General features: G+C 62.7%; 111 protein-coding genes and 3 tRNA genes (2 of these 114 cut by a window edge). 22 read left to right on the plus strand and 92 right to left on the minus strand.

Annotation, left to right across the window (positions count from 1 at the left end; translation table 11 throughout):
* The 8 genes from ACYQ2T_RS03870 to ACYQ2T_RS03905 all read left to right on the plus strand — a co-directional run.
* Positions 1-171 carry the 3' portion of a hypothetical protein gene (locus tag ACYQ2T_RS03870; RefSeq protein WP_459898589.1) on the plus strand. The gene continues 75 nt to the left of window position 1, outside the view, so the window shows 171 of its 246 coding nt (coding positions 76-246); its start codon lies beyond the left edge, outside the window; the stop codon is at positions 169-171.
* Positions 172-183: 12 nt separating this feature from the next.
* The gene (locus tag ACYQ2T_RS03875; RefSeq protein WP_459898591.1) at positions 184-819 is read left to right on the plus strand and encodes a LysE family translocator; all 636 of its coding nucleotides are present in this window, start codon (positions 184-186) and stop codon (positions 817-819) included.
* A gap of 20 nt (positions 820-839) precedes the next feature.
* A complete protein-coding gene (locus ACYQ2T_RS03880) occupies positions 840-1613 on the plus strand; it encodes a hypothetical protein (RefSeq protein WP_459898593.1) in 774 nt (257 codons plus the stop codon).
* Positions 1614-1719: 106 nt separating this feature from the next.
* Positions 1720-1857 (plus strand): hypothetical protein, encoded by a 138-nt coding sequence (locus ACYQ2T_RS03885; RefSeq protein ID WP_459898595.1) that lies wholly within the window; start codon positions 1720-1722, stop codon positions 1855-1857.
* A 109-nt stretch (positions 1858-1966) separates the two neighbouring features.
* Positions 1967-2389, plus strand: a complete 423-nt coding sequence (locus ACYQ2T_RS03890) for a hypothetical protein (protein ID WP_459898597.1) — start codon at positions 1967-1969, stop codon at positions 2387-2389.
* 85 nt (positions 2390-2474) lie between these two features.
* Entirely contained in the window at positions 2475-2696 is a 222-nt protein-coding gene (locus ACYQ2T_RS03895) for a hypothetical protein (RefSeq protein ID WP_459898599.1), read from the plus strand.
* Positions 2696-2902: a hypothetical protein gene (locus ACYQ2T_RS03900; protein ID WP_459898600.1), complete on the plus strand. Its 207-nt coding sequence runs from the start codon at positions 2696-2698 to the stop codon at positions 2900-2902. Before ACYQ2T_RS03895 ends, ACYQ2T_RS03900 begins: the two co-directional genes overlap by 1 nt.
* Positions 2903-2982: 80 nt before the next feature.
* The gene (locus tag ACYQ2T_RS03905) at positions 2983-3378 is read left to right on the plus strand and encodes a PilZ domain-containing protein (RefSeq protein WP_459898602.1); all 396 of its coding nucleotides are present in this window, start codon (positions 2983-2985) and stop codon (positions 3376-3378) included.
* 97 nt (positions 3379-3475) lie between these two features.
* Here ACYQ2T_RS03905 and rpe read toward each other — a convergent pair whose 3' ends face one another.
* The 26 genes from rpe to ACYQ2T_RS04035 form a co-directional block, all read right to left on the minus strand.
* Positions 3476-4144 (minus strand): ribulose-phosphate 3-epimerase, encoded by a 669-nt coding sequence (gene rpe / locus ACYQ2T_RS03910; protein ID WP_459898604.1) that lies wholly within the window; start codon positions 4142-4144, stop codon positions 3476-3478.
* Between the two features lie 20 nt (positions 4145-4164).
* Complete coding sequence (gene ahbA, locus ACYQ2T_RS03915; RefSeq protein ID WP_404844173.1) at positions 4165-4629, minus strand: siroheme decarboxylase subunit alpha; 465 nt, start codon at positions 4627-4629, stop codon at positions 4165-4167.
* The gene (gene ahbD / locus ACYQ2T_RS03920; protein ID WP_459898607.1) at positions 4629-5795 is read right to left on the minus strand and encodes a heme b synthase; all 1167 of its coding nucleotides are present in this window, start codon (positions 5793-5795) and stop codon (positions 4629-4631) included. Before ahbD ends, ahbA begins: the two co-directional genes overlap by 1 nt.
* Positions 5785-6792 carry a porphobilinogen synthase gene (gene hemB, locus ACYQ2T_RS03925; protein WP_459898609.1) on the minus strand — a complete coding sequence of 336 codons (1008 nt, stop codon included), beginning with the start codon at positions 6790-6792 and terminating at the stop codon, positions 5785-5787. The genes ahbD and hemB overlap by 11 nt, the downstream gene beginning before the upstream one ends.
* Before the next feature lie 62 nt (positions 6793-6854).
* The gene (locus tag ACYQ2T_RS03930) at positions 6855-7010 is read right to left on the minus strand and encodes a hypothetical protein (protein WP_459898611.1); all 156 of its coding nucleotides are present in this window, start codon (positions 7008-7010) and stop codon (positions 6855-6857) included.
* A 59-nt stretch (positions 7011-7069) separates the two neighbouring features.
* Positions 7070-8251 (minus strand): 12,18-didecarboxysiroheme deacetylase, encoded by a 1182-nt coding sequence (ahbC, locus tag ACYQ2T_RS03935; protein ID WP_404844177.1) that lies wholly within the window; start codon positions 8249-8251, stop codon positions 7070-7072.
* Between the two features lie 290 nt (positions 8252-8541).
* Positions 8542-11721, minus strand: coding sequence for an EAL domain-containing protein (locus ACYQ2T_RS03940; RefSeq protein ID WP_459898613.1), 3180 nt, complete (start codon positions 11719-11721; stop codon positions 8542-8544).
* 243 nt (positions 11722-11964) lie between these two features.
* Entirely contained in the window at positions 11965-12621 is a 657-nt protein-coding gene (locus ACYQ2T_RS03945) for a 4Fe-4S binding protein (RefSeq protein ID WP_459898615.1), read from the minus strand.
* A 76-nt stretch (positions 12622-12697) separates the two neighbouring features.
* Positions 12698-13363, minus strand: a complete 666-nt coding sequence (locus tag ACYQ2T_RS03950; RefSeq protein WP_459898617.1) for a Kelch repeat-containing protein — start codon at positions 13361-13363, stop codon at positions 12698-12700.
* Positions 13364-13458: 95 nt separating this feature from the next.
* A complete protein-coding gene (locus tag ACYQ2T_RS03955; RefSeq protein WP_404844181.1) occupies positions 13459-13794 on the minus strand; it encodes a hypothetical protein in 336 nt (111 codons plus the stop codon).
* Positions 13795-13812: 18 nt separating this feature from the next.
* Positions 13813-14892, minus strand: a complete 1080-nt coding sequence (locus ACYQ2T_RS03960; protein ID WP_459898619.1) for a YIP1 family protein — start codon at positions 14890-14892, stop codon at positions 13813-13815.
* 56 nt (positions 14893-14948) lie between these two features.
* The gene (locus ACYQ2T_RS03965) at positions 14949-16244 is read right to left on the minus strand and encodes a glycosyltransferase family protein (RefSeq protein ID WP_459898621.1); all 1296 of its coding nucleotides are present in this window, start codon (positions 16242-16244) and stop codon (positions 14949-14951) included.
* Positions 16204-17301, minus strand: coding sequence for a glycosyltransferase family 4 protein (locus tag ACYQ2T_RS03970; protein WP_459898623.1), 1098 nt, complete (start codon positions 17299-17301; stop codon positions 16204-16206). Before ACYQ2T_RS03970 ends, ACYQ2T_RS03965 begins: the two co-directional genes overlap by 41 nt.
* A 13-nt stretch (positions 17302-17314) precedes the next feature.
* The gene (gene fliS, locus ACYQ2T_RS03975) at positions 17315-18121 is read right to left on the minus strand and encodes a flagellar export chaperone FliS (protein WP_459898625.1); all 807 of its coding nucleotides are present in this window, start codon (positions 18119-18121) and stop codon (positions 17315-17317) included.
* Between the two features lie 21 nt (positions 18122-18142).
* Complete coding sequence (fliD, locus tag ACYQ2T_RS03980) at positions 18143-19807, minus strand: flagellar filament capping protein FliD (protein WP_459898626.1); 1665 nt, start codon at positions 19805-19807, stop codon at positions 18143-18145.
* A gap of 146 nt (positions 19808-19953) precedes the next feature.
* Entirely contained in the window at positions 19954-20844 is an 891-nt protein-coding gene (locus tag ACYQ2T_RS03985; protein WP_459898628.1) for a flagellin N-terminal helical domain-containing protein, read from the minus strand.
* Between the two features lie 488 nt (positions 20845-21332).
* Positions 21333-22136 carry a tRNA (adenosine(37)-N6)-threonylcarbamoyltransferase complex dimerization subunit type 1 TsaB gene (tsaB, locus tag ACYQ2T_RS03990; protein WP_459898630.1) on the minus strand — a complete coding sequence of 268 codons (804 nt, stop codon included), beginning with the start codon at positions 22134-22136 and terminating at the stop codon, positions 21333-21335.
* Between the two features lie 10 nt (positions 22137-22146).
* The gene (gene rseP, locus ACYQ2T_RS03995; RefSeq protein WP_404844189.1) at positions 22147-23223 is read right to left on the minus strand and encodes an RIP metalloprotease RseP; all 1077 of its coding nucleotides are present in this window, start codon (positions 23221-23223) and stop codon (positions 22147-22149) included.
* Positions 23224-23294: 71 nt separating this feature from the next.
* Positions 23295-24488, minus strand: a complete 1194-nt coding sequence (gene dxr / locus ACYQ2T_RS04000) for a 1-deoxy-D-xylulose-5-phosphate reductoisomerase (RefSeq protein WP_459898632.1) — start codon at positions 24486-24488, stop codon at positions 23295-23297.
* A gap of 63 nt (positions 24489-24551) precedes the next feature.
* Positions 24552-25391 carry a phosphatidate cytidylyltransferase gene (locus ACYQ2T_RS04005; RefSeq protein WP_459898633.1) on the minus strand — a complete coding sequence of 280 codons (840 nt, stop codon included), beginning with the start codon at positions 25389-25391 and terminating at the stop codon, positions 24552-24554.
* A 26-nt stretch (positions 25392-25417) separates the two neighbouring features.
* A complete protein-coding gene (uppS, locus tag ACYQ2T_RS04010; protein ID WP_459898635.1) occupies positions 25418-26161 on the minus strand; it encodes an undecaprenyl pyrophosphate synthase in 744 nt (247 codons plus the stop codon).
* Positions 26162-26260: 99 nt separating this feature from the next.
* Positions 26261-26815 (minus strand): ribosome recycling factor, encoded by a 555-nt coding sequence (gene frr / locus ACYQ2T_RS04015; protein WP_459898637.1) that lies wholly within the window; start codon positions 26813-26815, stop codon positions 26261-26263.
* 3 nt (positions 26816-26818) lie between these two features.
* Entirely contained in the window at positions 26819-27541 is a 723-nt protein-coding gene (gene pyrH / locus ACYQ2T_RS04020; RefSeq protein ID WP_459898639.1) for a UMP kinase, read from the minus strand.
* Between the two features lie 119 nt (positions 27542-27660).
* Entirely contained in the window at positions 27661-28266 is a 606-nt protein-coding gene (gene tsf / locus ACYQ2T_RS04025; protein ID WP_459898641.1) for a translation elongation factor Ts, read from the minus strand.
* Positions 28267-28268: 2 nt separating this feature from the next.
* On the minus strand, positions 28269-29045 hold the full coding sequence (rpsB, locus tag ACYQ2T_RS04030) for a 30S ribosomal protein S2 (protein ID WP_459898643.1): 777 nt from the start codon (positions 29043-29045) through the stop codon (positions 28269-28271).
* Between the two features lie 175 nt (positions 29046-29220).
* A complete protein-coding gene (locus ACYQ2T_RS04035) occupies positions 29221-29994 on the minus strand; it encodes a fumarylacetoacetate hydrolase family protein (RefSeq protein WP_459898645.1) in 774 nt (257 codons plus the stop codon).
* Between the two features lie 527 nt (positions 29995-30521).
* On the opposite strand from ACYQ2T_RS04035, the gene ACYQ2T_RS04040 reads away from it, so the two are divergent.
* Positions 30522-31322 carry a 2-amino-3,7-dideoxy-D-threo-hept-6-ulosonate synthase gene (locus ACYQ2T_RS04040; RefSeq protein WP_459898646.1) on the plus strand — a complete coding sequence of 267 codons (801 nt, stop codon included), beginning with the start codon at positions 30522-30524 and terminating at the stop codon, positions 31320-31322.
* Between the two features lie 377 nt (positions 31323-31699).
* Here ACYQ2T_RS04040 and ACYQ2T_RS04045 read toward each other — a convergent pair whose 3' ends face one another.
* On the minus strand, positions 31700-32899 hold the full coding sequence (locus ACYQ2T_RS04045; RefSeq protein WP_459898648.1) for a response regulator: 1200 nt from the start codon (positions 32897-32899) through the stop codon (positions 31700-31702).
* A gap of 252 nt (positions 32900-33151) precedes the next feature.
* Between ACYQ2T_RS04045 and ACYQ2T_RS04050 the strand changes: the two genes are divergently transcribed.
* From ACYQ2T_RS04050 to ACYQ2T_RS04065, 4 genes are all read left to right on the plus strand, one after another.
* Entirely contained in the window at positions 33152-33358 is a 207-nt protein-coding gene (locus ACYQ2T_RS04050; RefSeq protein WP_459898650.1) for a hypothetical protein, read from the plus strand.
* A 311-nt stretch (positions 33359-33669) separates the two neighbouring features.
* Positions 33670-34119 carry a multiheme c-type cytochrome gene (locus ACYQ2T_RS04055; RefSeq protein WP_459898651.1) on the plus strand — a complete coding sequence of 150 codons (450 nt, stop codon included), beginning with the start codon at positions 33670-33672 and terminating at the stop codon, positions 34117-34119.
* 10 nt (positions 34120-34129) lie between these two features.
* Positions 34130-36154, plus strand: coding sequence for a methyl-accepting chemotaxis protein (locus ACYQ2T_RS04060; RefSeq protein ID WP_459898653.1), 2025 nt, complete (start codon positions 34130-34132; stop codon positions 36152-36154).
* Between the two features lie 128 nt (positions 36155-36282).
* A complete protein-coding gene (locus tag ACYQ2T_RS04065; protein ID WP_459898654.1) occupies positions 36283-38607 on the plus strand; it encodes a methyl-accepting chemotaxis protein in 2325 nt (774 codons plus the stop codon).
* Between the two features lie 84 nt (positions 38608-38691).
* On the opposite strand, the gene ACYQ2T_RS04070 is transcribed toward ACYQ2T_RS04065, so the two are convergent.
* The 4 genes from ACYQ2T_RS04070 to yjgA form a co-directional block, all read right to left on the minus strand.
* A complete protein-coding gene (locus ACYQ2T_RS04070; RefSeq protein ID WP_459898656.1) occupies positions 38692-39231 on the minus strand; it encodes a hypothetical protein in 540 nt (179 codons plus the stop codon).
* A 62-nt stretch (positions 39232-39293) separates the two neighbouring features.
* Positions 39294-39521 carry a hypothetical protein gene (locus tag ACYQ2T_RS04075; RefSeq protein ID WP_459898657.1) on the minus strand — a complete coding sequence of 76 codons (228 nt, stop codon included), beginning with the start codon at positions 39519-39521 and terminating at the stop codon, positions 39294-39296.
* A 594-nt stretch (positions 39522-40115) separates the two neighbouring features.
* On the minus strand, positions 40116-41525 hold the full coding sequence (locus ACYQ2T_RS04080) for an NAD(P)/FAD-dependent oxidoreductase (protein ID WP_459898658.1): 1410 nt from the start codon (positions 41523-41525) through the stop codon (positions 40116-40118).
* Positions 41526-41852: 327 nt separating this feature from the next.
* Positions 41853-42362 (minus strand): ribosome biogenesis factor YjgA, encoded by a 510-nt coding sequence (yjgA, locus tag ACYQ2T_RS04085; RefSeq protein ID WP_459898659.1) that lies wholly within the window; start codon positions 42360-42362, stop codon positions 41853-41855.
* A 304-nt stretch (positions 42363-42666) separates the two neighbouring features.
* Between yjgA and ACYQ2T_RS04090 the strand changes: the two genes are divergently transcribed.
* Together ACYQ2T_RS04090 and ACYQ2T_RS04095 are read left to right on the plus strand one after the other, a co-directional pair.
* Positions 42667-46653: a PAS domain S-box protein gene (locus ACYQ2T_RS04090; protein WP_459898660.1), complete on the plus strand. Its 3987-nt coding sequence runs from the start codon at positions 42667-42669 to the stop codon at positions 46651-46653.
* The gene (locus tag ACYQ2T_RS04095; protein WP_459898661.1) at positions 46650-47684 is read left to right on the plus strand and encodes a sensor histidine kinase; all 1035 of its coding nucleotides are present in this window, start codon (positions 46650-46652) and stop codon (positions 47682-47684) included. Before ACYQ2T_RS04090 ends, ACYQ2T_RS04095 begins: the two co-directional genes overlap by 4 nt.
* Positions 47685-47819: 135 nt before the next feature.
* On the opposite strand, the gene ACYQ2T_RS04100 is transcribed toward ACYQ2T_RS04095, so the two are convergent.
* The 11 genes from ACYQ2T_RS04100 to hrpB form a co-directional block, all read right to left on the minus strand.
* Entirely contained in the window at positions 47820-48818 is a 999-nt protein-coding gene (locus ACYQ2T_RS04100) for an HD-GYP domain-containing protein (RefSeq protein WP_459898662.1), read from the minus strand.
* A gap of 429 nt (positions 48819-49247) precedes the next feature.
* Positions 49248-50258 carry a GTP 3',8-cyclase MoaA gene (gene moaA, locus ACYQ2T_RS04105; protein WP_459898664.1) on the minus strand — a complete coding sequence of 337 codons (1011 nt, stop codon included), beginning with the start codon at positions 50256-50258 and terminating at the stop codon, positions 49248-49250.
* A 17-nt stretch (positions 50259-50275) separates the two neighbouring features.
* Positions 50276-51388 carry a 4Fe-4S dicluster domain-containing protein gene (locus ACYQ2T_RS04110; RefSeq protein WP_459898666.1) on the minus strand — a complete coding sequence of 371 codons (1113 nt, stop codon included), beginning with the start codon at positions 51386-51388 and terminating at the stop codon, positions 50276-50278.
* A gap of 1 nt (position 51389) precedes the next feature.
* Complete coding sequence (locus ACYQ2T_RS04115) at positions 51390-52043, minus strand: TorD/DmsD family molecular chaperone (protein WP_459898667.1); 654 nt, start codon at positions 52041-52043, stop codon at positions 51390-51392.
* A 48-nt stretch (positions 52044-52091) separates the two neighbouring features.
* The gene (locus tag ACYQ2T_RS04120) at positions 52092-52958 is read right to left on the minus strand and encodes a dimethyl sulfoxide reductase anchor subunit family protein (RefSeq protein ID WP_404844214.1); all 867 of its coding nucleotides are present in this window, start codon (positions 52956-52958) and stop codon (positions 52092-52094) included.
* 2 nt (positions 52959-52960) lie between these two features.
* Positions 52961-53581: a DMSO/selenate family reductase complex B subunit gene (locus tag ACYQ2T_RS04125; RefSeq protein ID WP_459898669.1), complete on the minus strand. Its 621-nt coding sequence runs from the start codon at positions 53579-53581 to the stop codon at positions 52961-52963.
* A gap of 13 nt (positions 53582-53594) precedes the next feature.
* Positions 53595-56033 (minus strand): DMSO/selenate family reductase complex A subunit, encoded by a 2439-nt coding sequence (locus ACYQ2T_RS04130; RefSeq protein ID WP_459898671.1) that lies wholly within the window; start codon positions 56031-56033, stop codon positions 53595-53597.
* A gap of 213 nt (positions 56034-56246) precedes the next feature.
* Complete coding sequence (locus ACYQ2T_RS04135) at positions 56247-57701, minus strand: sigma-54-dependent transcriptional regulator (RefSeq protein ID WP_459898673.1); 1455 nt, start codon at positions 57699-57701, stop codon at positions 56247-56249.
* A gap of 15 nt (positions 57702-57716) precedes the next feature.
* Positions 57717-60290, minus strand: coding sequence for an ATP-binding protein (locus tag ACYQ2T_RS04140; protein ID WP_459898675.1), 2574 nt, complete (start codon positions 60288-60290; stop codon positions 57717-57719).
* A 74-nt stretch (positions 60291-60364) separates the two neighbouring features.
* Positions 60365-62044 (minus strand): FmdE family protein, encoded by a 1680-nt coding sequence (locus ACYQ2T_RS04145; RefSeq protein ID WP_459898677.1) that lies wholly within the window; start codon positions 62042-62044, stop codon positions 60365-60367.
* 578 nt (positions 62045-62622) lie between these two features.
* Positions 62623-65073 (minus strand): ATP-dependent helicase HrpB, encoded by a 2451-nt coding sequence (gene hrpB / locus ACYQ2T_RS04150; RefSeq protein ID WP_459898679.1) that lies wholly within the window; start codon positions 65071-65073, stop codon positions 62623-62625.
* A 416-nt stretch (positions 65074-65489) separates the two neighbouring features.
* Between hrpB and ACYQ2T_RS04155 the strand changes: the two genes are divergently transcribed.
* Positions 65490-66620: a tyrosine-type recombinase/integrase gene (locus ACYQ2T_RS04155; RefSeq protein ID WP_459898681.1), complete on the plus strand. Its 1131-nt coding sequence runs from the start codon at positions 65490-65492 to the stop codon at positions 66618-66620.
* Here the strand turns inward: ACYQ2T_RS04155 and ACYQ2T_RS04160 are convergent.
* The 10 genes from ACYQ2T_RS04160 to ACYQ2T_RS04205 form a co-directional block, all read right to left on the minus strand.
* Positions 66589-66912 carry a helix-turn-helix domain-containing protein gene (locus tag ACYQ2T_RS04160; RefSeq protein ID WP_459898683.1) on the minus strand — a complete coding sequence of 108 codons (324 nt, stop codon included), beginning with the start codon at positions 66910-66912 and terminating at the stop codon, positions 66589-66591. The two genes, ACYQ2T_RS04155 and ACYQ2T_RS04160, sit on opposite strands and share 32 nt — an antisense overlap.
* Before the next feature lie 19 nt (positions 66913-66931).
* Positions 66932-67516 carry a hypothetical protein gene (locus ACYQ2T_RS04165; RefSeq protein ID WP_459898685.1) on the minus strand — a complete coding sequence of 195 codons (585 nt, stop codon included), beginning with the start codon at positions 67514-67516 and terminating at the stop codon, positions 66932-66934.
* Positions 67509-68228 (minus strand): hypothetical protein, encoded by a 720-nt coding sequence (locus ACYQ2T_RS04170; protein WP_459898686.1) that lies wholly within the window; start codon positions 68226-68228, stop codon positions 67509-67511. The genes ACYQ2T_RS04165 and ACYQ2T_RS04170 overlap by 8 nt, the downstream gene beginning before the upstream one ends.
* A complete protein-coding gene (locus ACYQ2T_RS04175) occupies positions 68225-68647 on the minus strand; it encodes a hypothetical protein (RefSeq protein WP_459898688.1) in 423 nt (140 codons plus the stop codon). The genes ACYQ2T_RS04170 and ACYQ2T_RS04175 overlap by 4 nt, the downstream gene beginning before the upstream one ends.
* Entirely contained in the window at positions 68647-68868 is a 222-nt protein-coding gene (locus ACYQ2T_RS04180; protein WP_459898689.1) for a hypothetical protein, read from the minus strand. Before ACYQ2T_RS04180 ends, ACYQ2T_RS04175 begins: the two co-directional genes overlap by 1 nt.
* 72 nt (positions 68869-68940) lie before the next feature.
* On the minus strand, positions 68941-69105 hold the full coding sequence (locus ACYQ2T_RS04185; protein ID WP_459898691.1) for a hypothetical protein: 165 nt from the start codon (positions 69103-69105) through the stop codon (positions 68941-68943).
* Complete coding sequence (locus ACYQ2T_RS04190; RefSeq protein ID WP_459898692.1) at positions 69102-69395, minus strand: hypothetical protein; 294 nt, start codon at positions 69393-69395, stop codon at positions 69102-69104. The genes ACYQ2T_RS04185 and ACYQ2T_RS04190 overlap by 4 nt, the downstream gene beginning before the upstream one ends.
* Before the next feature lie 75 nt (positions 69396-69470).
* Complete coding sequence (locus ACYQ2T_RS04195; protein WP_459898694.1) at positions 69471-69719, minus strand: hypothetical protein; 249 nt, start codon at positions 69717-69719, stop codon at positions 69471-69473.
* Between the two features lie 626 nt (positions 69720-70345).
* The gene (locus ACYQ2T_RS04200; RefSeq protein WP_459898695.1) at positions 70346-70816 is read right to left on the minus strand and encodes a phage regulatory CII family protein; all 471 of its coding nucleotides are present in this window, start codon (positions 70814-70816) and stop codon (positions 70346-70348) included.
* A gap of 16 nt (positions 70817-70832) precedes the next feature.
* The gene (locus tag ACYQ2T_RS04205; protein WP_459898697.1) at positions 70833-71201 is read right to left on the minus strand and encodes a hypothetical protein; all 369 of its coding nucleotides are present in this window, start codon (positions 71199-71201) and stop codon (positions 70833-70835) included.
* A 127-nt stretch (positions 71202-71328) separates the two neighbouring features.
* On the opposite strand from ACYQ2T_RS04205, the gene ACYQ2T_RS04210 reads away from it, so the two are divergent.
* Positions 71329-71592, plus strand: a complete 264-nt coding sequence (locus ACYQ2T_RS04210) for a hypothetical protein (protein ID WP_459898699.1) — start codon at positions 71329-71331, stop codon at positions 71590-71592.
* On the opposite strand, the gene ACYQ2T_RS04215 is transcribed toward ACYQ2T_RS04210, so the two are convergent.
* Both ACYQ2T_RS04215 and ACYQ2T_RS04220 read right to left on the minus strand, forming a co-directional pair.
* On the minus strand, positions 71589-71975 hold the full coding sequence (locus ACYQ2T_RS04215; RefSeq protein WP_459898701.1) for a hypothetical protein: 387 nt from the start codon (positions 71973-71975) through the stop codon (positions 71589-71591). The genes ACYQ2T_RS04210 and ACYQ2T_RS04215 overlap by 4 nt on opposite strands.
* Before the next feature lie 87 nt (positions 71976-72062).
* Positions 72063-72488, minus strand: a complete 426-nt coding sequence (locus tag ACYQ2T_RS04220; RefSeq protein ID WP_459898703.1) for a hypothetical protein — start codon at positions 72486-72488, stop codon at positions 72063-72065.
* 457 nt (positions 72489-72945) lie between these two features.
* Between ACYQ2T_RS04220 and ACYQ2T_RS04225 the strand changes: the two genes are divergently transcribed.
* Positions 72946-74049 carry a helix-turn-helix domain-containing protein gene (locus tag ACYQ2T_RS04225; RefSeq protein WP_459900083.1) on the plus strand — a complete coding sequence of 368 codons (1104 nt, stop codon included), beginning with the start codon at positions 72946-72948 and terminating at the stop codon, positions 74047-74049.
* Positions 74050-74128: 79 nt separating this feature from the next.
* On the opposite strand, the gene ACYQ2T_RS04230 is transcribed toward ACYQ2T_RS04225, so the two are convergent.
* Together ACYQ2T_RS04230 and ACYQ2T_RS04235 are read right to left on the minus strand one after the other, a co-directional pair.
* A complete protein-coding gene (locus ACYQ2T_RS04230) occupies positions 74129-74698 on the minus strand; it encodes a hypothetical protein (RefSeq protein ID WP_459898705.1) in 570 nt (189 codons plus the stop codon).
* A 123-nt stretch (positions 74699-74821) separates the two neighbouring features.
* Positions 74822-75280 carry a PAS domain-containing protein gene (locus ACYQ2T_RS04235; RefSeq protein WP_459898707.1) on the minus strand — a complete coding sequence of 153 codons (459 nt, stop codon included), beginning with the start codon at positions 75278-75280 and terminating at the stop codon, positions 74822-74824.
* 182 nt (positions 75281-75462) lie between these two features.
* Between ACYQ2T_RS04235 and ACYQ2T_RS04240 the strand changes: the two genes are divergently transcribed.
* Positions 75463-77007, plus strand: coding sequence for an SNIPE associated domain-containing protein (locus tag ACYQ2T_RS04240; RefSeq protein ID WP_459898709.1), 1545 nt, complete (start codon positions 75463-75465; stop codon positions 77005-77007).
* 78 nt (positions 77008-77085) lie between these two features.
* Here ACYQ2T_RS04240 and ACYQ2T_RS04245 read toward each other — a convergent pair whose 3' ends face one another.
* The 33 genes from ACYQ2T_RS04245 to ACYQ2T_RS04410 form a co-directional block, all read right to left on the minus strand.
* Complete coding sequence (locus ACYQ2T_RS04245; protein ID WP_459898711.1) at positions 77086-77481, minus strand: type II toxin-antitoxin system HicB family antitoxin; 396 nt, start codon at positions 77479-77481, stop codon at positions 77086-77088.
* Positions 77482-77508: 27 nt separating this feature from the next.
* The gene (locus tag ACYQ2T_RS04250) at positions 77509-77694 is read right to left on the minus strand and encodes a type II toxin-antitoxin system HicA family toxin (protein WP_459898713.1); all 186 of its coding nucleotides are present in this window, start codon (positions 77692-77694) and stop codon (positions 77509-77511) included.
* 125 nt (positions 77695-77819) lie between these two features.
* Complete coding sequence (locus ACYQ2T_RS04255) at positions 77820-78407, minus strand: Fic/DOC family protein (protein ID WP_459898715.1); 588 nt, start codon at positions 78405-78407, stop codon at positions 77820-77822.
* Positions 78408-78664: 257 nt separating this feature from the next.
* Positions 78665-81322: a phage tail protein gene (locus tag ACYQ2T_RS04265; RefSeq protein ID WP_459898719.1), complete on the minus strand. Its 2658-nt coding sequence runs from the start codon at positions 81320-81322 to the stop codon at positions 78665-78667.
* Positions 81323-81625: a hypothetical protein gene (locus ACYQ2T_RS04270; protein WP_459898720.1), complete on the minus strand. Its 303-nt coding sequence runs from the start codon at positions 81623-81625 to the stop codon at positions 81323-81325.
* Positions 81622-81855 carry a hypothetical protein gene (locus ACYQ2T_RS04275; protein WP_459898721.1) on the minus strand — a complete coding sequence of 78 codons (234 nt, stop codon included), beginning with the start codon at positions 81853-81855 and terminating at the stop codon, positions 81622-81624. The genes ACYQ2T_RS04270 and ACYQ2T_RS04275 overlap by 4 nt, the downstream gene beginning before the upstream one ends.
* A 9-nt stretch (positions 81856-81864) precedes the next feature.
* Positions 81865-82614 carry a phage BR0599 family protein gene (locus tag ACYQ2T_RS04280; protein WP_459898723.1) on the minus strand — a complete coding sequence of 250 codons (750 nt, stop codon included), beginning with the start codon at positions 82612-82614 and terminating at the stop codon, positions 81865-81867.
* Positions 82611-84179, minus strand: a complete 1569-nt coding sequence (locus ACYQ2T_RS04285) for a hypothetical protein (protein ID WP_459898725.1) — start codon at positions 84177-84179, stop codon at positions 82611-82613. The genes ACYQ2T_RS04280 and ACYQ2T_RS04285 overlap by 4 nt, the downstream gene beginning before the upstream one ends.
* A gap of 105 nt (positions 84180-84284) precedes the next feature.
* Positions 84285-85289 carry a hypothetical protein gene (locus ACYQ2T_RS04290; protein WP_459898726.1) on the minus strand — a complete coding sequence of 335 codons (1005 nt, stop codon included), beginning with the start codon at positions 85287-85289 and terminating at the stop codon, positions 84285-84287.
* Between the two features lie 9 nt (positions 85290-85298).
* Entirely contained in the window at positions 85299-86177 is an 879-nt protein-coding gene (locus ACYQ2T_RS04295; RefSeq protein WP_459898728.1) for a hypothetical protein, read from the minus strand.
* Entirely contained in the window at positions 86178-88718 is a 2541-nt protein-coding gene (locus ACYQ2T_RS04300) for a phage tail tape measure protein (RefSeq protein ID WP_459898730.1), read from the minus strand.
* Positions 88715-88948, minus strand: a complete 234-nt coding sequence (locus ACYQ2T_RS04305; RefSeq protein WP_459900084.1) for a DUF1799 domain-containing protein — start codon at positions 88946-88948, stop codon at positions 88715-88717. The genes ACYQ2T_RS04300 and ACYQ2T_RS04305 overlap by 4 nt, the downstream gene beginning before the upstream one ends.
* Before the next feature lie 29 nt (positions 88949-88977).
* Entirely contained in the window at positions 88978-89313 is a 336-nt protein-coding gene (locus ACYQ2T_RS04310) for a hypothetical protein (protein WP_459900102.1), read from the minus strand.
* On the minus strand, positions 89313-90269 hold the full coding sequence (locus ACYQ2T_RS04315) for a phage tail tube protein (RefSeq protein ID WP_459898732.1): 957 nt from the start codon (positions 90267-90269) through the stop codon (positions 89313-89315). The genes ACYQ2T_RS04310 and ACYQ2T_RS04315 overlap by 1 nt, the downstream gene beginning before the upstream one ends.
* 11 nt (positions 90270-90280) lie before the next feature.
* Complete coding sequence (locus ACYQ2T_RS04320) at positions 90281-90760, minus strand: hypothetical protein (RefSeq protein WP_459898734.1); 480 nt, start codon at positions 90758-90760, stop codon at positions 90281-90283.
* Entirely contained in the window at positions 90757-91545 is a 789-nt protein-coding gene (locus tag ACYQ2T_RS04325) for a hypothetical protein (protein WP_459898736.1), read from the minus strand. The genes ACYQ2T_RS04320 and ACYQ2T_RS04325 overlap by 4 nt, the downstream gene beginning before the upstream one ends.
* Positions 91546-91902 carry a hypothetical protein gene (locus ACYQ2T_RS04330; protein WP_459898737.1) on the minus strand — a complete coding sequence of 119 codons (357 nt, stop codon included), beginning with the start codon at positions 91900-91902 and terminating at the stop codon, positions 91546-91548. It abuts the gene before it with no gap.
* Positions 91899-92468 (minus strand): hypothetical protein, encoded by a 570-nt coding sequence (locus ACYQ2T_RS04335; protein WP_459898739.1) that lies wholly within the window; start codon positions 92466-92468, stop codon positions 91899-91901. The genes ACYQ2T_RS04330 and ACYQ2T_RS04335 overlap by 4 nt, the downstream gene beginning before the upstream one ends.
* Before the next feature lie 9 nt (positions 92469-92477).
* Positions 92478-92849: a D-Ala-D-Ala carboxypeptidase family metallohydrolase gene (locus ACYQ2T_RS04340; protein ID WP_459898741.1), complete on the minus strand. Its 372-nt coding sequence runs from the start codon at positions 92847-92849 to the stop codon at positions 92478-92480.
* Positions 92846-93121, minus strand: coding sequence for a hypothetical protein (locus ACYQ2T_RS04345; protein WP_459898743.1), 276 nt, complete (start codon positions 93119-93121; stop codon positions 92846-92848). Before ACYQ2T_RS04345 ends, ACYQ2T_RS04340 begins: the two co-directional genes overlap by 4 nt.
* A 249-nt stretch (positions 93122-93370) precedes the next feature.
* The gene (locus ACYQ2T_RS04350; RefSeq protein WP_459898745.1) at positions 93371-93703 is read right to left on the minus strand and encodes a DUF2190 family protein; all 333 of its coding nucleotides are present in this window, start codon (positions 93701-93703) and stop codon (positions 93371-93373) included.
* A gap of 10 nt (positions 93704-93713) precedes the next feature.
* A complete protein-coding gene (locus ACYQ2T_RS04355; RefSeq protein ID WP_459898747.1) occupies positions 93714-95972 on the minus strand; it encodes a phage major capsid protein in 2259 nt (752 codons plus the stop codon).
* On the minus strand, positions 95969-97462 hold the full coding sequence (locus ACYQ2T_RS04360) for a phage portal protein (protein WP_459898749.1): 1494 nt from the start codon (positions 97460-97462) through the stop codon (positions 95969-95971). The genes ACYQ2T_RS04355 and ACYQ2T_RS04360 overlap by 4 nt, the downstream gene beginning before the upstream one ends.
* Positions 97463-97753: 291 nt before the next feature.
* On the minus strand, positions 97754-98242 hold the full coding sequence (locus ACYQ2T_RS04365; protein WP_459898751.1) for a hypothetical protein: 489 nt from the start codon (positions 98240-98242) through the stop codon (positions 97754-97756).
* Positions 98243-98245: 3 nt separating this feature from the next.
* On the minus strand, positions 98246-98482 hold the full coding sequence (locus ACYQ2T_RS04370) for an ogr/Delta-like zinc finger family protein (RefSeq protein ID WP_459898753.1): 237 nt from the start codon (positions 98480-98482) through the stop codon (positions 98246-98248).
* Between the two features lie 5 nt (positions 98483-98487).
* On the minus strand, positions 98488-100416 hold the full coding sequence (locus tag ACYQ2T_RS04375; protein WP_459898755.1) for a terminase gpA endonuclease subunit: 1929 nt from the start codon (positions 100414-100416) through the stop codon (positions 98488-98490).
* On the minus strand, positions 100403-100945 hold the full coding sequence (locus ACYQ2T_RS04380) for a hypothetical protein (protein WP_459898757.1): 543 nt from the start codon (positions 100943-100945) through the stop codon (positions 100403-100405). The genes ACYQ2T_RS04375 and ACYQ2T_RS04380 overlap by 14 nt, the downstream gene beginning before the upstream one ends.
* 2 nt (positions 100946-100947) lie before the next feature.
* Positions 100948-102306, minus strand: a complete 1359-nt coding sequence (locus ACYQ2T_RS04385; RefSeq protein WP_459898759.1) for a primase-helicase zinc-binding domain-containing protein — start codon at positions 102304-102306, stop codon at positions 100948-100950.
* A gap of 311 nt (positions 102307-102617) precedes the next feature.
* Positions 102618-104231 (minus strand): DNA primase family protein, encoded by a 1614-nt coding sequence (locus ACYQ2T_RS04390; protein WP_459898761.1) that lies wholly within the window; start codon positions 104229-104231, stop codon positions 102618-102620.
* 857 nt (positions 104232-105088) lie between these two features.
* Positions 105089-105165: transfer RNA gene (locus tag ACYQ2T_RS04395), tRNA-Pro, on the minus strand.
* A 15-nt stretch (positions 105166-105180) separates the two neighbouring features.
* Positions 105181-105255, minus strand: a tRNA-Gly gene (locus ACYQ2T_RS04400).
* A gap of 74 nt (positions 105256-105329) precedes the next feature.
* Positions 105330-106343: an AmmeMemoRadiSam system radical SAM enzyme gene (amrS, locus tag ACYQ2T_RS04405; RefSeq protein ID WP_459898762.1), complete on the minus strand. Its 1014-nt coding sequence runs from the start codon at positions 106341-106343 to the stop codon at positions 105330-105332.
* A 2-nt stretch (positions 106344-106345) separates the two neighbouring features.
* A complete protein-coding gene (locus tag ACYQ2T_RS04410; protein WP_459898764.1) occupies positions 106346-106672 on the minus strand; it encodes a hypothetical protein in 327 nt (108 codons plus the stop codon).
* A gap of 92 nt (positions 106673-106764) precedes the next feature.
* Between ACYQ2T_RS04410 and purM the strand changes: the two genes are divergently transcribed.
* Both purM and ACYQ2T_RS04420 read left to right on the plus strand, forming a co-directional pair.
* A complete protein-coding gene (gene purM / locus ACYQ2T_RS04415) occupies positions 106765-107826 on the plus strand; it encodes a phosphoribosylformylglycinamidine cyclo-ligase (RefSeq protein WP_459898766.1) in 1062 nt (353 codons plus the stop codon).
* Positions 107827-107874: 48 nt separating this feature from the next.
* Positions 107875-107951, plus strand: a tRNA-Trp gene (locus ACYQ2T_RS04420).
* Between the two features lie 396 nt (positions 107952-108347).
* Here ACYQ2T_RS04420 and ACYQ2T_RS04425 read toward each other — a convergent pair.
* From ACYQ2T_RS04425 to rplM, 3 genes are all read right to left on the minus strand, one after another.
* Positions 108348-109613, minus strand: coding sequence for a radical SAM family protein (locus tag ACYQ2T_RS04425; protein WP_459898768.1), 1266 nt, complete (start codon positions 109611-109613; stop codon positions 108348-108350).
* Positions 109614-109720: 107 nt separating this feature from the next.
* Complete coding sequence (gene rpsI, locus ACYQ2T_RS04430; protein WP_404844237.1) at positions 109721-110116, minus strand: 30S ribosomal protein S9; 396 nt, start codon at positions 110114-110116, stop codon at positions 109721-109723.
* A gap of 27 nt (positions 110117-110143) precedes the next feature.
* Positions 110144-110572 carry a 50S ribosomal protein L13 gene (rplM, locus tag ACYQ2T_RS04435; protein ID WP_404844238.1) on the minus strand — a complete coding sequence of 143 codons (429 nt, stop codon included), beginning with the start codon at positions 110570-110572 and terminating at the stop codon, positions 110144-110146.
* Positions 110573-110817: 245 nt separating this feature from the next.
* Between rplM and ACYQ2T_RS04440 the strand changes: the two genes are divergently transcribed.
* Positions 110818-111258, plus strand: the 5' end (the start) of a protein-coding gene (locus ACYQ2T_RS04440) for an HD domain-containing protein (protein ID WP_459898770.1). Its footprint extends 837 nt past the window's final position; 441 of the gene's 1278 nt are visible here — the first part of the coding sequence; its start codon is at positions 110818-110820; its stop codon lies beyond the right edge, outside the window.

Below are 111258 nucleotides of genomic sequence, written 5' to 3' on the forward strand. Positions count from 1 at the left end.
GAGGTGGAGCGGGTGAAAGGTATCCGCTCCGTCAGCGAGGCCAAGGACTACGGCAAGGAAAAAATTGGTCAGGCCCGCGAGGTTTGGCAGGAACACGGTCCCGGCATCAAGGACGCCGCACAGCGGGAATGGGACCGCATGAAAAAGCGCCTGAAGGACGCTGATAAATAAGGACGACACGCGATGTTTGGAATTGAGGATTTCTTTGTGTTTTTGGCGGCGGGGCTGCTCCTGAACATTACCCCCGGGCCGGACATGTTTTACGTCGCCACGCGCAGCGCCGGGCAGGGCCGCCGTGCGGGCGTTGCTTCCGCCCTTGCCATCACTGTGGGCTGTGTGTGCCATACGGTGGCAGGCGCGCTTGGGCTGTCCGTGGTGCTGGCGCACTCCGCACTGGCGTTCAACATTGTGCGCTGGGTCGGTGCGGCCTACCTCATCTGGATGGGCATCAAACTCTTTATGACCCCGCCGCAGGACGGCGGTGAGGTTGCGCCCACGGTGGACGGCGAGCAGTCCTTCTTCCACATCTTTCGGCAGGGGCTGGTTGTGGCGCTGTTTAACCCCAAGGTGGCGCTGTTTTTCCTGTCCTTTTTGCCGCAGTTTGCGGACCCGGCATCGGCGGACTTTACCCGTCAGGTCATTATCCTTGGGCTGACCTTCACCACCACGGGCTGCGCGGTGATGATGGCCGTTGCGCTGTGCTTTGGCTGTGTGAGTTCGTGGGCGTCCGGGCGGCCCGGTCTGCGCCGGATGCAGACGCGCGCCACCGGCGGCGTGTTTGTAACGCTTGGCCTGTGCCTTGGCCTGTCCGAACGCTGAATCCAGCAGGAGAATGACGCATGGGCAAGGGAATAGAGGAACTGGCCGGTAGCCTGATGCACGAGACCCTCGTGGAGGCGGCGACAACATTCTTTGGCGCGCGCAAGAGCCTTGAGGACGAAATAGAGGCCTATACCGCCTCTCTCGACGCGCTGGAGAAGTTGGAAAAGCGAATGCTGGCGCGGGTTGGGGCGGTGCATTATCTGCTCATCGACCGCGCCGGGCTGGGCGCGTTTTTTGACGCTTTGGACGTGCGCGCGCCGCACCTTGAGGATATGTCCGACCCGGAGCACCGCGAGACCGCAGGCCTTGCCCCGGGCCTTGCCCTGACGCGGGCGGGGCGCTACGCAGGACTGCTGGCCAAGGCCTACCACGAGATGCAGATGGAGGTGGACATCTACCTGCATGGTCAGTACTACGACGCTCCCGACGGTTCCGGCCGCAAACTCATCACGCCAAACTACACGCAGGTGCACGGCTGGTGTGAGCGCATTAATACGCGCATTGAGGCTGTGAACCGCGACCATTCGCCATCCGGCACCCTGTGTTTCGTCAAGGGGCTGGACCCGGCGGCGCTGGAGCGCCAGCGCCTTGCGGGGGGCACGTTTTCCAACTACTGCTCCGAGATTGACGAGGAGCTGAAATTTCAGCCCGTGCAGTGCCTTGGCATGCACGCGGTGCACCCGCCGGACCTGCCGCCCCTTGCGGAGGTGAAAAAGCCGCTGAAGGCCTTTGCCAAGGCGTATTTTAAGCAGCACGCCGAGGAGCTGACCGCGCGCATGGCGGCGCTGTAGCGCTGTGGACGTGGCGGCGCCGGCGGCCAAGGTGCTTGCGCGTCGTGGTGCAAACAGCTAGGACTGTCAGGTCGTTATCATCACGAACCGCGCCGGGAGGTCGGCCATGTGGGCATCACTTTCCAGAGGGATGCAGATTATTATCATAACCGGGCTGTTTTCCGTCGTGGCCTTTGGCATTGGGGCGCTCATCGTGTGGCGCCACAACCGCGCAAAGGGTGACGGGGACGACGCGGACCGCTAGGCGCGGGACCGTCCGTCACGTCGCCGTAGGCGCGCTGGCAGCATGTGGCTGCAAAAGGCCAGCCGCCTCGCCGCTGCAGACCGTGGATGTGGCCGCGCCACAGGAATCAATGAAGCACCTTTTCTTTTCCATGAGCGGACTGCGCCGCAATGGCTGGAAGATTGGCTACGTCGCCGTGGGCCTGCTGTACGCTCTGCTGAGTCAGGTGTATGTGCCCTATGCGATACGGTTCGTCCCCCTTGCGGTATGGGGCGCCGGCGTTGTGGTCATTGCTGTTGCCGGGCGCAGGTCCGGGGACGCACTGCGCCGCCACAGGTGGAAGTTTGGCTTCATTGCCGCGGGGCTGCTGTTCATTCCACTCAGCCGCCTTTTCGTGCCGTTTTGGGTGCGGGTTCCTCTTTTGGCGGTGTGGACCATAGGCGTCGTCGGCATAATGTGTACCGGGCTGTATTCCGCCGTCCGCGGCTCTCGGCGTAGGTCGTATGACGCCACAGCCGTCCATGATGTGGCGGAGGACGATGCGGACCGCTAGCGCGGCCCCGTCTGGACACGGCGCAGGGTGCGCCAGAGTATTTCGAGCACAGAGAGCACAAGAGCGAGGGAGCGTAGAGATGCGGATGCTGAAGCTGTTTATTAAGATATTGGGATTCGTCCTGGCCGTGCCGTTCATCACGTACGGCTTTTTGGGCATCATTCGGTTCCTGCAGTTGGAGAACGTGATTGATTCCTATCTGGGCCTTGTTGGATCCTATAAAAACCCGGTCACGGCGTTTATTCTGGTCGTCATTGGCGTCTGCCTTGTCTATGGCCTGAATGCGCTGTCGGACAAGATGCGCTAATGAAGAACTCACTGTTTTCCGATTCCGGATTGCGCCGTAATGGCTGGAAGATTGGGTACTTTGCCGCAGGCATTCTGTTTATTCCCCTCAGCCGCCTTTTCGTGCCGTTTTGGGTGCGTTTTCCCCTTCTTGCGGCGTGGGCCATTGGCCTTGCGGTCATTTTGGCCCGTCAGCTGTCCCGCCCGGACGATTCCTCCGGTTCCTAACCGGGGCTGACACGCAACACAATTCATCGTATTCTACAGGCGGACCACCAGCCCCCACACCGGGGAAAGGGAGGGATGCCATGCCGGATAGGCGCAAGCGAAGCCGCGTGGAAACGCACTTTGCCGGTGTTGTGTTCTGCGAAAGCCGCGATTTTTCCATTGCCACGGAAAATATAAGCCTCAAGGGCGCGCTGTGCGAGGTGGTGGACGACACCGCCGAAGGCCTTGACGGCGAATCGTGCATTATGCGCATCACGCTGTCTGCCGATGCAGTCATTGAGGTGCGCGGGTCCCTTGTGCGCGCCGGGAGGAACAGGGTCGCCATTGACTTTGAGGAAATGGACCCCGATTCCTACGCCCACCTGCGCAATATCGTCCGCCTGCTCGCCGATGACGCGGACCTCATTGATGAGGAGCAAACCGCCCGCGGCTTTGACGGGGATGAGGACGACGACGCCTTTGAACGCCAAAATTAACGCGCCCCCTCGCGGCGCGCTCTGCAACTGTATACAAAAAGGCGCCCTGCCGCATTGTGCGGCAGGGCGCCTTTTTGTGTGTGGCTGTGGGCGGCTGTTACAGCGCGCCAGCGGCCTTCAGGAACGTTTCGTGGCGCTCCTTGTAGGGCGGATGCTTGAAGAAGGCGGAGCCGGAAACCAGCACGTCCGCGCCGGCGGCCACGAGGTCCGGGGTGTTTTCCGGCGTGCAGCCGCCGTCCACCTGAATGAGCATCTCCGGGTTCCAGTCGTTGCGCAGGGCAGACAGTTCGGAGAGCTTGTCCATGGTGAAGGGGATGAACTTCTGGCCGCCAAAGCCCGGGTTCACGCTCATGAGCAGGACCATGTCCAGCTGGGGAATGAGGTATTCCACGTCAAAAAGCGAGGTGGCGGGGTTGAGCGCAACGGCGCACTTCGCGCCAAGGCGGCGGATTTCGCTGACGGTGCGCTCCAGATGGCGGGTGGTTTCGGCATGCACGCAGATGAGGTCCGCGCCGGCGTCCACAAAGTCCGCAAGGTAGCGCTCGGGCTCTTCTATCATCAGGTGCACGTCGAAGAAGAGGTTCGATTTCTTGCGCAGAGCCTTGATGATGGGCTGGCCGAGGGTGATGTTCGGCACAAAGCGGCCGTCCATGACGTCCCAGTGCACCCATTTGAGTCCCGCTTCTTCCAGAGCGGTCAGCTCCTCGGTCATGCGGCCGAAGTCGCAGGACAGAAGGGAGGGGGACAGGATGAATTCACGCTGCATTGTATGGTCCTCCGGCGGGCTTAGGCCCCGTCGGTGTTGTGGTTCATCTTGAAGTCCACCTTGATCTTATACAGCATGTCCGCGGGCAGGTTGAGGATGTCGATACCGGTCTTGCGCGTGATGGCGGCAAGGGTTTCGGCCACAATCTCCGGGGACTCGCCAATAAAGGTGAACCAGACATTAAAGTGATGGTTCCGCAGGTAGTTGTGGGTGACGCCGGTATGGGCGTTCACCTCGGCGACAAAGTCGTCGAATTTGTCCTCGGGCACGCAGGCGGCGCACAGTGTGGAGTGCCAGCCCAGCGCCTTGGACTGAAAGTTGCCACCAATGCGGCGGATGACGCCCTGCTGCTTAAGGGCGCGCACGCGGGCCAGCGTTTCGGCCTCCGTGAGGCCAATGCGCTCGCCCACCACCGCGTAGGGGCGTGATTCCAGCGGAAAGTCGGACTGGATGATGTCGAGAATCTGCTTGTCGAGGGAGTCCATTATGCCTCCTTCTTGGCCTTGCGCGGGGTGTAGGTGCACAGCGGCTCTTCGGCAAGATGGCTGCCGTTCATGGTGTAGGCGCGGGCGCGGCAGCCGGCGCAGACCTTGTGGTACTCGCACACGCCGCATTTGCCTTCAAAACACTTCTGGTTGCGGAACTCGTTGAAGTGCTTGGAGTTGGCCCAGATTTCCGGGAAGGGCGTGTCGCGCACGTTGCCGCAGTCCAGATCAAGGTAGCCGCAGGGCTGCACCTGTCCGGTGTGGGAAATAAAGCAGAAGCCCACACCGCCAAGGCACCCGCGGGACACGGCGTCGAGGCCGAAGTTCTCGAAGGTGACGGGGATGCCCTCTTCCTTGGCGCGCTGGCGCAGAATGCGGTGATAGTGCGGCGCGCAGGTGGCCTTGAGCTGCATGTCCGTGGTTTTGCGGAAGTCGTAGAACCAGTTGAGCACGTCCTCGTACTCGGCGGCGGTGATGATTTCCTCGCCGATTTCGGCGGCGCGTCCGGTGGGGACAAGCAGGAAGATGTGCCACGCCACCGCGCCAAGGTCTTCGCACAGCTGGAAGATGTCGCGGAACATGCCAAGGTTGCCCTTGGTCACGGTGGTGTTGATCTGGAATTCCAGCCCGGCTTTCTTGAGGTATTCAATGCCGCGCATGCTGGCCTCGAATGCCCCGGGCACGCCGCGGAATTCGTCGTGGCTGGCGGCGTCCGGGCCGTCGATGGAGATGGACACGCGCTCAATGCCCGCGGCCTTCATCTCCTTGGCGCTCTCCTCGGTGATGAGGGTGCCGTTGGGGGCCATGACGCAGCGCAGGTCCTTGCTCTTGGCGTAGCGCACCAGCTCCGGCCAGTCCTTGCGCATCATGGGTTCACCGCCGGTGAAGATGATGATGGGGCTGCCGGTTTCGGGGAAGGTGTCGATAAGGGCCTTGGCTTCCTCGGTGGAAAACTCGCCGGGGTAGGGCTCCGTGTGCGCCTCGGCGCGGCAGTGTTTGCACGCCAGATTGCAGGAGCGGGTGATTTCCCATGCGATGAGCCGCAGCGGCGGCGCCGTGCCCTCGGCCTGAGCGTGCCCGTGCGGCGCGCCGCCGGGGTGCCCCTTGCCGGGATGACCGGCAGGCGCTGCGCCCGGATGCTCGAAACTGTCTTGTCTATCGCTCATTCTCGCTCCTCATCAGGCGCAGAACGTCCTCGGTAAAGTAGGTCATAATGATTTCCGCACCGGCGCGCTTGATGCCGATGAGGGATTCCATCATCACCGCGTCGCCGTCCACCCAGCCGTTGAGGGCGGCGGCCTTGATCATGGCGTACTCGCCACTGACCTGATAGGCGGCCACCGGGCAGTCAAAGCTGTCGCGCACGGCGCGGATGACGTCCTGATAGGGCATGGCGGGCTTGACCATGATAATGTCCGCGCCTTCTTCGATGTCGGCCGCGGCTTCGCGCAGGCCCTCGCGGAAGTTGCCGGGGTCCATCTGATAGGTGCGGCGGTCGCCGTGAGAGGGGCAGCTTTCGGCGGCCTCGCGGAACGGACCGTAGAAGGAAGACGCGTATTTGACCGCGTAGGACATGACGGGAAGGTCGGCGTAGCCGGCGTCATCCAGCGCGGTGCGGATGGCCAGCACGCGGCCGTCCATCATGTCAGACGGAGCGACCATGTCGGCCCCGGCCTCGGCGTGGGAGACGGCCGTCTTGGCCAGCAGGTCGAGGGTGGGGTCGTTCTGCACAAGGCCGGTGGTGTCGCACTCGTCCAGCAGGCCGCAGTGGCCGTGGGAGGTGTACTCGCACAGGCACACGTCGGTGGCGATGACAAGGTCGGGGAAGCGCTTTTTCAGGCGGCGCGTGGCGCGCTGCACAATGCCGTCCTCGGCGTATGCGCCGGAGGCGATAGCGTCTTTTTCGGCGGGGATGCCAAAAAGCATGCAGGAGCGCATGCCAAGGGCAACGGCCTCGGCGACCTGCTTTTCCAGTTCGTCAAGGGAGAGCTGGAACTGACCGGGCATGGCCCCGATGGGCTTGCGCAGTGCCGGGTCGTTCGTCTCCACGACGAAGTAGGGCATCATGAGGTCTTCGGGCAGGATGGTCGTTTCGCGGACGAGGGCGCGCATGCTGGCGCTGCGGCGCAGTCGGCGTCCACGGAAAAATGCAGGCAGGTCCATGGTATGAACTCCTTTATGCATAGGCGCCGGGACGCGTACTCAGACGCGCCCCGGCGTGGACGTTATTTGGATGAATGTCGGTTCATTGCCGCTTCGGCTGCTTTGGCCTTGGCGCGGCGTTTGGCGGCCTCGGCCTCGCGCGCGGCGTAGGCCTTGCAGAATTCACATTCCTCGCGCAGCTCCATCACGTTGGTGCAGCGGCGCTGGTGGATTTCCACGGCCTGATCCAGAACGGCGGTTGCCCGGCCGCCCTGAAGCGTGTTGAAGAACAGGCGTCTTACCGCTTGATTTCTTCGTCGGTTAAATAGCACGCCGGGTCGGGAGCCCACACGTCCCCGTAGTATGCTTCGGCCCGGGCCCTGAAATTGCCGCCGCAGATGGCGAGGTATTTGCATTCTGCACACCGTCCTTTCACGTGGCTTTTCTTATCCTTAAGCTGGTGGAGCAGCTCGATATTCGGGTCGTCCCAAATTTCGGAGAAGGGGCGCTCGAGAACGTTGCCAAAGGTGTGGTTGCGCCAGAACTGGTCCGCGTGGACCTGTCCGTCCCAGGAGATGCAACCAATGCCGCGGCCGGAGTTGTTGCCTTCGTTGAAGTTCAAGAGCTCGGCAACTTCTTCGGCGCGTTTGGGATCTTCCTGCAGCAGGCGCAGGTAGACGAGGGGGCCGTCGGCGTGGTTGTCCACGGTGAGAACTTCCTTCTCAAGGCCGTCGTCAAAGCACTTTCTGGTCTCGTCCATGATGAGGTTGACCACGTCGCGGGTTTCCTGATGGTCAAGGTCTTCCTTGATCAGTTCGGAGCCGCGGCCGGAGTAGACGAGGTGGTAGAAGCAGATGCGGGGGACTTCAAGGTCGCGCAGCAGCTGGAACAGCTTTGGCACTTCCTGCTGGTTGCGCTTGTTGATGGTAAAGCGCAGGCCCACTTTGAGGCCCTCGGCCTTACAGTTCTCAATGCCCTGAATGGCGCGCTTGAATGCGCCGGGCACCTTGCGGAACTTGTCGTGGATTTCCTCGCCGCCATCAAGGGAGATGCCCACGTAGGACAGGCCGATCTTTTTGAGCTCTGCGGCCTTTTCCTTGGTGATGAGGGTGCCGTTGGTGGAGATAACGGCGCGCATGCCGTTTTCCGTGGCGTATTTGGCAAGGTCGGGCAGGTCCTGACGGACGAGCGGTTCGCCGCCGGAGAAGAGCATGACAGGCGCGCCGTAGTCGGCAAGATCCTTAATAAGGGTCTTGGCCTGCGTGGTATCAATCTCGTCCTTGCCGTCGGGGTCCACGGCCTGTGCGTAGCAGTGCACGCACTTGAGGTTGCAGCGGCGGGTCATGTTCCAGACCACGACCGGCTTTTTATCTTTGGAGAACTGCAGCAGGTGGGAAGGCAGTTTGCCGGATTCACGCCCGTAGCGCAGGGCGTCCGACGCTTCCACGGCGCCGCAGTACAGTTTCGAAATGCCTATCATGAGCGCCTCCGTATTGATTCGCCGGGAGCATGTGTCGGAGTCGGTCACTCCCCGGCGGATGAGTCTGGACCATCGCCGCGGTGGCGGCGTGGCGAAGGGCAACATAGTCTTTACAGCCCGCGGAGTCAAAGCGAGATACCAGCCGCCATCATTCCATACTATCTAAGTATGAAATAAGCAATGGCAAGGCATGGTGTCACCTGCCGGACAGCCCCGCCATCCGTGGAATATGACGGATGGCGGGAATTTTTTTCTGTGGGGATTGCGGCGGTGGACGGAGGCGCGGCGGGCTACCACCGCGGGGCGCGGGCGAGCAGGGTGCGCGCTTCGGTGTGGGGGAGGGGGCGCGAGAACAGATAGCCTTGACCGTATTCGCACCCGAGCTTGCGCAGGGCGCGCAGTTGCCCTTCATCCTCGATGCCTTCCGCGATGACCTTCTTGCCGAGGCCGTGGGCGAGGGTGATGATGGCTTGGACGATTTTTGCGACTTCCGGCGTGGTCAGCATGGCGGCCACAAAGGATTGGTCCACCTTCAGGAAGTCGAAGGGAAAGCGCGTCAGGTAGGCCAGTGAGGAGTACCCGGTGCCAAAGTCGTCAATGGCGAGGGAGACGCCAAGGTTGCGCAGGTCGCCCAGCACATGCAGGGCGGTGTCCGCATTGCTCATGAGGCCGCTTTCGGTGATCTCCAGCTTCACCTGCGCTGGGGTAAGGCCGCTTCGCTCAATGATGTGCGCCACGGTATCCACAATGCCCGGCGACATCATTTGCGGTACGGCAAGGTTCACGCTGATGTCCGGATGGGCAAGGGCGTCCTCGCTGCGCCACTGGGCCACGCGGGAGCAGGCTTCGGCAAGGATGTGCTCGCCAATGGGCAGGATGAGGCCGTTTTCCTCCGCGAGGGGGATAAACGTCCCCGGTGAAACAAGGCCGCGCTCCGGATTGCGCCAGCGGGCAAGGGCCTCGAAGCCGGAAATGGTCCCGGTGGAGAGGTCCACCAAAGGCTGGAAAAACGGTTCGAATTCCTTGCGCTCTGCCGCGCGTTGCATCTCCGTCTCCAGCAGCAGGCGCTGGGAGGCATGGGCGTGCATGGTGGGGTCGAAGACGGCGCTGTGTCCCTGCCCGCTGGCCTTGGCGCGGTACATGGCGATGTCCGCATTGCGCACCATGTCTTCGGCGGAGAAGGCGTCCAAGACATCCACCGCGATGCCGATGCTGGCGGTGGTGAACAGCTCGTGTGTGTCGATGACAAAGGGCGGGCGCAGGGCTTCGTGCAGGCGGTCCGCCACGGTGTGTGCGTCACCTGCGCTGGCAACAGGGGAGAGCAGCACGCCAAATTCATCCCCGCCAAGGCGGGCCAAGGTCTCGCCCCCGCGCAGCGCGCCGGTGAGGCGGCGGGCAATTTGGCTGATAAGGCGGTCCCCCATGGCGTGGCCGAGGCTGTCGTTGACGTTTTTAAAGCCGTCCATGTCGAGCAGGAGCACGGCGTAGCCGTGACCCGCGCGGGCGGAGGCCGCCTTGATGCGGTCCGTCCGGTCCACGAACAGGGCGCGGTTTGGCAGGCCGGTGAGGGCATCGTGAAAGGCGTCGTGCTGGATTTGTTCCTCGGCGCGTTTTCGTTCGGTGATGTCCATGGCGTAGATGTGCAGTTGCTTGTCGCCGGGGATGGGGTGGTACACCCACGAGTAGGTCCGGCCCATGACGGTATGCTCAATGGCATCGGAGTCCCGTCCCGACGTCAGTGCGGCGGCGGCGATGTGCTCGTGCCCCTGCGGCAGAAAGTCGCGCGGGCTCAGAAGGCCAAGGCGCTGGATATGCGCGGTGGCCGAAGGGTTGGTGTAGGAAATGTTCCCGGTGGCGTCCACGGCCAGTACGGGGTTGGGGTTGAGTTCCGGGAAGGTGGCGAGGCGGCGTATTTCCTGCTCCTGCTCACGGATTTGGGTCAGGTCCGTCACAAGGCTGAATGCGCCGATGGTGGCGCCGTCCAGGTCGAAAATGGGCGCGACATCGTAGCGGAAATGGATGGTGCGTCCGGCCTGTGTGGTCAGGGACATTTCAATGCCCTGAAAGGCCCGCCGCTCGCGCATGGCGCGTCCTGTGAATGTTGTGTGGTCCGTGTCGCCGTAGAAGAATTCCGCAATGCTTTGCCCCACGTATTCCTCTGGCGCGCCGCTGCGGTCGTACATGTCCAGATAGGGCTGGTTGACGTAGGTGAGGCGTTCTTCGGCGTCCGCGACCACGCAGGGCACGGTGAGGCCGTGGAGGATGCCGTTCAGATAGCCCATGCGCTGCTTCATCTGCTGGACCATACGCTGGATGGAGGTGGCGAGTTTACCCACCTCTGCGCTGTGGTCCGCTGGCAGGGTGGCGGAGTAGTTTCCGCGCGACACCGCGTGGGAGTAGTGCACCACTTCGGCGAGGGCGACGGACACGGAGCGGTAGGTTCGGATGACCATCCACACGGCAAAGGCCAGCGCGCAGACGCTGAGCGCCAGCCCCATGGTGCGCCACGTGGCGTAGCTGTTGCGCCGCAGGCGGATGAGCGTGTCCAGTTCGTCAAGGGCGGTGTTCATGAGGCGGACCTCGGCGTCCGTGGCGGTACGCAGCAGCGCCGGAACACTGGCGGCGGACGACGGGCTGGTCTTGATGGCGGTCAGCGCCGTGAGCACATCGTCCATGGTGGCGGAAAAGGCCGCAAGCTCGGAGGCAAAGCGGTCTTGAAGCGTGGGGCTTGCGCCGTAGAAGGCGTCGTCCTCCATGATGGCGGCGGCCGCGGACTGCGTCAGGTCCACAAGGTCCCTCTCCTTGATAAGGGCGAGGGTTTGCAGCCACTGCTCGGACAGGGCGGCGCTTTTGGGCGCGTGCACCACCGCGGTGGTGAGCATGCCAAGCTGATGCGTATGGACGATGATATTGGGCAGAATGCGCGACACCAGCCGTGCAAGGTGGGCGCTGTCGTGCACGGGGTCCACGGTGATGAGCGAGCTGTCCGCCGTGTTGCGGATAAGGGTTTGCAGGGCGGTCATAAGCGGCGGCGGAGTGCCCGGCGTGGGTGGAAGCGCCGGAGCCGGTGCATTCCACAGCTGGTGGAGGCCGTGGGGATGGGGCCGCATGCGGATGCGGCGGGTTATGCCGACGATGGAGTCGTTGACAAAGCGGTCAAAGTCTTCGTCCATGCGCATGAGGTCGGCGATGGTCGCCTCAATGCGGCGCGCGGCTTCGGCCATGTCGCCCTCTGGCGGCACATCCTGCACGGTGCGCGCCCCGGCGCGGTGCAGGGCGGAAATGTCGCGGAAGAGGGGGGTGGCCGTGCGGATGTAGCGCGTGCCCACCAACTCGGTGTCCGCGATGCCGATATCGTAGCGGAAGCTGACCTCCATGAACCATGTCAAAATGGCGAGAGGCAGAACAAAGGCCAGAGAGCTGAGCAGCATTCTGGTGGAGAGGTTCAGAGGGCGAAAACGGGCCTCCACGGCGGTGTGCTCCTGCGTTGTGACGTGAAGCGAATAGGACCGCGTCGCCCCCGCGTGCCCCGTGGAAGAAAATGCAGGGGCGAGCTGGGCGCGGCGGTGGATAACACCTTTGGCAGTGTACCCGAGGGGGAAGAAAAAAGCGACAGCTCTGGCGCGAAGAGGACGCGCGTCACGGCGTTGTCACGGAGCGCGGGCGCAAAAAAGCCCGGCAGGGCCGGGCTGAAAAGACTGTGCAGAGGGTGGCTAGGACGGCAGAACAGCGTCCGGCCCAAGGCGTTCCATAAGCGCGCCAAGGCGTTCGCGGGGGTGGCGCCGGGTCAGGTAGTTGTCCAGAACCTGCGCGGCAAGGGCGGGAATGTCGCTGGCGGCGACGGCGCTGTAGCACTCTGTAGCAAGGCGGGGGTGTCGGCCCAGCTTGCCGCCAAGCTGAACGCGGAAGCCGTGGGGACCGGGCGTGAGCGTGCGCGTGGGGCAGGAGGCCATACACGCGCCGCAGCGCACGCAGGCGTCCGAATCAACAGCGGTAACGCAGCCCATGTCATTGGCGACAAGGGCCTTTTCGCGGCACAGGTCAAAGCAGGTGCCGCATCCGGCGCACGGGGCGTCGCTGACCAGCGGGGAGACCGCGCCAATGCAGCCAATGTCCGCAATCTGCGGGCGCGAACAGCCGTTGGGACAGTACGAGATGGAAATGGTGACCGTGTGGTGCATGGGGACCACGCCGCCGAGGGCGCTTTGCAGACGCTCGCCAAAACCGGAGGCGGTAACGGCCTCAAGGATTTGCTCGGGCAGGGTAGGGGCGTCCAGCACGGCGTTGGGGCAGCCGTTGGCGCCGAAGCACGGCGTAATGCGCAGACCGGGGCCTTTGAGAATCTGTGGAGTGGGGCGCTGTGTTGTCATGTGTCCTGTGTGCATGATGGAGCGGCCGCCGTCTTTGACCTTGGTCAAAAAGGGCGGCCGCTTTTGGTGGCAGGGGCTAGAGCGCGGAGTCGGCGCCGGGGTCCTGAACGGGCTGGTTCCAGTCCGCGACGGGTGCGCCAATGTCCGTGGCAATGGTGCTCATGATGGCCTGAATCGGCTCCATGGGCATGCGCGACTGCTGGGTGAAGAAGATAAAGTCCTTGGTGCGTCCGGGGCTCATCTGACCGGCTTGCGCCATGGACCAGATAAGCGAGCCGGTGGAGGCGTCGTAGATTTCCACACGGACGGCGAGGTTGGTTTCGCCCTGCGTGCCGCCAAACATCACATGGGTGATATCCCCGGCCACGATGAGGTCGGCGTGCGCGGCGCGGGCAATGGGCATGGCGTTGGCGGCGGTGGTCCACTTGGCGTCCGGTGCAAATGTCAGGACGGGGAATACCTCGTTTTGCTGCCACTTCTGGAGCAGGGTGCGGGTGAGTTCGCGGCTGAGGTAGCGGTGGTCGTCCACGCGCTGGTGGATGCGCAGCGGCAGGACCACGGCGGTGAGCTTCTGCATGGGGTGGTTTTGCGGATGCACCATGGTCTGGACATCCGAAACATCCACATACTCGTTGATGTAGACGGTTCCCGGGCCGGAGAGGTCAAAGTCTGCGGCGCATGAGCACAACATGAGGCTGGCCGCGAGGGCGGCGCAAAAGAGAGTGATGGTGCGGACGGTCATGGTTTGGGAAAGCTCCTTGCGTTCTTGCTGTTCTGCCGGAAGGCACGGGGCCTTCCGGCAGAAAATGAAGCAAGATGCATGCCGCAGGCGAGCGGTTATTGGATGGTCGTGGTGGGGGACGGCGCGGAGTTCAGCGACTCCAAAAGCTGATCGCGCGAGGAGAGCAGGCTTTCGCGCAGTTCCAGCCGCTTTTGCGGGGATAGGCGCTTAAACTCCGGCTTGGAGGCAAGGTCCTCAAGCTGGGCCATTTCCTCGCGGATGCGGCGCAGGCGGGTTTGGAACCTCGGCTCGCTATGCCAGAGTTTTGACGCGGCGTCGGCCAACTCCAAAAGCTCCGCGGACAGCTCCAGAAAGCTCTTGGGGTCGATTTCCTTGGCCCTGCGTCTGGCCTGAATGGTCTCGCGAATGCGCTGTTTGAACTTTTTGATCATGGCCGCTCCTCGCCGGAATTAGAACACGGGCTGCTGTCCCGGACCTGCGGCCAGAAGCACCGCCGTCACAAATGCCGTAAACAGGATAAATGGAATCCCAAGGGCAATGGTGACGCGGGTGTAGCTGGTTTCGTGCGCATGCTTGAGGCCGATAATGATAAGCCCAAGGTACCAAAACGACCCTGCAAGCGGCCCAATAAGCGGCACGGCGGCCAGCAGTGTGGGCGCGGAGGCGTACGAGCAAACCCGGAACGTCGTGGTAAACCCGTTCTTGGCCGCCTTGAAGGGCATCAGGGCCAAGTGGGTAATACCCGATGTCACCATAATGCCGACGGCGAGAAGAATAGGCAAGACCATCACGAGCGCGGCAAGGGTCGCGGCGGTGGATGCGGACTCAACGTTGCTGCTCTGCGGGAAGATATACGTCGTCAGGTCAAGGCCCATGGTCTGCCACGCCGTCTGGAAGTAGGCCGACAGCATCCCCGTGAGCATATAAAACGCAAAGGGGCGCTTTTTGCCGGTATCAAGGGGCATGGTCGCAAAGAACAGCCGCGGGCTCAGGCAGATGCGCTTGATGGTTTCCGACAGGCCGTTGAAGAAGCCGTGCTCCTCCAGATGCTCAAAGGGCACGTCGATACGCGGGCGTTCGGCGTCGTGGGTGTCGCGCGGGGGCGGCATGTCGCCGGGGCGGCGTTCGTCCTCGGGGGCCATGTCCTCCAGCTTGGACCAGATATCATCCGGTGCGTCTGTGTGACGCTGGGGCTGACCGGGCATGTGCTCATGGCCCTGGGCATGCATGCCTGCGCGGTCCGTGTCCTCGGGCGCTGCGGCGGGGGCGGCGTCATGAGGCGCCGGGGCTTCGGGCTGCGTGGGCGCGGCGCCGGTTTGGCTGGCCTGCGTGTGGGCGGCGGTGTTTTCCGGCTGGTGTGCGGCCGTTTCGGGCGCGGTTTCTTCCACGTCCTCCTCAAGGGTGAACTCAAGGGGGCGGAAGCGGAACTTGGTATGGCACTTGGGACAGGTCGCCATGACGGACTTGGATGGAATCTTGTCGTCGGCAACGTCCCGGGCAAATTGGCATTCGGGGCAAATAATCTTCATGTAACAACCTTTCTTTTTTGTAGAACTTTGTATCCTACCGGGAAGGTGGTCCGGAATCAACCCATGCTGGGCGCCTCCGGCGGGTGCGGTAAACGCAGAAATGCTGTGGGGCTGGCGGTTTGGGCTTCGTCCATGCAGTGGACGGGCATGCATGGGTAATCGCTGTGCAGGCGGTGGGCAATGCCGCCGCCTGCTGCCGCGTCAAAGACGGCCAGTTTTTGCCGCAGGGCGGTGTCGTCCTTGAGCAGTCTGGAAAGGTGCACAAGCGGCGCGCCGCAGGCAATGCCAACTGGCCCGCCAATGCCGTGCAGGCGCTCATGCACAGGGCGGACGTAGGTCAGGCCCGGCGTGCGGCGCACGGCGCGCAGTTGCAGGTCCGGCCAGAGGCCGTAGCCCGTCAAAAAGGCTTCTTCGTCCGGAAACAGCGTGCGCCGGGGAAAGTAGTAGGCGTGGATGTCCGCGTGGTGGGCGGCGCGGACAAGGGCGCGCAAGGCGTCCCACCCCTGCGGGGTAAAGCGCTCGTCTGCGTCGGGCGTGAGCATCCAGTCCGTGGTGCAGGCGGCAAGGGCGGCATTGCGCTGCGCGGCAAAGTCGCCGCCAAGGGGGCGGGCTTGGTGTCGCACCGCCGCAGCGCAAGGGAAGTCCACCGCCGGGGGCGCTGGTGCGTCCCAGACCACGGAGACCTCATCCAGCCACGGGGGAAGCCCCGCAAAGAAGCCCTCAAGGCCGCTGTCGTGCGGGGAAAGAATGGCGGCGACGCCTATGGTCGGCTCCTGCGCCGGGGCGGGAGCTGCTGCGGCGTCGTGCAGGCGCGCGTCGGTCATGGTGCGCAGGAAGGCCGTCAGGGTATCGCGCTCGGCGCAGGGGGCGCTTGTCTCTCGCTTGGAAGGCTGGTTCTTTGGCGCGTGGGGGCGGTATTCGGGATTGACGCGGAAGAGGGCGGTGTCCGGCCCAACGCCGCAGGCGGCAAGGAGCACAAGATGCGCCCATGGCGAGGTGTCCACCAGCAGAGTGCACCGCGGGGAGCGGCGCAGGGCGTCCAAGGTGCCGTCACTCTCGTGCTGCCGCAGCCGTTCCGGCGTCATATCGACGATGACGAGGGATGCGCCGGGCGGGAGCGCGGCGTCGAGGCGGGTGGCGAAATCGCCGGAGCCAAGACCGAGGAGGACGATGGTGCTTTTGCCGGTGGCATCCAGTTGCCGCAGGGCGGAGGCAATGTGCCGCGCGGCGGCGGTGGCATCCAAAGGCGCAGGGGCATGCGCCGCACGCGCCGCGCCAAGGCGGAAGGACAGAACTTCCTGCGTGTGGCGTTTAAATAGACGCCGAACTGGCGGAGTAAGGGGCGTTGGCATCAGTGGTGCGACGGTCCAGCAAATCCTGATACAGGGTTTCGAGGGCGCGGGTGACATGTTGCACACGGAAGTGCCGCACCGCCTTTTCCCTGCCCCCTGCACCCATGGTTCGGGCAAGGTCCGGGTCGGTCAACAGGCGCGCAATGGCAGCGGCGTAATCGTCTTCCGTGTTCACCACATAGCCTGTCACGCCGTCATCCACAAGCTCCAGCTGGGCATTGTCGCGCATGCCTTCGGCGGGGTGGGTCACCACGGGCAGTCCGGCGGCCATGGCCTCGGCAATGGAAAGGCCAAAGCTCTCCCCCGTGGCATTGGCGTGCGCAAGCACACTGCACGAGCCGTAAAACGCGGCAAGGTCGGCTTCCGTGACGGCGGGGTCGCAGTACTGCACGTGCCGGTCAAGGCCGCGCGCGGCAAACCAGTCGCGGACCTCGGGCGTTGCGCCAATGATGCGGTAGGTCGCGTCCGGTACGCGGCGCAGAAGCCGGGGCAGAAAGCGGTAGCCAAGGGGCGACCATTTGCCCGGGTCCGGGCGGGAGACGCGCCCGGCGGCGTGCCCCGTCCAGTCGCGCGGGACGGGGTTGTCCACATAGAAGTCCGTGTCCACGGGATTGTACAGCACCTGATAGCGCGGTGAGGCCGGGATGCCGTTGACGGCCCTGTAGCGCCACAGGCAAAAGTGCGACACGAACAGGTGCCTGTCGATGATGGAGGCCTGCGGGCTGGGGTCGAAGCGCCCAAAGACGTTAGTTTCCACCACATGGGGGATTCCGGCAAGGGCCAGAGTGCGCAAAAAGCGCGGCTCGGGCCAGCCCGCGCGGTGGATATGCGCGATGTCCGGCCCAAGACGGCTGGTCAGGTCCAGCAGGTCGCCGCCGACAAACACCTCAACGCCCGCATCCTGCAACGCCCTGCGCCGCGGACCGTCCTCAAAGCTGTAGACAACGGGGGTAAAGCGCTCCCGGTCAAGGTGCGACACGAAAAGCTGCATCGTCTTTTCCGTGCCGCCAAGGCCAAGATTCTTGACGATATGCAGGACGCGCGCCGGGTGGAACATGGCCTTCTCCGCCCTATTTGATGGTGCCGGAGGGGCCGTAGGTTCCGGGCATATTCTTGCGCCGGAAGGTGCTGGGACGTTTTCCGGTGGACTCGTCCTCGTCCTTGGCGGTCTTGTCCAGCAGGCCGGGGATGATGCCGCCACTGATGGAGGGAGCGGGCTGTGCGGGCTTGACCGGGGCCTGAGGCTGATTGGCCTGAGGCTGCGGGGCGCTCTTGGCCGCTGGCGCGCCCTGCGGCACACCGGCAAAGGACTGCCCGAGCAGGTCCGGGAAGCTGCTGACCTTGGAAGATTTTTCCGGGTGCTCCGAAGGGGCGGACTGTTGCGGCGTTTGCGGCGCGCCAGAAGATTCTGCAGACGAGTCTGCGGATGGTTCGCTGGAAGGCTCGCCGGATGCGGCATTCTGCGGCGCACGCTGGGCGGGCGCGCCTGCCGTGGTCGCCGCCTGCTGGCCGCCGCCACCCTGAATTTCCTCAAACGCGTCCTTGAGGCCCTCGAGGATGCGGATGATTTCGTCAATGATGCTGACGTCCATATTCATATTGGCGCGCAAAAGCCGCGTGCTGCAATAGAAATACAGCTGGTGCAGGTTCTGCGCGACCTCGCCGCCCTTTTCGTTGTTGAGGCTCTGGTCGAGCTCGGCGATGACGTCGAGCGCCTTGGAAATAAGCACGCCCTTCTTGGCGAAGTCCTTTTCCGCGATGCGCTCTTTGGCCTGTCTGAGGTATTTGATCGCACCGCTGTAGAGCATGATAAGAATATCGCCCTGCGAGGTTGTGCTGACCTGTGTCTGGAGATACGCCTTGGCGCCTTTGATCATGGATGGCTCCTGAAACTCCGGTTACTTGGAGGAAAGTTGCTTCAACTGGGATTCCAAAGACTTCTTCTGCTGCTCGTACGTGCCAAGCGTCTCTTCCAGTCTGGCATACTTGAGCCGGAGTGTCTTTTCGAGCTTAATGAGGCGTGTTTCCTCATAGTCGATCTTCTTTTGGATGTTATCGATGATGTCCTGATAGTTGTTCTCAAGGATTTTGAGTGTGCCATCTTGGACGTCTGTCAGGTCCGAGAGAACATCGTAGAACTCACCGGCCTTGCCCTGCTTCACGCGGGCGTTGCCGGAGTGCGTCCCGGCATTGAGGTTGTTGATCGTCAGCGACAGACCGGATTCCGGGTTGCCGGATTTACCGGTAATCTTGTTGCCGTTGATTGTGGCCTCGTTGCCGTTGATGGTGGCGGCGGTGATGGTGCCGCTGCCGTCAACGGTGTATTCCACGGCGTACTCACCCGGTTCGGTGATGCCGGGAATCATGGACTCGAAGGCGAAGTCCGAGGTATCCGTCGCGCCCGTGCCCTGTGAGCTGAACAGCTCGGCCACGGCGTCGGAATCGTTCTCCAGCGCTTCAAGGAAGTCGGCTTCGTCAAAGACCAGCAGGCCCTGCGTGGGGGACCCTTCCGTGGCGTCGGTCAGGATGCCAATCTGCGCAAAGGTGGAGTAGACGTCCTCGTCGTAGTCAAAGCCGATGCCCTTGGTGGCGGTGACGTCCTTAATCTGGGTTGCTACAATCTGCAGGCCGTAGTTGCCCTGCAGGATGGCGCCCTTTTTGGTCTTTTCGTCGTATTTGGTCAGCGCGCGGATGGAGGCGCGGACCTCGTTGACCTTGTCCACAAAGGTGCGGACCTGCTCAATGATGGCGTCCGTATCGTTGGCAACGGTGATTTGCGTGGTGCCCGTGGCCTTGAGGTTCATGGTCACGCCCTCAATGGCCTGCGTCACGGTATTGGTGGCCAGCTCGATGTAGGTCCCGTCATTGGGCCAGCCGTCCACGGTAATCTGCGAGTTTTGCGCAAGTTGGGTGTCGTCGAAGCCCCCTGCCCCGTAGTTGGTGAGGGTGGTTGTGCCATCAATGGTGATGGAGTTGTCCGCGCCAAGGTCCATGCCCTTAATTTGCAGGAAGTAGTCACTGCCGTTGTAGAGGATGCTGGCTCGTACGCCGGGGTTGTTGTTGTCCTTATTGATAAGGTCGCGCAGACCGGCGAGGGTGGTGCCGTTTGGCACGTCAAGGCTGACGGACGTGGAGCCGTAGGTATAGTCGAACAGCAGCGAACCGCCGGAACTGTTGATGGACGTATCTTCCGATGCAACGGCGAATGTGCTGGTCTTTATCTCGTTTTGGGCGAGCTGGTTGACGACAATTTCGTGCGAGCCTTCCATAGCTTCGCTATCCGCAGTGGCGGACAGCACACTGGACGAGGAGACGTCCACGTTCTTTTTAAGAAACTCGTCCAAGGTGTCCATGGAGCGCATTTCATTCTTGAGGCTGAGCATCTGGGAGTTGAGGGCAGTGAAATACTCCTGCTTCTGAACCCAGGACTCCTGCCAGCTTTCAAGACGTTTCTTATGAAAGCCCTCGGCAGTGAGTGTGGCCTCGATGATTGCGTCGAAGTCGGTCCCATTGCCGAGACCGGTGAAGTGGATTGCGCCTGATGTTGTAATTTCCGATGGCATGTGGGGTCCTCTCAGGAAAATTTTGCCGGGTGCCGAAGTATTCACCAGAATTTGTGCAAACGCAATGCCACTCAAACAGAGACCGGGGCGCGCGATGTCCGCACGCCCCGGCCAGTTCAGGGTGTTAAGCCGTTAGCGCGCTAGCCCTAACCGCCCAAGAGCTGCATAGCCAGCCTCGGCAGAGAGTTGGCCTGGGCGAGCATTGCCACTGCGGACTGCGACAGAATCTGCTGCCGCACGAACTCGGTCATTTCAAGGGCCACGTCCACGTCCGAGATGCGGGATTCGGACGCCTGCAGGTTCTCAGCCTGAATCTGCAGGTTGGAGATGGTGTTTTCCAGCCGGTTCTGCAAGGCACCGAGCTTGGCTCGGATGTTGTCCTTGGAGACGATGGCGTCGTTCAGCCCTTCCAGGGCGTTCTGGGCAGCGGACTGGGTGGAAATGGTGTAGCCGCTGTCCGTGACATCTGCCTGGTTGCCGACACCAAGGGCCGAGGCCGTCGCGGTGTCGATCTTGATGTAGTAGTAGTCCTCGGAGCTGTCGTTTGCCGAGCCAAAGTGGACCTTCAACTGACCTGTGGGCGTCAGGCCGGTGCCGTCATGGGTGCCGGACAGGTTGCCGTTCAGCAGGTGGATGCCGTTGAAGTCCGTGGCGTTGGCGATTCGTGTGATTTCCGACGCCATGGCCTGATATTCGGAGTCGATGATCAGGCGCTGGGTGGAGTCGTACGTACCGGTGGCGGCCTGTTCCGCAAGTTCCTTCATACGGACGAGCTTTTCGTCGATGACGCCAAGGGCGCCGTCTGCGGTCTGGATGAGCGAGATAGCGTCGTTGGCGTTACGCACGCCCTGGTTCAGGGCGGCGATGTCGGAGCGCATAAGCTCTCGGACGGCAAGCCCTGCAGCGTCGTCTGCCGCGTTGCCGATGCGGAGGCCGGACGACAGACGCCTTGTGGAAACGCCAAGGGCGCCGAATGACATACTCAGGTTGCGGGCAGCATTCATCGCCATGAGGTTATGATTGATAACCAGAGACATAGTACTTTCCTCCTTGAAAGCGTTTGTCTTCCTCGTGCTTGCGGCGTCCTTGCCCAAGCGATTACGGCCCTAAGGCCAGAGAGAAATCATGTGTTTGTGACCATACCTCCTTGCAGCTCTTGAGTGTGCCGGGCTGTTGCACAATGTATCGTCGTGATTCATGGAAAACTTTAGTATGCAGTGCGGTGGCTACTGCGTCAGGTATTTCGGTGTGTTGCGTAATGGTGCTGTGGCTTGTGCGTGCTCCGCGCTGTGTTGCATTGCGCAAAAAGTGTAAGAAGTGTGAAAGGTTGCGCCATTTGCGGGTGGTTATGGGCAGGACACGAAAAAAAATCCCCTCACTGGTGCGTCCAGTGAGGGGAAAATGCGTTGGGTCTTTGGCCTGTTGGGGCGGCGCGCCGCCAATACCGAGGGCGGAAAGAGGCAGAATAACCTCCGCCATAGGGAGGAAATACCGCTCGCGGCGGGGCGTGTGACCGGATGGCGTGCTAGGCGTCGGCCTCGCTTCCGCTTGGGGCGCGCAGGCTGGAGGTGGCGTCGTCAAGGCGGCGTTCGGCCTCGTCGGGGTCCATGCCCCGGCGCTCGGCGATGCTGCGGAGGTTGTCCTCGGCGTCCGAGGCGCGCAGGTACAGCGGCTCGACGGGCGCGGAGGTATACTCGGCGGCGCAGGCCGCTTCGGCATAGACCTCGGGCAGAGGGTGGTCGAAGCGCGGCGGCAGGATGGCGCCGGCAAGGGGCGACTCGGCAAAGAATGCCGCGTTGCGCCGAAGGCCGCTGCCCAGCAGGGCAAGAGGGCCGTCAAAGGTCGCGCACAGGGCCAGCGTCTCGTCCAGCGACAGAGGCGCGGGCGCGGCAAGGGCCGTGCGCGTGGCGGCGGCAAAGGGCTGTACATACACCTGCCGGGTGCGGGAATGCGTAACGGCGACGATGGTGCCTTCGGCCATGGGGGCCGGTCCGGCGGCCAGCAGGGGCAGGTAGTCCAGCCCAGCCATGGGCACGCCAGCCGCGCGGGCAATGCCAAGGGCGGTGGCGAGGACCATCCGCAGGCCGGTAAAGCTGCCGGGGCCGCGTACACAGGCGATGCCCGTCAGGTCTGCGGTGGTGAGGGAGGCGCTGTCCAGCAGGCCCTTGATGGCCGGGGCCAGAAACTGCATGGCGCGTCCGGGCACGGTCCATTGCTGGGCGGCGCCGACAAGGCCGTTTTGGGCCAGAACAAGATGGAGCCGGTCCTCGGTGCCATCAAGCACGAGGACCGGCGCGTCAAAGGTCGGTGTGGATTGTGGTTTACCCATGATGTGTCTGCTACATCGCCGATGGGGCGAAGAGGCGGTAGATGTCGTTATAGGTGGCAAGGACCATCAGCGAGATGAGCAGGATGATGCCAAGTCGCGTGGTCATAATCTGCCACTTTTCGGGAACGGGTTTGCGGAACACCATCTCGAAGGTGAGGAACAGGATATGCCCGCCGTCCAGAACCGGAATGGGGAACAGGTTCAGCAGGCCAAGGTTCACGCTGATGATGGCCGTCAGGAACAGCACTTCCATCAGTCCGCGCTTGGCCTGTTGGTTCACCATCTGGGCGATCATGATGGGGCCGCCCACGGTGTCCAGTGGCACCACACGTTCGAACAGCTTGCCGATGCCGCGCATGGTCAGCTCAATGACCTGCCATGTCTGATTGGCACCCTCAACGAAGGCGCGGCCGGTCCCGAGGGGAATGGTGACGGTTTCACCGGCGGCGCTGACGCCCACCATGGGCGTGGAGATGGTCTCGCCGAAGATGTTCTTGCGCTCCATCACGCGGGGGACGACGTCCAGTTCCAGCGTGGCGTTGCCGCGCTGGACGGTGAAGTCCAGCGTCTGGCCTTCACTCTTCTGGATGGCATCGGCCATTTCGCTCCAGAAGGTGATGCTTTTGCCGTTGACGGCCAGCACTTCGTCGCCGGGCTGGATGCCTGCCACCTCTGCGGCGCTGTCCGGCTGAATGCCCCCGATGGCGGGCTTCAGCTCGATAAGGCCGGTGGACATGAAAATGCTGGAGTAGATAACCCACGCGAGGATGAAGTTAAAGATGGGGCCCGCGGCCACCACGCACATTCTGTGCAGGGGCGGGCGCTGGGAGAAGTTTTGCTCGGGGGTGAAGCCTTCGGGGAGTTCGTCATCAGGATTCTCGCCCAGTAGCTGTACATAGCCGCCAAGGGGGACGGCGGAGAGCTGATAGCGCGTTTGTCCGCCCATGAAGGAGAACAGCTTGGGCCCGAATCCAAGGGAAAACGTGCGAACACCGATGCCGAGGAAACGGGCGGCGAGGAAGTGCCCAAGTTCGTGGAAGAAAATGAGCGCTCCGAGGACGAGAACGATTGCGATGGGTCCTTGCATGTTGCTTTAGCCTCGGCTTTGGCGCGTGACGCGTTGCCGGTTTGGGTGATGGTTTCCGGATGCCCTTACGGTCAGGCGGACGCCCATTTCCGGACCTCGGCCCGAGTGTTTTGGTCGAGGGCGAGGATGGCTTCCAGGCTTTCGGCGTCGGCTCCCGTGTGGGCGTCCATGGCGCGCTGTATGAGCGCGGGAATATCCAAGAATCCTATCCTGTTTTGCAGGAAAAGGTCCACGGCGATTTCATTGGCCGCGTTGAGGACCACGGGATAGCTTGCGCCTGCGCGCAGAGCGTCGAAAGCATAGCCCAGACAAGGAAATATATTTAACGCAGGGGCCTCGAAGGTCAAGTGCCCAGCCTTCACTAAGTCCAGCGGCTCAAGGGACAGGCCAAGGCGATGCGGCCAGCCAAGGGCGTAGGCAATGGGGATGACCATGTCCGTCGGGCCCATGTGCGCCAGCATGGAGCGGTCCTCGTACTCCACAAGGGAGTGGACCACGCTCTGCGGGTGCACCACCACGTCGATGGCCTCCAGCGGCAGGCCAAACAGGTGGTAGGCCTCGATGACCTCAAGGCCTTTGTTCATGAGCGTTGCGGAGTCGATGCTGATCTTGGCGCCCATGGACCAATTGGGGTGGGCTAGGGCTTGCTCGCGGGTGACGCCCTCCAGTTCCTCACGCGTTTTGCCACGAAAGGGGCCGCCGGATGCCGTGATAATCAGGCGGCGGATGTCATGCTGGTCATGCCCGCACATGCCCTGAAAAAGCGCGTTGTGCTCGGAGTCCACAGGCAGGATGACCGCGCCGGTCTCATGGCAGATTTTACGAAACAGGTGACCGGCCAGCACAAGGGCTTCCTTGTTGGCGAGGGCAATGGTCTTGCCTGCGCGGGCGGCGGCGAGGGTGGGCGGCAGTCCCGCCGCGCCAACCTGCGCCGCGAGGACGATGTCGGCCTCGGGCATGGTGGCAAGGTCCACATAGGCCTGCGGCCCAACGAGAATGGCGGGGGTGTAGCCCTCGGGCAGGCGCTCGCGCAGTTCGCTGGCGGCCTCGTCGTTCAGGACGGCGAGAAAGGGCGGACGCAGGCGGGTGGCCTGCTCGGCCAGCAGGGCCGCGTTGCGGGCGCCGGCAAGGGCCAGCACCTCAAAGCGGCCGGGATGTTCGTCCAGCACCTTGATGGTGCTGACGCCGATGGAGCCGGTGCTCCCCAGCAGAACGAGGCGCCGTGCGCTCTCGGCCGGGGGCGTGAGGGGGGAGATGTACGTCATGTCCTGTGTCTCGAGAGGTGGGACGCCGCGGCCTGCGCGAAATGCGCCATGGCCGCGTTCGCCCTACCGGAAGAAGTGGAAGATGGCATCCAGCCCGGCGTAGGTGGCTACGGCCAGCAGCAGACTGTCGATGCGGTCCAGCACTCCGCCGTGACCGGGGAGAATGGTGCCGGAGTCCTTGACGTTCTGCCTGCGCTTGATGGCGGACTCGATAAAGTCGCCGAACTGGGAGGAAATATTCAGGCCCATGCCCAGCAGTGCCCACATCCACCACGGGCGGCCAGCGCCGGCACCGGCAAGGAAGTATTCATCCACCGCGCCGGCAACAAGGCAGACCAGCACGGAAGCCGCCATGCCGCCGAGGCTGCCGCTCCACGTCTTTTTGGGGCTGATGGCGGGCCAGATTTTGGGGCCGCCAAAGGTGCTGCCCGCGTAGAATGCGCCGGTGTCCGCCGCCATGACGGCCAGCAGTACAACGATGATCTCCACGTGCAAAAAGCCGAAGAAGAACTGGAGCATAAGCGGGATGTAGAGCAGGCCGCTGACGAGAATGGCGGCAAGGCCGTAGGACGTGTTCTCGGAGAGGTCGTCCGTGCTCTTGGAATACTTGATGAGGAACCCAAGGCTGGAGACCCAGAAGGCGGCGATGAGCACGCCAAGGATGAGCCACGGGTTGCCGGTTTTTCCGGCCCAGAGGATGAAGATGCCAAGGGCGGACCCTGCGGCGCGGAGCCAAGTGTGGCGGCCGTCCTTCCAGAACATGCCGTAGAATTCCCACAGGCCGACAGCGGCGATGGCCGCGAGGGCGGAGAACTCGAACCAGCCGCGCAGCGCGATGGCGCCAAGCAAGAGGGGCAGGAGGACCAGGGCCGTACGGATGCGTTTTTTGTGAGAGCTGTTCATGGTGCGTGGCGGCTCGGGGCCGGAGTTTAAGCGTTGTGCCCGGTGGTCTGGGCGGACGAGAGCTGCTCGTCGGTACAGCCGAATCGGCGGCCACGGCCCGCAAACGCGGCAAGGGCGTCGTGCAGGTGGGCTTCGTCGAAGTCGGGCCAGTGCGTCGGGGTAAAGTAGAATTCAGCGTAGGCGGCCTGCCACAGCAAAAAGTTGGACAGCCGCAGTTCCCCGCTGGTGCGGATGATGAGGTCCGGGTCGGGCTGGCCTGCGGTGTACAGGCGCTCGGCGATGGCGTCCTCGGTGATGTCTTCCGGGCGTGCGCCCTCGGCGGCAAGCTGGCGGCAGGCGCGTAGGATTTCATCGCGCCCGGAGTAGTTGAGGGCGAGGTTGAGGGTCATCTCCGTGCCGTCCTTGGACTGCGACACCGCGCGTTTGACCGCTTGCCGCGTCACCAGCGGCAACTCGGAGAGGTCGCCGAGAATATTGAGGCGTATGCCCTGTTCGATGAGGGAGGCCATCTCGCGGTTCATGAACCGCACAAGCAGGTCGAACAGGAAAGAGATTTCCTTTTTCGGCCGCGCCCAGTTCTCGCGCGAGAAGGTGTACAGCGTGACGTGACGAATGCCGAGTTTGCGGCATTCGGTGACGAGGCGCTTTGCCGAAGCGGTTCCGGCCTTGTGGCCTTCGCTTCGTGGCATTCCCTGAGCCTTGGCCCAACGGCCATTGCCGTCCATGATGACGGCGAGGTGACGAGGCAGTGTGTCGAACTTCAGAGTCATGCTCCGCAGGTTGGCTTGACGCGGGGGCGTCGAAAAAAGGAAAATCCTGCCGCCCCGGCAGAAGGGACGGCAGGACGAAAAGGGCGTAGATATCCGGGGCTAGAGCTCCATGATCTCGGCATCCTTGGCCTTGAGGAGCTTGTCGGCTTCCTCGACCATGGCATTGGTGATCTTCTGGATTTCTTCCTGCCCGCGGCGCTGGTCATCTTCGGAAATATCCTTGTCTTTTTCCAGCTTTTTCAGAGATTCGTTGGCATCTCTGCGGACGTTTCGGATAGCGATCTTGCAGTCCTCGGAGTACTTCTTGGCCAGTTTGACCAAATCCTTACGGCGCTCCTCGGTCAGCGGGGGGATGTTGATGCGCAACAGCTTGCCGTCGTTGACCGGGTTCAGCCCGAGGTCGGAGCTGATGATGGCCTTTTCGGCGGGGGCAAATGCGCCACGGTCCCAAGGCTGAATGGTGATGGAACGGCTGTCCGGCACGGCGATGGAAGCGAGCTGCTTCAGGGGCGTGGGGGTGCCGTAGTAATCCACCATGACGTCCTCGACCAAAGCAGTGGAGGCGCGGCCGGTGCGCAGTTTTGCAAAATCGCGCTCAAGGCTGGCCAGAGCTTTTTTCATCCTGTCCTGACAATCATCCATCACGGACTGCATGGTCTAATCTCCTCCTTCGACGAGAGTTCCGATATTTTCGCCGCTAACGACTTTTTTGATATTGCCGCTTTCGAAGAGGTTGAATACGGCGATGGGCAGGTTGTTGTCCATGGCCAGCGAAATGGCGGTGGAGTCCATAACCTGCAGCCGTTTGCTCAACACTTCGATGTAGCTCAGGCTCGGGTATTTGACGGCATCCTCGTACACCATGGGGTCTTTGTCGTAAACGCCATCGACCTTGGTGGCCTTGAGGATGGCCTGCGTGTGAAGCTCCGCAGCCCTAAGCGCCGCAGCGGTATCGGTAGTGAAATACGGGTTGCCGGTACCTGCGGCGCAGATGACGACGCGGCCCTTTTCCAGATGGCGGATAGCCCGCCTACGGATGTAGGGCTCCGACACTTCCTGCATGGAAATGGCGCTCATCACACGGGTTTGTATGCCTTCCTTTTCCAGTCCGTCCTGCACGGCAAGAGCATTCATGACAGTGGCCAGCATACCCATGTAATCGCCCTGGGCGCGGTCCATGCCTTTGGCGCTTGCCGCCATGCCGCGAAAGATGTTGCCGCCGCCAATGACGAGGGCCACCTGCACTCCCATGCGGGAGACTTCCGCGATTTCGCGACAAAATGCGCTGACGGATTCGGGGTCTATACCGAATTTTTGCTTTCCCGCCAATGCCTCGCCGCTGAGCTTCAGCAGCACCCTCTGGAACCGCAACTCACTCATATTTCACACCTTTATGCGCTTTCTGTGGTTAATTTGCCAGAACACCGTAACATAATTCTGGCAAAGGTTTGAGAAAAAAAGGCCAAAAAAAACGGGCCTTGCGGCCCGTTTCGGAGAGCTTAGCTTTGGGCGTCTTCGCCCACGGCTACGCGGGCAAATCGGCCAATCTGGATGTTTTCACCCAGAACAGCGACCAGCTCGTTCAGGAGGTCCTGAATGGAGAGCTTGTCGTCTTTCACGAAAGGCTGCTCAAGCAGGCAGACTTCCTTGTAGTATTTCTTCACGCGGCCTTCGACGATCTTGTCGGCAATGTGCTCGGGCTTGCCTTCTTCGAGGGCCTGATTGCGGTAGATTTCCTTTTCCTTCTCCAGCATGTCCTGGGGCAGCTCATCGGGGGAGACGCACACGGGGCTCATGGCAGCAATCTGCATGGCCACGTCCTTGGCAAAGGCCTGGAACTTATCGGACTTGGCGACGAAGTCGGTCTCGCACTTGATCTCGACCATGACGCCCAGCTTGCCGTTGGAGTGGATGTAGGAGCCGACGTACCCTTCGGAGGTGGCGCGGCCGGCCTTCTTCTGGGCCTTGGCCAGACCCTTCTCACGCAGCCATGCGACAGCCTTGTCGGTGTCGCCGCCGCACTCGCCGAGGGCCTTTTTGCAGTCCATCATGCCAGCGCCAGTCTTGTCGCGCAGCTCTTTCACCATTGCAGCGGTAATAGCCATTGTTACTTTTCCTCCGCGGATTCAGCTTCAGGGGCCTCTTCGGCCTTATCTTCTTCCTTGGCGGCTTCGGCGGCCTTGGCCATCTGCACTTCCTCCTGGCGGGCGTCGCCTTCGAGGCAGGCGTCAGCGATGGCGGAGGCAAACAGCTTGATGGCGCGGATGGCGTCGTCGTTGCCGGGGATAACGTAATCAACGAGGTCGGGATCGCAGTTGGAGTCGCACACGGCCACGATCGGGATACCGAGCTTGCGGCACTCGCGCACGGCGATGTCTTCGCGCTTGGGGTCAACCACAAAGGCGACGGCGGGCAGGCCTTCCAGGTCCTTGATGCCGCCGAGGGCGAGGTTCAGCTTCTGCACCTCGCGGGTCATGCCCACGATTTCGCGCTTGGGGAACTTGTTGATGGTGCCGTCTTCGAACATGGTCTCCAGCTTCTTCAGACGGTCAATGCTGTGCTTGATGGTCTGGAAGTTGGTGAGCGTGCCGCCGAGCCAGCGGTTGGTCATGAAGTGCTGACCAGCGCGGGAGGCTTCCTGCTTCATGGATTCCTGCGCCTGGCGCTTGGTTCCGATGAAGAGCACCTTGCCGCCGTTGGCGACCTTTTCTGCGATGAAGTCATGGGCCTTCTGGAACAGACGGACGGTCTGCTGCAGGTCCATGATGTGGATGCCGTTACGGGCGCCGAAGATGAACGGACGCATCTTGGGGTTCCAGCGGCGGGTCTGGTGACCGAAGTGAACACCGGTCTCCAGCATCTGCTTCATGTTGACATAAGCCATGGTAATTCCTCCAGGGTTGTTTTCCTCCACTCCGCGTAAAGCACGCCCATAACCCCCTCAACGGAGAGGGCACCCATGGGCGTCAACGTGGGGTGTGTGGGATTGAAATCGCGGCGTTATACTTGGAATGCAGAATGATGGCAAGCAGAAAATGTCCGCCAGCCACCACCCTTCACTACTGCACCCGGGCGGCGGCCGTATCGCCCCCGGAGTGGGACTGCGCGCTCTCCGCCTGAACAGGATTGGAGAGTCGGCCCAGTCCGCTGATTTCTACGCTGACAACGTCGCCGTCAGCGATGGTCGCACCGTTGTTGTTCATGCCGAACATCACCACGTCGCCGGGAAGCAGCGTCATGATGGACGACACGTGGCTGATGGCCTCCAGCGGCTGCATGGTCAGGTCATCGATGGTGAAGTGCTTGGATGTCTCGTCGTTGACGGCGAGGGCGATGTCCAGCTCTTCAAGGGCGGGCAGGTCCGTTTCGATGAAGGGACCGACCGGCGTAAAAGTGTCGAAGCCCTGCGCGGCGGCGGAGCCGGGTTCGGCAAGTTCGGGCACATGCGCGGCAATGTTGGCGCAGCATGTGTAGCCAAAAATATGCGAGGGCATGTCCTGCGTCTGCACGCCACGGCATTGCCGCCCGATGAGGATGCCCAGCATGGGGTTGGCCACGGCCTGTTGCGCTGTGGCGGGGATGCTTATGGTCTGTCCGTTGCCGATGACGGAGGACGGCGGCTTGAGGTTCAGCCGCGGAGTGGGCTGGGGCGAATCGGTTGGGCGCGCTTCAATGGTAATGATTTTTGAGGGGACGGCCAGCGGGAGGAGGGTGGCTTCCTCGGGCGGGATGATGCCTTCAATACCTTTGGCGCGGTCCAAACACTGCAGACCGCCGTCGGTGACGCGCGCATAAAACGAAACGCCTCGGTGTAATACGCGGATTATTCTCATAAGTGCCACCTTGTTCTTTTGGGGTGAGTGGTGCGCGGGACAAAGGGCGCATAGTCCTCTATAGCAGGTGACGGCTGTGGTGTCTAACCCATGGAAAATGTGCAGGGAATCTTTTGCCCCCATGGGTAAGACCTCTGCGCCGGCGCAAGCCGTTACCGCGCGGGTTTTCGGCGGTTTTTCCGTGGCGGGGCCGGGCGGGACAATGATGATGGTGGCCTGCTGCGCGTCCGGCGTGGAGCGCCGGCGCGTGCGGCGGCGCAGGACTGGGCGCGCAGGGGTCTGCATTCAGGGGCTTGACAACGCTCCGGAAACGGCTCTACATATTGCGGATGCAAAACGTTGCCCCCACCACCATCGCGACCTCCTATTATTACGCTGCGGACATGACGGTCTGTGGCGACTGGTGCGTTGTGCTGTAGGGGCACGGGAAAAACGACAGTCGAGTGTAGCGAGGCCGTTGGATAACATCCAGCGGCCTCTTTTTTTTGTGCGATTTTGCAGCTAAGGGAAAGCGCAGGAGGAATGTCATGCACATTGGAAAAGCCATCCGCTTTGAACGAATTATGAACCGCAATACCGGCCGCGCCATTATCGTGCCGCTGGACCATGGCACCACCATCGGTCCGGTGGACGGCCTCATCGACATGCGCGAGACCCTCGCCCATGTGGCTGAAGGCGGCGCCAACGCCGTGTTGATGCATAAGGGGCTGGTCCCCTGCGGCCACCGCCAGCAGGGGCCGGACATCGGCCTCATTGTCCATTTGTCCGCCAGCACGGTGCTGTCGCCCTTCCCCAATGCCAAGACCCTCACCGGCACGGTTGAGGACGCCATTCGCCTTGGTGCGGACGCCGTGAGCGTGCATGTGAACCTTGGCGACGAAAGCGAACGCGACATGCTGGCCGACCTTGGCCGCACCGCGTCGCAGGCTTCGGAGTGGGGGATGCCCATTCTCGCCATGGTATACGCCCGCGGCCCCAAGGTTGCCAACGAGTTTGACCCCGACGTGGTGGCGCACTGCGCCCGCGTGGGCATGGAACTGGGCGCGGACATCGTCAAGGTGCCCTACACCGGCTCGCCCGAGACCTTCCGCCGCGCTGTGGCCGGAGCCTGCGTGCCTGTGGTCATCGCCGGTGGTCCCAAGGTGGACAGCCCGCGCGACCTGCTCCAGATGGTGTCCGACTCCCTCGATGCCGGCGGCAGCGGCCTGTCCATTGGCCGCAACATCTTCCAGGCGGAGGATACCTTCAATATGGTCCGCGCCTTGAACGGCCTTGTTCACGAGGGCTGGGACGTGGACAGCGCGCTGGACGTGGCCGAGGGCCGCTAGCGCTACACCGGGGCGGCGTCTTCCCCGCGTGTGATGCCCGGCTGTTTCTGTGGGATTGTGCCCGATTGTGGCCGATTCTGCTCGAAGCTGACAGTCGTAGGTAGCCGCCTCAACGCGGACCAAACGGAGCCGGATACGCCCCCAGACGCCGCGCCGTGGGCCGCGTGATGTCACGTTGCCTCGGCCTGCGCCGCATTGGGGCGGGCCGCGCTTTCGGGCGCGCCGGGGACGCCATACCGTTTTCCCTTCCTGCCGCATTCTGCCAGCGCCGTGCGCTGGTTCTTCTCGCCATCCAAACGAGCACAGGCCCGGAGCGACAGTGTCGCTTCGGGCCTGTTGCCGTGGTCCCCTTGGGACCATCCCCTTCCCGCGTAGGACTACGCAGTGAAAAGATCAAGCCGCGCCGGTGCGGCAGGGACGGGGCGTCCTTTCTTGTAGGTCATGCAGGTGTACTTGACCACCAGCCACGCGTCGGCAAGCGGGGCGGGCAGAAATGCCGGGGCCGACAGTTCCGGGTCCGCCTGCGGGGCGCGCCGGGGAGAGCGGGGTGCGCCGCCAAGAATGCGCTTCATGCGGCGTGATGCGTCGCCAGTGCCGGATTCCTCGGCAAGGGCGGCAGCCACGCGCCGGGCTGTGGCCTCGGGGTGGTCCGTAAAGTGGCAGGCGCGGGAAATGGCCGTGTACACCGCGCTCTCGTTTCCGTTGTGCTCCATGGCCTGTGCGTAGGCGCGGCCTGCACCGGTCCAGTCGCCGCGTTTGACCATGGCGGCGCCGAGGTCGATGAACGGGTTGTCCGTCTCCGGGCACTGTTTGAGCACGCGGACGAAGATGGTGCGCGCTTCCTCGTAGCGGCCGATGCGGGAATAGGCCGCGGCGGCAAGGCGCATGTATTTGCGGGCTTGCCTGTCGTTCCCCTTGCCCTGCCACGCTTTGCCCAGCCCCTCATATGCTTCGGCGTAGAGGCGGTCGAGGACGGTGGCCTTGCGGAAGTTGACGATGGCGCCGTTCCAGTCGTGCTTGCCAAGGCGGGCGCAGCCGGTTTTGTAGTAGTCGTGGGCCTTTTCCGGGGCGGCGACCACGTGCTCCCACTTGCGCATGGCCTTGTCCACTTGCCCTTCTTCGGCTTGCCGCGCGGCGCGTTCAAGGGCGGCGCGCTGGGCTGCGCCTGCAAGGTCGCCCTGCGCGGCAAGGCTGAGTTGGCGCTGAAAATTGTCCTGCGAGTAGGGGCGGAGCAGGTAGCCCGCGCATCCTGCGGCCACGGCGTCCAGCAGGGCGCCCTCGCTGGTATCCGTGCTGGCGAGGATGACGGGGATGCTCCGGACCTGCGGCGCATCGCGCAGCATATGCAGAAAATCCAGTCCGCGTGCGCCGTGAAGCTGTTCGTCGCAGATGACGAGGTCGGCGTGTGTTTTTTCGATGAGGGACAACGCCCCGGCGGGCGAGTCCGTCCCGCTGATGGTGTTGACGCCGCACTGGCGCAAAAAGCGCTTGTCCCGCTGGCGGTTGGCTTCCGACGCGGTAACGACAACGGCGCTGGTAAAGCCCGTGCGGGTGTGCTGTGGATTCTGGTTGTGCATTGAAATCTCCATAGAGCTGCCACCTCATTCATCGGCAGAAAATGCAGGGGCTTTAGCCCACTAGCGCGAAAAGCGCGGCGCACGGCTCCAGACGCTCACTCCCGCTTCCGCCGCGTCAGCCCACGTGCCCCGCGGTATACGTGGCTGGCTGTGGCGGCCGCCGTCGTCCGTAATGGGCGTGCAAAAAATTCCGGCACGGAAATTGATTAAAGCCGGACGGATAGCACACAATGAACGGTCAACGGAGGTCGTATGCAGAAGAAGTGTTGCCGTTGTAACGGCGAGCTTGGTGAATGGAGCATATACGTCGAAACAGAGCGCGGCCCCATCTGCGGCGACTGCATTGTAACGGAGGGGCTTCGCGTTGCGCGGCCCGAACAGCGCCGGAACAATGTCGTTCCGCTGACACGCGAGCGCATCGTCCTTGTTGACGAGGCGGCAGGGTGGGGCGCGAAATAACGCGCCACGTCGTGAACGGGCGCGACAATGCGCTTTGATTCACATGCAGGGGCGCTGGGAGGCATTGGACCTTTCAGCGCCCCTTTTTTGCGGCTTGTGGCCGGAGAGGATGGAGAAAATCCCTTTCGCGGCAGTTTTCTTCTTTTCAACGCTATAGATGATGCGGTACGAGTTTGGACCTGTTGCAGGGGAAAAGGGGTTACGAGGGGAATTTGCCTGCAGAGGCGCGGCTTGACCCGTTCTGCCAGACGGGGCGCCTGCGGAGCATCCCCCCGGTTCTTTATGAATTGAATGCTTCTGAGAGGTCACTAATGAGAGGGAAGGTCATTATCGGTGCCGTATTCGCCCTTGGGCTGTACGTTGCGCCGAGTGTGCATGCCGGAGGGTATGTGGGCTCCAAGGCCTGTGGAGAGTGTCACGAGGAAGAGTTTCAGCGGTTCACTGCGCATTCCAAGAAAGCCCGCTCGTGGGAGAGTGTGGAGGTGATGGCTTCGGACCTGACGCAGGAGGAACTGCGCGGGTGTTTTGACTGTCACACCACGGGGTACGGCAAAGGCGGCTTCATCAGCCACGACGCCACGCCGCACCTTGCTGATGTGGGATGCGAAACCTGCCACGGGCCGGGCGCAGAGCATGCGGACATGGGGGACCCATCGCTCATCACGCGCACGCCTACCCTTGACGACTGTCGGCGCTGTCATAATGCCGACCGTGTCCAGAACTTTGACTTCAAGCCGCTGATCCACAGCGGTGCGCATTAAGGGGGCCGCCATGCTGGATTACGTGAAGCGTCATCTGGGTGTGAAGGTCACCATCCTTGTCCTTGTGGTCAGCGTTATTGTCTTTACCGGCCTTGCCGTTGTCACCGCCGCATGGCGCAGCGAAGACTTTCGCGCAAGCCTTGAGCAGTCCGTCGGCCAGACGTCCGAGCTGCTCTACCACGCCATTGCCAAGCCTATGGTCGTTGGCGACGACGCAGGCACCCGCGAGCAGTTTGACTTTATCCGCGAAAAATATCCCGATGTGCAGGTTTACCTGACTAACTTCCGCGGCAATATCACCTACACCACCACGCCGGACCATGAGCGCATAGACCTTGACGAAGCCCTGCCCATGGACGGCCTGCACGCCATGTCCGAACAGGCCCTCAAGACGGATTCGTCGGCGGGCAAGCTCCTGCAGGCTGGAGACAAGCACGTGTTTGTGCGGGTGGACTCCATCCGCAACCGGCAGTCTTGTCATCACTGTCATGGGGCGTCGCAGCCCATTCTTGGCGAGATGGTCGTCATGCAGGACGTTACCCCCGCCATTGCGGGTATGAACATGGAGATTGCCAAGTTCGTTGGCCTGTGCGTGGCGGGGCTGGTTATTCTTGTGGCCTCGGTGGTGATATTCCTGCGGCGGCAGGTGGTGCGCAATGTGGGCATCATCGCCAAGGCCTCGCGTGATATCACCGCGGGCGACCTGAGCGCGGACTTCAACGTCTCCACCAGTGACGAGTTGGGGCAGATGTCCCATACCCTTGCGGAGATGGTGGACAAGCTCAAGAAACAGCTTGGATTCTCCGAGGGCGTCCTCAAGGGCATTACCCTGCCGTGCGTTATCAGCCGTCAGGACGGCACCATTTCCTACATGAACCGCCAACTGTGCGAGTACCTTGGCAAGCCTGGCTCGCCGGAGCAGTACAAAGGGCAGCTTCTTGGCGAGTTCTTCTACGGCGACGCCTCGCACGTCACCACGTCCTGCCGCGCTTTGGAAACCAAGCGGCAGGTCACCGAAGAAATCACCTACGCCACGCCCGATGGCCGAAACCTCACCGTGGAAGTGACCGCAACACCCTTCCACGACATGGACGGCAAGCTCCTTGGTACCTTGGCCATCTGGTTCGACCTGACGGAAATCCGCGCCAACGAGGAGCGCATCAACGAGCAGAACCAGCGCATGACCGGCGCCGCTCAGGAGGCCGAAGCCGTTTCCTCGCAGGTGGCGTCCGCGTCCGAGGAACTTGCCGCGCAGGTGGAGCAGTCCACCCACGGCGCGGACGACCAACAGCAGCGCATTGCCGAAGTGGCCACCGCCATGGAGGAAATGAACGCCACGGTTATCGAGGTGGCCCGCAATGCCGGAAACGCCGCAGAAATGGCCGAGCAGGTCCGTAACCGCGCCCGCGAAGGGCACGACGTGGTCAACTCCTCCGTGGAGCTGGTCAATGTGGTGTCGCAGCAGGCGCAGGAGCTGCGCCAGAGCATGACCGAGCTGGGCGCCAAGGCCGACGGCGTTGGGCAGGTCATCACCACCATTGAGGATATTGCCGACCAGACCAACCTGCTGGCCCTCAATGCCGCCATCGAGGCCGCCCGCGCTGGAGACGCCGGACGCGGCTTTGCCGTTGTTGCCGACGAGGTCCGCAAGCTGGCCGAGCGCACCATGGCCGCCACCAAGGAAGTGACGGACTCCATCAAGGAGATTCAGGAAAGCGCCAACCTCAACGTGCGCGGTACGGAAAAGGCCGTGGACGCCGTGGAGCGCAGCCGCGACATGGCGCACCAGTCCGGCGAGGTGCTGCAGGACATTGTCCGCGTCATCGAGCAGACCGCCGACCAGGTCCGCACCATTGCCACCGCTGCGGAACAGCAGTCCGCGACCAGTGAGGAAATCGCCAACGCTACCGAGGGCATACGGACCATCGCGTCCGAAACGTCCGTGGCGATGGATGAATCAACACGCGCCATCAGCGACCTGGCGGGGCTGGCGCAACGGCTGCAAACAGTTATTGAAACGATGCGATCCAAATAATGCCAAAGCGCATTCCGGACGCATCTTGAGAGAGGGATGTTGAGGGCTCCGGACAGACGGTTCGGGGCCCTCTTTGTGTTTTGACAAGGAGGACGCGCCCCCGCGTCCTTAGCAGAGAAGGGGTTTCAATGCTGCGAATTAAGAGTTGCAACACGCTTCTTTCCGCGTTGGTTGTTCTACTTATTGCGTCATCAGTCGGGGGGCTGGTGTGGTATGTGAACGCATCGTCCTACAGCATGGCGCTGGACATGGGACGCCAGACCGCCGTGCAAAGCTGCGAGAGCACCGTCCGGTCGCTGGACCGGTATCTGGAGGGCGCCGAAGTGCTGGCCAAAGGCCTTGCCAAGGAGCGTAAGGTCCGCAACAGCCTTATGTCCTCCTACGGCGCCAACAAGGCCTACACCCGTCTCAAACAGGTGGTGGAGTCCCAGCCCGGCTACGCCGCCGTGGCCATTTTTGACGCGACGGGCCGCATCGTTGCGGGTGCAGATACTGAGGGCAACAGCCTTGCAGGAACCGACCCCGGTGGCGGCGACGCCATCGAGGCCATTCTTGGCGGCAGGATGTCCTTTGCCTCGGGCAACGTTGTCGTCCTTGAGGGCGGTGGACAGGTCTTTGCCGTAGGGCACGCCATCACTGACGGCGGCGATACGGCCACCGGCGGCGTGCTGGTCTTCCCGCGTCTGGATATCTTTATGACGCAGGTGCTGGAGCCGGTGCGCGTCGGCGATGCGGGCTACGGATTTATTCTTGATGCGCAGGGCCGCGTCCTCGGCCACGGCGCGGACCCCTCGCTGGTTATGCGCGACGTCAGCGCCGAGGCGTTCATTCAGAAGGCCCTTGCCGAAACGCATGGCGACATTTGGTACACATGGAATGGCCGCCACAAGCTTATGAGCTTTAAGACCGTGGCCGAAACGGGCTGGCGCGTCGCCGTGAGTGTGGACGAGGCCGACCTTGCCGCCACCGCCGTGCGTCAGCGCAGTATTATGATTGCCGCAGGCGTCGCTATGATTTTGCTGGTGGCCGGGAGCATCGTTTTTCTCGTGCGCACCTTTGCCCTGCGCCCCCTCGCGCAGGTGGAGCGCTTTTCCGGGCAGGTTGCCGCAGGCGACTACAACGCCACGCTGGACGGGCATTTTCGTTTTGAATTTGCCGGGCTGGCCGAGCATGTGACGGATATGGTGGCCGAGCTGAAGTCCCGCCTTGGCTTTTCGCAGGGCGTTCTCAGCGGCATCACGCAGCCCTGCGTTGTTGTGGGGCCGGACAACCACGTGCGGTACGTCAACGACGCCATGTGCGCCGTGCTGGAACTGCCCGGCGCGCCAAGCGAATACATCGGCACCACGTCCGGTGAACTCTTCTACGGCGACGCCTCGCGTCACACCATCACCCAGCGCGCGCTGGAGCAGGACCGCCAGCTTGAAGAGGAAATCACCTACTCCACGCCCAGCGGCCGCACCATCGTGGTCAACGTGACGTCCACTCCGTTTTTCGACATGGACGGCACTTGCCTTGGCACCATGACCCTCTGGTTCGACCTTACTGCCATCCGCGAGCAGCAGCAGCGCATCCGCAATCAGCACGAGCGCATCTCCCACGCCGCCGGGGACGCCAACGATGTGTCCTCCATGGTTTCCTCTTCCGCCGAGGAGCTTGCCGCGCAGGTGGAGCAGTCCAACCACGGGGCCGAGCAGCAACAGCAGCGCACCGGCGAAGTCGCCGCCGCCATGGAAGAGATGAACGCCACCGTGCTGGAAGTAGCCCGCAATGCCGACAACGCCGCGGAAATGGCCGAGCAGGTGCGCGACCACGCCCAGCGCGGCGAAGGCGTCGCCGCCAAGGCGCGCGACGTGTCCGTTGCCGTGGCCGAGCAGAGCGCCCAGCTCACCGCGCAGATGGAGGAACTGGGCAAGCAGGCCGAAGCCGTGGGGCAGGTTATCACCGTTATTCAGGAAATTGCCGACCAGACGAACCTTCTCGCCCTCAATGCCGCCATCGAGGCCGCACGCGCTGGCGACGCCGGGCGCGGTTTTGCCGTTGTCGCCGACGAAGTGCGCAAGCTGGCCGAGCGTACCATGAGCGCCACGCGTGAGGTCACGCAGTCCGTCACCCTCATTCAGCAAAGCGCCGCTCAGACCGTGGACGGCACCCGCGATGTCGCCTCCGGCATTGAGGAAACCCGCGAGATGGCCGAACAGAGCGGCGCCGTACTCAGCGAGATTGTCCGCATGATCGACTCCACTGCCGATCAGGTGCGGGCCATCGCCACCGCCGCAGACCAGCAGACCGCCTCCAGCGAGGAAATCACCCGCGCAACCGAAGGCATCCGCACCATCGCGACCGAGACCTCAACCGCCATGGGCGAATCCACGCAGGCTATTCAAGCCCTTGCCGAGCAGGCCGCGCGTTTGCAATCCATCATCGGCGATATGCGAAGCGGCGACGCCTAGCCCATCGCCTCCGTACAGCCCAAAAAAGACGCCCCGGGACCATCAGGTTCCGGGGCGTTTGTCGTCGGTGGGAAAAGGGGGGCGCTATTTCTTCGCCTTTGTCTTGGCCGCTTTTTTCGGCTCCGGGGCCGCAGGAGCCTCTTCCGGCGCGGACTCTTCGTCCATTGCGGAGTCGGCCTGCGTTTTGGGCGTGCGCGGCAGGTGGCGTTTCAGCTTCGTCATTGCCTTGGCCGGTTCCTCGCCCGGTCCTAGGTGGTGCATCACGCCCTTGGGGGAAATCCAGTGCCAGCCCTCAGGCTCCTTCAGCAGCGTTGCGCCGTGCGACTGCAAGAAGTCCTCGGCAAGCGAGCGCTCCACCGCGTCGTGCATCTGCTCCATCAGGCGCTCGTTCTCCAGCGCCAGCGACGCCGTGCGGAAGATTTCCAGCGCGCCGTGGACAATGTCGTGCAGCGACACCGCGTCCGGGTCGGTCAGTCCCTTCTTTTTGCTGGACAGCAACCGTTCCAGCGCCAGCAGGTCCTTGCGGAGCGCTTTAATTTCGTCCTTGGCCAGTTCCTTGGCCTCTTCCGTCGATTCGACAAGGGATTTCAGTGCCGGTGCAGGCATGGTGCGGGATTGGGACATGGCGGGGCGGATGGCTCCTTTCGGCAAAAGCCGGTGGCAGTTCAGCGTCGGGCACACAACAGTTACGGAGTCGTCGTGCCAAGCACGGCCGCAAGGTAGCTCAGTACCGAGACTCCGGCAATCGTCCACAGGATAAAAAGCGCAATGACAAAGCACACAAGCGACAGCATGCGCGAAACAAACCGCGGCGTCCGCATGCGCGAAAACAGCGTCTCCGTCAAAAAGGCATGCACATAAAAGTGCCACGCCAAAAGAAGAACCACCAAAACCGCGCCCGCGTAAATGACCATGGCTTCCTCCTCAGATACCACGCCAGCCTACCCCGGGGACGCCACGAGCCTAGCAGGATGCGTGCGGCGGGGCAACAGCAGGGCAGACGTGTGGCGGGAGGTGCGTGTGGCGTGCGGTGGGAGGTGCGTGTGGCGTGTGGTGGGAGGTGGCGCGGGGGTGTTTGTGCTCCGCAGGCCAAAGGGCCGTGGGCCCTTTGGAATCCCATGTGCGCACAGGCCGGGTGCGTGTGGATGGGGCGGTCGTCACCCCTGTGCGGCTCCCGTCCGTGTGGATGGGAGAGTTTTTGGGGGGGGCGTTGGAGCGGGGGGAAGGGCGGTGAGAATCCCTGTTGGGGGGAAGGAAAAGAGAAAGGCAAAAGGCAGAAGTGCCCGCCCACCCACCCCTATTTTCGGGGCGGCTTCCGCCCCGAAAATCCTAAGGATTGTTAAGGAAATTATTTCCTTAACCAGCTCTGCTATCTTGATCTCTAAGCCCTTCGTCCCTTCAGGCCGAACGGCCTAAGAGCTCAAGTCGCCGGAGGCCAAACAGAAAACGGCCAGGCCCTCTTGGGAGGACCCGGCCGTACTTATGCGCATAGACCAGCGTGGTGTTGGCTAGTCGTTTTTGCCGCCGCGCCGGACGATTTCCTTCGCGGGGATGATGCCGGTGGCGCTGGCGGAGACGATGTTGCCGGCCACGCCGGGGCCATCGCCTGCGACGTAGAGGCCTTTGATTTTGGTTTCCAGCTGGTTGGAGGTCTCCACCTGCGTGGCGAAGAACTTAATCTCCGGCGCGTAGAGGAGTGTTTCGTCGTTGGCGACGCCGGGGACGACGAGGTTCAGCTTTTCGAGGCCTTCCACAAGGTTGGTCACGATACGTTCGGGCAGGGCCATGGCGATGTCACCGGGGGTGACGTTGGTCATGGTCGGCTCGACGTGGCTGTTCTTGATGCGGTTCCAAGTGCTGCGGCGTCCGCGTTTGAGGTCGCCAAAGCGCTGGAGGATGGGCTTGCCGCCGCCGATGATGGTGGCCAGCTTGCCGATGGACTCGCCGTAGGCCTGATTATCGGTGACGGGTTCCGTCAGCACGACTTTGGACAGGAAGGCGAAGTTGGTGTTTTCGGACTTTTCCACCATGTTGGCGTGGCCGTTAACGCACACGAAGTCCTGATAGTTTTCGAGTGCGACGAAGCCGCCGTAGTTGGTGCAGAAGGTACGGGTCTGGTCGTCGTACTTCTGAGTGCGCACGAAGAAGGTGGGGTCGTAGACGATGTCGCAGAGGTCGCGCATGATTTCGTTGTGCACTTCCACGCGTACGCCGACTTCGATACCGCGCTGGCTGACTTCGAGGCCGTGGCTCTGCACGAGGCGTCCGCACCATTCAGCGCCCACGCGGCCGGGGGCGAGGATGACGTTGGGGGCGTAGAACGCGCCGCTTTTGCCCATAACGCCGGTGATGCGGTCGCCGTCAACGATGAGGTCTTTGACTTCTTCGGACGTACGCACCACGACGCCTTTGGCTTCCAGATCTTCCACCATGCCGTTGATGTGGCCGGGCAGGTTGTCGGAGCCAAGGTGCTTTTGCTTGATGAGCAAGAGGTCCACGCCGTTTTTCATGGCGTGCTTGCGGATGTCTTTCGCGGCGGGCATGTCGGTGGGGTAGACCCTACCGTCCATGCCGTAGGCGTTGTAGATTTCTTCGGTCTCGTCGATGAGGGCCTGCGCCTGGTTCAAGGGCATGAACTGGGTCAGGTCCGTTTTGCCGAGGATGGGAATGTAGTTGAGCTTGCCGTCCGAGAACAGGCCAGCTCCCCCCATGCCCGAGAGGATGTTGCAGGGACGGCACTTAATACAGTCCTCGCCGTGACCGATGGGGCACTTTCGTTTGAGGGGCTGCTTGCCTTTCTCAAGGATAAGGACCTTGAGGTCGGAATTCTCGGCCAGATAATAAGCGGCGAACAGACCAGCGGGGCCGCCGCCGACGATGATGACGTCAAACTTCTTTTCTACGGTATTGGAACCCATTCCATATCTCCAAAAGGGTTTTTGTGATGGAGTGCGACGGAGCCGAAATGGCATCGCGCGCAAAACCCTTGATTGTCCTTTCCACGTTTAAAAAAGAAAAGCAATAGAAAAATTTTGCCTGCTGCTGTGGCGGTGCGTTGATGCATGCGCGCGTGTGAGGAATTGCGGCGGGCTAGGGGAAGAAGTGTTGAGAAATGGGGAGGTGAGGGGGGATGGTTGTCCCGTATGCGGAGCGGAGACAGCGTAAAAAAGGCCCCGGCATTCCGTGGGGAGACGGAGAGCCGGGGCGGAGAGTGCTTCTATAAAAACGAGCGCAAGAGTTGTCGGCTAACTTTGCTCCAGCTCGCGCAGATAGCGGAACAGCTGGCGCGAGCTTTTGGGCGGTTTGTTTTTGGCGATTTCCTTGGCGGCGTTGCGCGCCAGTTGGCGGAGGCGCTGGCGGTCGGCGTCTGGGTGGGCTTCGATGATGGCTTCCAGAACGTCCAAATCGCCGCCAACGAGGGCGTCGCGCCATTCCTCAATGCGGTGGAATTCGGCGGTGTCGGCCTTGTGCCCGGCTTCAAGGATGCCAAGGGCGGCGCGCAGGGTGTCCACGTCGCTGGTGTTGCGGACAAGGCGGCCCATGTACTGCATGTGGCGGCGGCGCCCTTCGTGCGCGGTGATGGTCTTGGACTCCAGCGCGGCGTCAATGAGCTCCGCGGGGATGGCCAGACGCTTGATGACGTCCGGCGGCAGGGCGCAGAGCTTTTCGCCGAGGGCTTGCAGTTCGTGCATTTCGCGCTTGAGTTGCGATTTGCTCTTGCGGGGCTGGTCCATATCGTCATGCTGGTTGGGCATCGGTTTTCTCCGTGGCGGTGCGGTAAACTGTCGTGCGGGGGGCGGTGGCGCCCGTGTGGTGGCGGGCACAGTGCCCGGCGCGCGGCCCGCCGAAAGCAGGCGGCACGCGGTACATGGTACGGATACAACAACACCCGTGGGGCGTCCAGTGGCCTGCTGGGGCACAGACATGGGGCGGCTGAGGCAGCCCGCGCTTGTGAGTGTGATGTGGTGTGTGCTATGGACCTTGAATCCTGAAAAGTTTGTGTATTCGCGCCGCCGCAAGGCGTGCGCCCTTTGGAACGCGTCACCACCGGAACTATGGATGAAGATGGAACACGAGCAGACACGCGCTGAGATGCAAGAGGAGCTTCGTACCTTGCGGGCCAAGGTCCGCGAGCTGGAATCCAGACTGCATGTCTGCCAAGCGCCGGAGTCCGCCATATTGGAATCCGTCGTGGACGGGTTGGACACACCGGTCTTCGTCAAGGATGGCGAGCACCGCTGGGTGTATATGAACCGCGCCGGGGCAAGCATCCTTGGGGACGATCCGGAGGGATTTCTTGGTCAGACGGACCATGACCGGCTGGACCAATTGGAGGCCGACCGCCACTGGGCCGAGGACGACCTTGTCTGGCAGGCGGGCGCGCCCATGTATTTCCGTGGTTCGCGCACGTGGGATGGCTCCAGCCGCCAAACGCGCAGCAAAAAGATTCCCTACGTGCATCCGGAAACCGGAAAGCGGTACATTATTGGTATCATCGAGGATATGACCGAGATGGACGCCAGCCGCAAAGCCGCCGAGGAAAGCGAACTGCGCTACCGCTTGCTGGTGGACAACGCGCGCGAGGCCATCACCGTCATCGATACGGACCGCATCATCTACGCCAACCGCCGCGCGCAGGAAATGGCAGGGTACAGCCTTGATGAACTGCGCGGCATGGCGCTGCCGGAGCTTGTGTATCCGGCGGACCGGGAGAAGGTTTTTGCCTGCCAGCGCGAGCGGTTAGCGGGGCGTCCGGCCCCGGAGACCTACGACTTCCGCATGGTGACCCGCACGCGTGAGGCGCTGTGGCTGTCGGTTACACCCATGTGTATCGACTGGGAAGGCAAGCCCGCTGTTCTCAGCTTCTACACGGACATCAGCGAGACCGTGGCCGCGCGTGAGGCGTTTGAGTGCTCCGAGCGCCGCCTGCGCAAGATTATTGACCTTGTGCCGCACATGATTTTTGCGCGCGACTACAAGGGCCGATACCTCATGGCGAATAAGGCGACGGCCGAGGCATGCGGGACCACCGTGGAGCGGCTTGTCGGGGCGTCGTACACGGAATTTTGCTCCAAGAAGAGCGGTGGGCGCGACATGTTCGTGGCCTATGACAGAAAGGTCCTTGTCACGGGCGAGGCGCGGTATGCGCAGGAGGTGCCGTTTACCGACGTCAATGGCACGGAGCGCATTCTGCAATGCTCGTTCATTCCTTTCGACTTTGATAAAGGCCGCCGAGCCTGCCTTGCCGTGTGTACGGACGTAACGCGTGAGCTGCGGACCAAACAGCGGCTGAGCATGCTGAGTTCGGCGCTGCTTTCCTTTGGCAGTGACCACCGCGAGAACATCAATCTGGTGGTGGAACTGTGCGGGGCGCTGCTTGGCGCGGAGTGCGCGGTATACAACAGGCTGCATGGTGAGCGCCTGTGCGTTCGTGGCGGGTGGAATGCACCGTCAACCATGCCGCCCGAGGATGTGGCCAAGGGGCATATCTGCACGGACATTATCGGCACGGGCCGCATTGATGAATTGCAGGTGCTGCGCAATCTGGCGGACTCGCCCTACGCGGAGACGGACCCCAATGTGCGGCGCTACGACATTGAAACCTACCTTGGCATGCCCGTGTTTTTGCAGGGGCAGGCCGTTGGGGCGCTGTGCGCGGTGTACTGCACGGATTACGAGCCGACCTACGAGGACGAGTGGCTCACCGGGGTGCTGGCGTCCGCCATCAGCGTGGAGGAGGACCGGCTCCGGTCCACCATGCAGCTGCGTGAGAGCGAGGCCCGCTACAGGGCGGCCTTTGATCAGGGGGCCGTTGGCATGGTGCACCTCGACATCAGCGGCGCGTACCTGAAGGTCAACGACAGGTACTGCGAAATAACGGGCTATAGCCGGGATGAATTGACGGGCGTACGCTTTGACCAAATCACCCATCCCCTCGACCGCGAACGCAACCGTGACCTGCACGAAAAGATTATTTGCGGCGCGTTGGACTACTATGATGTGGAAAAGCGCTACCTGCGGCGCGACGGCAGTGTCTGCTGGGTGCGTGTGACGGCGTCGCCCGTGCGCAGCGCCAGCGGGCAGATGGTCCTTATCAACGCGCTTATTCTCGACGTCTCCGCGCGCAAGCAGGCCGAGCAGGCCCTGCGGGAGAACGAGGAAAAGTACCGCATGCTCTTCCATAACGCGTCGGACGCCATCTTCCTGCGGACCGGGGAGGTTGGGGAGAAGCCCTCTCGCTTTGTGGACTGCAACGAGAAGGCCTGCACCATGTTCCGCATGCCGCGCGAGGCGCTGCTTGCCCGCGGGCCGCAGGAGATTTTGGGACCGCTGGACACCGCCGGAGCCTTGGACCACCCCGTGGAAACGCGGGCCACAGCCAATGATGGCCGCGTGCTGGACCTTGAGGTCGGCTCCCATGCCTTCCTGCTTGGCGGGGAGCGTGTGGTCCTCTCCGTGGTGCGCGATATTTCCGGACGCAAGGAGATGGAGAAGGCCGTGCTCCGGCGCGACGCCGTGCTGGAGGCCGTGGGCTTTGCGGCGGAGCGGTTCCTGCATTCCCCGGACTGGCGCGGGCATATGTCCGATGTGCTGGGCCGTATTGGCACTGCGGCGGACGTCAGCCGTGTGTACGTGTTCCGTAATTTTGAGGTCCCGGACAAGGGCCTCGCCATGGGGCTGGAGTTTGAGTGGTGCGGCGAGGACGTTGAACCGCAAATCGACACCCCGCACCTGCAATGCCTGCTCTATGACGAGGAGGGATTGCACCTTGTGCGCGAAACCCTTGAACGGCGCGAAGTCTACCGCGGCAACGTGGCGGACCTGCCCTCAGCCCACCGCGCAGTGCTACAGCCGCAGGGCATTGTGTCCATTGCCATCGTTCCCATCTTTGCCGGGGACGCGCTGTGGGGCTTTGTGGGCTTTGATGAATGCCGTACCCAGCGCGAGTGGTACGCCTCGGAATTGGAGGCGCTCATGGCGGCGGCGGACATTCTTGGCAACGCCATTGTCCGTGGCCGGGTGGAAAACGCCCTGCGCGAAAGCGAGGCCCGCTTCCGCCTCATTGCCGATGCGGTGGAGGATGTGTTTTGGCTGGCGGAACCCGGGCAGGGCGACGTGCTGTACTACAGTCCGGGCTTTCAGCGGTGGGTTGGGCCGTGCTCGTCGCCGCTGGAGACGCGGGAGCGGCACCTCAGCGCCATTCACCCAGACGACAGGGAGCGCGTGCTTGAGGTCTACCGCGACAGCGGGCGCGAGGCGTGGGAGCTGGAATACCGCATCATGTGCCGCGATGGAAACACACGCTGGTTCCGCGAGCGCGCCTTTGCCGTGCAGGATGAGCTGAGCCCCACCATGCTGGCGGGCGTGACCTCGGACGTGACCGAACAAAAGCGCAATGAGGAAAACATCTGCGAGGCCCTGCGCACCAAGGAATTGCTGCTGCGCGAAATCCACCACCGCGTGAAGAATAACCTCCAGATTATTTCCAGCCTGCTGGACATGGCGGGCCGCCATATCGAGGACGAGCGCTCCTCCGCCGTGATGAAGGACCTGCAATCCAAAATTCACAGCATGGCCATGATCCATATGCACCTGTACGGCTATGATAATTACGACAGCATTATCATTTCGGACTACGCGCAGGTGCTGGCCCAGCAGCTTGGGCAAATGTACAACGCCCGCAACGTGGAGCCGCGTTTTCATATGGAGGACGTCATTCATCTGCAACTGGACCTTGCCATCCCGTGCGGTCTGGTGCTGAGCGAGGCGCTTTCCAACGCCTACAAGCACGCCTTCGGTCCCGAGGGCGGCGCTGTGGACCTGACCATTGAATACACGCCAAGCGGCCGCGTCCACATCCGTGTGCGCGATGACGGCGCGGGCATTCCGGACGACCTGGATATTGACCGCACCAGTTCCCTTGGCCTGCGCCTTATGCGAAACATCGTGGAATATCAGCTGGGTGGACAGCTGGAGGTGACGGCGGACAGCGGAACAGTCATCGACATTACCTTTGGTGACCCCGTCGAAGGAGGGGAAGCATGAATACGCAGACAGAGGACGCCCATTCCATACTGGTTGTAGACGATGAGGCCGTCATCATCACCCAGATGGAAGAGATGCTCAGTTCCCTCGGGTATAATGTGGTGGGCAAGGCGGGCAGCGGCGCGCAGGCCATCAAGCTGGCGCATGAACTGTCGCCCGATTTGGTGCTGATGGACATCGTCATGCCCGGCGATGTGGACGGCATTGCCGCGTGCAGCGTCATCCAGCGCGAGATGGACATCCCGGTCATCCTGCTGACGGCCTACGGCGACGACAAGCATATCTCCCGCGCCAAGGCTGTGCAGCCCTATGGCTATATCCTCAAGCCCAGCCAGAACGACCAAATCAAGGCCGCTGTGGAGATTGTTCTGGAAAAGAAGGCCGTGGAGCGGAATCTGGACGGCATGATGGACGGGCTGCGCCATACGGCGGAGGACCGGCGGCTCCAGATCAAGGAAATCCACCACCGCATCAAGAATAATCTGAATATGATCACGGCCCTGCTTGCCCTGCAGGCCATGCATTCCGCCACGCCCGAGTGTTCGGACGCCCTTCAGGCTGTGCGCAGCCGCGTGGTGACCATCGCGAAAATTCATGAAAAGCTCCATACCTCGGACAATATGGAGCACATCGACTGCGGCGAATATTTTGAGAGCATCGCCTGCTCCCTCCTGCGCGCCAGCGACAAGGCGGACGCCATCGATTTTTCCTTCCAATGCGAGCCGCACCAACTGGAGCCGGATAAGGTGATGCCCATGGGCCTCATCCTCAATGAACTGGCGTCCAACGCCATGCACCATGCCTTTGGGCAGGGGGAGCAGGGGCGCATAACGATCAGCTTCCGCCGCGAAGGGCCGGACTATGTGCTGTCCGTCACGGATAATGGCGTCGGACTCCCTGAGGGCGTCACCATGGAGACGGCGGAATCGCTGGGGCTGGAGCTTGTGCGGAGCCTCGTGGCGCAGGTTGGCGGCACCCTGCACCTGCGGCAGGAGGCCGGAACCGCCATCGAGGTGCATTTCCCCGTGTAGTGTGGCGCAGATTTGCACGCCGCCCGGCAGCGCCGGGCGGCAGTCTGCGGCAGCAAAACGCCCCCGCTTGCATTCTGCAAGCGGGGGCGTTTTGGCGTGCTGGGGCGCGCAATCTGTGGACGGGGCACCGGGCGGCTAGACGATTTCCGCGCCGGAGAGGATTTGGACAAAGCGTTTGTACATGTCCATGTCGATTTCGTCCTGCATTTGGTTGCGCATAAGGTGCAGCACCTGAAAAGGATTCATGGCCTTGGCGTAGGGGCGGTCCGAGGTAAGGGCGTCGTACACGTCGGCAATGGCCACGGCGCGGGCTTCCAGCGGGATGTCGAAGCCCTTGGAGCCGCAGGGATAGCCGCTGCCGTCCATGCGCTCGTGGTGAAAGAGGATGCAGTTGTACGCCGTCTGCGACAGGGCCAGCTGCGAGCACAGCCCAACGCCTTTGACGGGGTGCTCGTTGACGATGCGGCGTTCCTGCTGGTTGAGCGCGCCGGGCTTGTTGAGGATGCGCTCGGGGATGAGGGTTTTGCCGATGTCGTGGAGCATGGCCCCAAGGCCGCACTGCACCAGATGCTCTTCGTCCAGCCCATAGGCTTGCAAAATGGCCGAGGAGTACAAAAAGACATGCATGCAGTGGGCGTAGGTCTTGTAATCGTGCTCCACCAGCTGAGCCACAGCCTTGAAGGAGTTCTCCAGCGTCAGGAACTGCACGCCCTGATTCACGAAGTCGATGATGCGGTTGAAGCTGTCCTGCTTGATCAAGGTGTCGGGCAGGCGGTTGTCAAAGGCTTCGCGCACGATGGAGACGGACGTGTGATGGAAGAGTTTGGCGCGGTCCGGCAGGGGGATGTCTTCGTTCATGAGGATGGTGCCGAGGTTGGCCTCGACATATTCCTTGTATGAATCGCTCTCGCTGGAGCGGATAAAGACTTCCTTGATGCCGTGCTCGTACAGGGCGCGTCTGTGCCGCTCCGTAAAGCATTCCTCTTCAGAGGCATAGAGGACGTAGCCATCGCCCTGCCGCAGATAGACGCTAAAGCGCCCCATGCAGCCGGGGGAGATGAGCAGGGGCGACACGGCAAGGTAGTCGTCCCGTCTGGAGCGTGTCCCTGTGTTTGTGAGGGTTTGGTTAGGCATAACGTCGTGTGCTTCCAGTTCGGCCTTTTGGCGGATTCCATGAAAAAACGCGCTGCATCGGGCGTGCCTGCGGCGCGGAAAAGGTCTCAGGACCGGGTGTTTAGTAGATGTGGCGCATTATGCGCGCCTTGAGCAGGGGGAGATATACGTCTTTCACTTGTAAAAGTATAGGGGGAAAATGCAAAAGCCTGTACGGGGGCAGGATAGAGTGTCCGATAGTCAGAGCTGATCGATGCAGTAGGAAATTATTACAAACGGAATGGAGTTGATTTCGGCGGGGACGAGTGGCGTTGCAGGGACGTGCTCTCTAGTGGCAATGCATCCTGTGGAGCTCTGGTTTGCTGCGGCACGAATCGGCGGGGATTTCTCTCGAATTATGAAGACGTTACGTGGCTTTGGGGGCCGAGATAAAGACCATGGAGGCGCAGGCTACCCCCCTATGGCGGCCATGCCCTTGGCGCTGACATCGGTGCCGCGCTCGTGCTGGAGCAGGCGGTAGCCAAGGGGCTTGTCGCCCACTGCGCGGGCGATGGCGGCGTGCAGGTCAGCGTCCGTGACGCCGGGCGTGCGCAGCAGGCCGCGCAGTGGCGTTTCGTTGTCGGAGTAGAGGCACGTTCGCAGGGCGCCGTCGCTGGTGAGGCGCAGGCGGTTGCAGGTGGAGCAAAAGTGGTTGCTCAGGGCGGAGATGACGCCGATGCGGCCCGCGCCGCCGGCAATGGAGTACATGCGCGCCGGGCCGTGGTTCTTTTCGCTGGTGGCGGGGACCAGCTGGGCGTGGCGCCGCAGGGTGGCAAGAATGTCCTTGGACGACATGTACAGCCGCTGGGTCCAATGGCTTGCGCCCATGGGCATGAACTCGATGAAGCGGACATCAATGGGCTGGGTGCGGGCCAGTTCGACAAAGTCCGCAAGCTCGCCGGTGTTGACCCCGGCAAGGGCCACGGCGTTGAGCTTTACCCGCAGGCCGTGGGCAAGGCAGTCGTCAATGGCGCGGCGGACGTCGGCATATTTGCCAAAGCCCGTAATATCCTTAAACCGCTCGGGACGCAGGGTATCGAGGGAAATATTGACGGTGCTCATGCCGAGGCGGGCAAGGCGGGGAACCACGCCGCGCAGCAGGGTGCCGTTGGTGGTCAGGCGCAGGTCCAGCGCCGGGTGGCGCTCGGCAAGGCGCTCCAGAAAGTCCACCGCGCCTTTGCGCGCCAAGGGTTCGCCGCCGGTAAAGCGCACCTTGCCAATGCCGCGCTGCGCCAGCACGCCGATGACGCGTTCAATTTCCTCGTACCGCAGGATGTCGCCATGCGGGATGAATTCGGCGCGGCCGGAACTGCAATACATGCAGCGCAGGTTGCAGCGGTCCGTGAGGCTGACGCGCAGGTAGGCGGCGGTGCGGCCGTGGGCATCGGTCAGGGGGCTGGTGGGCGAAGTGGGCTTCTGCATGGGGATATCCATAGGGGTTAGAGTCTGTCGCCACTGGCGCGGCGCGCGCACAGGCGGCAGAGGGGACCGTCGGCCCCGGCAAAGACCGCGCCGCAGCGCGCGCAGGTGGCCAACTCGCCGCTGGCGAGGCGCTGGGTTGGGGCGGCAAGCAGGGCGGCGTTGCCCGGCACGATGCTGAGGCTTTTCGGCAGGCAGGTGCGGCGGCACAGGCCACAGCCGATGCACTGCCATGGTTCATGCTCCAGACGGAACGCGCCGCTCTCCGTCGTCATGCGCAGTGCGCCAGTGGGACAGGCGCGGGCGCATGCGCCGCAGGCGGTGCAGGTCTGGGAGACCGTGATGGCGCTGACGGGCAAGGCGCGTGAGGGCGCAGTCTCCTGCGGGGCGGAAGAGGCGCTCAGGCGTTCCAGAGCGGCGTGCAGGAGTCTGCGGCGCGCCGGGGGCTGTTTGTCCTCGCCTTCGCCCGCGGCGGGCAAGAGGAGTGGGCGCGGGGTGGCGGCGGCTTTGCGCGGGGCAAAGTGCCGCAGCAGGGCGCGGCGCGAAAGGGCGGGGTCCGAGGCATCACGCGGGGCGCGCGCTGCTTTGCCGAGCGCGGCAGGGGCCTGCGTGATGGTGAGGGCGCCCGGAGCAAGCTGGGCAAGAAGCTGCGCCGCGTCGCATAGGCGCTCTCCGTGGTCGCCGCACTCGCATGCAGCGCAGGCGTGGGCCGGGAAAATCAGCGCGGTGACGCCGGAGGCCGCAAGGGCGGCCAGCGCTTCCACACCAAGGGCGGAGAGGCATCCCGGTATGCGGATAACGGGCGCGTCGGCGCCGGTTTCGGGGCCCGCAGGCGCACCGGAACAGGCAAGGGCAAGGGTGGCGCGGTCCTCGCGCAGGGATGCGGCGCGCAGGAGGTCCGCCACGCCGCCACTGTGCAGGGCGTCCGTAGGGCAGACCGAAGCGCACAGACCACACCCAAGGCAGGCCGAGGCGTCCACATGGGGCGCATCGTCAAGGGTGATGGCTCCCGCAGGGCACACGGCAACACACCGCCCGCAGTGCCGCGAGGGCGCGGGCAGGCATGCGCCGGGGGTGACCTCCGGCGGCGTGGCCGAGGTCTGGCGGGAGAGCAGGGCGCGCCACAGGGCCATATTAGGCGGTCTCCACTCCGGCGAGAATGCCGTCCAACTGGGCAAGGGTTCCCCGGCCAAGCTGGGCAATGCCCCGGTAGTAGTTGGTGGCGGCCTTTTCGGCAATCTGGTCAAGGCACTCGGGGCCCCACACGCCCAGATGGTCGGCAATGAAGGCCCGCGCGGAGGCGATGTGGTCACGCATGGTCTGGGGCGCGCCATCGTCCGCGGCCCGCAGGGCCAGCGTCAGCAGGTGCGCCACAAAGGCGAATTCCAGTCCAATGTGGTCATCCGGCTGGTGGGCGTTGTCCGGGGCCTCAAGGCCGTAGGCGGCAAAGATGCGGCGCACCTCAAAGGTCGGCTCATCAAAGAGCAGGCGCTCGCGCGTGGTCCAGACGGATTCCCAAACCGGAACAGGGTCCGTGGGGCCGATGAAGAGCTCAGTATGGTCGCGGGAGACGGCGTGCATGGCCTCGGGGCCGGACACGGCGAAAAAGGCGCGCAGGGTTTCAAGGCCCTTGGCGGTGTCGTCGGAATCAGCCGGCAGGGGCCATTCGGCAAACAGGTCGTCCTTGCCGAGGGTCTCCAGAAAGTCCTGTGTCGGTTCGGCAAGCAGGGCGCGGCTGAAAAAGCCGCAGGCCAGCGTACAGGCGCTTAAGGTATCAATGGTGCTCATAGGTCATCCATGAATCGGGCCGGGGTCTCCCCCGGCCCGTTGGTGTTGTTACAGGCCGATGCGGGCGTAGGAGAGGTAGAACATCATCCTGCCCAGCACTTCGCCCGCGGCCACAAAGGCCAGCGCGCAGAAGGTGGCGGTAATCATGGTGCCGGAGGCGCGCTCCAGCATGGCGCGGAACGTGGCCCAGCCAAAGAGCACGGCGCCGGCCACGATGAGCAGCATGCGCACCACGAACAGGCCGGAGCCGCTGGCGAACAGCACGCTCAGGCCGGAGACGCCGTAGTGGTTCTCGGCGCTTCCTGCCACCATGGACAGCGGAATGCCGATGAACTGCAGCGCCAGGCCAAGGGCGGCCACAACGGCCACCACGCCAAAGAGGCGGCCACGCAGGGCGTCGTCGTCCGCGCCGCTGCGGCGCATGCGAAGCGCCAGCAGCAGCGCGCTGCCAACTGCGCCGATGAGGAACGTGGTGCCGAAGAAGGACAGCGCCGTGGCACCGGTATCCCACACAGGGATGGTCACCAGCTGGTACACGCGGGACATAACGTACACCGCGACCAGACCAGCCACACAGGCCAGCGCGCCTAGCGCGCCGGCACGGACGCCCTTGGAGCGCAGCAGCGTCAGCACGGCAACAAGGCCAAAGAAGCTGCCGGTGGCAAGGATTTCGCGGCTCAGCCACGACTTGCCGATGTTGGCCACCGTGAACACGCTATGCAGGGGCGTGCCAAGGTGGGACAGGGAGATGACAAGGCCCACAGCGGTGAGCAGGCATGCGGCGGGCGTATGCCAAGACAAGAGCGAGGTGGCCCTGTCGTCGGCGCTCAGGGCGCGGGCGATTTCGGACACGATGAGCATCCCCGCCGCACACTGGACGAGGATGGTGAACAGGATAAGGCTCCATTCGTTCATGACTAGACCTCCTCGGGGTTGCGGATCTTTCCGCTGCGGGAACCCGCGGGCTGTGCGTTGCGGTTGGGCCGGAACACGAGGTTCGGCTGCGTGATGCCCTTGTCCGGCAGGGGAGCGACAACCTGTGCTTCGCCGTACTTGGCGACGAGGTCCTCGTACTCACCGTAGTGGAGCGCCCTGCTGGGGCAGGCGGCGACGCAGGCCGGAGCCTTGCCTTCTTCGAGGTAGTCACGGCAGAAGTCACACTTGGTCATCTTGCCGATTTCGGGGTTGTACTGCGGGGCGGAGTAGGGGCAGCCCCATTCGCAGTAGCGGCAGCCCACACACTTGGTGTGGTCCACGCTGACGATGCCGTTCTCATCCTTGTGCATGGCCGTGGTGGGGCAGGAGCGCACGCAGATGGGATTTTCGCAGTGGTTGCACGACAGCGACACGTAGTAGGCGAAGATGTTCTGGTCACAGCTGCCGTCGGCATTGGTGATCCAGTTGCCGCCCACATATTCGGAAACGCGGCGGTACAGGACGCCTTCGGGCAGGTCGTGCTTGTCGATGCAGGCGATCATGCACGTTTTGCAGCCGGTGCAGGCTTCCATATCAATATAGAAAGCAGGTCTCTTGAGCATTGGTCAGACTCCTTTACGCCTTGGCGACCTGTACCAGATTGGTATGCTGAGGGTTGCCCTTTGCAAGGGGAGAGGGGCGCTGCGAGGTCAGAACGTTTACGCAGCCGCCGGTGTCCGCGCCCTTGGAGTTGGGCGTGAACCATGCGCCTTCGGGCAGTGAGAGCACGCCGGGCATCATTCTGGGGGTCACCTTGGCTACGGTGAACACGGTGCCACGGCCGTTGTAGACCTTGACCTTGTCGCCGTGCTTGATGCCGCGGGCGTCGGCGTCCATCGGGTTGATCCACAGTTCCTGCGGGGCAACCTGTTTCAGCCAGTCCACGTTGCCGTAGGTGGAGTGGGTGCGCTGCTTGTAGTGGTGGCCGATGAGCTGCAGGGGGAATTCCTCGCGCAACGGGTCGGACACGCCTTCCCATGTGGGGGTGTACTCGGGCAGGCCGGTAATCACGTCGCCTTCGGCAAGCTCCCACTTCTGGCCCAGTTCCCACAGGCGCTTGGAGAAGATTTCCAGCTTGCCGGAGGGCGTCTTGACCGGGTGCTTTTCCGGATTGTCGTGGAAGTCCTTAAAGGGCACGCTCGGTTTTTCCGTGTTCATGCGCTTGAAGATGCCCATGGCAAAGGCGTCTTCCAGCTTGGCCGGAAGCTCAGGCAGCAGCTTTTTGGATTCGTCGTAGATGTGCTGGACCCACTGCTGACGGGTGCGGCCTTCGGTAAAGGTCTGCTCCGCGCCAAGGCGCTTGGCGATGCCTGCGCACATGTCGTACACGGTGCGGCACTCAAACATAGGCTCCACGGCGTGCTCGGCAAAGATGACGTAGCCCATCTTGGACGCGAAGCCCTGCGGGGCGAAGTCGTCTTCCTCAAGGTTGGTCACGGCGGGCAGCAGGATGTCCGCATAGCGGGCGCTCGGCGTCATGAAGTTTTCAATGACGACGATGGTCTCGCACTTGGAGTCGTCTTGCAGAATCTCGTGGGTACGGTTGGCCTCGGAGTGCTGGTTGATGATGCAGTTGCCCGCGTAGTTCCAGATGAACTTGATGGGCGTTGCCAGCTTGTCGCGGCCTTTGACGCCGTCGCGGGTGGCGGTCATTTCCGTGCCGCGCTCGATGGCGTCGGTCCACATAAAGCACGAGATGGAGGTCTTCACCGGGTTGGACAGGGTGGGGAAGCTGGCAAAGGGAACGCCGTAGCCGCTTTCGCGCGCGCCAGTGTTGCCGCCCTGCACGCCCACGTTGCCGGTGAGGATGGGCAGCATGCTGACGGCGCGGCAGTTCTGCTCGCCGTTGGCCTGACGCTGCACGGACCAGCCCTGCGAGATGTAGCACGGCTTGGCGGTGCCGATTTCGCGGGCAAGCTGGATGATGCGGCGCTGGGGGATGCCGGTGATTTTGGCGGCCCATGCCGGAGTCTTGGCCGTGCCGTCCTTGCCCTTGCCCAGGATGTAGGACTTGTAGGAATTTCCTGCGGGCACGCCTTCGGGCATGCTGTCCTCATCGTAGCCGATGGTACAGCGGCGGATGAAGTCGTTGTCCACGAGGTCTTCGGTAATCATCACGTAGGCCAGCGCGCTGATGAGCGCCGTGTCCGTGCCGGGGCGGATGGGAATCCACTCGTCGGCCACGGTGGCGGCGGTGTCGGTGTAGCGCGGGTCCACAACGATGACCTTGACGCCGCTCTTCTGGCGGGCTTCGATGAGGTCGTGGATGATGCCGCCGCCGCTCATGCGGGTGGCGCCGGGGTTGTTGCCGAAGAACACCACCAGCTTGGAGTTGACGATGTCGGACACGGGGTTGCCGCTGACCCAGCCGTCACCAAAGGTGTAGGGCAGGGCCATGTCGATCATGGCGTCGCTGTAGGTGCCGTAGTGGTTCAGGTAGCCGCCGAGGCTGTTCATCAGGCGGGCGATGGGTGTAGCGCCGGTGGGCCACGACTTGGAGAGCACCGCACCGAGGTTGCCGGTGCCGTAGTTCAGGTACACGGACTCGTTGCCGTGCTTCTTGATGGTGTCGCCAAGGCGCTTTGCCACTTCATCAAGGGCTTCGTCCCAGCTAATGCGCTCGAACTTGCCTTCGCCACGCTTGCCAACGCGGCGCATGGGGTACTTGATGCGGTCCGGGGCGTAGATGCGGTGACGCATGGAGCGCCCGCGCAGACAGGCGCGCACCTGATGGTTGCCGTAGGAGTCGTCGCCGAGGTTGTCCGTCTCGATGCGGGTAACCACGCCGTCCTTCACATGGGCGCGCAGGGCGCAGCGGCTGCCACAGTTGACGTTGCAGGAGGTCCAGACGATGTCTTCGGCCTCGGTGCGGGCGCTGACTGCGGGCTTCAGGCCGTAGAACAGGCCGCCGCCGGAAAGGGCGGCGACACCACCAAGTGCGGCGCTCCACTTGAGGAAGCTGCGGCGCTTGATGCCACCCTTTGCGGGAGTTTGTGATGCCTTTGTTTCGTGCATTCTCAATCCTTGAAGATGGTTTCGTGTGTGTTGGAACGGAAACCTGATCGTGTCCAAATTGTCACAGAAGGAACAAGATACGTGCCACAGAGCGAAAGGCTATGATTTCGGGCAGATAGGCGAGATTGTGGCCGCATGCGCCGCGGCCTGTTCCACTTTTTGTGGAGGGCGCGGCGCTGTGTGGGGTGTCCGTGTCCAGCGTGGGCGGAAAAATTAGTCCTTGTCGATGTCAAAGCGTTTGAGCTGGGCGTAGATGCGGCTTTTGCCAAGGCCGGATATTTCACACGCTTCGCTCACCTTCCATCCGGCGGCCTCCATGAGTGCCGTGAAATAACTCTCGTCCATAACATTCAGAATTTCCTCACGAAAATCCTTGTAGTTCGGAAAGCCGCCCGTGGCGCACAGGTGGGCGTCGAAGACGCCGCGCATGGCGCGCAGCGGGTCGCATGTGGGGTCCGGCGCGCCGTCGCTTGTGCCCGTGGGCACACTGGCGAGGTTTTCCTTCAACATGCTGATGCGCAGGCGCTCGGGCAGGTGCTTGAAGAAGAGTTCCGGTTCGTAATAGGCGCCGACAATGGCGCTTTCCAGCGTATTGCCCAGCTCGCGCACGTTGCCGGGCCACGAGTGGGCGCGCAGGGCGTCCATGAAGTCCGGGGCAAAGGTTTTGGGGTCGATGCCGTTTTTGGCGTAGATGCGCTCCGCCAGTGCGGGGACAAGGGCGTCGATGTCCTCGGGGCGCTCGCGCAGGGGCGGAATCTGGATGGTGACGGCGCACAGGCGGTAGAGGAGGTCCTCGCGGAAGTCGCCGTCCTCAGCCATGGTTTCCAGATTCCGGTGAGTGGCCGCCACCACGCGGAAGTCGCTGGAGACCTCGTGCTGGGCGCCAACGGGGCGGAAGCGCTTTTCCTGCAACACGCGCAGGAATTTCTTCTGGAGGTCGAGGGGAAGCTCACCCACCTCGTCAAGGAACAGGGTGCCGCCGTCAGCTTCCTTGACCAGTCCGGTGCGCGGGGCGTCCGCGCCGGTAAAGGCGCCGCGCACGTGCCCGAACAGGGTGCTCTCCATAAGGTTGGCGGGAATGGCCGCACAGTCCACCACGATGAAGGGCTTGTCCGCGCGGGCGCTGTTTTCGTGCAGGGCGTGGGCGAAAAGCTCCTTGCCGCTGCCCGTCTCGCCGGAGAGGAGCACATTGGCGTTGCCGCGCGCGGCGATGGCGAGGCGCTCCATGGTTTTCTCTATGGCGGCGCTGTCGCCCACAATGCCGCAGCGCTTGACCGGTGCGGGGCGGGTGAGCTCGCGCAGGTTGTCGCGGTATTTGAGCACGCGCTTGAGGGGCAGCAGGATTTTCTTGGGGGACAGGGGCTTTTGCAGATAGTCCCACGCGCCGTTCTTGATGGCGAGTTCCGCGCCGTCCGGGTCGCCTGCGCCGGTCATGATGATGACCTCGGGCGGCACGGGCAGGTTCTTCAGGTGCGGCTGGATGTCCAGACCGTTGCCGTCGGGCAGGCGGACGTCCAAAAAGAGCACGTCAAAGTCGCCGCCAAGGGCGCGGCTGAGGCCGTCGGCATAGGTATGCGCGCTTTCGGCGTTGTGCCCGATGTTGCGCACCAATTCGCCGAGGGCCTCGCAGGTGGGGGCGTTGTCGTCAATGATCAGAACGTTTGCCATGATATTCCTCTGTCGCTAGGCCTGCTGGCCGTCTTCGGTCTGGGGGCGCAGGTATTTGCGCACTGTGACGGCAAGGTCCTGCAGGCTGACGGGTTTCTTCAGGTATTCCTGTATGCCAAGGCGCGCGGCGTCGTGCTCGTTAAAGCTGTGGCTGTAGCCGGTGCACAGAATGATGGGCACATCCGGCCGGATGGCGAGGATTTCCCCCGCCAGCTTGTCGCCGCGCAGGTCCGGCATGTTGTAGTCCGTGATGACGAGGTCAAAGGACGCCGGGTCCCGGCGGAAGTCGCCAAGGGCGGCGCGGCTTTCCGTGGCGGCATGCACGCGGTAGCCAAGACGCGTCAGCAGGCTGGTGTACGACTCGGTCAGGTCGTGCTCGTCATCCACAAACAGGATGCGGCCTGTGCCGCAGGGCAGGCTGGGCTTTTCATGCGCGGGCTGGACTTCTTCGGCAAATTCCTGCGCGGGCAGAAGCACGGTAAAGGTGGAGCCTGTGCCAAGGGTGCTGTCCACCAGCACGGTGCCGCCCCATGATTTGACAATGCCGTCCACCACCGCAAGGCCGAGGCCAGTGCCCTCGCTGGGGGTTTTGGTGGTGTAGAACGGCTCGAAAATGCGTTCCAGTTTTTCCGGACTGATGCCTGTGCCTGTGTCCGCAACCTCAATGGCAAGGTAGCGTCCGGGGGGCAGGGTGTTTCCCTCCGGCCCGCCCGTCATGCGGCGGTGCACTGCGCCAAGAGTGATGCTCAGGCGGCCGCCCTCGGCGTGCATGGCGTGGGCGGCGTTGGTGCACAGGTTCATGAGCACCTGATGAATCTGCGTCGGCTCGGCAAGAACCGGCGGCTCCGGCGACTGGATGGTGTAGTCGATGGCAATGGACGCCGGGAGCGACGCCTCAAGGAATTTCACGGTCTCTTTCACAATGGGGCTGATGGTCAAGAGCGCCACTTCGTCGCCGCCTTTGCGGGCAAAGCTGAGAATCTGGCTGACGAGGTTGCGGCCACGGTCCGCCGCCGTGAGGATGCTGCGAATTTTGTTCTTGAGGGTCTCGTCGTCACCGGCGTGGAACATCTCCACCAGCTCGCCGTTGGCGATGATGACGCCGAGGATGTTGTTGAAATCATGGGCGATGCCGCCAGCTAGGGTGCCGAGGGCTTCCATGCGCTGCACGCGCTGGAGTTGACGCTCCTTTTCGTGCAGGGAAATTTCCGTGCGCTTGCGTTGCAGGGCTTCCTCAAAGGCAAACAGCATCTCCGCCAGCAGGGTGACTTCGCTTTGGGTATGCGCCTGCCGCATGCGCGTTGCCGCGATGATTTGGGGCTTGGCGTCGTGGTCGCCCTGTAGCGGTACGGCCACAACGTGCAGGTGCGCCTTGCCCGCCTCGTCGGTGCACAGCGCCTGAATAACGCGGCCACGGGCGAGGTCGCGGACCTGCGTCTCGTCCAGCCGGGTGGAGAGAAAAAGCGTGGCGTGCTCCTCGGACGCATCGTGCGAGGCCACGCCAAGCAGTTCCAGAATGGAGCCATCGGCGTGTACTTCGCCCCATGCGGCGTAGTCGCTGCCGGACAGGCCCATGGCCTCATCCAGACAGCGGCGCATGACTTCGCGCTCCGTGTGGCACTCCAACGAGCCGAGCAGAACCTTGTTGATGGAACTCAGCGCCGCGGTGCGCAGGGCCACCTGCCGTTTGAGGCTGCGGTTCCATACAAGGATAAGACAGATGCCGCCGATGACAACACCCACCGCCGCCAGCATGCCCAGCCAGAAGGTGCGGCTCATCCAAAACGGTTCGTACTGCAGGGACAGCCACTTTTCCTCAATGGCCTTACGCTCGTGCGGCAGGATGAGGGCAAAGCCCTTGCGCAGGATGCTGTTGAGCATCTGCATATTCTTGCGCGAGGCCATGCGCAGTTCGATGGAATAGTTGGTCAGCCCCGCGATGCGCAGATTGCTGATGCGCGCGTTGGCAATGTAGTGCGAGGCCAGCGCCATGTCGCAGATTAGCGCGTCAATGTCGCCAACGGCCAGCGAGCGCAGGCCGCCGATATAGCCGCCCGCCACGGGCACGACTTCGCAGTCCACCTTGAGGCGTGTTTTCAGGTATTTGGTGAAGTCCGGCGACACGGTGACGCCAATGCGCATGCCGCCCAGCTTGTCGAGGGTGAGGTCGTCCGTGAATTCCTTTCGCGTGATGATGGCGGCGGGAACGCTGACGTAGGACTGCGTAAAGTCAAGATACTGCTGGCGCTCCTCGGTCATCTCAATGGCGGCGATGATGTCGATATCGCCGGCCTTGATGCGCCGCAGGAGTTCCTCGCGGTTGCGAAAGCGCACGGGCTTGAAGTCCAGCCCCACCTTTTTGCTGATGAGCTTGATGTAGTCCGCACTGAGGCCGGAGTACGTCCCCTCAAGGTCAAATTCCTCGTACGGGGGAAAGTGCAGGCTGGTGCCGATGGTGATGTCGTTCTTGTGGTCCTTAATCCACTGACGCTCTTCGGGCGTGAGGGGATTTTGGGGCGAGTAGTCGTCGCAACCGGCAAGAACGGTGAAGGCCACAAGGGCGAGGAGCACGAGGGCTCTCTTGAGCATGGGGGGTGACTCTCCTTGGATGCGCCCGCCGCCCCGGGCAGGGCGGCGGGGCGGAGCATCCATAAAGGCCGTGGCTATTTGCCGAAGGGGCACTTGGGGAAGCTGCAGTTGGTGCAGCCAAGGCACATGCCGCCTTCGCCAAGGCGGGCGAGGTCTTCGCGGGTGATGGACAGACCGGCCAGCAGGCGCGGCAGCAGCAGGTCGAGGCTGGTGCGCTTGAAGAACAGCGCGCAGGCCGGAACGCCCAGCAGCGGCGCATCGCCCACGCGGCCTACCAGCGTCATGGCGCCGGGCAGAATGGGCGCGCCGTAGACGAGGTCCGTGGCTCCTGCGTCAACAAGGCCGTGGCGGGTGACGTCGTCCGGGTCCACGGACAGGCCCGCCGTGGTGATGATGAGGTCGCAGCCGTGGGCAATGAACTGCTTCACGGTGTCGCGGATGATGTCGCGGTCGTCGGGGACGATGGCGCAGCGGTGCACGCTGGAGCCAAGGTCCGTGAGCTTGGCGCGGATGATGCCTTCAAAGCGGTCCTCAATGGTGCCGTTGAACACTTCATCGCCGGTGATGAGCACGCCCGCGCGGGCGGCCTTCAGCGGCAGCACCTGAAAGACGGGGCCTGCCTCAAGGGTGGCCATGGCGCGCTGGAAGTCCGGGCGGCGCAGGTACAGCGGAATGGCGCGGGTGGCGGCGACTTCGGCGTCCTGGCGCACAAGGGTCCAGCCGTTGCGGCTGGCGGCCATAACGCCGGGGGCGAGGTTGAAGGCGTACAGGCGGTCGGTATCCACACACAGCAGGCCGTCGCGCTCGGCGCGCAGGGTGACCTTGCCTTCGTGCGGGTCGGCCGGGGCGTGGACGCCGGCGCCGGACATGGCGTCTGCAAAGGCCTTGGCGCAGTCGTTTTCGTGCACCCAGTCCTCGCCGACTTCGTTTTCGGAAACATAGACGTTGTTGCGGCCCATGGTCTGCAGGCGGCACAGGTCGCCCGCCTCAAAGGTCTGGCCCTTGCGGAAGGCCGCGCCCTTGCTTTCGCCGGGGACGATGCGGGTCATGTCGTGCAGGGCGTCCTTGCCTACGGCCTCGTCCACGGCCACGGTGTGCAGGTTTTCCGGCACGGGGTAGACCACGGATTCGCCGTCGCCCTCAGTGGTGGCGGGGCGCACGTAGGGGGATTCGCCACGGCAGGAGCGGCACATGGGGCCGTGCATGGAGGGGTAGGCGTCGCCGCACAGGGGGCAGATGGCGATGTCGCCCTTGCTGCGCTTGACCAGCATCTCCTTGCTGACCTGAATGGGCTCCACGCTGAGGATATCCGCGCCGTACGTGCCGATTTCCCAGCGGAGTTTGTCGGAGTCCTGCTCGGGCTTGGGCTTTTCCTTCAGGAACCACACGCGCAGTTCCGAGTCCGCCGGGAGCTTTTCCACATCCAGACGCACGCGCACACCAACGCCGGTGTATTTGTCGTACATGCTCATGGCGTAGATGCCAAAATTGAGCACGCGCACCCAGCCGTTGCCCAGCGTACAGGGCGTCAGCATCTGGATGGCGTCGGGCAAACACCACGAGGTTTCGGAAATGGCTTCAAACAGGGTGCCTTCGGGCAGATGGCGCCTGGCCTCTTCTACCATATAGCCGCCAATAAGCAGGCCCGGGGCGGGATAGTTGTGGAACAGGCGCGCCATCTCGATGAATTCTTCAAAGGTATGGGAACCAATATTCCTGTATCCGGCGGCGCCGGACGTCTGGGATGCAGTCATGTGATGCTCCTGATGGATGATATAGGGGGTGCATCCGCTCAGTACAAGGAGTGTGCCAGAAGAGGAAAGTTGTGATGGGAACAATTTCAATAGGTTAGTGAACGCAGCGGCGCACGCACAAGGGGCAGTTTCCATAAAATGTGGAAGGTCTGTCAAACGGAAAAGTGTCCCCTTCCAGAAAAGGTGGAAGGTTTGGGCGCGAACGTCTGGGAAAAGCGGAAGAACTTTTTTGGGCCCTGTGCGGCAACGGCAAGGGGGGCGGGAAAGGCGAGGAGATGATGGAGCACGTGGGCGGTGGAGCCAGGCGGAGAGGGAGAGACGCAGGGAGGGCCGGGGCGGCATCCGCGCGGCGCTGGGTATGGGACATGCGGCGATGTGGTGGTCACGTGTTGGCTGGGTGCGGGGTGCGGCCCCCAGCCGGGCGTTGCGCGGCTTTTGTGCGGAGGGATTGGTTCTGGCGCGCCGCGCGTGTCCGCGTGCAGTGGAAACGCGCGGCGGAAATATGCGGTGGAAACGCGCGGTACTGGGCGGGGCGCGCGTGAGGTGTTGGTCCGCCGCCGGGGTCGGGGCACGCGACTTTAGCCGGAAAACGGGTCGTCGGGCCAGTGGTGCTTGGGGTAGCGGCCCTTCATTTCGGCCTTGACCGAGCGGTAGCCGTTTTCCCAAAAGCTCTTGAGGTCGCGCGTGATTTGTAGGGGCCGCCCTGCCGGGGAGAGCAGGTGCACCGCAAGGGCGTAGCGTCCGGCGGCAATGCGCGGGGTTTCCACCACGCCAAACATGCGCTGGAGCTTGACGGGTAGGGCGGGGCCGCCCTCCTGCGAATAGTCAATGCGTACGCGCCCGCCGTCCGGGACGCGCAGGTGCGTTGGCGCTTCCTTGGCGAGGCGTTGTTGCTGGTCCCACGGCAGCATGGCGTTGAGGGCTGCGGCAAGGTCTATGCGTTTGAAGTGGCCTCGGCGCGAGAGACCCGTCAGAAACGGGGCCAGCCAGTCCTCAAGGGTCTCCAGCAGCGCTTCATCCGAGACGTCCGGCCATGTGCTTTCGCCGGGGGCGTCCAGTGCGCGCAAAAAGGCCACGCGCGTGCGCCAGCTTTCGGTGCCGGCGTCCCACGGCAAAACGTGCAGTCCCATCTGGCGGATGCCGTGGACCACGGCGGTGCACACGGCGTCCGGGGCCGGAGCATGAAGCGGGGCGTCGCTGAGAATCACACGCCCAATGCGGCGCTGGGAGCGGGCCACCACGGCCTCGGTGCGCGCGTCCCATTCCACAAAGGCGGCGTCTGTGAGCGCCTCGGGGAACAGGTCTTCCAACTCCTGCCGCAGAACCGGGGCCGCGCGCCAAATGCGCGCCCGGGCGGCGTTGCCGTCAAGGTCGGCCACGGCCAGAAAGTCTTCCCGCGCCAGCGCGTCGTCCTGCGGCAGCCAGCCCGCGCGTCCGCAGGAGAGGCGGAACTGGCCGTCCCCTGTGCGCTGGGCCACGCGGTCCGGGTAGGCAAGGGCAATGCACGGGCCTGCGGCCTCCACATCAAGGCGTGCGGGACCGGAGATTTTTGCGGTGCGGGCAAGGCGCGCGGCAAGCTCGCTGATGCGGCGCGGCGGGGCCTGTGCGGGATTTCTGCCGGGGATGAGGCGCGCAAGGCGGGCGCGCATGTCTGCCCCGCCGCGGAGAATGTCGCGCTCCGCGATGAGGGCGGCCACGGCGCAGGCCGTGCGGCCATAGCCGCGGGCGTCGGCCATAAGCACCATGTGGGCAAGGCGCGGGTGGATGGGCAAGGCGGCAAGGGCCCGGCCATGGGCAGTGATGCCCCCGTCTGCGCCCAGCGCGCCAAGGGACTGGAGCACCTCGCGGGCCTGCTCCATGTTGCGCTGGGGGGGCAGGTCCAGCCATTTGAGGTCGGCGGCGTCGCGCACGCCCCATTGGGCCAGTTCAAGAACGAGGGGGGCAAGGTCGGCTTCCTGAATTTCCGGCGCGGGGAAGGGCTTCAGCAGGCGGTCCTCGCCCGCGCTCCAGAGGCGGTAGCACAGGCCGGGACCAAGGCGTCCGGCGCGGCCACGGCGCTGGTCCGCTGAGGCTGTGGATACGCGCTCCGTCGTCAGGCGCGTCATGCCGCTGCCGGGGTCAAAGCGCGGGACGCGGGCATACCCGGCGTCGATGACCACGCGGATGCCCTCAATGGTCAGGCTGGTTTCGGCAATGGATGTGGCGAGCACAACTTTGCGGCGACCCTCTGGCGGCGGGGCAATGGCGGCGTCCTGCTCCTGCTGGGGGAGCGCGCCAAAGAGTTGATGCACGGTGGTCTCCGGGGGGAGGTCCCCGCCCAATTGGGCCGCGGTGCGTTTGATGTCCGCCGCGCCGGGGAGGAAGACAAGAATGCTTCCGGATTCCTCACGCAGGGCGCGGCGCACGGCCAGCGCTGTGGTCTGGGCCATGTCCATATCAGGGTGCTGGGGCGACAGGTGGACGGTCTCCACCGGGTAGGCGCGCCCGGCACTGCTGAGCACCGGGCAGTCGTCTAGAAGCCCGGAGACGCTGGCGCAGTCGAGGGTGGCGGACATGACCACAATGCGCAGGTCCTCGCGCAGGGCGTCCTGACATTCCAGCGCGAGGGCAAGGCCAAGGTCCGCATGCAGGCTGCGCTCGTGGAATTCGTCGAAGATGAGGCAGGCGACATCCGGCAGGTCCGGCTGGGCCTGAATCATGCGCGTGAGCACGCCCTCGGTGACCACTTCAATGCGTGTGGCGCGGGAGACCTTGGTCTCCGCGCGGACGCGGTAGCCCACAGTGGCTCCCACACGCTCGCCCAGCTGGCGCGCCATAAACCGCGCGGCAGAGCGCGCCGCCAGCCTGCGGGGCTCCAGCATAATGATGCGCTTGCCCGTCATCCATGCTTCTTCCATAAGGGCAAGGGGAACGCGGGTGGTCTTGCCCGCGCCGGGGGGCGCGTGCAGCACAACATTGGCGCTGGTTCCAAGGTGGGCGCGCAGGTCAGGCAGAATGTCGTCTATGGGGAGATGGGCGTGTGTGGTCATTGCGCCTTGGCGGTATCGCATTCGGGCACATTCGGCAAGGCATGGGCGGTGGGGGAAAGAGGCTCCGGCAGACGCGGGGAGAGGGCGGGTATTCCGCGCGTGGATTTCGTGTGTGGTGTTTGGGGGGGAAGGATGAGGGATCAGTGTATCTCAAAATGTATCCCAAACAAAAAAGCTTACAGGAAGAATCCTGTAAGCCATTGGTATCTCTGGTCGGGGCGGAGAGATTTGAACTCCCGACATCCTGCTCCCAAAGCCATGCAAAGGGTGCTCACGTGAGATAATTCAAGTGCATTGACGTGTGTAAAATGGCGCAGTACAAGGAGATTGAGCCCACTCGAACAAACCTGAGTCAACGCGCTAGGGTAGCCATAGGGTACAAAAATGCGTGCCAGGGTAGCCATAGGGTAGCCGCGATGAGCGATAAAAAGAATGCCAGAAAGCGGAGCAAACTGACCGGAGTCTACACCCGTACAAGCAGCCTGAGGCGCTTTGAGGGGCGCCCGGACATTTACTATGAAATCACATACAAGGCCAATGGCAAGAAGGTCTGGGAAAAGGTGGGCTGGAGATCCGAGGGGTATTCGGCTCAGCTTGCATCCCAAATTCGAGCTGAACGTCTTCGTATGGTTCGCAATGGCGAACTGGTTGACACTCGTCAGGAGCTGACGTTTGGTCAAGCTTGGGAAATGTATGATCGCGACTATCTGCCTGCTATCGCTAATGCGTACACAGATAGGGGTCTGTATCGCAATCATCTTCGTGATCGTCTTCAACACAAAAAGCTGTCGCAAATCACTCTCCATGATATGGAAGTTCTGCGAGATGAGCGGCTTTCGGCAGGGCTTTCTCCTCAGTCTGTGAAGCATATTTTGGCGTTGGTGCGCCGGGTGTACCGCAAACTTATTTCGTGGCGGCATTACTCTGGGCCGATCCCAACGGATGGCCTTAAGATGCCTACTGTGAACAATGAGCGTTTTCGTTATCTCTCTCGCGACGAGGCCGGGCAACTTTTGAATGAAATTAGAAAGTGCAGTTTGAAGACTTGGCGTCAGTGCGTACTTGGGCTTTATGCAGGCCTGCGGGCTGGAGAGATATTTTCTCTTCGTGGTCAAGCAATCGACCTTGCCGCTGAAACGATTCATATCCTGGACGCGAAGGGGGGCAAATCGCGAGATGTCCCGATGTGTTCTACTGTGGTTGAAATGCTTCAAGGTTTGGGCGAACTTCCTCCTGCCGAACTGGTTTTTCCTTCGCGAAGTGGCGGACGTTCCGAGCGTATTAGCTCGGTATTCCCGCGAACGGTAGAACGCTTGGGGCTGAATAGGGGCGTGGCGGATACACGCGGACGAGTTGTATTTCATACGTTGCGCCATACTTTCGCTTCGTGGTTGGCCATAGATGGAATTCCGTTGTACGTCATCGGTGATTTGATGGGGCATGGGTCCGAAGCAATGACCCGTCGCTATGCACATTTGTGTCCTGATCTTCGGCGCCAGGCTGTGCGCTCGTTGGTTAGCGTTGATCAAGAGTCCGCACCTCTTTAGATTCAAAGTAGTTCCGTAAGGCTTCTTTGCGATAACGGATAATCCGGCCGTCCTTGACGTAGGCAGGGCCTCTTTTTTGTCTTCGCCAGTTCATAAGGGTGCCCACGTTATATCCATAGACCTCGGCGACTTCCTCGGTTGTGAGCAATTCCTTTTGGTTTAACTCGGCAATACGCGCAGCCTTGGAAAAAGATGCTTCCAAAACCGAAGTTGCTATTTTTTGAAACTCCATGTGCGCCAGCGCAGTGCCAGCTGCTTGTGGGGCCTCATTGTTCTGCTCATGAGCACGCATGTTTCACCTCCTGTACGGCCTACGCCGCCACCTTCCACTGTGAAATGTACTTGGCCACCGCCTCATCCAGCACCAGAACGGTGATGCCGGGGGCGAGGCCTTCGCGACTGAGTGTCAGCCCCTTGCCGTGAAGGAGCAGGGGCATTTCGTCGTAGCCGAGCCGCTGACTGGCCGGTGACACGTCGTTGTAGGAATCTGTGAGAAATTTCAGCCCCACCGTTCCCCGGCGCGTGCAGCTCTGGGGGAGGGCGTCGAGGACGAACGCCAGCCGTTGATATGGCGGCTTGCTGCTCAAGATGCGCCGGCGTTTGCTGGCCTTACGCTTGGGCTTGGTTGTCTTGGCTTGCCTCGCCTTTGTCCCCGTCTCCGTCTCAGCTTGCTCGCGTCCGCCTGTTCTCGGCGTCGCGATCTCGCTACGCTTCCGCCACTGGCGCGCAGGCACCACTGGCCCAACAGCCCCGCCCTGCATACGGGCCAGCTCGCGGCCGCGTTCGCACCACTCGCATGGGCTGCCCAAACTGCCAAAGCCCGCAGCTTGGCGCTGCAGGCATTCGGCGGTGGTGATGATGGTCCCGGTGTTGGGGCAGATGAAGGTATCAGGCATTGGGCCACCCCGCTGGTGCTTCGCAGCGATCAAAGGTGAGGCGCCATATCCACGGGTTATCCTCCCAGCGCACCCCGTCTTGGGCGAGAGAGTCCCAAAGGCGGGCAAACTGGGGGACTGCGCATTCGCGGGTGTAGGTCGAGCCAATACCCTCGGCAACGGCGTCTGCTTCACTGATGTCCTGTAGCAGCTCTACGCGCACGTCGGTCACGCGCAGGAAGAGGCGACAAGCCCACTTGGGCATGTGGATTGAGGGGCGCCAGCGCGTTGGGCTGGCGCCTACAGGCCAAACGAATTGCCCATCATCATTCGGCACCAGACCAGCCGTCTTTGCGTCCCGCATTGATTGTTCCGCATAGCGCAGAAAATCAGCTTCGTCTGGATGCAGCCATTCGCACCGTGCGAAACCATCCGCCTTGTAGTCCACGGCTATACCGTTGACTGCATGTGACCATGCACCAACGCGCCACGTCTCACGCACCCACAACACGTCGCCGACGGCGTAGGGTGCCTTCACCTCACAAAGATCGGCAGCGCCATTTCCATCGAAGACAGCCCAGCCACCCAGCAAGGTAGACCAAGCCAGCTGCCCACGGGTGCAGCCTGTCTGCTCCGCGATCTGCTTCAAGTCGATCACCCGCCGCGTTATGGTCTTCCGGTCGTCGAGGATGGCGCGCACCATGGGGCCGCTAAAAAGAATAGGAACTATCATGCCACCCCCAGCTTGCCGGCGAGGCCGCAATAGCCTGCCCGCTTTTTCTCAGCGCGCGCCCTTGCTTCGCTCTCTGGTTCAATCCAGCCATATGGGGCTTTGTCTCCAAATCCGAACCACTCTACATCTTCAAACCAGCGCTCATAGTTGTCTGGCACGTTGTCAGGGCGTTCGGCTGCGAAAAAATTTGCTCTCACGTCGTTGATGAAGGATTCAATGTGCTTGGCATCTGCTGCCGCGAGAATTTCTTCGAGTTCTCTAGAGGACAGAGAATCGGGGTGAGCGAGTTTTTCACGGCGAATGATAGGGGCTTTACCCCACCGCCACGCCATGCATTCAGAGGCACAGCACCGACCCCATTTGACGGATGTCATGGGGCACCGTTTCCTTTTTGCTTGCTCTTCCGTCATCAGGCTCATCACGCCACCTCCTCACCCATGCCAAGCTGGACCAATTCAAAACGCACCTCAGCCTCCGAGAGCGCCGCGTGGGCGTCCACAACGCGCTGTTGCGCAAATCTGTGTTCCTTTCCGTGCGCGTCGCCTTCGTCCAAGCGCCGTAGTGTCACCATGGCGTGAAGAAGGTTTGCCCGCGCTGCTGTCCGGGCTTGTCGTGCAATGTCTACAGTGCTCTGCATCATGCGTACTCCTTGACTTCCCGCCGCCCGTCTGCTCTATAGCGAGATGGGCGGACTGTGTGTCCCTATGTCCGTCTATCTTCCTGCGCCTCTGGTTGCCCCCAGAGGCGCTTTTCTTTGGCCCATCATCCGCGCCACGCGGTGCTCCTTGTGCCAGCCGACCAAAGCGGCCAGCACGGCCACCAGCGCAATGGCGAACAATAAGCCGATGACGGTGTCCAATTCATGCCCCCAGCTCATACCGCCCCCTCCCGCGCCACCTGCACTGCCGCGTCGCCCGTGGCGATCCGCTGCGCGCTGACGATGCGAAAGCCGCACCGCGCGAGTCGGCTGCGCAGTGTGGCGAGGTCCGCCTCGTTAAAAATCGTGAAGGCTTCGGAGATGGTCTGGCCGTCTCGGTGCTCGGCCGTCACCTGCAGCCGCACCGGCCCGGTGAGAGCTTCACGCCTCGGCTGGCGCTGCTCGCGTGCGCGGCGGTGTTCGTCGTGGGGTGTCTCGTTGCTGGTGGGGTGCGTGAGTGTCGCGTCCATGTCGTGCTCCAGATGTTGTAATTCCGTCCAGAATGAAGGGCACCGAGCTGGTGCTGTCCTGCCGTCGCTCCGCCCCTAGCGGTCGCCTACGGGAAGCTGCCGCTCCCGGTGGTCCAGTTCGCGGTTCACGCGCTGGCGCGCCTGCTGCGGCGTCTGCTGCGCCTCGCGGGAGCGCTTGACGGCCTGCCGCACACCGATGCCGGCAACGTGCAGCATGGCGGCTGCGCCGTCCGTGGCGTCTGGGTGTACGGCCATGCGGCCTAAAAGACGCAGCGCCTGCTCCTGCAGGTCCTCAAGGCTCAGTAGGCTTCCTTGCATGTGCATGGTCCTCCTGTGTTTCGGCCGGACCGGGAATGGCCCACCGGTCCGGCCGCTGACTCTGCCCATGCGGACCACCCGCATGATCGCCACGGCCTAACCCTCGGCCGCGCTGGCTTGGAGGCGGAGAAAGCACCGGGCGGGCGCGGGGATGGTGCAGTGCTGGGAGGTGTTGTGCATACGGTCCTGCCCGCCCGGAAAAGGGGAAGGACTCGCGGCCCGGAGAGGGGCGGGGAACCCGGTGTTCCCCGCTTGCCAAGCCCTCCAGAAGGAGCACCATGCAGAGGTTCCCTCTCTGGGCCGCGAATCCGTGTTGCTGTGTCAAAGATCATCCCGGCCGTGCCGGGGGTGTTTGGCACCTTGCCCCGCCGCGAGCCGTCTGTGGGACCGCTCGCGGCGGGTGGAGCTACCAAACTGAAGGCGACGCTCCATATCTGCTTCATCTGAACGCACTCTCAATCACGATGTCGTCTGCTAGCCCATAGGCAGCCCCTCCGTGTTGCGGTTGATGTTCGGGGCCGGGGACACCACCCGCCGCTGGCATTACGAGTGTTGTCTCAGTGCAATTTCTGATTAAGACAGGCGCTCCGGACCGCCCGGAGTCGCCGTTCCAGCGGCGGGAAATTCGTGTGCTACTCCTCGTCCTCGATGACGCCGGCGGCGCGTTTGGCCATGTGGTCCAGAAGCAGCAGCGCGGCCACGCACTCGCTGATCTCCTTGGACAGCCGCTCCTGATCATCGCGGGTGATGCCGCCGTTTTGCAGCTTGTCGTGCACCACGTGCGCCACGTCGCCGAACTCTTTGGTGGCGGCCACGCACTGCATGGTCACGGTGCTGGGCGCGTTGCCAAGGCGTTCGGCCACGCCGGTCAGGTCCACAAACACGCCCCCGCGCTCACGGGCCAGCCAGTCCAGCGGCGCGTTGTCGCCGGTGGCGTGCATGATGGGCAGAACAAGATCGGCGCCCAGCTTGTGCGTGGAGTAGTCCGGGTTCAGCTCATTGAGCAGCGTCTGATACCCCCGCCCAACGCGGGCGGCGAGACGCTTGACGCCAAAGCGCTGGGCGATGAGCTGGAGGATGCCTGTGAGGGTGGAAGGGCGCATTGGGAGCATCTCCTAATTAGGACTGCAGCAGGTAGAGCTGTTCGATGGTGTTCAAGGCGTATCGCAGCTGGTCGGGGTCAACGGTGTGGCTTTCCCAGCTGGCGCGGACGCGGGGGCACTCGCTAGGCTTGTCATAGGAGCCGGCTTTCAAGCGTATGGGCGCGTGGGTGGCGTCGTCCAAGACATTGAAATAAACGCAAGCCCGGCCAAGTGGTTCGCCTTTTGATTCATAGACGCGAGTCCAGTCTGTCCGGTCATAGCCGATAGAGAAGCCGTGCTCCTGCAAGACGGCGATGCAGGCCTCGTGCTCGGGAGTAAGATTGGCTTCAATGAAGCTGGGGAAGTCGCGTCGAGGGGGCGTCTCGTTCGTGGTGCTGGTCGTCATGGTGAAAGCTCCTTTTGTTCGATTGATGCGAAAGGCCTCTTGTTTTGGCGCGTGTCCTTGACGGTGTATCTGTGGTGGTCTAACGCTTTATAAATTTAACTATTCAAACATGTTCGGAGGGTTAGAAATGAAGAAGCAGCCTTTGACGCTAGAGGAGCACCGAGAATTAGGGCAGAAAATTAAAATCATTTACGATGAAGTGCAGGGAGCGAGGGGCATGATCTCGGCCTCATATTCCGACAAAGACAAACATGCGACTGAGGCCATGGCACATCTTGGGAGCATTTTTAACCTCCTGTTGAAGGCAAAGGACCAACTTGATGAGCAGGTAAAACAAGACATGCCTAGCCTCTCCGACGAAGACGGTTGGAAGGAAATTTATTACGCCTAGGCGTAAAGCCTCTTCACACTGGCAAGAGCCACCTTCAATTCCCCGGCATCATGGCGAGTAAACGTCCACTCGGCATTGATGTCGGGGATATCTTTGTCAGTGCCGTAAAAGCTACGTCTGGCCGTGAGCTTATTGGGCCAAGGCTCCTTGGGCGTGAGAGAAAGGCTGACGTACACGCGGCCAGTGCGGGTTCCCTCTGTATTGTAGGTGCGGGTCCAGCCGAGCTTGTTGCCGTCCATCATGAAGCCTTCATCCTGCAGGAGCTGGATGCACTCGCGGAGTTCGTCGGTGAGGTTGGCTTCGACAAACTCTTCGAAGGTGTCGAAGTTTCTTGGAGGGATGATGGTCCGTTCTGTCGTCTCGTTCGTGGTGCTGGTCGGCATGGAGAAAGCTCCTTTTGTTCGATTGATGCGAAAGGGCTCTTGTTTTGGCGTCTGTTCTTGACGCCTTATCTGTGGCTGTCGAACGCTCTAGAAATTCGAGCAGCCTGTACCACTGGACTCCCCAGCAGACGCGTGAGCTAACGACTGATGATATTCGTTTGCTTCTTCAACGCGACGCGTAGCCTCCTCAAGGTGCAGCCTTTTGCCGACAGATTGGGCAATTGGGCCATTCCACCCGAGGAATTTGCAGAGGGCCTTGAATAACGCGAAGTCGGCTTCTGACCGGTTGGACTCTGACGGGATGCGACGGTGGATGGTGACGCGTTGGAGGTTGCCAGAGAGCTCTTCGGCTTCGATTGCGACCTGATGCTTGAGGTTGAGACTCCCCATGTGGGTGAATCCGTCTTTATGCGCACCGTTGGTAGCCGCCTTCGGTGCATTTTTCTGTGGCGGAGTGGGGGCTTCAAGGGTGTTGGAGTGATGGGCCGTCTCGTTCGTTGTGCTGGTCGTCATTGTGTCAACTCCTTTGGCTTACACGTTGTAACAGACAATAAATTTAGTTTACTTTAACGATCAGCCTGTATGAACGGTTTGGGTAGCAAGTTTGCAGGCACGCCCTCTTCAAGTAGTGCCTTGAACACTTTGCTATTATTGCGTTTTCCTTGGAGCAACAAACATAGGTAAGACGGAGAAACCCCTACGCGTTTGGCGAATTCGACTTGCGTGGTCTCTCGCTCGATAAACCAAGCCCTGAGTTGTGCTTGACGTCGTTTTTCATTTGTGCTGTCAACGGGTTTACAAAGTGCCATAATGCCCCCGCGAGTGTGGTTGTCTTGTTAACTGGTTTCAAAACAATTACAGCGCGGTTTGGTTTGTTGTCAATACATTTTCATGTAACTTTGTAAATTAAGTTACAAGGAAGGTTGGAATGCCGCGCGTGGTCGAGTCAGAGGAAAATTTTGAAGCTATAATGAGCCGTATCATGCAGGCTACTGGTAGCCTTTCAGACACGGACCTCGCTCAAGAATTCGAAATAACCCCACAGGCTATATATAATGCGAAGCGTAAGCGAACTGTGCCCAAGAGTTGGCTTAAGCAATTAAAGGCGAGAAGAGGGGTTCGCCCTGAATGGGTGATGACTGGTGAAGGCGAGAAACGGCTTGAGGGTTACGAAAATGTAATCCTGTTCTCAGAGGGCGCAAATGGCGCGACGACGAAGCAGGGGGATTTTGAACAGATTGTATCTCGTATGGTCGAAGCGACTGGTTTAACGTCTGTTAGTGACCTTGCTCGGCTCCTTGATGTTTCTAGGCAGGCGATTGCAGTTGCCAAGAAGCGTGGGGCTGTCCCGAAGACGTGGATAAAGACGCTTAAGCAGACGAGGGGCGTCAACCCAGAGTGGTTGTGCACCGGCCAAGGCGAGGCCTACCTTCCCGGCTACGACGGCGTGCGAATGGTCCTCACCGCGCCCACGGGCGAGGAGCGGCAGCGCGAACAGGAGATCATGCAAGGGCTTGGGGAGGATGAAGACGAGCGCCTCCACGGGCCGCGCATCCCGCGCGATGGCTCCACCACGGTGACCATGCTCGGCGCGGTGAACTCGCGCCTCAATCTGCCACCGGAGAAGGCCCCCACGGGCATTGTCTACGGATCGGAATATGTGAAGGTGCGCCACGTGGAAGGGTTCGTGAATATCCCCTTCATTGAGCCGTGGCTGGGGGATGAAGGGCAGGTCGTTCCGGCAGATCAGATGGCCGCTATCGCCATGCGCCGGAGCACCGTGGACAAAATGGTGGACAACTGGCGCAAGCTCGTTTGGATGCGTTCAGCAGCCTTGGATATGGCCCCAACCATCCAATCAGGGGACGAGCTGCTGCTGGACCTCGGGCAAACCCGGTCCATCAGTGGCGCGATGTATGCAATCGTGGTTGCAAACAATATCCTCATCCGCACGCAGACCATCGGCCCCAAGGGGCCAGCATTCCAAGCCACAGACCCAGCGGCCCCACCCATCCCCGCCGACGCCTGCCACGTCCTCGGCCGTGTCCTGCGCATTTGCCATAGCCTGATTTAGGCGAGTCCCACACCGCGCACCCCAAAAGCCCCCGGCACAAGTCGTGTCGGGGGCTTTTGGGGTGCGCGGTTTAATGCGTTTACTGGCTGTTCTTTTGTAGCCAGTTTATGGCCTTGGTGAAGCCTTTGAGGCCAAAGCGGGCAATCTGCTTCTCGCCCTTAGTCATGAAGAGCTCAACCTCAAACAGAAGAGTATTCCCCGCCTTCATCATTTGGATGAGCTTCTTTTGCTTTTTGTCTTCATGGGTTGCTAAGGACATCCCGTCATTATTCTTATCCCATACATCGAATTCGAACGTTTTGGGGCTGTTGTCATCAACCTTCAAGCGGCAACGTTGAATCTTATGATAGCCGTAAGACGTATGTTTGACTTCGGATGCCAATCCCACGTCATTGGCTCGTAGGTAAAAACCGTTGGAATACCCAAGCAGAAGGCGGTTTCTCTTGAGCCACCCCTGCAGGGCGTTTTCGGAATACGAAAAGATGTAATAGTCTTTTTTGCCTGTCATTACGTCTTCATCAACTTGGCCATACCAATCACCGAAAAGGATGTTTTCCTTTGTCGCCGATTGTGCCGGAGAGACCAGTCCAAAAGAGAAACTGGCGAGACAAAGCAGGGTGAAAAGAATGTGGCGTGGTTGTGACTGCATGGAAAGCTCCTCAAAAGTCTTGCGCAATAGAAGCGAAGGGCAACGGTGTATGTGTTAGGGTAAACGGGAAATTGATATACCATGCCCGCATATCGTGCAAGCGTGCCACTGTTCGCTTTACGGTTAGTTCTGCGACGACACAGTTTTCATCAACATTTTCAGGATATCCGGTGCGGCAATCTCCACGGCCGGCCCGTCGCGCGTGGTTTGAAACTCCACCACCAGCCGCGCCCAGGCCTCCCCAGCCGGCAGAACTAAGCACTGACACAACACCCGTTCCCCATCTGGGCGCCGTACAACGGTGTTCGTCCCAACAGGCTCGCCCTCCAAAATCGCACGCTGCAGCCGCAGCCGCTCCTCAGGCCCGGCCAGCACCTCACGCCATTGCCCCAAGTCGCCACCCACGAACACCTCTTCCCGTTCCCGTCCAAGGAGCGCGCAATACGCCTCGCTCACAAACACCGGCTCCCGCCGCGCCGGCGCGCGAAGGCAGACCCGCACAAGTGCAGCGGGCAGCCATGGCGCGGAGCGCAAAAGGTCGGCATACGGCCGAATTTTGCAGGATTGGGCAGGCTTGCTCATAAGCCGTTGTTCTTGGCAGAGAATGCGCCAAACCGGAAGACTCGGCCATGTGTGTATTTGCGTCGAGATTACACAATCTTACGCCTACACAGGTTGCCCAGTGAATGGATTTTCTGTATCGCTTTGTGTGTTTGCACTGTGGTTAATGCATGAAGAGTTGAATCCGAATTGAGGAGTCTGTGATGGAGTATGTTCTTTTGGTGGGTGTCCTTTTTGTTGTCGTCATCGTGCCTTTGTGGAAAACGGCGAGTAAATTAAGGAACGAATTGGAGGCAACGCAGGAGCAAGCCGAGGCCTTGGCTAAAGATGTTGCGCGCCTTGCTGATGAACTGGACAAGGCACAAGGGGAGAAGGAGCAGCTAACGCGGGAGAAAGGGCGACTGGCGAGTGAACTGGAGCAGAAGCAAAAAGAGGTGCTCTCCCTCAGCAAGTACAGAGTGATCCGCGATGCGGAAGCCCGTAGCGAAGAGATTCTGACCACAGCGAAGGACGAATCGAAGAAAATGCGGGAGCGTGCCAAGGCGCAGCTTGATGCCACCGTGCAGGAGGCGCAGCGCATTGAAGCCGCAGCCAAAGCAGAGGCAGAACGCATAGCAGGAGATGCCTTTGAGGCAAAAGGCAAGGCCGATATGTACGAAAAAACCGTGCGCGCTATGCGGAATATTATCAATGGATACGGGGATGAGTACCTTGTACCCAACCGGAGTATCCTTGATTCGTTGGCCGAGGAGTTTGACCACCAACAGGCAGGGCAGGAGTTGAAAGCCGCGCGCAAGCACACGCGCGAGATGATCAAGCAAGGGTTGGCGGCAAATTGCGAGTATGTCGAGAAGAACAAAAAAGAAACGGCAATCCGTTTTGTGCTTGATGCCTTTAACGGCAAGGTGGATACGACGCTCGCCAAGGTTAAGCACGACAACCTCGGCAAGCTGAAGCAGGAAATCTTGGATGCATTCAGCCTTGTGAATCGAACGGGAGAGGCTTTCAGAAAGGCCCGCATCGAACCTGCCTACCTTGAAGCACGCTTAGACGAATTGCGCTGGGCTGTGACGACGAATGAACTCAAGCTCGAAGCACGCGAAGAACAACGCCGAATCAAAGAGGCCATGCGGGAAGAGGAAAAGGCGCGGCGCGAGTACGAGAAGGCTAGAAAGCAGGCTGAGAAGGAAGAAAAGGATATCGTCGCCAAGATGAAGAAGGCGCAGAAGGCACTTGAAGAGGCGAACGAGGAGCAGCGGGTGGCCTTTGAGCAGCAGCTGCAGGAGTTGCAAGAAAAGTTGGCCGAGGCAGAAGCCAAGAACGAACGCGCGTTGTCCATGGCCCAGCAAACGAGGCGTGGCCATGTATACGTTATTTCAAATGTGGGGTCGTTTGGGGAAGAGGTCTTCAAGATTGGCATGACTCGCCGACTTGAACCATTCGACCGTGTGCGCGAACTCGGCGACGCCAGCGTTCCGTTCCCGTTTGATGTCCACGCCATGCTCTTCAGTGAAGATGCTCCGGCGCTTGAGAACGCCTTGCATCATGAATTTGAGGCCCAGCAGGTGAACCTCGTTAACAACCGCAAAGAGTTCTTCAATGTAGGCATTACGCGCATCCGTGAGCTTGTTGAAGAAATGGGTATTGAGGCTCATTGGACGATGGAAGCGGAAGCGGCGCAGTATCGGGAATCGCAGACCTTGCGCACGGCGGCTCAGAAAGCCGAAGGCGCTGTGTCCGCAGCCTAACCTCATCTTCTTGTATAAACTGCCGCCCCCGGACCGGGCCACTTACCCCCTCACAGCCCAGTCCGGGAGGCAAACCAGCTACACAGCCTCGCGCTTTGGGGTATACCGCAGGGCGCTGTTGACCAAAAATTCGGAGCGGCTTTGTCCGGCCTTCTTGGCAGCTCGGTCGATTTTGGCCAAAGCGTAGCTCGGCACCGTGATGTTGATGCGCTTTGCCCGGCGGTCAAGGAAGGCCAGGTCCAGATCAACCAGCACCACCGCGCCGCCCTCGGCCTCTTCGCTGAGCACAGCCTTTTCAAGCGGGGTGGGGTCGGGCAGTTCGTCAACATCGTCCATCCACAACTCTATAGCATCCTGCACGTTTGCAAGCGCCTCTTCCATGGTATCCCCAGCGGTAGAGCATCCGGGAAAATCCAGAGTGCTGACACCGAAGCAGGAATCTTCGTCTTTATGAATAACAATTGGATACAACATAGGTTCCCCCTCAGGGGCTTTTGCCCCCTATGTAAGTTGTACTTGTGAGGTTCGTTCAATGTTTCGCAGGGTTCCGAGTGGCATGTCTTTTTTCGGTTGCGGCACGACAGCGCTGCGGCCATCTGGGTGCTTCAGCTTCAAGTGGCTTCCCTTCTGGCTCACCTCTTCAAACCCTGCCGCCTTGAGCTTCTTGATGATTTCCCTGCTGTTCATGAGACAAAAGTACACACCGTGTGTATATATGTCAAGAGGGTTACACACGGTGTGTATGAAAAGCGCAGCCCAAAAGAAAAGGGCCGCGCTTGGCGGCCCTTACATTCCTGAATTCCACTCTTGTCTCATTCCTCAAGCACAACCAGCGCCTGCGCTATAACCTCTTGCATCGGCGTGTCAGAGCCGGAAAAACCTTCAATGCAGGCGTCGAGCCAGCCGTTTTTGAGTGTGGTTTCGTCCAGTTCGTACCCCGCGTTTTCGGCCAGCAGGGAAAGGAAGCAGCGTATGGCGCGCCCGTTGCCTTCGCGGAAGGGGTGCGTGGCGTTGAGTTCCAGTGCGTAGTGGGCGGCTCTGGGGATGAAGTCGTCGGGCGGTAAGCCTTGCAAACAGTCCTCGTGCTGCAGGTTCGCGAGGAGGTTCGTCACAAAGCTGGCAATATGTGGAGGCAAGGCGAAGCGGGACGCGCCCTTGCGTATGGAGACGCACCGTTCTTCACCTGCCCAGTCGTAAACGTCTTGGAAAAGATGCCTGTGCAGAGCTTTGAGGTGGTCATAGTCGAAGGCGCCGCCCGGCAAGTCCTCAAGCATACGGTGGGCAGTAGAAAGGCGCTCGAACCTGTCGAGCGCCTCTTGTGTCTTGTGGCCGGCCTTGTTTTTTAGGACCGGAGAGTCATCGTACGTATAGACGTCATCATGCGAGTAGCGCGTTATCATAGCTTGGGAATCGCTCTTTCAGCTTGTTTTTCATCTGTTCGGAAGAGCACTCCTCGCGGACACATTCCTCAAACACGGCTATCTCTTCATCCGTCAGAGGCAAACCTTCAATCTCCAGCGACGCGATAGCATTCCGCAAACGCCGGGCCATAACCTCCCGGCGAGACTGGGGACGCTTCCTCGTGGCAAGGGTATAGACGTTTCGTGTTTTCATACAGGAAGAATAAGCACTTTGCCGGGAAAACGCAAACCATCCTTCACCCCCGCATCACCTCCCATTCCTGCGCCTGCCAACTCTCGTACCCGTCCCGCTCGCTCCACAGGCGCACGCCGAGGCGCGCGTTCAGGCCGCCGCCGGAGTCCGCGCGTTCCATGGCTTCGGTGTAGGTGAAGCTGTTCCCCAGCATGGCGCTGGCTGCGGCTTGCGCCTGTGCGCCGTCCACGCCCGCTGCGCCGCCCTCGGCCCGCAGGCTCAGGCGCACGTGCCGCGTTCCGGCTGGCAGCGGCAGGGTGATGGAGCGTGAGCGCCACGCCCCGGCGGTTTCCGTCCCGGCGTCCAGTTCGCCAATCTCTGCGCCGTCTGCGCCAAGGCATGTCAGTGTCAGGGCGGCCCGTGCGCCGTCGTCCACGGCCACCTGCCGCCACGCCGCCGTCACCTCGGCCAGCCCCGCGTCCACGGCAGCCAGCCGCACGCCGCTTGCGGCAAGGTCCACGTCCTGCTCCAGCACCGCGCCACCGCCAAGCACAAAGCACGCCGCCCCCTCCGCCGGGGTGGGGGCCGTTTCGCGCACTTCCGCTGCCCCGGCCGTAACGGCCCAGCCCGTCAGGTCTCCGGCCTCGGCGTTGCCGTTGACGATGCTCAGGGCCCACGCTTCACCCGAAACGCGCCGCAGCGTCCTGCCGCCATCGCCGGTGATCTCCAGCACGTAGCTTGTGCCCGGCTCCGGGCCGATGTCTCCGGCGTCCTGCGGAACAGGGGTGGCAGTCTGTTGCAGCCTGTCGCGGTGCGCCCAGCTAACGGTCAGGTCTCCGGTAATGGATTCGGGCCACGCCTCGCCGTTGATGCGCAGCCGTCCCGGCGGCAGGGGCCGCGCGGCGCGGGCGTCCATGCCCAGCGCGTCCACGGGCGCGTCCTCTGCCGCGCACACGCCCTTGCCCGTCATGGGCAGCAGACGCACCTGCACCTCCTCCCCGGCGGTCCACTCGCGCTGCACCACGCCGTCGCCGCCACCTGCCACCGGCGCCCACAGCCGCGCTCCGGCGGCATGGGCCTGCGGCACTGTGTCCAGCACGCCACGGTGAACCCGAGCGCCCGCGTCCATCAGTTCTACAATCTCTACAGCCTCGGCCCCAACGTAGGCCACGGCGGGCAACTCCACGCCTTCCCCGCGCAGGCCTCCGGCCAGCGGCAGCACCGTGTCCTGCACGCCCACGGGAGCGGACAGGCTGTCCGTGGCCGCAAACGCGCCAACGCCAGCCCCCGCAAACTCCATCCCCGCCGCCCGCGCCTCAATGCGGTAGCCCGTGGCGTCCGCTGTTGGCCGCCGCGCCAGCGCCAGCACGTATCCGGCTTCGGCGTCCAGCTCGCCAGCCTTGGCAAGTACCGCCAGCCATTCCTCGCTGGCGACGCGCCGCACAATCTCATAATAAGGCAGTTCCAGCAGCAGCCGCTCCGGAGCGGGCTGCGGGTCGGAAACCGGGTCCACCCAGCCGTCCACGGGTGCGCCATAGATGGCCCCGGTGGAGGAAAATACATCCTGCACCACGCGCAGGCGCACCTCGCCGGAGGTCAGGCGCCCTTGTGTGGCCTCGGCCACGCGCACCACCATGCGCTCAATGCCAAGGGGCGGCCACCGCAGGGCAAAAACGTCCCCCTGCCGCAGATGCGCCAGCGCGTCGCCCCCGGTGATGGTGGCCTGCGCCAGCATGGAGACCGCCTGCCGCAGCTCGCGCGAGCCAATACGCCCGGCCAGCTCCGGGTCCGTGATGAAGGGAAAGGACAGGTCCATGGGCTCGCCGCGTCCCTGTATGGCCTCGGCGGCGATGTCGTGGACGGTAACGGTGGCGGCTTTGCCCAGCTCGCGCCCGGTGTAGCTCACGGTGGCGCGGGTGGGGATGCCGCCCCAGCCCGGACGGGAATAGTCGGCCACGCTTTCAATCTCGCCCTCGCCGTATTCCGGCAGGGCGTCCGGGTCGTAGTCGTCGCGGATAAGCACAAGCTGCTGGCGTCCCGCCGCGTCCTCGCGCAGCACGCCGTCAATGTGCCGCAGCACCTCGTCAATAAAGTACGCCACAGGCCCGCTGGCATCCCACAGGCAGGACAGGCCGAAATCCTCTTCAGCCAGCCGCTCAGCCGCTGCGGCAAAGCTGTCGTCGTCTATCTGGTACGGCCAAAAGCCCCGGCCCCACACCCGGTCGGTCAGGCATTCGCGGATGATGTGCGCCGGGTTCGCGTCCCCGTGCGCGCCGATGACGCGGTGCGGACCGTTCCACCCCTTGGGCTGGCGCTCCACCTCCACCCACCACGCCTTGATGTAGCTGCTCATGGCGGACAGCCACGGCGAGCGCAGCACCAGCGACGCCACGCCGCGAAAGGCCACGGCTGCGCGCTCGCCGCCCACCTTGGGGAGCTTTGCGGAAAGGTAGTCGTTTGTCCCTTGCCCGGCCCCGCCGGGCAGCACATCCACCGCCCCTTGCACGCCGCCTTCGCGGTCCTCGCCGCCGTGCAGACTGGGAGCATTCACGGTGATGCGTCCGCCTGTGCAGTCGCCGTCCCACGCCACGCGTTCGCCAACAATGAGCCGCCGCACCCGGTCAATGGGACCGTGGCACAGCACCATGTGCATGCCCAGCCCGTACCAGTATCCCGCCGTGTAGGTGGTGGAGCCACCGCCGCCTTTTCCGCCGCCGCCCATCTAGTTCTCCTCCCGTGGCAGTTGCCGCGCGCACCACGTGCGCCATGCCGCCAGCCATGTGTCCTGCGCCTCGCTTAGGGCCGCCTGCGCCACAGCGCCGGCCATGGCGTCGCCGTCGGCCAAAAAGTCCGCCGCCGCGCGTCCGTGCTCCCGAAACTCGCGCCAGTCCCAACCCCGCGCCGCAAACCACGTCCGCACCCCGCGCATGCAGTAGCGCATGGCGCGCATGTGGCGCAGGCGCACGCGCACCCGCGCCGGGTCCGGGGCCGCAAGGGGCGCAGTCAGTGCGTCATGGTGCATCATGTGCTCCTCCGGATGGCCCGCGTGCGCAGGTCGCCAAACCACACCACGGACGGCGAGGTGATAATCACCCGCCCAAACACCACGGGGATGCTCCGGCCCTCTTCGGCCATAGGTATGTCAAAGTCCTCGATGCTGGCGGCCTTGGCGTTGTGCACTTTGGGCTTTGGCGGCTTGGGCCGCGTTACGTACGTCACCACGGACAGCGCCGCCAGTGCGATGAATCCCCACATACTCGCCTCCTAGACGATGGACCCGGTAAAGGGGTTGGTCTGCGGCAGCCACGGAAAGCCGCCGTAGTTTGCCGTGTTGGCAAAGGTGTTCTTGCAGGTGGCAAGCGTATGGTCGCACCCGGCGTAGGCGGCAACGCTGGCCCCCGCGCCAAGGCCGGGAATGCCCCCGGTCAGGGTCACGGCTTCGCCCGCGTGGGCCACAATCATGCGCCGCTCTTCACCGGCCACCAGTTCCCCGCCCACAAACCAGCCGTCGGTCCGGCTGGCAAACTCCGGGGCGTGGATCACGCTGCCGCGTACCTCGGCCAGCACGGCGTCCACCCGCCAGTTCTGGCGCAGCACGCCGCAGGCCGCTGAGTACAGCGGATGCGAACAACCGCGCGTCAGCCGCCGCACAGCGCCCCCGGCCTCCAGCCCGTCGCCGTAGGTGGCGCAAGCTATGCGGCAGGTTATGCGCCCAAACTGCACCCCGGCCACAATGCCGGACCACATGACGGCAAACGCCGCGCCGTCGCCGGACAGAATCTCCACCTCCACGCGTCCGGGCGGCACGCCGGGGATGAAGGCCTGCGCCAGCGGCAGGGTGTGCGCCGCTTCAATCTCTATTTGCGACTGCGCACTTTCTGCGGCGCGCCGGATGTCGCCGCGTTCAATGGGGGCGGGCGCGTAGGTCTCGCCCTTGTAGTCCACGGGCGTGTCCGCGCTGGTGTAGCACCACCGGCGCAGTCCCTGCCGGAATCGGTACAGCTCAAGAATCACAAGACGCCTCCGGAAAAATGCAAAGACGCCTCGGCCACGCCCGCGCGGTGGTGTGTCAGCTCCACGCGGTCAGCGGTCAGGCGGCTTTTGATGAGGTAACAGATGCGCGCGGCACCAGGGTGCAGCTCGCGCCCCACAGGGGTATCAATGGTCACAATGTCCACGTCTGCCCCGGCGGCGGCCACGCCCACAATGCGGCGCATGGCGATGATGTTCCCGGCGCGGTCCAGCACGGCAAGGTGCTGGCGGCGCGGGTCCAGATGATAGCCGCTGTGGTGCGCGCCGCGTACCCGCAGGTTCACGCCGTCCACGCCCACAGGGTCCAGCAGGTGAAAGTCGTCCTTCCAGGTGGGCACCCACAGGGTGCGGGAGCGCCCGCGCAGGTGGTGCAGCATTTGGCGCAGCGCCCATACGGCGGCGGTGGAGTCGGCCCGCACCCCGTGGGCGCTGTCCACCACATCGTGCCGCCAGCCGCTGGTCAGCAGCACGGGGCCGGTGGCGTAGTCCACCACGTCCATGTCGCGGTGCACTGTGCGGGGGAGCGTGCCGCCGGCAAGGCGCGGCGGCTGCGCCAGCACGGGCAGGCCGTCGTAGGTCAGTTCCGGCGTGTAGCCGGGGATGGCAGCGTTTTCCGTCACGGCAAAGCGCACGCGCGTATCGCGCAGTCCGGCGCCGCGTTCGGTGTGGGTGGGGTCTTCGGCAAGGGTGGCCATGCGTCCGGGCAGCACCAAACACCCGGCGGGGTAGTCTCCCTGCACAGGCTGGGCAAGGTCCAGCGCCCCGCTGGTGACGCCGGACACCATCACCGCCTCGCTGCGGCGGTCACTGCCCCACAGTACGGCCACGCCCCCGGCGCGAAAGTCCGCATGCGCCGTGTCCACCAGCACGGCCGCGTCGCCTGCGCGGACTGGTCCCGCGCTGCGGCGCAGCTCCCACCAGATGGGCACGCACCACACGCGCGACCGCCACGCCCAGATGCGCGCGTCCATGTGCGCCTGCTCGGCCTCGTCGGCCAGACGCGTGGCGTATTCAAAGCCCTGCCTCGGCGCGCCGCGTAGGGCGGTGCGCTGCTCGTCTCCGGCATGGGTACGCCGCACGCGTGTCAGCCATTCCAGCGACTCCACTATGGGCTGCTGCGGCCGCCACGCCCACACCACAATGCGCCGCCCGGTCACGGTCAGTGTCACCGCCGCGCCGGGGAATTCCCACGTCAGCCGCGTTTCAAAGCCCGCCGCGCCATCAAGGGGCACGCGCACCGTGTACGTTGCCTCGCCCAGCGCGGGGATGGCAAAGGGCGCCTCCGGCCCTATCAGCTCCACCTCGCCGCCTTGTGCGCTGGTAAGGGCTGTGCAGGTTACGGGCGCGGCGTGGGTGTTCCACAGGCTCACAGCGTGCACCTGCTCCCCCACAATGTTCCCGCAGTCGATGCGGATGGGCGACAGATGCACCTGATCGGCAATCAGGTCCAAGTACGAGCCTACATACACCCCGCCATGCGCGTCCGGCACGGCGGCGGTGGGCTGGGCGCTATGGTGCGGGCCGTTGACGGGCGCCGGAGTAGGCATGCCGAAAGCGGTGATTCCCGGCCATTCCAGAATGCTCCGTGCACTCTCGGCAGGTGCCCCGCCGGTCAGAGATGGAATTTGAAAACCAGCGTACGAGCTCATGGCCTATGCTCCGTCATAAAGGAGTGCGAGGGCATGTAGGTTGCTCGCCGTGGACACAGGCAAAATCATCCACGCCGTATCTCCAAGGCGGACAACCTCACCCATTTTGTAGACATCGGAGCGCGTAATGCGCATCCCCGGCACTTCGCCGAGAATGCAGGTTTTGACGGAACATCCGGATTTTTCGTAGGCGTGCAGATACAGCGGCAACAGCGGATGAATCCCCGCAAAGCTCGGGGCCGAGTAGCGCAGCAAAGCCTCGGTAAAGCGGCTTTCAGTCAAGGCTGCGTTGGAGAGCCGAGGGTCATTAAGACCCTTATCGAAATACACCCAGCCTCCGGAGTTGGCGTTAGCGGGGCATAAAGAGGGAATGTAACACCCGCCACTCATTTCGCTCATGAAGTATTCATTATAGCTAGGCCAAAGTAGCTCAAGGCTTTTAGCAGACCCTGCACAAAAAAGCCCACCGTCATATTGGCCGAATTTGTGTACATCGCCGGCCACCAAGTGCCGCCACTTCCCAATGCTCCACTCGACGGAAATGCACAAAGAGACAGGATTATTGCAGAGGAAAACATGGCACGCCGGCGTCACACCGGGTTCGATGCGAATGGCAGAGCCAACGCTTGTGCCCTCATCAGTGTAATAATTCCGGGGATAATTCCCTTGTGTGTCCCACGGTAACTCAGCGTTAAAGCCATCGGAAGGATACAGGGCCAAACCAGTTAACTGGCGACGGTATTGCGTATATCCATCAATCGTTCCGTTTGACCAAGACCCTGTTGAATAGACGCTTGCACGAGTTGCCGACCGAAGGTGCAGATAGACATCCCCATTGTGTACATGGAGTCGGTATCCTTCATTGGAAGCCGAGCCAGAATATGTAGCGTAGCTCGACGCGTCGTGCGCCCACTTGTCGAGCGACCACCCATTAGCGGTCAAAAAATCCCGAATGGCCTCCAGTAACACATGGGGGCTTTGAATGTCCGTCAAATGCAAGTAGGGCATATGGCCTCCTTACGCTTTGCGCAGCGCCATATACGATCTGGCGTCAGTTTTATGTCCGCCGGAGAACACAATGTATTCCCCGTCCGCCCGCGTGATCACGTCCTCGGCGGCCACCCCCGTTCCACCCAAAAAGAAAACACCGTCAAATTCGCCAAAAATACCTTTGGCATTCGCCTGCCGTGAGCAGAGTATGAAGGGGTAAAGCACTCTTTCGCCATTTGGTGTTTCGTTTCTGTATTCAAAGCTGGAAGGCCATACGTTGAGGAGGTCAAGGCGGCTCGTCCCGTACCTATAATTAATGAATGAAAGCCACGTCCCGTGGAGAAATTTGCATGAACCTTTCTTGTTCAGTGTGCTTTTTGGATCAAACGGGTTGAAGAATGCAGAGTTGTACTCTTCCTGCACATTCCACGCACTATTGCGGTCACTGCACCCACCAATCAGCAGCGGATAGGGCAAGTTGCTGGGCGGGCCGTAGGGCAGAATGAGGCCCAAATACCCCACCTGATAGGTGGTGCTCGCCTTCACCACAACCACGATGCGCCGGGCGTTCACGCTCAGCCAATACCGCAGCCCTCCATCCATGAGCAGCAGACGCGGCGCGTAGCTGTCTATGGCGCCGGGCTGTGCGTCAAAGGTCAGCGCCGGGTCAAAGCCCGTAAAGCCCTGCAGCCGCCAGTTATAACCGCCAATCTCATTGGTTTCCGTGCGTGCGCCCACGTACACCTGCTGGCCGCCGCTGTCCGGCCCGCGCAGGACCAGCTCGTCCGGCTCGTGTCCCGCTCCCTGCTCATAGCGCAGGGCCGTCCAGCCCTGCGCCACGGCGAAGGCCTTCAGCTTCGCCAGCATGTCCTTGTAGTCCGTGGCCGTTCCCGTCTCGAATGCCATCTATACAATCTCCCTCAGGGTCTGGCGGTTTTTGCGGATGATGTTCATCACGGTGCGCTCGCCCTCGGCGCTGCCCAGATAGCCCGCAGCCGTGTCCTTTTCGTCCACCACATTCACCACACGCACGTTCACCTGCGGCGGCTCGGTGCTGGCCGGGCGCAGGTTGTCGCGGTGGCGCGGGTCGTCCTCGGTCAGCACCTCCTCGCGCCGGCGCAGTATGGCGGGCACCTCATCAGGGGCGAGGCCCGCAATGCCGCCGGAGTGGTAGCGCGGCGCGCCAACAAACGCGGCAGGAGAGACGCCGCGGGACATGCCCCCCTCGCCAACCACGCCGCCGCTGTGAAACAGGCCTGCAAACATGGACACCACGCCCCCAGCCTCGGCCGATGACGCTCCGCCCAGCAGCGCGGCAAGCGGCCCGGTAATCTGCTGCTGAATGAGCATCCGCGACAAATCAGCGGCCATGCTCGACACCATGTCCCGCCAGGCAAACTTGCCCGTGGTGGTCACGTTCACCAGCTGGTCCTCCAGCGAATGCAGGCTGCCGCCCACAAAGGTCTCCATCTGCGCGCCCCAGTTGGATGCTTCGTCCACATACCGCGACAGCGCCCGCGCCATCCCGTCAGCCGCCTCGCGCGAGGCGGCAAGGCGCTGCTCTTCGACGCCCTCCAGCTTGGCGGACAGCCACTCCTGCACCTGCAGCCTGTCAGCCCCAGCCCGCTCCCACGCCTCGGCCTGCGCGCGGGCCGCCTCCTCGGCGAGAGCGGTTTCGCCCTCTGTCACGCGGGTGTACTCGGTGTGGAAGTCGGCGAGGGCCTGTTTCTGCTTGGCAAGGGCGTCGGCAAAGGCCGTGTCCTCGGCCTGCTTGCGCGCGTCAAAGGGATGGTCGGTAAAGTATCCGGAGAGCGCCGGGGACATGGTGAAGCTGTCTTGCGCGGTGCTCGTTGATGTTTCTTTGGGGGCGTCTTTTGGCGGCTTGTCTTTCTTGGGCTTTTGCTGCGCCTTAAATTCGGCTTCAAGCGCCCCCTTATCAATGACGCGTCCTCGCGTCGGCGCGCTGTTCATGAGGGCGCGGTCTTTGCGGGCAATTTCCAGCTTGTGGAGCAGGTCCACCATTTCCTCGGGGCTGGCATCTCGTACATCGTCCCAAGAGAGTTCGCCTGCGGCAGCAGCGCGTATGCCAAGGAATGAGTTCCTCAATGTGTCCATCAGCGCAAGGGACATGCCCAAGACGGCCACGCCCTTCTTGCCACCGACTATGGCACCAATGAAGCCAACGGATTTCACCTCGTCCGGCAGGGAATTCCAGCCGGACACTGCGCTGCTGGTCAGGTCGGAAATGTCCGACGCCACCGGCGCGAGGGAATCGGAAAAGCGCACAGCGTCGTTGGCGAACTCAGCAAATTCGCCCTTATTCTCGGTCACAAATTCCCGAAACGCTTTCGACGCTTCAAGCACAGCCGGCGCCAGCTCTTCGCCGATGTCGGCGGCGGCCATGTTGAGGGTGTTGCGCGTCAGGTCCATCTGCTTGCGGAAGGACTTGGAGGCCTCGGTGGCTTCGTCGGTCAGCGCGGTCCCGTTTTTCACCTCCTGCAGGGCAATGCGCAGGGCGCGGCCCACTTCATCGCTGCGGGTGGCGATGGTCGGCAGCACCTTGAGGATTTCCTCGCCTTTGAGGCCAAATTTTTCCAGCTCCGCCGCCGCACTGCCGCCGCTGTCAATCACGCCGCCAAGACCAGCCACAAACAGGCGGAACGCCTCGGGCGAGTCCGTGGCAAATATGCGGCGCAACTCCGTCCCGGTGCGTCCTGTCAGGCGTTCCAACTCGCGGAGCTGGTCGCCGCCTGCGCGAATGGCAGAGTCGATGGCGCGGAATACGCGCCCAACGGCAGAGCCGCCCAGTTCCGCGCGCACACCCATACTCTTGAGCGCAGCGCCCAGGGCGGCGGCTTCCGCGCTGCTCACTTCAAAAGCGGCCGTGGCCTGCCCCACCTCGGTGCCCACGGCCGCAATTTCGCTTTCCGTGGCCGCAAACTGGTTGCCCAGCGCCACGATAACGGCGCCCAGCGTATCCACCTCGCTGGCGGCTTCGCCGGCCACATTCAGCATGCGGGCCAGTGTGGTCGCTGCCTCTTCGCCCTGCATGTCTGTGGCCATGCCCAGCATGCCCACAGTCTCGGTAAAGGCGAGGATGTCGTCCTTGCCCTGCACACCCAGCTGACCAGCTGCCTGGGCGATGCCCAGCAGCTCCGCCGTGGTGGCTGGAATGGTGGTGGTCAGTTGCTGGATGTTGTCACCCAGTCCGGCCAGCGCGTCGCCGCTTATGCCCGTGGTCTTCTTGATACCAATGAGCCCGTCGTCCAGCGTGGCAAACTGGTCCAGCACGTGGTGCAGGGCTACGCCCGCACCAAGGCCAACCAGCGCGCCCTGCAAGGACATGACGTTGCGCGTCAGCCCCTGCACACTGGCCGAGGTGCGTCGGAACGTTGCCGTCGCGGTGTCTCGCGCGGAGACAATGATGCGTGTATGCAGGTTGCTCATGTGGTCTCGTTCCTCTCACTCGCTCGTTGCAATTCAAACCGTTCCAACCCCTGCACCAGCTCCAGCACCCTTGGCGTCACGTCCACGTCCACAATGTCGGCCACGGCAAAGAGGGCGGGGTAGTCCAGCCCCACCACGCCAAAGCCCGTGGCGCGCCACTGGGTGCAGGCCGCCCGCCACAGGCGGTAGGCCTCGGCGTTGTCTGCGTGCAGCTGCGGGCGGCCGTCCAGCCACTCGCAGCCGGCGCAGTGTGGCGGGCCTAGGTGGTGCTTTCGGCAGTCGGCGCAGTAGGCTGCTCGGTCTGGGTCGGACTCCCATTCCCAGACCGAAACAAGTTTTTTATGGCCTCTTCGGTGGCACCATAGGTGAAGGCGATTGTCGCGTGATACACCGCCAGCGTGTCGCGGTTGCTTTCGCTCAGCGTCTGGCACGTGGCTTCGCCGTAGGCGGCGTGCAGCACCGCGTCCACGTGGTCGTTCACGGCGTCTTCGTCGGTCCGGTCCAGGGCGCGTTCACGCTGGCTCATGGCCTTGGCGTCCGTGCGGCTCAGGGAGGCGATGGAAAAGGCCTCGCCGTTCGTCAGGGTAATATCCATTACAGCACCTCGTGGGCGTCATTGTTGGTCAGGGTCACCACAACGGCGGAGCCGCCCGCGTGGTCGTCCAGATAGGCCTGCCACGGCAGTTCCAGCCGGATGCCTTGGGGGCCGTCCACGCCCGGCGTCTGGCGGGAGAACTGCACCTCGTTAAACGCAAACGTCAGGCGCGAGTCCGCGCCGCCGTCAAAGGTGATTTCAAGGCTCGTTTCTTCGCTGGTCATGGCCTTGTCCAGCAGGGTCATATCCGTGAACAGACACGTCATGGAGCCGGAGACGGACAGCAGCCCCTCGGGGATGTCCCCGCGTACGCCGCCGCCACCAATCACGTAGCCGTCGCCGTCCAGATTGAAGTTGATGTCAAAGTCCATCGCCGTGCCGATGCCCAGCACCTGGCCACCTTCTTTCACGCTGGCCTGAAAGTTGTTCAGGCGTTTCAGGGAGAGCGGGGTGGGGTCGGCCTGATAGGGCGACGGCGAAAACTCCTCGGTGGCGCCCATGATGTCCAGCCCGGCGGTCAGCTCGCCGTCGCCGCCCACGCTCATGGACAGGCTGCCCACCTTGCACCCCGCGCAGGTGGCGTAGCTCACGGGCGTGGTGGCAAAGCGGTTCTCCAGAATCATGCTCGGCTGGGAGTCGCCTACGGTGAACGTGTGCGTGTACGGTCCCGTGCCCGTGGTTTCGGGCGCGCCAAAGGCGGCCGTCAGCCAGTACCAAAATGCGCAGGAGTCCACGGGCACCGTCACCTGGCCGGATACATCCAGATTCCCGTCAAAGGGCATCACGGGGTTGCGCGTGCCCGTGATGGTGTCGCTGTTGTTTTTGGCGCGGCTGCCCCGCACGCTGTACCCGTTAATGGGCACAACCACGGCGCCGGGGATGTCCGGCGGCGTGCGGAATGCTTTTTCAAAGTCGAGAGCGATGCGGCTTTTGTAGCCTCTGGCCTGCGGATTCATACGCGTACCTCCTACCAGTCGCGCGAGCCGTCGAGCACGGCGTCGGTTGCGGTTGTGATTTCCAGTCCCTTCATCACCAGCGGATAGGCATCCGGGAAAAGTTCTCCCTCCACCGTTTGCGGCAGGTAGGGCGTGCGGGAGAGGGCGTCCAGCACCAGCGCGGCCAGCTCCTCCACTTGGCCGATGGCCGGGTAGACCACCACTCGCCCGTCGTCTCCTGCAGGCGTCCGTCCGGCTTCCTCGGCGGACACGCAACACACCACCACCAGCGTGTACGAGGGCCGGGCGTTCTCCAGTCCGGTGCTGTCGGCGAGGCCCTCAATGGCAATCCATGGGCAATCCTCTACGGACGGCGGGTGGCGGCTGTCGGAGCCGTCAAAGAGTACAGGCAGCTTGCCCAGCTCCGCCTCGGCAAAGGCGCTCAGCGCTGCGTCTGTTTGCAGCGCCTGCACCCACGCGCCGGTGATGTCGGTCAGTTTGGGAAAGTTCATGCGCCCTCCTTGAGCAGTCTGTTGACGTAGCGCGAGGCCTCGCGGGCGTGGAATCCGCGCAGATAGGCCTGTATGCGGTACTCCACGCGCTGCACGATTTCGTTTTCCTTTTGCGCGAACAGCGGCGCCACCAGCGGGCGCGGCTCGTTTTCGATAAATGTGGTTTCCTTGGCGATGGGGATGCCGGCAGCCCAAAACATGCGCCGCATGGCGGGCGTCACAGGCTGGCGGCGCTTGAAGGGAAAGCTCCCGGCCTCGCCCAGCAGGCCGCCCTGCAGCATTTTGGCAAAGGGCGCCGTGCGTCCCAGAAAGCCCACGGTCAGCTGCATCTTTTGGGGGTTGTAGTTGTAGCGTACACCGCCCCTGCCAATCATCTTGCCGGAGCCGAAGGCCTGCTTATGCCCAGGCCGGCCCAGCCGCCGGTACGGATTGCCCGTGGTGAGGGCGGCGGAAAGGCTGCCGGCGTTTCGCAGTTTCTTGCGCCTCCAGCTCTTTTGCTTGCGCTTCCAGCTCTTTTTGATCAGGCCGCGCTGCCCGCGTTCAATGGGGCGATAGACGCTAATGAGGGAGCGGTCCGCCCACCGCTGGCCGATGGTCTTGCCGCCGGAGCGCATGGCGGTCTTGATCTGTCCGGCCAGCCAGTAGCCTTGCGAGCGCACGGCCCGGTCAAATTCCTTGGGGAAGGTTTCGGCCAGCCAATGCATGAATGGCCCGGCGTCGCCGTCCATCCGCACCAGCGTGTTCCCGCGTCCCGGTGCGGGCAGCCCGGTGTTTTGCCGCAGCATTTACCTGTGCCCTCCGCGTTCACCGCGGGAGCACCACAGCCGCCACATAGCCCCGCACATGGCCGGGCCGCTCCGGCGCACGGTCCACACCGCGCCGCTTTCGTCGGTCAGGGTGTCGGCGTCGCGCCGGGGCGTGGGGATGTCCTCGGCGTGGATGAGGGCCAGCGCCCACAAGGCCTGCGCGTAGCCGAATTCGTTGGCAACGCCAGACGGCGCGGACGCCATGTCCGGCTCCCGGTTGAGGAGTGCCGGCACGCTCGCGGCCTTGCCGCCTCGGGGCGCGTACACCACCGCTTCGGCGCCGGGGCCGCCAAGAATCACGCGCGCGTCACGCCGCATGAAGTCCGGGGTCGTCATTTCGCCGCCGCCTTTTCTTCACGCATCAGCCCCCGCGCGCGGAAGAATTCCAGCACAATGGGCATCACGTTCTTGATGGCCCGCTCGCCAAAAAGGAACGTCAGCACAAGAAAGTTCAGCCCCACAAAGGCCACACCCTCGGGCGTCCACGAGCCGGGCACCAACTGCCCATCCCGGAACATGGACGGCGTTTGCATGGTGATGGATATGCGCCCAGTAAATACGCCAACGTCCGCCCACAACGTCATAAAGCCAAAGGCCGGGCGCTGAAGCCCGCGCAAAAACACAATCACCCGGCCAATAAGGCCAAACTGCGCAAGGTCTTTGGCCGTTCCCTCCATGGCTTTGATGCGGTCATTGAATGCCGCCACCATCTGCGCCGCGCGGTCCATCAGGTCCATGTTCCGCTGGTGCTCGGCGTCCTTGATGCGCATGGAGAGCTGGGCCTTTTCCGCCTCGCTCATACTTGGGGGAAAGTAGTCCTGCACCGCATCGATGATGGACCCCACAGCGCCCTTGCCGTCGCCGCCGAAAAGAAGGTTCTTTGCCGTCGTCAGCAGATTCATGCCCACCTCCTAGCTATAGAGCCACGTCACGCGCTGGTCCTTGTCCGGGTCGTCGTCCGCGTGGACGAAGTCCTTGCCGATGCCAATGCGCGTGAACCCGGCGGCGATGAGGCCGGACACGATGAGGAACCGCGCCCGGCTGCCCACGGCCTTGATGTCCACGGCGTGGCATTCATGCTCATCCGTGGCGAGGTGCGCGGACTCCGCGCTGCCGCCCACGCGGGCGTTGTGTGCTTTGCAGCGGCAGGCGCTGGTCAGGATGAAGGGCACGTCCGCAATCTGCCGCGCAGTGTTCAGGCGCAGCAGGGTCTCGGGGTGCATGTTGGCCCGCCCGCACCCGCATTTGCACTCCAGTTCGTGGGCCTTGAAATAGTTCTTCATGCGTCACCTCTCACGTTGAGGATTTCGTCCATTTCCTTGGGGTCCAGCCCGAGCCGCACAATGATCTTGCGGATCATTTCAAACTGGACGTTCTGCCCGCACTTGATCTTTTTCAGTTCGTCCAGAATCGCCCGGTCCCTGTCGGTCACGCCTTGGTGGCGCAGGGCGCACTCACTGCGCGGCACGAACTGCCGCCGCATCGCAGCAATGGTGCCCACCACGCCAACGGCAAAGGAGCCAGCGGAAATCAGAGTCGTTTCAAGTCCGGTCACGTGGGGGCCTCCGGGGCTGCGGTTCACACTGAGGGGGGAGGCGGATCCACCGCCCGCCGCCCGCCTCAGCCCCGGTCCGGCAGGAGCACGAAGCGCCGGACCGGGGAGGGGTCAGGCTGCCCCAAAACGGCAATCTGCGGCGTTGCTTCGGCAAGTCCAAACCCTCGCGTATTGCATATACGCGTCGGCCTTGAACTTCTCTCGCGCCTTGTATCTCACCATTTTTGAGCAGCCTGCACGTTGGGACAGCTACGCGTTAATCTTCACGCGCACCGTGTCGTCGGCCGCGTCGGCGGCGGCAAAGGCCACGCCGCAGGGGTGCGTGCTGGTGGTTTCCGTGGTCACCACGCCGGCGGTGGCGTCCCAGTACAGGTCCGCGCCCTGCGTCATGCCCACGGCGTCGGCCTTGGGCAGTTCAAAGACTTCCTCCAGCGCCACCTGCCCGCAGCCTCCGGCGGGGATGTCGCCAAGGGCCACGCCAAACAGCGCGCCCACCACAATGCCGGAGCCGGACGCAATGTCCTGCTCGGTCGTATTTTCGTAGGGCATCACCGCGCCCTTTTGGATATGGTTCTGTGCCATGGGGTTCTCCTTATTTGCCGGGGTTCTTGAACAGGCCGCGATAGCCCATGCAGCCCACGCCAAACACGTGGCGCAGCTTGTATTCAATGCCGTCGATGTCGAAGGCCTCCCGCTCGAACACTTCCGGCTCGCGCCGCCCGTCAAGGAAGGCCACTTCAAAGTGTTCGGTAGCGAAGGGGCTGGCCGCTGCGTACCAGGCCTTTTCGCTGAATTGGTCCAGATAGCCCTCCACGATGGGGGTCATCTTGCCGGCGTGCGGGTTCACCACGCCCTCGTTCTTGCCGCCCTCGGTGGACGCCAGGGACCGCATCAGCACGTCCGCCTGCGTTTCCTGCGCGGCGGGCACGATGAGGTATTCCGGCGCAACGTTCATGATGGCGCCCTGCGGGGTTTTCTGGGTGCGCATCACCTTGCGGCAGTCGGTCAGGCCTGCGCTGGACACCGGGCCAAGCCCGGTGGTGGCGACGTTGCCGTGCGCCGTATGGAACAGCGGCTTGCCGTCGCTCATCATCCACGTGCTGGCGACCAGCTTGCCGTAAACCTGTTCCGTTTCCTTGCGGCGCGCGGCCTGCCCGAACATGAGGGGGATGCGGGTAAAGGCCCGCAGGTCGTCGTTGATGAGCATTTCCCACGTCAGGGCGAACTTGATGCCGAACTTGTTCACGGAATACTGTTCCGCAAAGTCCCGCAGACTTCCGTGCTGGTACTCGCCGTTTTCGCCAACGGGCTGCAGCTCCGGCAGGTCGGAAATGTTCACGCCCACCATCGGCTTAAAGTCCGTGGCGTCGGTAATGGCGCACCAGGCTTCCCACGTGCTGGCGGCCTGCTGATAGCCGGAGAGGAGCACGCGGTTTGCCGTGGCGGAAATCACCTGGCGAAAATCGCTGGAGCTGGAGCCGATGGTGCTGGAGAGCTGGCGGCTACCTGCGCCCACCAGCATGTCTGCCACCTGCCTGTCGGACAAGCGGCTCACATTCACGCCGTTGGCGCTCAGGATGGCTTCGCCCACACGCGTCAGGCGCATGCCCCGGAAGTCCTCGGCGCCGTCGGCAGGCTTTTCCAGCTGCACGCCGCGCACGCGCATGGCCAGCCCGTCGGATGCCGCCAGCACCAGCTTGTCGCGGGCGGTGGCGCCCATCTCCATGCTGGGCATGGTGGGGGAGAGCGGCGGGTTTTCCTTGGCGGCCAACGTGAACAGGGCGTCCGTGGCCGCGCCGACCGTGGTGTTCAGGTCGCCAAGGGCTTTGGTCACCTGCTCATCCGTCAGGCCAAGGCGCTTGCCGCGCTGCTGCAGGGCCAGCACGTCCTGCCCGGACAGGGTGGCGGCCGAGCCGGGTGCGTTTGCCGGGGCCGGGGCCGGGGCCGGAGTCGGAGAGGGCGCCGGCCCGGTCTTCGGCTGCTGCAGTTCCTCGCCGCTCTGCGCCGCCAGTGCGGCCGTCAGTTTCTCCGGATCCAGCCCGGCCATGAACTGCACGGCCTCGTCGTTCGACGCCGTGGCGGGCAGCCCGGCCTTTTCCAAAACCGCGCGCATTTCCTTGCTGATCTTCACGTCAGCCTCCTTGGGGTTAGGGTTTCGGGGCGTGCCGCCCGCATTCATGTTCGCCGTTGCTGCGGTGTCGTCGTCCGCGCCGAACAGGAGCCACGACGTTTCAAACACTTCAGACTTTTCCCAGATGTCTACCGGTCCCTCGACGGTGATGCCGTTCACCTCGCGGCTGGCGCCACGTTCCAGATGGGTAATTTCCAGCGCATTCACGCCCACGCTGGCCTGCCAAGGGACGCCCTCTTCGGCGAGGGCCAGCGTTTCCTTGGCGCAGTCCGTCACGGCTGAGAACGCGCCAAACACGTAAAAGCCGTTTTTGTCGGTGGTGGACTGGTCAATGGTGCCCACAATCTGCTCGCGTGAATGGTTCAGCAGGGCAGGCACCTTGGCCTGCGCCAGCTGCATGCCGTCCAGATCAATGATGAAGCGCCCCATCCAGCCCCAGTCGATGAGCTTTCCCGTGTAGGCGAGGATGGAGAATCGCCGGGGCGCGTCCGTGTCCGCGTCGTCACCCGTTGGCGCTTCCAGCAGGGTCACATCCGGCGCGGCCAGCGTGGCCTGTCCATCGTCCACAAACGCGGCCAGACGCTGCATGCGCGCCTCGTTCCAGCCTGCGGTGCACAGGGGCAGGGCGTCCTCGGGGGCCATGCCGTCGTCCGTGTAGGCGGCGGCGCAGCGGCGCAAAAAGTCCTGTTTGCTTTCGCCGGGCTTCGGTTTCAGTTTCATGCTGTCTCCTTGTCCTTGGGGGGAATGTTTGCCTCGCGCATGCGCCGCTCTTCGCGCTCCAGCTGGGATACGTTCTCGTCAAAGTCCTCGCCGCGCTGGGCGCAGAGCTTGCGGCGCGTGGTCAGGCCGAGGCCGAGTTCCAGCTCGGCTGCCTTGGCGTCTTTCAGCGGATCCACCCACGGCCAGCCCGGCGTCTGCCAGCTCACCGGCACCTCGGCCGGGATGCCCCTGGCAATGCCAAACGCCGACAGGTACGCGGTGAATCGCGTCCACATGGGTTCGCAGGCCTTGCGGACCAGGTAGTTCTGCTGGCGCGCGTAGTTGCGGCGCTCCTCCAGTGCGGCGGAGCGCGCCGAGGAATAGCTGGCGTCGGTGTAGTCGTTAGAAAAGGCCTCGTAGCTCATGCCGGCGGCAACACTGGCCGTGCGCAGCTGCTGCTTGGAGAACGGCTCGTAGGCTTGGCTGGGTCGGTTGGTTCCGGCGGTCTGAATTTTGGTGCCGGAGGGAAGGGTGCAGATGCGTCCGGGCTCCACGAAGTCCGGCACGTTCCCGGTGGCGGCGTCGCCGTCAGCGCCTGCGCCGGGGCCGTAGCCATCGGGGCCAAAGCCGCAGAGGGCTCCTGCCCCCGCTTCCGGGTAGGGCGATTCGATGAAGAACCCAAAGGCCGAGAGCAGACGCGCGGCAATCTGCTCGCTGTCCTGATACTCGTCATAGTTGCGCATCAGTTGAATCATGGCGGCAAGGCGGGAAATGCCGCGCGTCTGGCTGGCGCGGCGGCGTTCAAACACGTGGACAATTTCGCTGGCGTCCACGCGCCGGACCTCAAGGCTGGTCCCCTGCGGGTCGCCGGGATGGGCGGTGCGCAGGTGATAGGCCACCACGCGGCCCTGCTGGTCAAACTCGATGCCCCGGCGGGCGGTGTGCCCGTTTCTCAGGGTGCCGTGCAGCGAGTCGTCCAGCAGGTCGGCCTCGATGACTTCCACGCCCAGGGGAACGATGCCGCGCGCCAGCAGGTCGCGGTCAGGGTAAAAATGCAAAAGGCTTTCGCCGTCCGTCCAGTCGTGACGAAAAACCAGCTCCACGATGTCCTGCCACCCCACGGCCTTGGCCCACGCGCGAAAGTGCTTTTCCACCTCGGCGTTCTGCTCGGCCAACAGGTCGCCGCGTTGATCGACAAGCCGCGCCTGCGGATGAATGCCCGTGTGGCAAACGTTGGAAACAACGCGGTCCAGCGCGCCGGACACATGGGGGGAGTTACGCACCAGGTCGCGGGCACGGGCGACAACCTCCACCCAGTCGCGGCGGATAATCTCATCGGCGGATCCGCGCGAGGGGCGCCAGTTTCGGTTCGGCCCGGACTTTGCGCCGCCGTAGTACGAGAGCAGCGCCATGCGTTTTTTCGACCACGACAACGCGCGGCCGGGGGAGAGCACGCCAATGGTGCGGCCCACAAGTCGGGTCCACAGGTCTGGCCGGGGCCGCCCAATCATCGCCGCCCCCCAAATACCACCGTGGAACACCCAAACCGCCCACCGCGCCGCGCAATCTCTATGCGCTGCTCCAGGTCCGCAATCGCCTCATTCAACCGCCCCAGCCCCGCCCGCGTATACTGCACCCCGTCCACGGAGTACGACTGATACCCGGCCAAAAGAGCATCCCGGCAGTCCTCAAACTTCTTCAACCTTGCTCGCAGCTCGGAAAGACTCGCCATAAAAAAGCCCCCAACTTCGTGTAGTTGGGGGCACGTTACACATGCGAAAAAAAGAAAGTGAAGGAAGTCGTTACTTACTAGGTAATTTAACTGGTTGACACGGCTTCATAGAAGCAACACGAACGGGCCTCAACTCACCATTGGCGCTTGTAAATTCGCTGCCAATTACAAACGAATACCAATGCCCATCAATTGCTAGAAACGGCGGCGTTGTGGTCATGGTGCGCGTATACAGTGGGTTGCCGAACTCATCCTGACCAGACGGGATACGCACACGGCTACCTCGCGGCAGGTCTGGGGGCGCTTCTTTTGTTGGTTGCTCACCGTCCAGGGCTGTAATGCTTAATTCACGCAGTAGCGAAAGCACGCCGTCTAGATCTCGGAATGTCCATTTGCCAGTAGCGTGGTCCCATACGCGGTCTACACGGACGCGGAAAAGCCCCGGCTCCGCACCGGCACGCCCTTCCCACAGCTCGGCGGGGTAGATTTCAACTTTTGTGCTGGAATTGGCATTTTTTCTAAGTAAAAACGTTAGCGCTTTGTGTGCGATTTTCGGCATACTTTACCCCGTAGCCCTTTCGGAAGCGGCTTCGATACTCTTGATTGTCGTGCGTATTTGGCTAAGCAGGCAGGACGGATTTTCGCAATGGTGATAGCGAACCTTGATGCCGCCGGACCACGCGGGCGAGGAGTAGACGCGGACACGCTTGCCACACAGGGGGCAGGCTGCCCCGCCCTTGCGTGAGTAGTCCACCCCACTTCGCGCCTTGCTCATGGCGATGACGATGGCTTTTTTCATGCCGACTACCTCCTGAAATGGTTGAGGCCGCCCGTGTACGGGTTCGGTGTTGCGGTTTTGTGCGGTGCGGTGCGGGCTGCCTTGGGCTTTGCCGCCCTCGGCGTCCAAGCCTTCACACCCAGCAGATCAGCCGCCGCGAGGTTGTAGGCGGAGACGTCCCAGCCGTGGTTGGCCTTGTGGTCGGGGCACACCCAGTGGCCCTTGTCGTCAACGTACTCGGCGCAGAGCTGCCGCGCCCAGTCTTCCGTGGCTTCACTGTGCAGGTGCCACGCGCCAGGGTCGGCGGGGTGCACTTCCAGCTTGGAGCTGAGCGCGTTCTTGAAGTGCGTTGTATTCACGCGCAGCAGCTTGAGGCCGCCGGCGATGGGTTTGTTTGTGCCGGGGTAGGTGTCCACCTGCGTAAACGCGTGGGGCCGGTTCATGGTGCGTTCGCCCTTGAGCGGCAGGATGCGGCCACGGTTCGCGCGGCAGAAGTCGTAGACCTCGGCCGTGTAGTGGCCCATGGCGTCAATGAGCGCGAGGCGGACAAGGTAGCGCTGCCCGGCGGCGTCCAGGTACTGCCGCCCCCACAGCACTTCGGCCAGCGCTTCAAAGCTGCCCATTTCGCCCTCGCAGATCTGCCAGGACTCGTGCGCCATGCCCCAGCCCCACGCCCGTATCTCGTAGACGAAATAGCCGCCGCGTCCGGACTGCGTGTCAATGCCTGCCGTCAGGCACGCCACCTGCCCGCCGCCCGGCACCAGATAGCGTGGGCGGTCGTCGCGAAGGAGGAGAATGCGGTCTTCGCTGCGCTCCTGTGTGTACTCCACCCACGGCTCGGCCTTGTGCGCGTTCATAAAGTCGCGCATAGCCACCTTCTCCTTGAGGCCACGCAGAAATGCCGCCGCGCACTCGGACAGGGACACAAAGGGTGACAGCCAGCTTGGCAGATGAAAGCCGACGTGCCGGGGCCGGTGCGCGCGCAGGTAGGCCTGCAGCTCCGCGCCCGTCACTCTGTCGCGCCATTCACCAAGGCGCACGGCGCGGTCGCGCATGGCGTCGTCCCAGTGCCCGCCGCACAGTTCGCACTCGTAGGTGGCGAGGTGCTCGGCCACCATGCGCTCCGGGTCGCGGCAGTCCTTGTCAAATCGGATTTGGTCAAAGTTCATCAGCTGCCACGCCCCGCACTTGGGGCAGCGCACGTGGAAGTGGAACACCACCTGCGCCGCATTCAGCGCGCGCCAGATGGGGCCGCTTTCCGTGGTAGGCGTGGAGAGCGTCCAGATTTTGCGGTTCCACTTGTAGGTGGTGGTGCGCTTCTTGGCGAGGCTGATGGGGTCGGCCTCGCGCTTGCCTGCCGTGTCCGGGTACTTGTCCACCTCGTCGCACACCATGTAGCGGACGGGCTTGTTGGACAGCCGGCTGGCGGAGCGCGCCCAGCTGAAATACAGCGGCATATGCTGCAGGTTGATGCGCAGGGAGGCCTCATCATCCGCCACGCCCGTGCGGTACGTGGACAGGCGCGTGCTGGCGGAGATCATGGGCAGCACGCGGTCCATGCAGTTCTCCTTGGCGGTAATCTGGTCCGGGTACACGAACATGGCCGGGCCGGGCTGGCGGTCAATGGCGTAGCCGATGCAGTTGTTCACCAGCTCGCTTTTCCCCACCTGCGGGGCGGCGCACACGTCCACTTCCTGCACGCAGGGAGAAAACGAGGCATCCATGATGCCGGCAAGGTAGGGCGTCACGTCGTTGCGCCACTTGCCGGGCATGCTGGACATGGTCAGCACGCGGTGCCGCTCCGCCCATTTTGAGACAGGCACGGCGCGGCGCCGGCGCAGGGCCTTGCGCTCGGCAGATGCGGGGCAAAAGCGGTGCACGCGCGGCGCGCCCTCGGGCTTCCACTTGCCGGAAACAACAATGCGTGTTGGCGTTTTTGCGCTAGTCTGCTTCATCAAATTCCACCTCGAATTCCTGCGTCCGGGCGTATTCGTCCATGGCTGCGTCCAGCTCCTCCTGGAGCGTGGTCAACAGGTCCTGCGCGCGTGCCGCGTCCCCGCCCACCATGAAAACCCAGTCCGACACGCGGGCCATGAACAGCTGCTTCAGCCGCGCTTCCAGCACGCCCGCCCGCGCGGCAAAGGCCAGCTCCACCTCCGTGCGCGGGATGTACTTGCCGCGCTTTACGTCCAGATCGAACTCGGCAGCGTTTGCCTGGGCGCGGAGCTTGCGCACTTCCTCGCGCTGCTTTTCGCGGGCAATCTCGCTGTTTTCGTCGGCCTCGCGCAGGCCGGTTTCAGCGCGCTTTAAGAAGTCCCGCGCGTATTGCAGAACGCGCTTTTCGCTGTAGTGCCCGCTTTTCTCTGGCCGGATGCGCCCGCTTTTCTTGTGGCGCGACAGGGTGGAGCGCTTCGCCACAAAGCCCTGTCCCTCCAAAAACGCCCCCACGTCCTTGAGCGTCCTGAATGTGCGCTGCGTGGTCATCGTCACCTCACCGTCAGGTTCTCCGCCGTGATGACTCCGGCGGGGTGGTTGTCCAGATACTGGCCCAGCTCGTCATCATGAAAGCACAGCTCCTTGAGCCTGCTCATGATGCCGTGATGCCCCTGCAGCCCCTTGGGCACCGCAAAGGGGCGCGAGCCGCTAAAGGTCAGCGCGATGCCCGTTTCGCGCAGCAGGCGCTGCAGCGCGGGCAGGTTGGCGGGCAGGGCAGGCGCGTGCGTGGGCTGCGGCGTCTGCTCCGGAGTTGGGGCAGGGCGCTGCGTCTTGGGCGGCAGCAGCATCACCGGCGGGAGGCCCGCGCGGATCCACGCGCCGATGTCCACGCCAAGGGCAAAGGCGTCGCCGGGGTCTTTGCCTTCCGGAACGGGCCAACGCTGGGCGCGCTCATAGGCGCGTTGCCACCATTCGCGCAGTTTGGCCTGCGCCTGCGCTTTGGCCTCGCCTACGCCGGCGTCCACCGCGTCAAAGTCCAGCGCGTTCAGGATGCACAGGGCGTTGGTCAGCAGCTCATGCACCGCGCGGTCCGGCTTGGCCGATAGCGTGCCGATGCCAAGGGCGCCCACGTCCGAACCGGTGGCAGCGTCGCAGAGCATGGCGTCCAGCTCCGCCTCCACCACCACAAAGGCGCGTGCCGTGGGGTTGAGGACGTAGGTGCCGTTGCCGCTGCCGGGCACCCAGTAGTATTTCCGTGGCCCAAACGGGCCGGGCTTTGGCCGGCGCACACGCACGCGGTGCAGCTGGCGGTCCCGGTACACCGGGATGACGAGGCCGGCGGGAATCCACAGCGTGTTGGTCATGGTGCCGGGCTTGCTGGCGCTTTCCTTTGGGGGCAGCCCCCACGCGGGGCGTTGCTTGTACACGTCGCTGGGCAGCCAGCCGAGGCGGTAGCGCTGCGCGGCGTCCTCGGTGATGCCTCGCCCTGCCAAATACGCCAGCGCTTCGGGCGTGCGCAGCAGGGTCTCGTGGGCGCTGTCCACCAGCTTGGTGCCCTTCTCGCGCCACGCCTCGCTTGGCTCCCGCGCCGGCGCGCTGGGCAGACGCGGCGCGCTTGACCGCCGCACCGGGGGCGTGCGCCGCGCGGCCGGGATGATGTCCCGGCCCACGGCCTGCGCTGCCGCCTTGAAGTCCAGCCCCCGAAACTCAATCAGGTACTGAATGGCGTCGCCCCCGGCGTCACACATGCGGCACCACCAGCTGCCCTCGCCGTCGTTTTGCGCGGGCCAGCAGTGGAAGCGATCCCGCCCCCCGCACGCCGGGCAGGGGCTATGGTACTCCCCGCCCTTGGTGTCGGCGGCCTTCTTGGGCACGATGCCGTCAGCCCGCAGCAGCTCCAGCACATTCATCGCCGCCCCCCTCCACCCAAGGAAAAAACGCGATTTTTTGCCATGGTCCTCATGGTCCTACCTTCGTCCTTGCATCGTCCTGTTGTTGGTCCTGTCTCTAAGATCTTCATATTCTATCCTTTTTCTCTTTCTCTAGGATGAAAGGAAGAAAGATGGTGATATTCACCACTGAAAGCCAAAACCCCGCAATAGACCGGATTCCACATGGTTCATCCTATGGTCCTGCCGCACCTGTCCGGCCCCGTGGTTCCGGGCTTTTCGCTGTAGAGCAGTGCGCGGCAAATGCTCCTGCGTATGGTCCTTGGTCCTGCCTACAGTGAGCCTTGCATGGACTCCCGCGCCTCGGTGGTCAGAAGCACGCCGTAGTACCAGTTCTTGCCGCCGACTTTGCGCTTGGCGAATTTCTGTTGCGCCAGCGCGCCGAACTTCCGCTGCGGGAATTGCTTCTTGCGCGAGATGTTCACGGCAAACCAGCGCACGAAGGCGTCGTATAGCTCCGTGGCGTTGGTCCGTGTGCGGGTGTCGTTTTCGTCTGCGGGCACCAACTCGCAGCAGTCGTCTATGAACAGGGCAAGCAGATCTTCGTCGCGGCGGTAGTCCTCGGTGGCCGCGCGGACCTTGGCGGGGGGATTCAGGCCATCCCGTTGCCATTCAAGGCAGCCTTGGACCAGCCAGGACAAAATGCCGGGCGCTTCCTTGAGAAGGGCCGCTTTCAGGCCGTCGTCCCGGCGCATTTCGGTTTCGTCCTTGGGTTCGCGGTCAACAAAGGACCGCTCGAAGGGGATAAGGTGCAGCCGCTCCCAAAAGGCGAAGTCGTCCGCCGGGGCGTGTGGCTTGTGGTTGGTCAGCAGGAAGAGGGTATGCGTCGGCGCAAAGGTCACGGAGCGCTTGTCATTGGGCCAGCGCCCCGTCAGGGTGTCGCCGCCCGAGAGCCACTTGCAGCGCGACGCGGAAAAGCGCCTGCCTTCGTCAGTCTCGGACGCGAAGACGGCGCGCATGCCGCGCAGTCCCATGATGGATGGGGAGGGCGCATCCGCGTTGCGTGCGGCGTTCTGGTCCAGCAGCATTTCTGCAGGGATTGGTCCGCCCAGCGGGCCAAGGACGTGCTGCACCATCTCAACCAGCAGGGACTTGCCGTTGCGTCCCTTGCCATGGAGTACAGGCAGCACGTGTTCCTTGTTTCCGCAGCGTAGGCAGGAGCCAAACAGTCGCCGGGTGTAGTCCACCATGTCCTGATCATCGGAGAGGATTTCCCGCAGGAACTGCTCCCAACGCGGGGCCGGGGCGTTATAGACAAACTCGGTTGGGGAGGCCTTCAAGATGTAGTCTTCGGGCCGCCCCCCTCGCAGCAATCCAGTGCGAAGGTCCACTACTCCATTGGCGCAGCCAAGCAGCCATTCGGCGTTGTCCAGTTCGTCGCCGAAAATGCTGAGGCCGTTGCGGCCGCCTGCAGCGAATTCCAGCACAACGCCGGGGCCGTTTTGGCGGCGCATGCGCGACACGCGCTTCATGATGAGCTTTTGCTTCGCGCGGTGGAACTTGGCGAGGTCTTTGTCCCCAGCCTGTTCCGCTTCCGTCGCGGCGGTGCCGAGTTTGGAATGCTCGTCAAGCAGCCGTTCGGAAACGGCCTCCACCTCGGCGCGGGCGCGTTCGGGGTGAGGGTCCATGTCCCAGTGGTGCCCATTGAAGCGCAACCACTCCCGGCCTTGCCCAACGTACAGGAAGTGCCCCTTGTGCATGGCGGCATACAGCCGCCCAAGGCCAAGGTCTTCCTGTTCGCAGCACGCCAGCACAAACGCGGAGTCCACATTGTTAGAGCCGCCACCGCCGCCACCATGCTGCGGATCATCCTCGTCCGGATCACTCCCCAGCTCCTCGGCCCGGCGCGCGGCAACCTTCTCACGCATGGCCGCAAGGTCAGTCACGTTGCCGGCGCTTTCGGCGGCGGTGGCTGCAGGGGCTGTAGAGGCTGTAGGGGGTGCGGAGGCTACAGAGGCTGCAGGGGCTACGGGAGTAGTAGAGGCCGCAGCGGAAGAGCACGCCCCATCCCCGCCCCCGATCTGCGCCGCACCTTCCGCGCCGGCGGCGTGATCGGGGGCGGCGGGAGCGTGGTCTTCGTATGGACCGGGCGCAGCGCTGTTTGCATTGTCTTCACACACACCAGACGCGGCATCGTGTGCCAAGCCCGTGTTCGCGCTGGCCGTAGCCGCTGCCGCAGGAACTGTGGCAGCCGTCGCGCTGCCCGTGGTCGCTGCCGCCGTCGCGTTGCCCGTGGTCGCTGCCGGCGCACCATCTATATCTCCGGTAGGGTTCTGTGCGCCTTGCCCCTCGCCCTGAGCGGGCCTGGGGTACACGTCTTTGCGCTGTTCATTCTTAGGAGACATAGGCACCTCCGGCAGAAGTCAGGCCAGAATGCGCGCCAATCGTCCTTTCCGTGAAACACCCCAAAATCCCATTGTCCCGCCCATTCAAAAAACCACGCGCAAAAACACACCGCGCTGCATACGACCCCTGTCGGTAGGAGTCTTCGGAAGTACCTTGGCGGCGCGAGCGCGTGATGCAGGCGCAATGGACGATTGGAGTGCTTTTTATGTGAGGGGGAAGGGGGGAGCGGCCAAGGCGGCGCCCTTCGGCGGTCGCGGACGGCAGGGCGTCCGCGTCATGATCGCAGGCCGACCAAGGGGAAGAGTGATGAGAAGCAAAAGTCGAGCTGGGGTAGCCATAGGGTAGCCGCGCACAAAAAAAGCTTACAGGAAAAAACCTGTAAGCTGTTGTATTGTCTTGGTCGGGGCGGAGAGATTTGAACTCCCGACATCCTGCTCCCAAAGCAGGCGCGCTGCCAGACTGCGCCACGCCCCGAGGGAAGAGAAAAAGTGGAGCGGGAGACGGGATTTGAACCCGCGACTTCAACCTTGGCAAGGTTGCACTCTACCACTGAGTTACTCCCGCGTCGTGTCGTGAAGAACCACCTACTGAAAATGAAATCCCATGGCAAGCCCTAAGGGCGAACTTTTTCATTTTTTTCACTCGGCGGAAAAGACGCCGGGTATTGGGTGCTTGCACGAGGGGCAAAGGCCTTTGGTGTTGTGCGCGCCAAGGCTGAAGCCATGGCGCGCAATGACGACGTGGCCGCACGCGGGGCAAATGGTGCTTTCGGTGTTATGGCCGGGCACGTTGCCCGCATAAATGTATTGAAGCCCAGCATCCCGCCCAATGGCGATGGCGCGTTCCAGCGTGGCAACGGGCGTGGGTGGGCGGTCCATCATGGTGTAGTCCGGGTGGAAGCGTGACAGGTGCCACGGCGTGTCCGGGGAGAGCTCGTCATGGATAAAGGCCGCCATATCCGCAATTTCGCCGTCTGAATCGTTGACGTCCGGGACGAGGAGGGTGGTGACCTCCAGCCACCAACCAAGACGGCGCATCTGCTTGAGGTTGTCCAGCACAGGCTTGAGGCGTGCGCCGCAGAAGTCTGTATAGGCCGCCTCGGTGAAGGCCTTGAGGTCGATATTGGCGGCATCGATGTACGGCCCCAGCGTGTCGAGACACTCCGGGCTTTGGAAGCCGTTGGAGACAAGAATATTGCTCAGGCCGCGTTCATGGGCGGCGCGGGCGGTGTCGAGCATCAATTCATAAAAGATGGTGGGCTCGGAGTAGGTGTAGGAAATGGACCGGCACCCCCGGTCGATGGCGGCGTCCACAAGGCTTTCCGGTGTGGCGGGCTGGCCGGAGGGGAGCTGTCCGCTGCGCGGCGGCTGCGAGAGTGAGGCGTTTTGGCACCACGCGCAGGAGAAGTTGCACCCCATGGCGGCAAAGGAAAACGTCAGCGTGCCGGGCAAAAAGTGGAAGAGCGGCTTTTTCTCCACCGGGTCCACATGCAGGGCGGCGATGGTGTCTGCGTAGGTGATGAGGCTGCCGCCGCGGTTTTCGCGCACCCCGCACAGGCCCCGCGCGTCCGGCGCAATGATGCAGAAGTGGCTGCACAGGCGGCATTGTACCCGGTCGCCGCTGATGGATTTCCAAAGCTGCGCCTGTCGCATGGTTACTCCTTTGGGCGTTGGCCGGGAGTGGTGCTGTTTTTGGGCGTAATGGAAATGTTGGGTTCAATGGTCAGCGGGATGTGGTATTCCTGCTGGTGCGTCTCGTCATGGCGGGGGGCGGGCTGCACGCGGATGATGCGGTCGCCGGTGTCATCGCGGCGCTCCATGTGGATGCCCTCGTCGGATGTGCCGAAGACGCGGTCCTTTCTGGGGGCGGGGGCCTGTGGTGAGGTGTCGCACTGGGCTGGCACAGGCACCATAACAGCCACAAAAAGCACGGCAAAAGCGAGTATGGCAAGGCGCGGTGGAGAAAAGCGCGTGTGCAGCATGAAAAAATCTCCCTTGAATTTCGGCACTGAAAACCATATAAGCGACTCCCGACCAAGGCGGCAAGCCGCTTTCACCGCAAGGAGCACATCCCATGACAGACAGGGCCAAGGCCTATACCGAAGCTGGCGTAAACATTGACGCCGGCAACGAGTTTGTTTCCCGGATCAAATCCATGGTTTCCTCGACCTTTACAGGCGGGGTCGTGACCGATATCGGCGGGTTCGGCGGTCTTTTCAAGCTGGATACCAATTCCATGGAAAATCCCGTTCTCGTAGCCTCCACCGATGGCGTGGGCACCAAGCTCAACCTCGCCTTTCAGTACGACAGGCACGATACAATCGGTATCGACCTTGTGGCAATGAGTGTCAACGACATTCTTGTCCAGGGAGCCAAACCTCTTTTCTTCCTCGACTATTTCGCCACCGGCAAGCTGAATGTCGGCACGGCGGAGAAGGTTGTCGCGGGTATTGTTGATGGCTGCAAGCAGAGCCGCTGTGCACTGCTTGGCGGCGAGACGGCAGAGATGCCGGACTTCTACAAGCCCGGCGAGTACGACCTGTCCGGATTCTGCGTTGGTGTTGTTGATAATGCCAACATTGTGGACGGTTCGTCCATCCGCCCCGGCGACAAAATCATTGGCCTTGGAAGCTCCGGCGTCCATTCCAACGGGTATTCGCTGGTGCGCAAGCTGGCTACGCAGGCCGGCCTGAAGGGTGACGACACCTTCCCCGGCACCGACAGAACCGCTGCGGACGTGCTCCTTGAGCCCACCCGCATCTATGTGGAAACCGTGCGCGGCCTGATGCGCGACATGACCATTAAGGGCATGTGCCACGTTACCGGCGGCGGCTTCTACGACAACATTCCGCGCATTCTGCCGCGCGGGGTGGTGGCTTCCATCGATTTCGACAGCTGGGACATCCTTCCGGTGTTCAACTGGCTGAAGGAAGAGGGGCAGCTGAGCTGGCCCGAAATGTTGCAGATTTTCAACTGCGGTATCGGTTACATCCTCATCGTTTCCGAGGATATAGCCGAGGACGTTGTCAACCGCGCCAAGGGCATGGGCGAAAGCGCCTGGGTCATCGGCGAAATTAAATCGCAAAAAAAGGTTGACAAAGAGCGGGTAATCGTGGATTTTCCGCAAGCGCGCTGAGGGAAAAGCCGTTGAACAACGGTCCTTTAGAACGCTTCTGTGCAGCGCAGGCCAGTAGCTCTAACGGCTAGAGCGGCGGTCTCCAAAACCGCATGTTGGGGGTTCGAATCCCTCCTGGCCTGCCACACACCGCAAGTATAGCCCTTGCTCCTCTGGAGCAAGGGCTTTTTTGCGTCTGGTGCGTGGCGTTCTGCATCTGCGGTGTTGCGTGCGGAGCCGTGATGCGTAGGGTGCACTGCAAGAGTGCCACAGAGGCGTACACGGCTGATTCGCGGGGGCCACAGGCACAGTGCTGTGCAAGGACTGGTTCCTGCTCAGCGTAGTTGTCAGGCGACTGCAAAGCGTAGCAGGGGGCGGCCGCTTTTCGGCGCGCAGAGGCTGGCTGCTGCGTGGGTGGAATTCAGCGTGGCAGGGCAGGTGTAGAAGCGGCAGGGCGGGTATGTGTTGTCCTGCAACGCAGAACGGGCGGCATCCAGTGGATGCCGCCCGTTCTTTTTACGCGTGGTGTGTCCGCCTGCGGCTTAGCCGAGGAACGGATTGAAGTAGCCGAAGTTCAGCCACGGGGCGGCCTTTTTCAGCCGCTTCTTGAAATGCTTAAAGCCCATGTTTGCGCCGGGGGCGTAAGGCAGGGCGATGTCGAGGTAGAGCTCGGGGTCCAGATTAAGATTGCGTAGCTGGATGAAGTCCACCTTGAGGTCGGTCACGAAGTCCTGCAGCATGCCGAGTTCGCCCTCGGTGTCGTTGACGCCGGGGAAGAAGAGGTAGTTCAGGGAGACGAACAGGCCGTTCTTTTTGGCTTCGCGGATGGTCTCCTTCACCTGCTCCAGCCCGTCGTAGCCTGCGGGGCGGTAGTAGGCGTTGTAGAGGCCGGGGTTGGCGCTGTTCATGGACACGCGGATGGAGTTGAGTCCGGCCTTGGCCAGCGGCTCCATGGTCTCGGGGCGGCTGGCGTTGGTGTTGATGTTCACCGTGCCTGTGCCGCCAGCCTTGCGGAAGGCGCGGATAGAATCCTCAATCAGGCGGGCTTCCGTGAGGGGTTCGCCCTCGCAGCCCTGCCCGAAGGAGTAGACCGGGCGCTTTTTCTCGCGGCTGTTGTGCTCCAGCATCACTTCCACCACTTCCTGCGGCTTGGGGCGGAAGGAGATGCGGTTCTGCGGCGAGCAGAAGCCGGAATCCTCGGGCTGGTGGGAAATACAGCCAACGCAGCGGGCGTTGCAGGTCTGGGAGGTGGGCAGCGGCGCTTCAAAGCGCCCAAGGGCGAGGTTCTTGGCCGCCGGGCAGCCAAAGGTCAGCGCGCACCGGGCCAGATGCCCCATCAGGCGGTTGTCCGGATACTTTTTTAGGAGCTTTTGCGCGCCCTTTTCGATGCGCTCGTCCGGGATGCCGGAGAAGACCTGACGCATATCCTCGTCCACTTTTTTGGCGGCCACCCAAAAGCGTCCGTTGGCGTAGCCTACGGCGGCGTAGGCCACCAGCGGCAGGATGGGGGCATCGTCCTGTGTGACGTAGGAGGACACGCCTGTGATGGTGTAGGCCGGGCAGACAAAGGCCGCCACGGCGTTTTCGTCCAGACAGATGGCTTCGCCGGTTTCTTCGTCAAAGCCGACGGCGCTGCGTCCGGGCAGAAGGAAAACGTCGCTGCCCTTGGGCAGGGGGGTGAGTTCATCCGGGCGGGGCAGGGCGAACTCGTCACCGCGGCGGGTCATCATGAGCAGGCCGGGATGGTCGTATATCTGGCCGGATTCGTCGGCGAAGAGCAGACGCGGCCGCACTTTGCTTGAAGCCATGGGCTACTGCACCTCAAAAAGTTATGTGTGGGCCAAAGCCCGTGAAAAAGGGCGAATTCGCCATAGCGAATTCGCCCTCATAGCAGCAATCGAAGCGTAAGAAAATCTTAGCGCTTGGAGAACTGGAAGTTGGCACGTGCACCGCGCTGGCCGTACTTCTTACGTTCCTTGACGCGAGCGTCGCGGGTGATAAGACCAGCTTTCTTGAGCGGGCCGCGGAGTTCGGGATCGAACTCCATCAGCGCACGGGCGATGCCGTGGCGGACGGCCTGTGCCTGACCAGCCTGACCGCCACCAGAAACGTTGACCTTAACGTCGAACTTGCCGATCGTTTTGGTCAGGTTCAGGGGCTGGCGGATGATCATCTGCAGGGTGGCGCGGGGGAAGAAGTCCTCGTAAGGACGTCCATTGACCACAATCTGGCCGCTGCCGTTGTCGTAAAGACGGGTGCGGGCGACGGAGGTCTTCCTTTTACCGGTACCGTAGAAAAATTCGTTGCTCATAATGTATTTCTCCCTCACTGTACCGGACTAAACGTCCAGGGGCTTGGGCTGCTGAGAGGCGTGGGGATGCTCAGAACCAGTGTAGACCTTGAGCTTTTTGAGGATCTGACGACCGAGACGGTTCTTCGGCAGCATGCCGCGAACAGCCTTGATGATGACGTCCTCAGGCTTGGTTTCCAGCATGGTCCGGAGGTTGGCCTCGCGGATGCCGCCCGGGTAGCCAGTGTGACGGTAGTACATCTTCTGGTCCAGCTTGTGACCGGTCACCTTGATCTTCTCGGCATTGACCACAACGATGAAATCACCGCAATCTACGTGAGGCGCAAACTCGGGCTTGTGCTTACCACGCAGGCGGGTGGCAATCTCGGTGGCGAGACGGCCAAGGATTTTGTCTTCGGCGTCCACAACGAACCAGTCGTTGGTGACTTCCTCAGGCTTGGGGCTGTACGTTTTCATTGTAAAATCTCTCCTCGCTCGTGCTGGAACGAAGTGCCATATGTCGTTCTATATCACTGCCGGACGAGAAATGCACCGACAGCGCGACGAAAATTGTAACGGGACGGACAAGGTAACTGAAACCCCTCCGTTTGAAAAGCCCCCACGGCAAAAAAGTGAAAATTCAACGATTCCGGCGCTTGAGCTTTGTTTTCGGGCGACGTATCGTCTTCTTTCCCGCGTCTACAACCCCCTTTGGAGGGATTATGCCAAGCATTCGCAAGAGTCTTTTGCAGTTCGTGTTCTCCGGCGCATACATGAAGCGCTGGAACGACAAGCTCCGCCCCATGAACCTGTGCGAGCTGGATAAGCAGGGGCACAAGATGATGGTGGCGTGGGTGCTGTACGTCCTCAACTCCCGGAATATGCCGCAGGAGGAGCGCATAGCCCTTGGCCTGCGCGTTATCGAGGGCGGATTGATCGATTACCTCTACCGCCTTGTCATAACCGATATCAAGCCGCCCGTCTTCTACAAGATTAAGGCGAATCCCCAGCACTACCGCCAGCTGTCCCTGTGGGTGCTGGAGCAGCTTTCCCCGCGCCTTCAGCCCCTTGGCGGCTCGTTTTGGAAGCGCCTTGAAACCCGCCTGACCACGGAGCGCGACGGGCAGGACCTGGCCGACCGCATCCTTGAGGCCGCGCATCTC

The organism is Desulfobaculum senezii (assembly GCF_054657395.1).

Coding starts and splice junctions, on each gene's coding strand:
- ACYQ2T_RS03875 (WP_459898591.1), top strand. CDS start 184: ATGTTTGGAATTGAGGATTTCTTTGTGTTTTTGGCGGCGGGGCTGCTC.
- ACYQ2T_RS03880 (WP_459898593.1), top strand. CDS start 840: ATGGGCAAGGGAATAGAGGAACTGGCCGGTAGCCTGATGCACGAGACC.
- ACYQ2T_RS03885 (WP_459898595.1), top strand. CDS start 1,720: ATGTGGGCATCACTTTCCAGAGGGATGCAGATTATTATCATAACCGGG.
- ACYQ2T_RS03890 (WP_459898597.1), top strand. CDS start 1,967: ATGAAGCACCTTTTCTTTTCCATGAGCGGACTGCGCCGCAATGGCTGG.
- ACYQ2T_RS03895 (WP_459898599.1), top strand. CDS start 2,475: ATGCTGAAGCTGTTTATTAAGATATTGGGATTCGTCCTGGCCGTGCCG.
- ACYQ2T_RS03900 (WP_459898600.1), top strand. CDS start 2,696: ATGAAGAACTCACTGTTTTCCGATTCCGGATTGCGCCGTAATGGCTGG.
- ACYQ2T_RS03905 (WP_459898602.1), top strand. CDS start 2,983: ATGCCGGATAGGCGCAAGCGAAGCCGCGTGGAAACGCACTTTGCCGGT.
- rpe (WP_459898604.1), bottom strand. CDS start 4,144: ATGCAGCGTGAATTCATCCTGTCCCCCTCCCTTCTGTCCTGCGACTTC.
- ahbA (WP_404844173.1), bottom strand. CDS start 4,629: ATGGACTCCCTCGACAAGCAGATTCTCGACATCATCCAGTCCGACTTT.
- ahbD (WP_459898607.1), bottom strand. CDS start 5,795: ATGAGCGATAGACAAGACAGTTTCGAGCATCCGGGCGCAGCGCCTGCC.
- hemB (WP_459898609.1), bottom strand. CDS start 6,792: ATGGACCTGCCTGCATTTTTCCGTGGACGCCGACTGCGCCGCAGCGCC.
- ahbC (WP_404844177.1), bottom strand. CDS start 8,251: ATGATAGGCATTTCGAAACTGTACTGCGGCGCCGTGGAAGCGTCGGAC.
- ACYQ2T_RS03945 (WP_459898615.1), bottom strand. CDS start 12,621: ATGACAACACAGCGCCCCACTCCACAGATTCTCAAAGGCCCCGGTCTG.
- ACYQ2T_RS03950 (WP_459898617.1), bottom strand. CDS start 13,363: ATGACCGTCCGCACCATCACTCTCTTTTGCGCCGCCCTCGCGGCCAGC.
- ACYQ2T_RS03955 (WP_404844181.1), bottom strand. CDS start 13,794: ATGATCAAAAAGTTCAAACAGCGCATTCGCGAGACCATTCAGGCCAGA.
- ACYQ2T_RS03960 (WP_459898619.1), bottom strand. CDS start 14,892: ATGAAGATTATTTGCCCCGAATGCCAATTTGCCCGGGACGTTGCCGAC.
- ACYQ2T_RS03965 (WP_459898621.1), bottom strand. CDS start 16,244: ATGCCAACGCCCCTTACTCCGCCAGTTCGGCGTCTATTTAAACGCCAC.
- ACYQ2T_RS03970 (WP_459898623.1), bottom strand. CDS start 17,301: ATGTTCCACCCGGCGCGCGTCCTGCATATCGTCAAGAATCTTGGCCTT.
- fliS (WP_459898625.1), bottom strand. CDS start 18,121: ATGATCAAAGGCGCCAAGGCGTATCTCCAGACACAGGTCAGCACAACC.
- fliD (WP_459898626.1), bottom strand. CDS start 19,807: ATGCCATCGGAAATTACAACATCAGGCGCAATCCACTTCACCGGTCTC.
- ACYQ2T_RS03985 (WP_459898628.1), bottom strand. CDS start 20,844: ATGTCTCTGGTTATCAATCATAACCTCATGGCGATGAATGCTGCCCGC.
- tsaB (WP_459898630.1), bottom strand. CDS start 22,136: ATGGGTAAACCACAATCCACACCGACCTTTGACGCGCCGGTCCTCGTG.
- rseP (WP_404844189.1), bottom strand. CDS start 23,223: ATGCAAGGACCCATCGCAATCGTTCTCGTCCTCGGAGCGCTCATTTTC.
- dxr (WP_459898632.1), bottom strand. CDS start 24,488: ATGACGTACATCTCCCCCCTCACGCCCCCGGCCGAGAGCGCACGGCGC.
- ACYQ2T_RS04005 (WP_459898633.1), bottom strand. CDS start 25,391: ATGAACAGCTCTCACAAAAAACGCATCCGTACGGCCCTGGTCCTCCTG.
- uppS (WP_459898635.1), bottom strand. CDS start 26,161: ATGACTCTGAAGTTCGACACACTGCCTCGTCACCTCGCCGTCATCATG.
- frr (WP_459898637.1), bottom strand. CDS start 26,815: ATGCAGTCCGTGATGGATGATTGTCAGGACAGGATGAAAAAAGCTCTG.
- pyrH (WP_459898639.1), bottom strand. CDS start 27,541: ATGAGTGAGTTGCGGTTCCAGAGGGTGCTGCTGAAGCTCAGCGGCGAG.
- tsf (WP_459898641.1), bottom strand. CDS start 28,266: ATGGCTATTACCGCTGCAATGGTGAAAGAGCTGCGCGACAAGACTGGC.
- rpsB (WP_459898643.1), bottom strand. CDS start 29,045: ATGGCTTATGTCAACATGAAGCAGATGCTGGAGACCGGTGTTCACTTC.
- ACYQ2T_RS04035 (WP_459898645.1), bottom strand. CDS start 29,994: ATGAGAATAATCCGCGTATTACACCGAGGCGTTTCGTTTTATGCGCGC.
- ACYQ2T_RS04040 (WP_459898646.1), top strand. CDS start 30,522: ATGCACATTGGAAAAGCCATCCGCTTTGAACGAATTATGAACCGCAAT.
- ACYQ2T_RS04045 (WP_459898648.1), bottom strand. CDS start 32,899: ATGCACAACCAGAATCCACAGCACACCCGCACGGGCTTTACCAGCGCC.
- ACYQ2T_RS04050 (WP_459898650.1), top strand. CDS start 33,152: ATGCAGAAGAAGTGTTGCCGTTGTAACGGCGAGCTTGGTGAATGGAGC.
- ACYQ2T_RS04055 (WP_459898651.1), top strand. CDS start 33,670: ATGAGAGGGAAGGTCATTATCGGTGCCGTATTCGCCCTTGGGCTGTAC.
- ACYQ2T_RS04060 (WP_459898653.1), top strand. CDS start 34,130: ATGCTGGATTACGTGAAGCGTCATCTGGGTGTGAAGGTCACCATCCTT.
- ACYQ2T_RS04065 (WP_459898654.1), top strand. CDS start 36,283: ATGCTGCGAATTAAGAGTTGCAACACGCTTCTTTCCGCGTTGGTTGTT.
- ACYQ2T_RS04070 (WP_459898656.1), bottom strand. CDS start 39,231: ATGTCCCAATCCCGCACCATGCCTGCACCGGCACTGAAATCCCTTGTC.
- ACYQ2T_RS04075 (WP_459898657.1), bottom strand. CDS start 39,521: ATGGTCATTTACGCGGGCGCGGTTTTGGTGGTTCTTCTTTTGGCGTGG.
- ACYQ2T_RS04080 (WP_459898658.1), bottom strand. CDS start 41,525: ATGGGTTCCAATACCGTAGAAAAGAAGTTTGACGTCATCATCGTCGGC.
- yjgA (WP_459898659.1), bottom strand. CDS start 42,362: ATGCCCAACCAGCATGACGATATGGACCAGCCCCGCAAGAGCAAATCG.
- ACYQ2T_RS04090 (WP_459898660.1), top strand. CDS start 42,667: ATGAAGATGGAACACGAGCAGACACGCGCTGAGATGCAAGAGGAGCTT.
- ACYQ2T_RS04095 (WP_459898661.1), top strand. CDS start 46,650: ATGAATACGCAGACAGAGGACGCCCATTCCATACTGGTTGTAGACGAT.
- ACYQ2T_RS04100 (WP_459898662.1), bottom strand. CDS start 48,818: ATGCCTAACCAAACCCTCACAAACACAGGGACACGCTCCAGACGGGAC.
- moaA (WP_459898664.1), bottom strand. CDS start 50,258: ATGCAGAAGCCCACTTCGCCCACCAGCCCCCTGACCGATGCCCACGGC.
- ACYQ2T_RS04110 (WP_459898666.1), bottom strand. CDS start 51,388: ATGGCCCTGTGGCGCGCCCTGCTCTCCCGCCAGACCTCGGCCACGCCG.
- ACYQ2T_RS04115 (WP_459898667.1), bottom strand. CDS start 52,043: ATGAGCACCATTGATACCTTAAGCGCCTGTACGCTGGCCTGCGGCTTT.
- ACYQ2T_RS04120 (WP_404844214.1), bottom strand. CDS start 52,958: ATGAACGAATGGAGCCTTATCCTGTTCACCATCCTCGTCCAGTGTGCG.
- ACYQ2T_RS04125 (WP_459898669.1), bottom strand. CDS start 53,581: ATGCTCAAGAGACCTGCTTTCTATATTGATATGGAAGCCTGCACCGGC.
- ACYQ2T_RS04130 (WP_459898671.1), bottom strand. CDS start 56,033: ATGCACGAAACAAAGGCATCACAAACTCCCGCAAAGGGTGGCATCAAG.
- ACYQ2T_RS04135 (WP_459898673.1), bottom strand. CDS start 57,701: ATGGCAAACGTTCTGATCATTGACGACAACGCCCCCACCTGCGAGGCC.
- ACYQ2T_RS04140 (WP_459898675.1), bottom strand. CDS start 60,290: ATGCTCAAGAGAGCCCTCGTGCTCCTCGCCCTTGTGGCCTTCACCGTT.
- ACYQ2T_RS04145 (WP_459898677.1), bottom strand. CDS start 62,044: ATGACTGCATCCCAGACGTCCGGCGCCGCCGGATACAGGAATATTGGT.
- hrpB (WP_459898679.1), bottom strand. CDS start 65,073: ATGACCACACACGCCCATCTCCCCATAGACGACATTCTGCCTGACCTG.
- ACYQ2T_RS04155 (WP_459898681.1), top strand. CDS start 65,490: ATGAGCGATAAAAAGAATGCCAGAAAGCGGAGCAAACTGACCGGAGTC.
- ACYQ2T_RS04160 (WP_459898683.1), bottom strand. CDS start 66,912: ATGCGTGCTCATGAGCAGAACAATGAGGCCCCACAAGCAGCTGGCACT.
- ACYQ2T_RS04165 (WP_459898685.1), bottom strand. CDS start 67,516: ATGCCTGATACCTTCATCTGCCCCAACACCGGGACCATCATCACCACC.
- ACYQ2T_RS04170 (WP_459898686.1), bottom strand. CDS start 68,228: ATGATAGTTCCTATTCTTTTTAGCGGCCCCATGGTGCGCGCCATCCTC.
- ACYQ2T_RS04175 (WP_459898688.1), bottom strand. CDS start 68,647: ATGAGCCTGATGACGGAAGAGCAAGCAAAAAGGAAACGGTGCCCCATG.
- ACYQ2T_RS04180 (WP_459898689.1), bottom strand. CDS start 68,868: ATGATGCAGAGCACTGTAGACATTGCACGACAAGCCCGGACAGCAGCG.
- ACYQ2T_RS04185 (WP_459898691.1), bottom strand. CDS start 69,105: ATGAGCTGGGGGCATGAATTGGACACCGTCATCGGCTTATTGTTCGCC.
- ACYQ2T_RS04190 (WP_459898692.1), bottom strand. CDS start 69,395: ATGGACGCGACACTCACGCACCCCACCAGCAACGAGACACCCCACGAC.
- ACYQ2T_RS04195 (WP_459898694.1), bottom strand. CDS start 69,719: ATGCACATGCAAGGAAGCCTACTGAGCCTTGAGGACCTGCAGGAGCAG.
- ACYQ2T_RS04200 (WP_459898695.1), bottom strand. CDS start 70,816: ATGCGCCCTTCCACCCTCACAGGCATCCTCCAGCTCATCGCCCAGCGC.
- ACYQ2T_RS04205 (WP_459898697.1), bottom strand. CDS start 71,201: ATGACGACCAGCACCACGAACGAGACGCCCCCTCGACGCGACTTCCCC.
- ACYQ2T_RS04210 (WP_459898699.1), top strand. CDS start 71,329: ATGAAGAAGCAGCCTTTGACGCTAGAGGAGCACCGAGAATTAGGGCAG.
- ACYQ2T_RS04215 (WP_459898701.1), bottom strand. CDS start 71,975: ATGCCGACCAGCACCACGAACGAGACGACAGAACGGACCATCATCCCT.
- ACYQ2T_RS04220 (WP_459898703.1), bottom strand. CDS start 72,488: ATGACGACCAGCACAACGAACGAGACGGCCCATCACTCCAACACCCTT.
- ACYQ2T_RS04225 (WP_459900083.1), top strand. CDS start 72,946: ATGAGCCGTATCATGCAGGCTACTGGTAGCCTTTCAGACACGGACCTC.
- ACYQ2T_RS04230 (WP_459898705.1), bottom strand. CDS start 74,698: ATGCAGTCACAACCACGCCACATTCTTTTCACCCTGCTTTGTCTCGCC.
- ACYQ2T_RS04235 (WP_459898707.1), bottom strand. CDS start 75,280: ATGAGCAAGCCTGCCCAATCCTGCAAAATTCGGCCGTATGCCGACCTT.
- ACYQ2T_RS04240 (WP_459898709.1), top strand. CDS start 75,463: ATGGAGTATGTTCTTTTGGTGGGTGTCCTTTTTGTTGTCGTCATCGTG.
- ACYQ2T_RS04245 (WP_459898711.1), bottom strand. CDS start 77,481: ATGTTGTATCCAATTGTTATTCATAAAGACGAAGATTCCTGCTTCGGT.
- ACYQ2T_RS04250 (WP_459898713.1), bottom strand. CDS start 77,694: ATGAACAGCAGGGAAATCATCAAGAAGCTCAAGGCGGCAGGGTTTGAA.
- ACYQ2T_RS04255 (WP_459898715.1), bottom strand. CDS start 78,407: ATGATAACGCGCTACTCGCATGATGACGTCTATACGTACGATGACTCT.
- ACYQ2T_RS04265 (WP_459898719.1), bottom strand. CDS start 81,322: ATGGGCGGCGGCGGAAAAGGCGGCGGTGGCTCCACCACCTACACGGCG.
- ACYQ2T_RS04270 (WP_459898720.1), bottom strand. CDS start 81,625: ATGATGCACCATGACGCACTGACTGCGCCCCTTGCGGCCCCGGACCCG.
- ACYQ2T_RS04275 (WP_459898721.1), bottom strand. CDS start 81,855: ATGTGGGGATTCATCGCACTGGCGGCGCTGTCCGTGGTGACGTACGTA.
- ACYQ2T_RS04285 (WP_459898725.1), bottom strand. CDS start 84,179: ATGCCTACTCCGGCGCCCGTCAACGGCCCGCACCATAGCGCCCAGCCC.
- ACYQ2T_RS04290 (WP_459898726.1), bottom strand. CDS start 85,289: ATGCCCTACTTGCATTTGACGGACATTCAAAGCCCCCATGTGTTACTG.
- ACYQ2T_RS04295 (WP_459898728.1), bottom strand. CDS start 86,177: ATGGCATTCGAGACGGGAACGGCCACGGACTACAAGGACATGCTGGCG.
- ACYQ2T_RS04300 (WP_459898730.1), bottom strand. CDS start 88,718: ATGAGCAACCTGCATACACGCATCATTGTCTCCGCGCGAGACACCGCG.
- ACYQ2T_RS04310 (WP_459900102.1), bottom strand. CDS start 89,313: ATGGATATTACCCTGACGAACGGCGAGGCCTTTTCCATCGCCTCCCTG.
- ACYQ2T_RS04315 (WP_459898732.1), bottom strand. CDS start 90,269: ATGAATCCGCAGGCCAGAGGCTACAAAAGCCGCATCGCTCTCGACTTT.
- ACYQ2T_RS04320 (WP_459898734.1), bottom strand. CDS start 90,760: ATGAACTTTCCCAAACTGACCGACATCACCGGCGCGTGGGTGCAGGCG.
- ACYQ2T_RS04325 (WP_459898736.1), bottom strand. CDS start 91,545: ATGCTGCGGCAAAACACCGGGCTGCCCGCACCGGGACGCGGGAACACG.
- ACYQ2T_RS04330 (WP_459898737.1), bottom strand. CDS start 91,902: ATGACGACCCCGGACTTCATGCGGCGTGACGCGCGCGTGATTCTTGGC.
- ACYQ2T_RS04335 (WP_459898739.1), bottom strand. CDS start 92,468: ATGAATCTGCTGACGACGGCAAAGAACCTTCTTTTCGGCGGCGACGGC.
- ACYQ2T_RS04340 (WP_459898741.1), bottom strand. CDS start 92,849: ATGAAGAACTATTTCAAGGCCCACGAACTGGAGTGCAAATGCGGGTGC.
- ACYQ2T_RS04350 (WP_459898745.1), bottom strand. CDS start 93,703: ATGGCACAGAACCATATCCAAAAGGGCGCGGTGATGCCCTACGAAAAT.
- ACYQ2T_RS04355 (WP_459898747.1), bottom strand. CDS start 95,972: ATGAAACTGAAACCGAAGCCCGGCGAAAGCAAACAGGACTTTTTGCGC.
- ACYQ2T_RS04360 (WP_459898749.1), bottom strand. CDS start 97,462: ATGATTGGGCGGCCCCGGCCAGACCTGTGGACCCGACTTGTGGGCCGC.
- ACYQ2T_RS04365 (WP_459898751.1), bottom strand. CDS start 98,242: ATGCCGAAAATCGCACACAAAGCGCTAACGTTTTTACTTAGAAAAAAT.
- ACYQ2T_RS04370 (WP_459898753.1), bottom strand. CDS start 98,482: ATGAAAAAAGCCATCGTCATCGCCATGAGCAAGGCGCGAAGTGGGGTG.
- ACYQ2T_RS04375 (WP_459898755.1), bottom strand. CDS start 100,416: ATGAAGCAGACTAGCGCAAAAACGCCAACACGCATTGTTGTTTCCGGC.
- ACYQ2T_RS04380 (WP_459898757.1), bottom strand. CDS start 100,945: ATGACCACGCAGCGCACATTCAGGACGCTCAAGGACGTGGGGGCGTTT.
- ACYQ2T_RS04385 (WP_459898759.1), bottom strand. CDS start 102,306: ATGAATGTGCTGGAGCTGCTGCGGGCTGACGGCATCGTGCCCAAGAAG.
- amrS (WP_459898762.1), bottom strand. CDS start 106,343: ATGCGACAGGCGCAGCTTTGGAAATCCATCAGCGGCGACCGGGTACAA.
- ACYQ2T_RS04410 (WP_459898764.1), bottom strand. CDS start 106,672: ATGCTGCACACGCGCTTTTCTCCACCGCGCCTTGCCATACTCGCTTTT.
- purM (WP_459898766.1), top strand. CDS start 106,765: ATGACAGACAGGGCCAAGGCCTATACCGAAGCTGGCGTAAACATTGAC.
- ACYQ2T_RS04425 (WP_459898768.1), bottom strand. CDS start 109,613: ATGGCTTCAAGCAAAGTGCGGCCGCGTCTGCTCTTCGCCGACGAATCC.
- rpsI (WP_404844237.1), bottom strand. CDS start 110,116: ATGAGCAACGAATTTTTCTACGGTACCGGTAAAAGGAAGACCTCCGTC.
- rplM (WP_404844238.1), bottom strand. CDS start 110,572: ATGAAAACGTACAGCCCCAAGCCTGAGGAAGTCACCAACGACTGGTTC.